Below are 85,705 nucleotides of genomic sequence, written 5' to 3' on the forward strand. Positions count from 1 at the left end.
TCAGATCACGCAGGGGATGTTTTTGGCGACGGGTCATAGCAGGGCACCCAAGGGTTCCCTACTATCTTGACAGCCGCCTATAAAAAATGGCGATATTCGAGTCAAATGACCCACTAGTAGGCTGGGTCAGAAGGGTATAACCTATTTTTTGTGGTGGGGTGCTTCGCACCCCACCACAAAAAATAGGCAACGAACTTAGGCCGTAGCCTACTAGGTTTATCGGGATCTAAGGGCTGACTACCAGCTTTTCATCTCACAACATCCTGGTGGAGCAGGATTTTTGGAGTGATGTTAGGTGTGATAAGTGTCATCTGCCACACTTAACCCCACTCCAAAAATTATGAATCTCTCATCCTAGAAGTAGCGGAAGTGATATTTTTTAGTACGTATGGGTACTAAAAAATAGTCTTACTCCCTGGGCTTCAGGTGCTGGTCGAATGGCCAAGTTTCCCTCAAGTGAAACGCTTAGAAGACTCTCAGCTTTGGCTGTTTTGTTCAATATCAGCGACAGCTTCCTCAAACTCTTTTGCAAGGATTGGGATGTCATTTACCTGAGGAGATGATGTTGGCTGAACAGGCTTGGTCGAAGCTGGACGAGTACTTTCCCCGGGCTCACTACTCAGACGGTTTTCCAGGGCATTTAGCGACTCCATAAAGGCGCGTGCTGCTTCCCGCCGTATCTCTCTTGGGGCTTGCTTCATAACTGCAACTCCTGGGTTTGCCTGAGGGGATAGAACCTAAAACCTAAAAAGGGAAACGTTCTTGAAACAACTGATTCCAGAGAAAAAGAAATCTTCCGATCGCTTCCTATTCCTTATTAAAGGGAACTTATTCTCTAATCAAACAGGGCAAAACCCCGGAGATTTTTTAACAGTTTAATAACTCCTCTTCAAAAGCCCATCTGTAAGAGGTGATAGGCGGCCAAATTGGCCAGATCAATCCCAGTGTTTCTACGCAAAATTCAGGCATTTTGAGTGGTTGCCGTCGCCGCTATCGGGACGGTAATTAATTTTCTCGGGCCTTTTTGTATGGAAGATTTACTATTCTAAAAAAAATGAGGAGGGGAATCTGCTACTTCGGCAAGGTAACCCTGCTCCACTCATAGCGCTTTGCGCTTGAATCAGCCATGGTTGTTTTTGTGAGAGCTGTGTGGAGCGCGGCTCTCGTAAAAACAACCAGATTTTAAGCCCTTGAAAAGTGCTGTAGGATGCCATCGGCTACCGGCAATTCAACAGTGCAGTTGTCTGAAAGCCCCTCAACACCGAAAATTGTAACTAGACTGAAATTTTGACTGTTTGAGTGAACGACACGTCGAGGGAGCGGGGAAGTGAGTGAAGGATTTGATTACGATCTGATCATTATCGGGGCCGGAGTGGGAGGCCATGGGGCCGCTCTCCACGCGGTTAGCTGTGGGCTGAAGACCGCCATCATTGAAGCAGGTGACATGGGTGGTACCTGTGTGAATCGGGGTTGTATCCCCTCGAAGGCACTACTGGCTGCCTCCGGGCGCGTACGAGAACTGCGGGATGCCCATCATCTGAAAGCGATGGGAATTCAGCTTCAGAACTTGTCCTATGACCGGGAGGCGATCGCGAACCACGCTCTCAATTTGGTGAGCAAAATTCGTTCTGACCTAACCAATAGTCTGAAACGCCTGGGGGTCGATACGATTCAGGGGCGGGCGAAACTGGCGGCTCCCCAAAAGGTCAGCATTACCACTCCTGAGGGTGAGAAGGTTATTACGGGTAGAGACATCATGCTGTCTCCGGGGTCTGTTCCCTTTGTGCCCCCGGGTATTGAGTTGGATGGACGGACTGTATTTACCAGCGATGATGCTGTACGGCTAGACTGGGTGCCCAACTGGGTGGCTGTCATTGGTAGTGGCTACATCGGCCTGGAGTTTGCTGATGTCTACACCGCTTTAGGATCCGAAGTCACGATGATCGAGGCTCTCGACCAACTGATGCCCGGATTTGACCCTGACATCGCCAAGATTGCCCAGCGGGTTCTGATCGCACCACGAGATATGGAAACTCGTGTGGGTGTGTTGGCCAAGAAGGTTATCCCGGGTTCTCCCGTACGGATTGAGCTGGCCGATGCCAAGACGAAGGAAGTGGTGGACGTTATTGAGGTGGATGCCTGCTTAGTCGCGACTGGGCGCATTCCTGCCACAAAAGACTTGGGCTTGGAGACGGTCGGTGCAGAACTGGATCGCCGTGGCTTCATTCCTGTGAATGACCAGATGGCCGTGCTGGCTGCTGGAGAACCCGTGCCGCATCTGTGGGCCATTGGGGATGCTACCGGCAAGATGATGCTGGCCCATGCCGCATCGGCTCAGGGAATTGTGGCTGTAGAAAACATCTGTGGGCGATCGCGCGAAGTTGATTATCGCAGCATCCCGGCTGCCGCCTTTACCCATCCCGAGGTGAGCTTTGTAGGGATGACGGAGCCCGCCGCTCAAGAGGTGGGCAAGCAGGAAGGCTTTACCGTAGCCAGCTCCCGCTCTTACTTCAAGGGTAACTCCAAGGCTCTGGCGGAAGGGGAGACGGAAGGTTTGGCGAAGGTGATCTTCCGGGAGGATACGGGGGAAGTGTTAGGGGTTCATATCCTGGGCCTGCACGCTTCGGATCTGATTCAGGAAGCGGCGAATGCGATCGCTCAACGCCGCTCTGTTCACGACCTATCCTTTATGGTTCATACCCATCCCACTCTCTCTGAAGTGCTGGATGAGGCCTTCAAGAAAGCAGCCGGTGTGCATTAAGTAGCAGAGTAGGTGGGGGAGTAGATGGATAAATGAGTGGGGCAGTGGATGAGTGCCGACCAACCGTTGGCATTCTTACCTCTCTCCCCTTCTGTCCAGCTACTCCCTTACGCATCTACCTTGCTACACCCTTATTCATCCACCCTTTATCCCCGATCTATGGAAATTCGTCGTCGTCCTCCTAATCCCGCTGTCGCGGTAGAAACGTTGCGATATCAGGTGAAAGTGCCCGATGCTGAGCCGCGCCACATTCTAGAGAAGATTGTTTGGCACAAGGAAGCGGAAGTCGATCAACTGCGGGAGCGCCAACCTCTACAACAGCTTCAGGGGCAACTGGCGAGTGCTCCCCCGGTAAGAGATTTTGCCGCTGCCCTGAAGGCAGGTAAAACTCAGCCCGCCTTGATTGCTGAGGTGAAAAAAGCTTCCCCAAGCAAAGGGATCATCTGTGAAAACTTTGATCCGGTGGCGATCGCCCAGTCTTACCAGGCTGGTGGTGCGAGCTGTATCTCTGTGCTAACGGACAGCGAGTTTTTCCAGGGCAGCATGGATTACTTGCTGCAAATCCGTCAGGCCACAGATGTGCCCCTGCTCTGTAAAGATTTCATCATCTATCCTTACCAGCTCTACCGGGCTCGGGTGCATGGCGCAGATGCCGTGCTGTTGATTGCCGCTATTTTGTCAGACAAAGACCTGCAATATTTCCTCAAAATCACTGCAGCTCTGGGTATGACTGCCTTAATCGAGGTGCATACCGCTGCCGAACTGGAGCGGGTATTGCACCTCGATGGGGTTGCTCTATTGGGGATCAACAACCGCAATCTGGAAGACTTTTCGGTGGACTTGAAAACGACTGAAGACCTGCTGGACCAGTATGGGGAGACGTTACGCGATCGCCAGATCCTCGCGGTCAGCGAATCAGGACTCCATAGCCCTGCTGATCTTCAGCGGGTACAACAGGCTGGGGCCACTGCCGTGTTGATTGGTGAATCTTTGGTGAAGCAGGCCGATCCAGGTGCGGCGATCGCTACGCTTTTCATAGCTTCCTGAACAATAATAGAAGGGGCTATTGTCGGACATGCTTTTTTGGGGTTTGTCTTGGTCAATGGCCCCCACTTGCGTCCCCCTATACCGTTGTCACCTGGTTTAATGGAACCCATCCCTCTTCCGTCCCACATCCATTACGAGTTGTTGCTTCAATTACTCGAACGTCAGACGAGCCAGGCCGTGCGCCAGCATCCCCGGCAACAAGATCAGTTACACGAACTCATTGTGACGCTACGTAAGGCCCTCAGCCAACAGAAGTACCTAGAACAATCGTGTCAGCAGGCCCACATTCCGATTGATTTCCGCTGGTCTATAAACGAGAGTGGTTTGCCTGCTGCCCCAACAGATATGCCTCACTCCGCTTAAGGTTTTATCAAGCGCTTTAGGAGGGGTCTCTGGCCCCTCTCAAGGTTTAAGCGAGGCCCAGAAGCATTCACGATATAAAGCGTTCTTAGCATAATTTCTGAAATAGATTTGAAAGATGCGCTGCGTTCATTACATCTCAAAATCTATACAGTAATTTCCGATGAAAAAGGCAATTTCTCAAATACGCCTGACGCCATATTGTTGAGCAAACCGTATGAAACATGGCACACTCAACAAGAATGCATTCGATACAGCAAATTTGAGTAAGCCTTACGTAATCTAAATTTTGGCTTCAGCATCCATAATAGGGAGATTAAAACCATTTCCCGCGAATTTCCTCCGGGAAGCTTCGATTCTAGGGCTTAGCATCCATCAGAGACATCCGATAGACTGAGTAAAAGTTGAAATACGGGAGACCTTGGCGGTGCAACCCGATTCATCCCCTCTAACTTCAGCGATCATCCCTGGTTTAGCTGAGGAAACCCATCGTGTCAGTACTTCGGAACTGACGGTAGATGCGGCAGAGTATCGTGCGCTTTTGCGGGAAGTGCAGCTGGCTCGGCGGCAACAACGCGATCGCACCACCCGGATCCAGGAATTAGAACAAGCCTTGGACCAAGCTTTGGCCTCCATTAGCGAGATGCGCCTGAAGCTGGAGGAGCAGACATTTTTGGAGGCCCAGTTAGCCGCCACCGAAAAGTTTGCCTGTGTGCAACAGCAGGCGATCGCCCGCCTTCGGCTTCGTGTTCAACAACAGCAATGTCTTATTGAGAGTCACCTGGCTGCTGCTCGTGACATCTCCTCACCCCATACGGCTTTACCATCGCCCTCCTCCCCCATTCCACCTCTGAGTGAAGCTCAGGCCAGTACTCGACGTTTGCGGGAAGACCGGATCTTGGGGATTACGGCCACTGAGCCTGATGATCTTCCCCGTCGACTGGCCGATGTGCAGCAGCAGGCGGAGCAAAGCCGGGAACTGGCCCATCGATTACAGGAGCAACTGCTGCTGGCTCATGAACGGATTCAAGAACTTTCTGTTGCCTTTGACCAGCACGAGGCGGTAATCGTCGACTTGCAGGGGCAGCTCAAGGAAGCTTACAGTATCCAGCCTGAGCGTCCGAACCGTACCAATTCGCAGCGAGCGTTAATGCGTCAGAATCGGGCGATCGCTACCCTCGGGCAAGACTTAGCCCGCGCCCAAATTAAAGTCGAAGAACTGGAAATTGAACTGGCTCGTCAACTACGACAACTGGCTTTGTCGCAACAGCGACATCGGGAGGTGGAACGGGAGAGCGATCGCCATCAACATCGGGTAGCTTCCCTGGAACGCCAGACTGCCGAGTTGCAGGAACAGGTCTTTTACCAGGCTCGTCAGATCGGGGAATACGAAGCAACCATTCAGCATTGGAAAGACCAATACCTGACCAGCCAGCATCAAATTCTGCGCCTACAAGAATTGCTCGAAGAATTGCAACTGCAATTTTTAGCCAATGATCGGGATACCCCAACTTTGAGTGCCCTGTTCTCTGAGTTGTTAGCTGTAGTGGAGTTTGCAGCGCTTCCCGGGGAAGACGGTTCCCAAGCCCTTACGACCTATCCCATGCCCCGGCTGAATGCACTAGAGTTGCCTGATTTTTTGTTGCGTCGCCGCAGTTACCGTACTCCTCCAAAGGTAGAGTGACGCTATATTCATAGCCCTACTCACATCCTGTACGGCTTCAAAACCAAAACTGAGAAGGGTGATTTTTTATGACTAAGTGGCAGAAAAATTTCCCTTCTGGGTTTTAGGAGATTTCCAGCAATGAAATTACCCCCCAGGATGTTGGTGTTTTGCCCGCGAAGCGGGCAAAACACCAACATCCTGGGTAAATTCTTATGCAGAAACCTCCTTAGTGCAAGATCTGAGCCTATTCACTCGGGACACGGCTTGTCAAAGTAATCCGCCCTAATCTAAATGCGTGGAAATCTCATTGTGATGCCTTTTGTCAGGGGATCTTCATCAAAGAATAAAACGATTCTGTTTTGTACGCACTCCACACCCAATAAAGGGTATGTTCTTGAGTGTGAAACCGATGGTTTTGCGCTGGAAAAAACATACTCATCATGAAAGGAAACTCGGGTCAGACGAGTGTGGGGAACTGGCCCACCAGGCTAGTTCCCCACATTCGTTCGATTTCGGTTGTATTTGATTTTTGTGATCCGATGACTTTCGGTTCGTCATCCTTCGGCAATGCCTCCCCTCTTATGGCATTCTGGAGGATGTGTTGCAAGCGCTACAAAATCCCACGGACGAAGCTTACACACCCCTCATTTGACGGAAGGCAGGATAAAGCGAATGGATAGTAAGTTGATGCTGATGATTCCCGGTCCCACTCCGGTACCGGAACCCGTGCTACTGGCCATGGCAAAGCACCCCATCGGCCATCGCAGCAAAGATTTTGAAGCGCTAATAGCGGAGGTGCGTGACCAACTCAAGTGGCTGCACCAGACTCAGAACGAGGTTTTGGTGTTGGCTTCCAGTGGTACTGGCGCGATGGAAGCTGGAATCATCAACTTTCTGAGCGCAGGCGATCGCATTCTCGTTGGTAACAACGGGAAGTTTGGCGATCGCTGGGCCAAAGTTGCCCAAGCCTACGGTCTGGCCGCAGAGCAAGTGACTGCTGAATGGGGCAAACCTCTGAATCCTGAGGAATTCCGCACCCGTCTGGAAGCGGATACCGACAAGCAGATTAAAGCGGTTGTTGTTACTCACAGCGAAACGTCTACTGGAGTATTGAACGACCTGCAAACCATCAGCGGCTATGTCAAAGCTCATGGTGCACTCATGATGGTGGACTCTGTCACCAGCCTGGGTGCTACCAGTGTTCCGATGGATGAGTGGGGCTTGGATGTTGTTGCTTCGGGTTCTCAAAAGGGCTATATGCTGCCTCCTGGCTTAGGCTTTGTTGCGGTGAGTGACAAAGCATGGGAAGCCTACAAAACAGCTACTCTGCCGAAGTTCTACCTGGATCTGGGCAAGTACCACAAAAATCAGCTCAAGAATACGACTCCTTTTACTCCTCCGGTGAACCTGTTCTATGGCCTGAAGGTGGCTCTAGACATGATGCAGAAAGAGGGCCTGGAGAATATCTTTGCTCGTCACCATCGCCAGAAGGATGCTACCCGTGCGGCTATGCGTGCTATCGGGCTGCCTCTCTTTGCAGCGGATACAGCGGCCAGTCCGGCGATCACTGCTGTAGCTCCTGCTGGGGTTGATGCTGAGCAAATTCGCAGCATCATGAAAAAGCGCTATGCCATTCTACTGGCCGGTGGTCAGGACCACTTGAAGGGACAGATTTTCCGGGTAGGGCATTTGGGTTTTGTGTGCGATCGCGACATTCTCACGGCTGTTAGCGCCCTGGAAGCAACCCTGTTAGAGCTTGGTTACGAGCAGTTTGAGAAAGGAGCTGGCGTTGCTGCCGCTGCCTCTATTTTGATGACAGCTTAAAACTGCCTTCCATCTAAATAGCCCTCCCTTCAAATGGGAAGGGCTATTTAGATATACAGTGCTCCGTTGGGGACAAGACACGCGGCTGAACAACCGTAGCAAGGTTAGATGTCTCCCAAACTGGTGAGATACGAGAAATGGATGTAGGACTTTGTCCCGCATCCATTTCTCGTATCTCACCAGTTTGGAAAGTGCTGTATTAGTGGTATAAGTGGCAACTGAAACGGCCATCCATAACACTAATGGGTAAGCCATTTATAACATGGAGTGGCACTTTATGCTGTGCCACTCCATGTTACGGTTGTTCAACGAGACTCGATATAATTTGGCTGCGATATAGTGCGTTAGGCACGGAAACAGAGCGAGCGATGCACAGGGCGCTCCTTGTCACCGTACTGAATCAACGTTCACAGCGCTATATAATGGGCTGAAAATGCAATTCTTTAAATAGTAAACAGGAAAAAATGACTCAGACGGAAGGTATATCCCTTCTGTAAGGAGTTGAGGTGTTAATTGAGACCTGGAAATAAGTAATCTGTCTGCTATTGTAGCTTTTTAATATGTTTAGGAAGAATGTTCTGATATTCCCTTCGTCGGGGCTTTTTAAGCATTGAAATTTTAGACTGAGCCCTATTTCTATCAAATATAGGATTGCCCTTATTGAATAGGTTACTTCGTGGGTAAACTCCTTACTTGGAGATGTAGCTACGTCAGGGTGTTCGAATTCTTTCAATTATGAACTCTCCTCTATAGGGTCTATCACTAATGCCTAACTCTAAAATTCGTCTCCTTAAAATTTCTTACGCAGGGGATTATCGCGAAGCGGTAGAACGGTTCGCTTTGGGTGGTGAAGAGACTTATTATGCCCAACGTTACTCCGTCGATACATTTGCTGAGCTAAGCCGTCGTGTAGAATCAATTGCTCATCTTTGTTATATGACTGATGAGCCCTATAGCGAGTTATTAGACAACGGTGTACGAGCGATCGGAGCTGGATTAAAGCCTGAAAATAAGTTTGATCGAGCTCTGTTGAAGACTCTAATTGAGCAACAAAATCCAACACATTTAGTTGTTTGTCTGCCTGACCGATGGTTGTTGAAGTGGGCGATTAAAAATCAGGTTAAAACAATGGCTGTGCTGGCAGACTCTTTCACAATGAATGGGTTTCGCGATCGCATTCGAAATTTCCGTTTAGCTCGTCTGTTAAATAATCGTTGGGTTGAGTGGGTAGGAAACCATGGCCTGAATTCTTCGATTATGTTGAAGCAAATAGGCGTCAATCCCCAAAAAGTCATCCCTTGGGACTGGCCTCATCAGACGACTCCAGAAGACTTCTCTCCAAAAGAATTACCTGATCATAGGAATCCCTACACACTTATCTTTGTTGGGCAAATCTCTGAAGCTAAAGGAGTAGGAGATGTTCTGAACGCACTAAAAAAACTGAGATTGTCTGGACTACCGGTATCGCTTCAACTTGTAGGAAGTGGCTGTGGTACTGAGCAATTCAAAGATCGGATTAAAGAACTAGAAATCGAGGAATGGGTGAATTTTTTGGGGACAGTTCCTAACAAGGAGGTACTGAATCTGATGCGGCAAGCCGATCTAGTTTTGGTCCCTAGCCGTCATGATTATCCTGAAGGGTTACCGATGACCATTTATGAAGGGCTATGTTCCCGTACTCCAATTGTTGCTTCTGATCATCCTATGTTCCAAAGCCGTTTGATTCATGGTGTTAACGCCACCATTTTCTCATCCGGTAATTCGGATGATTTAGCTGCAAAGATTAAGCAGACTCTTTCAGATCCACTGCTTTACCAGAAGCTGTCGTTTAACTCAGCCACAGCTTGGAAAGAGCTTCAAATTCCAGTTAAAGCAGGTGAGTTACTTGAACGGTGGTTATCGGATTCTCCGGAAGACTATACCTGGTTGAGTGACTATTCGCTTGCCTCAAGCTATTACAGCAAGTTTGGTGTCTAGAGGTAGAATATCTAATTCCAGCGCAATAGGATTTACGCAAGTTCACTATACCTAGTAGATCTCCTGCATAAATTAGTTTTTGAGGGCGTAAATTGTTGCCCAGCGAAGCCGCGCAACAATTTACGCAGGAAGTCTAGTTTACTTCTGTAGCTGCGAGCGCTTTATCCAAGTCTTTTACAGATGCTTGCATCATGCAGACAAATCTTTCTAAAGGAAAGCATCCCAAGTTGAGAGCAAAATGACCTCCGGCTGCAAGCAGATAGGACTTAGCATCACGAATGTCACAACCTAAGATCTGACAGTGAGCTGCTACATTTTCGCCCAAGCGTTTGGGTTTTACTTTAAAGGATGCAGCCATGCGAATCAGGTCGAAGATAGCGTAGCCTTGCACCTTTGAACCAGCCCAATCGATTAGAACAAACTTGGGTTCTGGAGGTTGTTTTTGGGTCAACAACACATTTCCTTTCCAAAAATCCCCATGCATTAGTACATACCGGGGAGCCCATAGACCCCGTTCTAGACGGCACAAGGCTTGTGCCGCTGCCGTACGGATTTCTCCTGGCACTTCTTCCATTAAGCTCAGGTGCTGTAATGGCGCTGCAAATTTGGTTTCAATTTCAGAGGTTGGAACAGGTACCTGAGTTACACGGGCAACTTCCTGAAGGAATTGCAACAGATGAGGCGTGATTTGAGCTCGCTGTACTGGCCAGAAAAACTTATTCTCTGAGAGCGGATATTGATACTGAAAAACTCCGAAACTAGAACCTTGTACGTTGCCATGCCCGACGGGACCAAGAATGTGGGGAGCCAGGGATGCTCCGACGGCCTGTTTTGCGGAATTGACACGCGCGATCGCCTCCCGTACGGAATGAGGAGCATAGGGCGAAGCCCAGTGGGCAACAGCAACAGGTTTACCTTCCTGATTTCGGAGGAGGAACTTTTGAGAGCCATCAGCCAAAGCAGATTTTCGGCGAAAGGGCTCAACATTTTGAAAGGCTAAGGGGGTTTCATGGGCCAAGGCTTCCACGAGCTGCTCAGGTAAGACAGTCTGTGGATTAGTTAATTGCTTGGAAGGAATGAAACTGACCATTTTTTTTAGCTCTCAAAAACAGTGAATGAAAGTCAACTCATATAAACGCCTCGCTACTTTGACAACCGTTTCTGGTGGGTCTACCAGCTGATGGGAAGTAAGCTTACGAGTCGTCAGGATGGTTAGTACTAACCCTGCCTTAAATTGGATTAATTCCTCTTTAAGGTTCTCTGCCTTTAAATTAATCGATACTTAATTAGAAGTTAACCTTTCTTTCCAGCATTCATCGAAGCTTTAAGGATGTCCCAAACGGCCGAAATTCAATATCTAGAGTGTCTAGCACCATGCTCTGGATAGATCTTCTATCTATCTTTAGGCGTATTTTTAGGAGACATCTTCTAATTGTCGGAAAGAGCCTATGTGTCTGTTAACTACCTTTTCCATAGGGCGAAAAGACGCAGGTATACCCATACTTACATCCGTATTTCATAAAAAGTAGAAACCCAAAAATCTTGGTTTTTGCTGTGAAGTAGCGAAAACCAAGATTTTTGACTTCCGAGGCACGATATAAGTACAGGGCTGACGCAGCGTATGTGGCGTGGCGGGCTCTGTACACCGCACTATGTAAAACAATGCACCAAACCTGGTGGACTTGTGTGAGACCTAAAGTATTAGGAAAAATAAAGTTTTATTAGGCAATAATGATGCTTCAAATTTGCAGATGGGGTATGGCACAGGCGTACTGTATCGCCTTTCCATCGCACTCTATCCCTCAGGCTTCCTGCATGAATTGTTGCCAGGTTTTGCCGCAAATGATTCATGTTCTTAAAAAACGATTCATGTAGAAGTTCTACAAGCTTATAGCAATGTGCAAGTGCGTTAAGTACAGCAACGGTGGTGTGGGGCACGAAGTGCCCCACACCACCGTACTTAATCAACCCGCACAGCGCTATAAAGTCGTATCCTAAATGTTAAGAAAAGCCAGTGTAGCGCTTAGCGCTACACTGGCTCTGTAATGCAGTAGTGTAGTGTACATTTAGGTCGATAAAAGTTAAGCTGCAACTGTTTCGCGGCTTTCTACATGATCGCGGAGTTGGGTTTCAATTTCATCGCAGACAACTTGACGGTAGGCAATGAAATGCTCGCCTAAAGCACAGATTGATAAGTAATGTTGCCACAGACGTGGTTTGGTCTGCATGATGTGAAACAGGTAGCGCCAGAAAGTCCAGCGGGTTTTACGCTGAATACCTTGTCGCCAGCAGATAGTCAATAGAGCCCGAATAGCTGCCCAACTGGGGGTACGCAATGCTGTTTTATGCTTGGGTTCACCCATCAGAAGAAACTGATTGTAGACCCGATCTAAATAGTTTTGTGGGTCGTAAAGTACCCAAAATGCTTGCATGTATTCGCGAGCGATCGCCTCAATCGACCGGGTTGGCACGAAGTTCATCAGGGTCGTCTGGTTAATGTTGGCCCCTTCCTTTAACAGCCGTCCCTCCTTCTGTAGCCGTTCCCATAGAGCGGTGTTGGGCAACGCCTGAAGCATGCTGAACATGGCCATCGCAATAGATGTGTTTGTAACAAATTGGATGATGCGATCGCCCGCCCCAGGCTTCTCGCCATCAAACCCAATAATGAACCCGGCTGTCACTCGCAGACCGTAGCTCATGATTTTCTGAACCGATTCCGAGAGGGGGTCACGGGTGTTCTGGAATTTTCGAGTGAGAGAGAGACTGTCTGAGTCGGGGGTTTCAATGCCCAGAAAGACGGCATTAAAGTTGCATTCCTGCATTAACTCCAGCATCTCTTCGTCTTGGGCCAAGTCTACCGAGGCTTCTGTGTTCAAGTAGAAGGGATACTCGTGCTCCTGCATCCAATCCTTAAGTGCTCGCAACAGCAGCTTTACATTACGCTTGTTGCCGATAAAGTTATCATCCACCAGGAAAATGCTGCGCCGCCAGCCCAACTCGTAGAGCCGCTGAAGTTCGGCCAGGAATTGCTCTGGTGTTTTGGTACGGGATTTGCGGCCATACAGCACAATAATGTCGCAGAATTCGCACTGAAACGGGCATCCCCGCGAGAACTGCACCGACATATTGTCGTAGGCATCCATTTCCAGGAGATCGAAGCGAGGAATTGGGGTTGCCGTCACATCGGGTTTCCCGTCTGTACGGAAGGTCCCGCTGGTATCTCCTCGCTCCCATGCTTCTACAAACATGGGTAGGGTGATTTCGCCTTCATCCAGAATTAAGAAGTCGGCTCCTGTTGCTGCGGCCTCTTCGGGCATGGAGGTGGGGTAGGGGCCACCTACGGCAACGGGTTTTCCACGCCGTTTGGCTTCTTTAATCTGGGCAGCAAAATCCTCGCGTTGCACAATCATGGCAGAGAGCATGACCAAGTCAGCCCACTCCCATTCAGCCTCGGTGATGTCTCGCACATTGCGATCCACCAGCCGAAATTCCCAATCTTGAGGTAAGAGTGCTGCTACTGTAACCAGCCCCAGAGGAGGAAGCAGTGCCTTCCGATCCACCAGGGACAGCGCTCGTTCAAAAGACCAGAAGCTGGTCGGGAAAAGCGGATACACCAGGAGAACTCGCATGAAAGCCTACCCTCTGCATGGAATTTTTCATTACTTTACCGCCAATTGATAAAATCCACACTAAGGGATGCCAGTTATGGGCGTTTTGGGAATTGGCTTGGGGGCGGTAGAGGGCAGAGGGCAGAAGTTATGGATGCAGCGAAAATCCAGGAACCGCGAGTAGCTAGATAACTACCTTCTGCCTCCTGCCTTAAATACCGTGGCTTTTGCCAATCACCCAGTGGCGGCGGAAGAAGCGGGAAAGGCTGGATTCTTGAAGTTGAAGGGCGATCGGGCGGCCGTGCGGACAAGTACGGGGATTTTGGGTAGCTTGCCACTGATTGAGCAGAGTTTGCATTTCGGGAAGGGTGAGGGGAGCCCCGTTGCGAATAGCAGTGCGGCAGGCGGTTGCGACCAAGGCCGTATCCAGATCGCCTCCTAAACTCAGTTCCAGGATGGCGTCGGCGCAGTCCTTCCGCTGATGCAGTGGTTCTGGAATTTGACGCACGGCCCACAGATCCTCGCCAAAGGTATCCACATCCAGTCCAAGGCGTTGAAGTTGGGCAATCTGTGATGGATTCAGTTGACCCAGGATGAGGGGGGGATCGAGTGGCATGAGATTCCAGCGATCGCACAACCGCTCATACAGCACGCGTTCATGGGCGATATGCTGCTCCACCAGCCAGATGCCAGTGGGGTGCTCTGCAACGATATACATCTGATGCAACTGGGCGATCGCCCGCAACTCCGATGCTGGAACCGTATCTTCCCCTTCAACCGGCGGCATAACTTGACGACTGGGGTAGCTACCGGATTCTTCAGATGCATGCACCAGTTGACTAATGCGCCCGGTGTAAAACGTTTCCTTTAGCTCAGCGGTGCTTTCGCTAAGGGCTTGCTGGATGGCGTTGTGCAGGTGCGATCGCCATTCATCCAGGGCCTTGATGTAAATCTCGGCCTTGGCGGGGTGACGGTTCCAATCAATTTGATCGGGGGGTAGATGAAGATGGGCAAAGCAAACGGGATGGCGATCGCGCGGTAGAGTGCGGCGAAATGCAGCCAGAATGGTTTGCTCAAGCTCTGGAATGCGAACCATACGGCCATTGATCGCGACCTTAACCCAGTCGGGCCTGTGGCGGTGGCAGCGATCGGGGAGGCCGAGGGTGAGGTGGATGGAAGTGGAAGGGGGGCTGATGGGCCGAGGGTTAGAAGAGGCAGTGCGTGGATGGGTGGGTGGAGCGTAGCGGATTTCGTGGAGGTCTTGGGGAGTGAGGGTGGGGAGAAGTTGAGGGATGAGTTGGCGGGGAGTAGGGGTGCCCCAGAGGGAGAACCAACTGCGATCGCCCTGGTAAACCTGCCAGGTGACGGTCGGGTGACAGAGGGCCAGGTAGTGCAGGGTGAGCTGAATGGTGCGGAGTTGTTGCGCGGGGCTGGGGAGGCTCTGGCGACGGGGGAGCCAGTCGGCGAAGAGGTTGCCAACACGGACAATGGTACCGGGAGCGATCGCGGCCACTTCGGTTTCTACAACATCGCCCTGATGGTCATAAGTAACCCACCATCCGTCGGGCGAGTCAGCGGCGCGGCTGCCAATTTGTAAGTCTGCGAGTTGGGCGATGCTGTGCAGTGCTTCGCCACGAAAGCCCAGGCTATGGATGTCCCAGAGATCGCAGTCTTGCGCTAATTTGCTGGTGCGGTGAGATAGGGCAGCTTGCTGCAAGTCTTCGAGGAACATGCCGTTGCCGTTATCGGCGAGCTGAAGCCGCCATTGCTCCGGCCACAGGGCAATGGTAATGCGAGTGGCTCCGGCATCCAGGGCATTTTCTGCCAGTTCGCGTACCACAGCAGCCAGAGAGTCGATGACTTCTCCGGCGGCCATACGTTGCACCAGATCGGGAGGAAGGGGGTAGATGTGGGCCGTCATTGAGGTAGAAAAAAGTTGGAAGTGGTGGAGCGATCGCCCCCTTCCGATATGCGAAAACAGGTGGAGGAGTCAAACACGACTCCTAATTCTCTCGTGCAATTCAAATTACGAAATCAGCAGCCAGTTCAACATGATGCTCACCTGACGTTGAAAGCCCTTCAATTCTCGCTCGCACTTTCAACCCACGATGTCATGAGCTCAGTGCCCAATCTAATGGCTCTCCAATCGTCGTCGCCAATCCTCATCAATTTTGTCTTTTTGGGCCAACTCCTGTTCGGTGAGATCCTCTTCGGTCGTGTAGGCCAGGTCGCGGGCACTAACGATGGTGCGAGTGGCAAACTCGCTGGCATAGGTGAGTTTGCGTTGCACGGTATTATCGGCTTCATTGAGGGCGATCGCCCGCTCCTGCCGCTCCTCATTCCGGGCCTCAATGCGCTTGTTGCGCCACTGAATCCAGAAGTAGCGAGCTAAAGGAATTCCCAAAAATGCAACGCCATAGGCCAGCAAAAAGCCAAAGATCCCCGTAGTAAAGCTAACGACGCTGCCAGCAAACCCTGCTTCAGCCATAATTTGGGCAAGAATGCTAACGACTTCTCTATCTTGCAAAGCCCGCCACAGGGCTAAAGCCGCCACTAAATTAATGCCCCCCAGGCTAATGGCCCACATCTTTTGAGTAGAACTGGCTGCACTAAACTGCCAGGGAGTTTCTTTCAAATAGGCGGGAACTGGAGTGGCCTGGTGCTCCTCGGCCATGACCTGTAATTCTGGGAAGCGGTAGATTAAATCTCCTTCTGGGCTTACCTCAGGACGGCCGTTGAAGCGGCTTAGCACCGGTAACATGTAGTCTTCCAGGTCACGGCTGGAGCCATTGCCGAGGTTATCTAAATACGGAGAAATTTGCTCGGCTACGACGGAGCCCCCGTTATTGCGAATGGTAGTGGCGATCGCCTGCCAGCGTCGTTCCTCTAAGTTGGTATTGGGGTTTCCGTCCCCAAACAGGAACGAGAAGATGGATTCCAGAAAGCTCATCTGGCCATCTCGGCCTCTAAATTGACGGCGTTCGTAACTGCGCCGTCCATAGCCGGGGGAGAATAGATAGAACCAATCTGGGCCAATCCATAGACGCGGTAAGAAAACTGGGCCGAAACCCCCTCCCCCTCCTCGGTCATTGTCCCGATTTTGAGAACTGGCGGCTGAGAGGGCGATCGCAATAATAATCAGCGTCAGCACAATCAGCACCAGGGAGGCAATCAGTACCACCCCAAAGGAGACACGGATCAGGTAAAACAAAACCCGCCAAATTTGGCTCCACCACTTTTGCAGCCGCAGGCGAAAATACTTGCCCTGCAGAATTCCCTGCATTCCTCGGGGAAACACATAGGCCAGCTCTCCGGTTTCGGACACCTGCATATGCCCGCCGACTTCGGAGGCCAGGGTCAGCAATCCCTGCTCGGCCAGTTGCAAATCCATTCCTGCCTGGGCGGCCACGTCGCCTGCGGTGACGCGATAATGAAGCTGTTCCACCGCCCGCATAATGTCGCGGTTGGGCACCATTTGTTCTATTCCTAAGTGTAGAGCTACCTTCACTCTAGGAATTTTTTCAGGAATTCGACAACTTGGCTCTGTTAAAGTTTTTGGGGATTTGATAGAGATCCCCGATCTGGACAGAAATCGATCGCTCCAAAAACACACCCTGATCGCTACTTGGGAGTAAGATTACAGGCCGGGAAGCACTGCCGGGGTAGGGCTGGTCGAGTACCATTGCATCTCAATCGGCCCCAAAGGTGAGTGATTGGAATCGTCAGCGTTTGCTGTCGATAGGGTCGCCAGGTGGTTGAGGGTTACTCCAAGGCCAGCGGTGAGAAGGGCGATCGCTCCCCCAACGATGAACCAGCGGGTGCGGGTGTTCATTTCCAATGCTGTTTCCCTTGCGCTTGTCTGGGGTTGAATGCCTGATAGCTGGTGAGCTTTGAGGGGCGGTAATTCGTATCCAGCATAGGGCAGGGGTAAGGGCTCCACCGCTTCGGGTTCTTCCCACACCACGGAACCATCTGGGAACACTACTACATTTGGTTGGAGGGTCTTCACGAACTGGGAACCCGTAGATGCCTGAGACGAACGTAATGTTCTGGTCATAATTTGTTGAGCCCTCAGGGTTAATTCTCTTGATGCTATTAAGTATCTCCCCTCTCCCCGCCTTCTCTGGTGATGCAATTCCTCATAAACCCGTGATCTCACGGGCGACGTAGAGGTGATGGCCGTCCATCATCCCTCCTGATCCAGATTGAAGTTCTGTGTGAGGTAAATCACAGTTGCAAGATCTCAGTAGGAGTAGCCCAGTACAAAACCCAATTCACGTTAAAGTATCCATAGGCTGTATATTGGCTCTCGCTATGGGCTGACGTTGGTTAGCTAACGGCTTCATTCGCTAGTATGGGCCTATAAAATTCTTGGATGGTAAACCGGGTTAAGCTATGCCGCGATCGCAACGCAACGACAACTTCATCGATAAATCCTTTACGGTCATGGCCGACATCATCCTCAAGGCCATGCCGACGAAAAGAACTGCTAAGCAAGCCTTTGCTTACTATCGAGATGGCATGTCTGCTCAGGCTGAGGGTGAATACGCCGAAGCCATGGCCAACTACGAAGAAGCTCTGACCCTGGAAGAAGACGAGTACGATCGCAGCTTCATCATCTATAACATGGGCCTCATCCACGCCAGCAATGGCGAACACGACAAAGCCCTTGAGCGCTATCACGAAGCGTTGGAACTCAATCCTCGCATGCCCCAAGCCCTTAATAATGTCGCGGTCATCTATCACTACCTTGGCGAACAAGCTCAGGAAGCTGGAAACAACGACGATGCTGATGCCTACTTCGACAGAGCGGCGGAGTACTGGCAACGCGCTATTCGCCTCGCTCCCAACAACTACATCGAAGCTCAGAACTGGCTGAAGACAACTGGGCGGTCTAAGGCAGATATTTTCTTTTAAAGGCAATGACAGGAGTAAGGCGGAGGACAGAAGGAGCGAACACCCGAGCCTTCTCATTGCTTGAGCCGTTCATCTCGCTCTGTTTGCCCTCTGCCTTGTCCTTCCGGTCTTATCCCCATTACCTGTTACCTATTACTCATTACGTATGTCCCTCGATCGCGAACAAGTCCACAAAGTTGCTAACCTTGCCCGACTGGCTTTGACTCCTGAGGAGGAAGCTCAGTTTAGTACTCAGCTCAGTAGCATTCTGGAATATTTTGAGCAGTTGAGTGAGTTAGATACGAGTCAGGTGGAGCCAACGACTCGGGCGATCGATGTGGCTAATGTTGTTCGTCAAGATCAGCTCAAGCCCTATAGCGATCGCGAAACTATCCTTGATAGTGCGCCAGAGCGGGATGGCGAGTACTTCCGCGTGCCCCAGATCATGAACGACCAGTAGCAGTGGGATGGGCTTTGCACCTGGCGCTTCTTTGATCAGGCGATTTTGAAGAGGGGAGCTTCTCTAAGAAGCTTCCCTTTCTGTTGATCCAGGGAAATGGCGAAAATTAGCTGCTTGATAGCAAGGGCGATCGCCGCTGGGGTAATATTTCCTGGCACCTACGTCGTAAAAATTGAGTTGGGAAATGAAAAAAATTCTGCTATCCGCTGCATTAGCGCTACTACTGCCCATTGCCGCTTGTGCACCTACCCAGGATGCTGGTCAGAATACCGGTTCCCAAACTGAAGCAAGCCAACCTCTGGAAGTGGGGGCCATTCCTGACCAGGATCCCGAAAAACTACAGCGGTTGTATGGTGAGTTGGCGAAGTACCTGGAGTCTGAATTAGGGGTGCCTGTTGAGTACAAGCCTGTTACCGACTACGCGGCGGCTGTCACGGCTTTTAAGGTGGAAGATTTGGATCTGGTTTGGTTTGGTGGGCTGACAGGGGTGCAGGCCCGACTGCAAGTGCCTGGAGCCGAGGCGATCGCCCAGCGGGACATTGATGCCGATTTCCACAGTGTTTTCATTGCAAATAAAAACAGTGGCATTGCTCCCATCAACGATGTCAATGGGCTGCAATCCCTGAAAGGGCGCAGTTTTACCTTTGGTAGCGAGTCTTCCACTTCGGGCCGCTTGATGCCGCAGTACTTCCTGGAGCAGGCCAACGTCAAACTGGAAGATTTCAAAGGTGCGGCCGGGTTCTCCCAATCCCACGATGCGACTCTGAAGCTGGTGGAAGCGGGTACCTACGATGCCGGTGTGATGAACGAGCAGGTTTGGAAGAGCCGACTTGCAGCCGGTGAGGTTGATGTGGACAAAGTACAGGTCATTTGGCGCACCCCTGCTTACTATGACTACCATTGGGTTGTGAACCCCGAAGTTGAGAAGCGTTACGGTGATGATTTCATCGAGCGCTTACAAGCAGCCCTGCTGAAACTTGACCCCAACGTGCCTGAACAGAAAGAAATTTTGGAGCTGTTTGGGGCAGGTAAGTTCATCTCAACCCAGAACTCCAATTACAGCCAGATCGAGGAAATCGGGCGGCAGATTGGCAAGATTCAGTAACCCCAATGTCTTTTGTCCAACCCCTGTTCGAACTTCGGCAGGTGAGCCAGCGTTTCGATCGCTTCTCGGCCCTGCATGACGTCACCCTGCAAATTTATGAAGGGGAGCGTGTTGCCCTCGTCGGCTCCAGTGGGGCCGGGAAGAGTACACTGATTCGCCTGCTGAATGGCACCCTTCGGCCAACGGAGGGAGAGGTTTGGGCGCTGGGGCGGAACTTGAGTGGCTTGTCTGCTCGACAACTGCGTCAAGTACAACGGCAAATTGGAACGGTTTATCAACAGTTTCACCTGGTGGATAATTTGGCGGTGATCCACAATGTCAACGCAGGCCACTTGGGACGTTGGCCCCTGTTCAAGGCTCTGGTGTCATTGGTGTATCCCTTGGAGGTAAAGACCGCAGCGGATGCCCTGGAACGAGTGGGTATTCCTGAGAAACTCTATGCTCGCACCGATCGCCTCTCTGGGGGGCAACAGCAGCGGGTTGCCCTGGCACGAGTATTGGTACAAAATCCACAGGCGATTTTGGCGGATGAGCCTGTTGCAAGCCTTGACCGTGAGTTGAGCCGTGAGGTGATGGATCTGCTCTGCAAACTGGTGGAGGCGAACAAGACCCTGGTGGTGAGCCTGCACTCGGTGGAGTTGGCGCAGCGGTATTGCGATCGCATTATTGGTCTTCGTCATGGCACTGTGCAATTTGACGTGCCTTCGAGCAACGTCTCCTCTGCCTTGCTCGAAGACCTGTATCGTTTGAGGTAGTATGGCCCACCCTTCTGCTGTCAGGTCATGGTGGCCTGCATTGGCGAACCCTCGTATTGCCTGGGGGTTGGTAGCATTGGGGGCGATCGCCTTCTCCCTTTACCCCACTGGCCTGTTTCGTCAAGACATCCTCAATCCCGGTGGGCTGCCGCAACTGGGGCAGTTTTTGGCAGCCAGTCTGCAACCTGACTTCAGCCCAGAATTCCTGGCATTAGCCTTGAATGCGGCGATCATCACACTGGCCTATGCAGTCTGCGGTACTGTTTTCAGCATCGCTCTGGGGTTGATAGGTGGTGTATGGGTCTCGGAAGTCTGGTGGAAAACGGTGTTTCCTCAACGTGGGGGGCGTGTCCGGGCCGGTATCCGCTTTCTACTCGCCATTCCCCGCGCTATTCATGAGCTGATTTGGGGATTGTTCTTCATCAATATTTTTGGGCTCGACCCGCTGGTGGCGATCTTGGCGATCGCAATTCCCTACGGAGCGATCGTCGCCAAAGTATTCTCCGAAATTCTTGACGAAACACCGCGCCAACCCTTGCTGGCTTTGCTCAGTAGCGGTGTTGCCCCACTGACCGCTTTTACCTACAGCCTGATTCCACAAGCGGGGCTGAATCTCCTTTCCTATACCTTCTACCGCTTTGAGTGTTCTATTCGTTCGGCGGCAGTGCTTGGGATTATTGGGGCTGGGGGCCTGGGATATGAAATCCTGCTCAGCCTGCAATCACTTCGGTACAACCAATTGTGGACGCTGTTTTATGCCCTCTTCCTGCTGAACGGATTGGTAGATTTGAGCAGCGCCTGGGTACGTCGCCGCCTGGGGTCGCCCAGTCGCCTCGATTTGAATTTTCGCAAGTTATCCCATCGTGCTGAATCCCAAGCTGCGGCTCAAATTACGCCCGCAGCTTTTTCGCTGCATTCAGAGTCCGATCAACGCGTGAAACTTGATCCGATTTTGCTATTGGCGGGTGTCGCCATTGTGCTGCTGATTCCGTTTTGCTTCAACTTCGTCCAGGCAGACTTTAGCAAGCTCTGGTCTGCTCGTACTTTTGAGCTGTTAGTGGACATTGGGCAATCAGCCCTGCCTCCACGGTTTGAGGTGGAGCAGTGGCAGCAACTGCTTGGCCTATCATTGCAGACCCTGGCCATGTCGATTTTGGCGATCGCCCTGGCAGGTTTTGGTGGCATTCTCCTCTCATTTCCTGCGGCCTATAACTTCTTTCTGCCCGGAGGCTTGCTGGCGACAGTCGGGCAAAGTCGGGGTGGCCGCATTCTCGCCTGGGTATCGCTCTTGCTGACCCGTTCCCTTCTGCTGATTGCTCGGGCCATCCCTGCACCGATTTGGGCACTGGTCGCGCTTTTTGTCTTGTTTCCGGGCATGTTGCCAGGGGCGATCGCCCTCAGCATCCACAATCTTGGAATTTTGGGTCGCTTGATGGCGGAGGTCAATGAAAACCTGGACCAGCGACCTCTGATAGCACTAAAGTCGTTAGGTGCTCCGGGGCCACTGGTGTTTCTCTATGGCGTATTGCCACTGACGTTTACCCGGTTTTTAGCCTACACCCTCTACCGCTGGGAAGTGTGTATGCGAGAAACTGTGATTGTCGGGCTCGTAGGAGCGGGTGGTCTGGGTCGCCTATTGACAGAACAGCTCACCAGTTTTGATTACCGTAGTGTGATAGTGACCCTGGGATGCTTTGTGGTGCTGACCTTTGTCGTGGATTGGGTCAGCGGCACGGCACGGCGATCGCTACGCTAATGGGTGTAAAAAAGTGACGAGAGAGTAGGCGTTTCATCCCCACTCTCTCGTCACTCCAATGGTTGTAGCGATCAATTTAGAATTGGCGACGCGAGAAGATCAAAGTGGCGATCGTTAATACCAACCCAATGTAAACCACGGCATAAAATGCACTGCTCAGCAGTTGCAGGGGTTCGGGTATTAACTCTAAACCATATACAGCCTGATTTTTTAGATTGAGACGGGCCAGGTCAGGTAGGAGCAAATAAAAAATTTCGGTCGTGCGCTGAAAGCCAGGGTTTTCGCTAAGAGCACCCAGCTTCAGCAAATCACGGCTGGACTGGCCCATGAGATACACCCCGAAGGTCAGGAGCGTCGCCAGTAGAGGACTGGTAAAAACCCCAAATAGAATAGCGACTGCTGTAATCAGCGACAGTTCCAAAAACTGGAAAACGGCTGTAACTAGAATGCTGCTCAAGGGAAAGGGTGTTTGGTAAACCGTGAGTACCAGCAGGTAAATTGCAGTCATTGCTGCCACCAGAACGGCCAGTACTGCCGATAACCCAATATGCTTACCAACGATAAATTCCAGTCGGCTGACGGGCTTGGCAATCAACACATAAACAGTGCGCTTGTCGATCTCCTTGTTCACCAAACCTGTGCCAATAAAGGTGGCAATGATCAGCCCCAGCAGGCTGATAGCTCCCAGGCCTACATCCAACAAAATCTTACTTTCAGCGCTGGCTGCCACATCTGGCAGTAGGCGACCAATGGCGAAAAGGGCGATCGCATACACCCCAATCAGATACAGAATGCGATCGCGAATCACTTCCCGGAACACATTGGTAGCAATGACCAATACACGACCCAAACTCACCCCAAACCTCCTGTTGCTGTCGTTTCGGGCACTAACCACTTCTTCTCACTGACTCCAGGCGCACACTGTACTTCCGTCACAGGTTCGGAGCCACTCCCTCCTGGTTGAAGCAGGACAGGATTGTTGACTTGCCGTACCCAACAAGTCTTTTCAAGGTAATATCCCCCCAATCGGGAACTTGGGCCTAACCACCGTGCTCGCAGTAATAAGGTGTACTCATCGGGCCGGGTTTGCGGAGGCACCAGAGCCTGAAAGTTCCAGAATTGACCTTCGCCTGCGGCTTGTAGTCTGTTAAGCGCCTGTTGTTGCAAGTCAACAATACGTTGATCTCGCTCAAACAGCCAGCGCTCGGCATCGCGCCAGGGGCGGCCATCCAGTTGTTGCTCCACGGAAGTGGCAACGGTTCCCAGAAGAAGGGTACCCTGTTCGTCCTCCGCTGGTAACTCATCGGATATGGATACGACAAATCCACTATTGCTGAAGTCATCCGCTAGCAGGCTGGGGTAGGCCGTCAGCCAATCTTGCACCAGGAAGTGAAAACGAAACCAGCAGCTCATAACCAGACTCACCAGCAGCAGCACCAACATATCCTGCCGGGTAATTGGGTCAGGCAGCGTGAAGGTGAGCCGGGGGAAAAATCGGGGGACGATGGCGATCGCCGCTGACACGACAGGCCAGAGCGTTACAGCCAGGGGAAACGGGTCTGCGCCCTCCCGCCAAAATAGTAGGGTACAGGCCAATGCCCCCGTAAACCAGGGGCCAGGCCGAAACATCCAACCAAAAAAGTTCAGTTTGATTCCCCAGGAGGCCCACCCTACTCCAATGGTGAGGAACAACCAGCCCAACCATGACAGAATTTCCTCGACGACTTCGGTCACGGTGAGGATAGACAACAGCCAGGCAAATACGCTCAGCCAGATGAGCGTTTGCCAGGAGTAGGCCTGGGGTGGTTTGAGCTGTTTCCAAAGGGCTTCAAAGGCTGCGCGAAGTTCTTTCACAGGTGGTTCACCGGAAATAACCAAAACCGGAGAATTGAGGATTCAACAGGAGATACCGGGTAAACAAAATAACGGTTATAGCGGAGTAGCTACAGGCATTAGCGGTGAGCATTGCCCGAGCCTGGTTGTTGCTGTCGACCCAGCCCCCGCTTCCACGTCGAAACCGTCTTCCCAAGCGGCGTTCACTCATTCGTTTTTGCAGTTGCGCTTCCCACTCCTGCTGGGTGAGTAACAACTGCTCCAATTGCGTAAAGCCAAAGGTTTTCATGACAAAACTGGCAAAAAAGGTCAAAAATCCTACCAGAATGCCCCAGAAAGCAGTTTCCCGCGTCCATCGATTAAACAAAATAAACTCGATTAGCTCGTTCCGCAAAAATTGGGGTAGCACCGCCTCCACGGCAAAAAAGATAAACCAACCGACCACCGTCGTGGTCAAATTTAGAATGGTGGCATACAACATGGCCTTACGGGGAATCATCGCCAACTCCCGCTTCAGTACAACCCCTTCGATGGCGATCGCCAGCAGCAAGAACATGAACTGAAAGGCGATCATCCGCAGGGCCAAAACCGGAAAAACCATAGCTCCCCAAATTCCGTTCTGACTTCCAACTTATCTCAAATCCAGTGAAAGAATTTGCAGGCTAGTATTCAGGGGCTTAAGTTTGCCTATATTTGGGTGGTGTAGGATACGAAGCACTTCAACATCACCAGATATAAGTTGGATGTTCATGGTGCAGTACTAGAGCCACTTGGGTAGGGGCATTCTATGGAAAAGCGCTACCGTAAGGGCTCTAGCCAACCAGGGATTGTTTCTTAGCCTCCAGCTCAAGAAGTGAGCCTAGCTACTATTTGTGGTGCATTTATAGAGTGAATCTCCACAGATAACCCCACTAATGGTGTTGACCCCTTATCCTCTTGGCGGCATAATGAGCGGGCAGGCGTTACTTGCTCATGCATCAGGGTCATTGAATTGGGCCTCCCCAGGACCTTTCAAAAATACTCTCAACCCACCGTCGCCTTTGATAGGATCAATGCCTCATGAATCATCTTAGAACCATGACCAGAAACGGCATCGGCATTCGCACCGCACAGAATATGTCGGAGCGTTTAGAAGGGCAGATCCATGTTTATGATGGGGCCGGGAAGGGGAAGTCTCAGGCGGCTCTGGGTGTCGTTTTGCGTTCCATTGGTCTTGGGATTAAGAGCTCCAGTCAGACACGGGTTCTCCTGTTGAGGTTTCTCAAAGGACCTGGCCGTACTTATGACGAAGATGCCGCCATTGAAGCGCTTCAGCAGGGGTTTCCCCACCTCATCGATCAGGTACGCACCGGGCGCGGCGAGTTTTTTGGCCCCGATGATATTACTCGATTCGATCGCCTGGAGGCCCAGCGAGGTTGGGATGTAGCGAAAGGGGCGATCGCCTCTGACCTTTACTCCGTTGTAGTGCTCGATGAAATTAACCCCGTCCTCGATCTGGGGTTGCTGCCGGTTGATGAAGTCGTTAAGACCCTCAAGAATAAGTCGCCAGAACTGGAAGTGATTGCAACCGGTCGGGGTGCCCCAGCCGCTTTACTGGAAATCGCGGATCTGCACTCTGAGATGAAACCTCACTTCCATCCGACCGCTGCCAAAAACGGTATTGAGGGAATTGAAATTTACACAGGGGCCGGCAAGGGTAAGTCTACCAGTGCCTTGGGGAAAGCACTCCAGGCTATTGGTAAGGGGATTAGCCAGGACAAGTCGCACCGGGTGCTGATTATGCAATGGCTGAAGGGAGGAAGCGGGTACACCGAGGACGCTGCAATCTCCGCTCTGCAACAAAGCTATCCCAATCTGGTCGATCATTTGCGCTGTGGTCGAGATGCTATTGTCTGGCGCGGCCAGCAGCAAGAGCTGGATTACGTAGAAGCCGAGCGGGGCTGGGAAATTGCGCGAGCTGCGATCGCCTCTGGCCTCTACAAAACCATTATGCTGGACGAGCTCAACCCGACGGTTGATCTAGAACTGCTACCCCAGGAGCCCATCGTACAGGCGCTCCTACGCAAACCCCGTGACACCGAAATTATTATCACAGGCCGCTGCAAAAACACCCCAGCCTACTTTGACCTAGCCAGTATTCACTCTGAGGTCTTCTGCCACAAACACTATGCAGAGAAAGGTGTTGATCTAAAGCGTGGTGTCGATTTCTAACGCAGCTCCAATGCTCTAAAAGCCAAAACTCTTATTTTGTCGTTACCTGGTAACAACGGAATAGGAGTTTTGGTTTTTAGAATTAGGACTTACGCATTCATGTTGTGTGTACTCTGCAACTACACATAAGGAGGTTTATGCATAAGAATTTACCCAGAATGTTGGTGCTTTGCCCGCTTCGCGGGCAAAGCACCAACATTCTGGGGGTAATTTCATTACTGGAAATCTCCTAACGTGAATGTGTAAGTCTTGAGGATATTGGCATTTGATCCGGACAGTTTACTTTTGAAAAGTCGTGTGGATCACGACTTTTCAAAAGTAAACTGTCCTGCTTCTAATCACGCAACGCTATAGGGCACAATCTGAGATTAAAGATAATTAACTGGTGCACAACCATGGGAGAAACAGGGATTCGAGCCGCGATCGCTATTAGCTTGGGGGCGATCGCGGGTGCTCTGAGCCGCTACTACTTCACTCTATTGTTCAAATCTCTGCTGGATGCGCCGTTTCCCTACGGTACGTTCTTGATTAACCTGACTGGATGTGTAGGAATTGGTTTTTTAAGTGTTTGGTTGGGCGATCGCATTCCATCTCTTGCACCAGAGCTCAAGTTATTACTAATTACTGGATTTCTTGGGTCTTACACGACTTTTTCGACCTATGGTTTAGAGTCTCTTTCTCTATTTCTACAATCCCGCCTTTGGATAGGGCTAGCCTATTGGTTGGGGAGTGCAATATTAGCGCTTCCTTGTGTGTATTTAGGGACGGTTTTAGCCAAGATGAAACTCTAATGTCGGGCCGGCTTGCAGGCCCATAGTTGTACTTTGTATCTCTTTCCAATATTTTTTGAGTAATCTAAATCCCCTGGGTCGTTAGGTGCTCGAAAAGAATTTTGGCACCAATTCCAATCAGGACTAAACCCCCAACAATTTCGATCCTACGACCTAGAAAATTACCGAATCGATGCCCAATAAAAACCGCAACCAGGGATAGCAGAAACGTAATGCATCCGATGATGCTGGTAGATTTTGAGATGTCAGTTTGCAATGCCCCAAAGCTAATGCCCACAGCCAGAGCATCAATGCTTGTAGCAAAGGCCAGTACCATCAATGTGTGATTATTAGTCGGATCAAACCGCTCGCAACCGTCCTCTTCATTGATCGCCTCATAAATCATCTTGCCGCCGATGCCACTTAACAACGCAAAGACAATCCAGTGATCGATATTCTCGACCAGTGACTGGACACCCAGCGATATGAACCAACCCAGCAGAGTCATCAGTGCCTGAAATCCACCGAAAAAGAGCGCGATTTTCAGAGCTTTATTGAGCTTGAGATGTTTGATGAGAAGCCCGCTACAAAGGGCAACGGCGACTGCATCCGCAGAGACGCCTACCGCTATCAATGAATCGGTTGCAATCGTCATAGATACTCGCTAAAAATTCGTCAATCAGAGAGTCTGAGCGAAGGACCGTGGCTATAAGTAGCAGAGCCGGTGCATTTTTCAATCCCTCTTTTGTTCTATTATCCCCTGATCATTCTGGTTATGTTTCAAATCTACAAAACATTAGGCCAAAAAGGCTGTATTGACCGCAGAGTAAGTAATATGGCCTTTCTGATCTGATGGCTAATCATGCCGATCAATAGATTGTGGCTGGAGGGATTCACAGCGCTCCTCCGACCACAACTACCTTTAGATTGGAATTGTGACCATCCCTTCGCTATACACTAATGTATTGGCGTTCGAAACATCCATCCATGGCAACCATCAACGATAACTACCTCAAACTGAAGGCAGGCTACCTGTTCCCCGAAATTGGCCGACGCGTCAATGCATTTTCCGAAGCGAACCCGAATGCCAGTATTATTCGCCTGGGCATTGGTGACGTGACTGAGCCGCTGCCCCAGGCTTGCCGCGATGCGATGATTCAAGCGGTCGAAGAGATGGGCGATCGCGCCCAGTTCAAAGGCTATGGTCCCGAGCAGGGATACCTTTGGCTGCGTGAAAAAATTGCTGCCCACGACTTCCAAGCTCGGGGTTGCGACATCGATGCCTCCGAAATCTTCATCTCCGATGGCTCGAAGTGTGACACGGGCAACATCCTCGATATTTTTGGTGACAACAACACCATTGCTGTAACGGATCCCGTCTATCCCGTTTATGTGGATACCAACGTCATGGCAGGGCACACGGGCCCAGCCAATGATAAAGGTGAGTATGGCGGTCTGGTTTACCTACCTATCTCAGCAGATAACAACTTTACAGCTGAAATTCCTCAGCAAAAGGTTGATTTAATCTACCTCTGCTTCCCGAACAACCCAACCGGAGCGGTAGCAACCCGTGAACATCTGCAAGCCTGGGTCGAGTATGCCCGTACCCATGGCTCCATCATTTTCTTTGATGCAGCTTACGAAGCTTTCATTTCTGATCCCACCATCCCTCACTCTATCTATGAGATTGAAGGGGCACGGGAATGCGCGATTGAGTTTCGTTCCTTCTCGAAGAATGCTGGGTTTACTGGAACCCGTTGTGCCCTCACCGTAGTACCTAAATCCCTAATGGCGAAGGCCTCAGATGGCTCTGATGTGCAGCTTTGGGCTCTGTGGAACCGCCGCCAATCTACCAAGTTCAATGGTGTATCCTACATTGTTCAGCGTGGTGCCGAAGCGGTCTACTCGGAAGCCGGCCAACGGCAGGTCAACACGCTAATCGGCTTCTACATGGAAAATGCCCGCATCATCCGTGAAAAGCTGACAGCAGCCGGGTTCTCTGTGTATGGTGGCGTCAACGCTCCCTACATCTGGTTGAAGACCCCCCACGGTTTGGGCAGCTGGGACTTCTTTGATAAGTTACTTCATACCTGCAACGTGGTCGGCACCCCAGGAGCAGGTTTTGGTGCTGCAGGAGAAGGCTACTTCCGAATTTCTGCCTTCAACAGCCGAGCCAACGTCGAAGAGGCGATGAACCGTATCACTGAAAAGTTTGCAGTCTAACGGTAATTCAGCGAAAAGGTGGGAGCGTAGCTTCCACCTTTTTCGTAGGCGATCGCACACATTTTTACAAAGATATTAAATTAACCTCAATTCGGGATAAGCTCAAAAGCCCATTTTGTAGTGCGTGAAGCGCACTACAAAATGGGCTTTTTCGAGGGGCGCGCTTTGCGCGCCCCTCGAAAAAGCCCTTAACCCAAACTCAGGTTAAATTACAGTAAATCGCCGCTCACCTATACCCTAAGGTAAATGCCGCATGCCAATTTAAAAGAAGCCCACGATTGTAGGTACAACCGCACTTACAATCGTGGGCTCTCTTGATTCACGGTCAGTTGTTGTCATGCACAGATGGGCTGTCCAAATACTGCTCATAGAGATTGTGTACTAAATTTTCCAAATTCTCGTCAGGGCAGCAGTCGAACAGGGCATCGAAAATATCGATCAGGCGAGCGGCAGTTTCTCCAAGGGTGGGGCTGAGGCCCCAAACATCCTGCACCCAATCCTGAGGGCGATCGCTCTCGAAAATCATCCGTTCCAGTAACTGGCGGGCTTCTGTTTTAGAAATAGCCATCACAATTCCTTCAATTCCATGGGGCTCAGTTTGTCTATGGTAGGAGGAAGTGGGCACTTCACATCCACTTCTCCCTACCATAGACAAATCTGCACTCAGTTTTACTAAGCCTCGGGTTTCAGGTCACGTTCCATTAAGGCTTCTACCGCCTGCTGGGGCGTAATCTGCTGATTCAGTAGCAGATAGACCTGATGAGAGATGGGCATAGAAATCCCCTCTCGATTGGCAATGGCAAACAGAACATTGGCCGTATTAACTCCTTCGGCGGTTTCGCCAATGGCCGCAAGAGCTTGCTCTAATGTCGCTCCCTGCGCCATCCGAAAGCCCACTTGATAATTGCGGCTGAGGGGGCTGTTGCAGGTTGCCAGTAAATCTCCCAACCCTGAAAGGCCAAAGAAGGTTTCGACCTCACCACCCAGGTAAGTCCCAATGCGAATGATCTCGGCCAGAGCACGGGTGATCAGAGCAGATTTTGCATTCGTGCCCAGTTGCAGGCCATCACAGACCCCAACGGCGATCGCAATCACATTCTTCAGCGTTCCCCCCAACTCTGTCCCAACTGGGTCCTGATTGGTGTAGACCCGAAAGCGATCCGACGCAAACATTTTTTGTACCGTTTGTGCGGCTTCTGGATTTTGGCTGGAGACGACCGTGGCTGCTGGAAGCCCCTGGTAGATTTCCTTTGAAAGGTTTGGTCCAGAAAACACCACAACCGGGTTATCGGGAAAATGCTCCTGCCAAATTTGTGACGCGGCACAAGTGGTTTCCGCATCCAGTCCTTTTGTGGCCGTTACGAGAATGACTTCTCGGTCCAGACCCAGTGTCTGTATCTGTTTCGCTACCTGCGGAACTCCTTTGATAGAGACTGCTGACAGGATAACGCCTGCATCTTCCAGAGCCATTTCCATAGGTAGGGAACCCCGTCGCGACCAGAGTTTAGGCGAGTTTCCGGCCCGTCTGGCTAGCTCATAAAGGACAGAACCCCAGGCTCCGGCTCCTAGAATTGTCAAGGGTTGAGGGGTAGGATGTTGCGAACTCAGCAAGAGGGAAAGAATACCAACAGAACGGTTTTCATCTTAAACAATAAGGCGCTAGTTTTTGTAGAAGGGTGAATTTTGCCAGCAATTCTCATTTTGAAATCAGACCCGAAAATCGCGCGCCAAAGGCGCGCGGTTTCGGGCATCAAAGCCAAGAGTTCACGCCCGTAGGGCGTGAACTCTTGGCTTTGATGCCCATACTGAGAATTGCTGGAATTTTGCCGGTGCATCGCACCGGCAAAATTCACCCTTCTACATACTGAGGTCCTGAATTCTGCAGCATAAAGCGCACAGAATTCAGGACCTCAGCAAGACTGCCCAGACAATTGTCAGAAAACTCGGCTGAAATTAGCCCTAGACTATGAAAAGATTCTGTAAAAGCGATAGATCAATCGGGGCCGGAAGCATTTCGCCCCGGAAGTCGAGCAGTTGTACCAGCAGCAGATAGCCAAAGCTGAGGAGTAAGGCGATCGCCCCGGTGACAATCGCAACCCATTTCGAACGGTTCATAATTGGCTTTTAGATGGGAATCTTGATCTAGAGTGACATAAAAATTGGCAAGATCGGGAACAAGTAAAGTGTGTTCGCTCCATTTTGATTGGCATGGATACTGAAACCCAAGCGTCAATGACTCCTCTTTTACCTGGGCAGTCGGTGGTGATTCACACCCGTGAACTCCGCAAGGTTTACCGTTCTGGCTTCTGGTTCAATCAAAAGAACCAGACCCTTAACAACTGCTCCCTGGACATTTATGAAGGGGAAACCTTTGGGCTGCTGGGGCAGAATGGGGCAGGAAAGACGACCCTCCTGAAGATCCTGCTGGGTATTGTGCGGCCCTCTAGCGGTAACGGCATGCTGCTGGGCAGACCGCTGGGCGATCGCACAGTCAAGCACCGGGTCGGCTACTTACCAGAAAACCCTTACTTCTATGACTACCTCACGGGTTGGGAATTACTGGAGTACGCGGCTGGTCTGTTTCAGTTGCCATCTGCTGTACAACGTCAACGCATCCCTGAACTGCTTGATCTGGTCGGCTTAGCTCGTTCTGCCGCTCAAAAGAAACAGCTTCGGCAATACTCTAAGGGGATGTTGCAGCGCATTGGGGTTGCCCAGGCCTTAATTAATGATCCGGATGTGGTGTTTTTGGACGAACCGATGTCAGGGTTGGATCCTTTAGGTCGCTTCCAGATTCGAGAAATTATTCAATCCCTGAAGACCCAGGGTAAGACGATTTTTTTTAATAGCCATGTGCTGTCCGATGTCGAGGCAATTTGCGATCGCGTCGGTATTCTGGCTCAAGGAGAACTCATTTGCCTCGGTTCAATCCATGAGCTGCTGGGCACCACGGATCTGTACCGAGTAAGAGTTCAAAATGCCAATCCTGAGGTGCTGCGACAGTGGATGCCCGATTTGGAATTTAAGGATGGTTTTTGGCAGGGGCACCTCAAAGGCCAACCTCAAGACTTTTTCTCTAGTCTGCGGCTGATGAAAGCTCAATTAATCTCAATGAGTTTGGCTCGCCCAAGTTTGGAGGAGTTTTTTATCCAACAGCTTCAACAACGGGGCATTTTCAAAAGCCAGTAATAGGCTCATAAGTGCCTTCATAAAAGAGAGGGGCGACGTATGACGTCGCCCCTCTCTTTTATGAAGGCTATGGCAACCCCTTTCCGATCTGATGAGGTATGAGAGATGAATGTGGAGCTTTGCCCCACATTCATTTCATGAAAAGCTATTGTGACTTCATTGCCCGTTCCATTTCGCGCTTATCCTGTTTCTTCTTCAGATCTTCGCGCTTGTCGTAGGTCTTCTTGCCTCGGGCTAGGGCGATCGCTACTTTCACTCGCCCCTTCTTCATATACAGCCGCAGCGGAATCAACGTCAGTCCCTTTTGCTCCACCTTGCCAATTAAGCGGCGAATTTCATCCTTATGAAGCAGGAGCTTCCGAGTACGGCGAGGATCATGATTGAACACCTGGCTGGCGGTGTCATGGGGCGAAATGTGAACGTTGTAGAGCCACACCTCTTCATCACGAACCGATGCAAAGCCATCCTTCAAGTTGGCTTTGCCCTGTCGCACAGACTTCACCTCCGTTCCCCGCAGCTCAATGCCAGCCTCGTAGGTTTCCAAAATTTCGTAGAGGTAGCGGGCCTGTCGGTTGTCCGCCACGATTTTGATGCCGTCTCCGTTATCTGCCATCGTAGTTCTTCGTTACCTTACTAACAGTTCCCTGGGATTGGGGAAGTCGGAAAAGCCTTGCGGTGTGCTGGCTTTGTGAGTATGGCTTACTCCACTACAACGTGCCACTCATGCAGTTCGTAGGTGACGCAGCCATTACAAATCAGGGGATCACGTGCCACAATATCCTTCGCTTCTTCGAGAGAATTCGCCCAGAACAATAACATACCGCCGCCCCGTTCCTGCCAGTACCCAGTCTTGGCTTGATGCCCCGAGGCAATCAGATCTTTTACAAAGTCCAGATGGGCTGGCACATACTGGTCAAAAGTGGGTTTATCGACGAGGCCTTTTTCAATCTTGACAAACCAGGGCATTGGTTGCGTTCTTTCGTGGAATGGGTATTATCGGATGGCTAAGAGGGTGTTGAAAGATTCATTTCTCTGCACCAGCAGACAACCAAATCAACCCTTTTCAGGGCTGGCTTCTCAAACATCCTCTAAGGATACCTTAGCCAGAAGTTTTGCTGTCGTCGATCGCTCTTCAGTAAGCTTCATGGAAAGAGCCGTCAGGTTTGTGCTTCTAACAAGACAGTGCGTTGCTTGCTTCAATCGTATCGATGCCCATCACAGGACTTCATGACCACAAGCCACAACCCAAATCCCCGATTTTTTATCGCATTCCTGCCTCCTGCGGAGATCGATACCTTTGCAACGACCATTATTCAGGAACTCGGTAGTCGCTATCAAACCCGCACGGCCAAAGCTCCCCCCCACATTACGCTACAACCGCCCTTCGAGTGGCCCGTGAACGCCCTTCCAGCTTTAGAGAGCAGCCTCCGAGCGTTTGTGCAGACTCAATCCCCAGTTCCTATCAGCCTGTCTGGGTTTGGCGCATTTTCTCCCCGTGTGCTTTACATTAAGGTGCTCAAAACGCCTGAATTGCTTCAGCTTCAGGCCTCGCTCATGCAACATCTGGAAGACACGTTAGGGATTGTTGATCTCAAGAACAAGCGACGTGGTTATTCGCCCCACATGACTTTGGCTTCTCGCAACTTGAACCCACACACGTTCGAGGAAGCCTGGATGGATTTACAGAAACGGGAAGCGAACTTTGAGTTTACGAGCGATCGCCTCACTCTACTCATTCATCAAGGCCACCGTTGGGAGAACCAGCAAGACTTTTCTTTGGCTGAGCACGGTTTTTGAGCAACAGTTCGCATTTGGAAATCTAGATTGGGGAGGCTGCACTCCTCAGGTAAAGCCTAAACTGGATTCAGGTTAAGGGCGTTTTCGAGTGCTGTGCGCAATGCATGGCACTCAAAAGGCCCATTTTTGCTTATCCCGCACTGAAGTTAGTCCAAAGCGAGAACTACTGAGTTTTAAAATTACCCCTTGACAAAAAAGAGGCAAAACTGTAACAATAGATACAGAAATAAATCGTTCATCTCTTTGCCAAACAACTTGGCAGAAGAGACGGAAGTAGGGAAGCCCCGAAGGAACGCGCCTCCAAACTACTCTTCAAGACTGAAGCGAGGCGGACGTTATGCAACTCAATTATCGTGGTATCAAGTACGAAGCCAATTCTCCTGTCGTTAATCTGAATAACAGCAATCCAGCAGATGCTACTCTGCGATATCGTGGCAACGCTTACGACACGAATTTGCCTGTTGTTGCTCAAGCTAAAGTAGAAGCAGCAGATGCTACTCTTCAGTATCGTGGCAATACTTACAACGCAGCTCTACCGACCATTGCTCAACCTAGCGCAGAATCTGTAGCAAGCTCTGTGGTGGAAGCTGATCCTGCTCCTGTTGCAGCTGTTTCTGGCGATCGCGCCCGCTCACTGATGATGAACCACCACCGTCAGGTCAAGCAACGTCAGCAAGTTATGCTGTCCCGTCTGGCTACTAGCATTGGGCTAGATGGTAGCGAAACGGCGAAGTACTGGAACCATATTCAAGGCAAGGTTCACCCCAGTTTCTGGGCAACCTATGATCGCAGCCACGCAGCAAGCAGCTGATTCATGCATCCACAGACCAACGCATCTTTGAACCCTAAGTCATAGTCATCTCTGGACAAAAGGTTCTCTTTAAGAAAAAGGCACTCCATTAGGGTGCCTTTTTTATTGCGTCTTGCATGTTCTCAGCTTCTATCGCGCTACGCGTTTAGACAATACCTGTCATTCTTTTTATGGGAGTGGTGGCTTCGCCGCCACTCCCATAAAAAGAATGACAGGTTGCTTATTTGTGATCCTGAGGAATAACAAGAGGGAGGGGCAAAATTACGGGGTTTCAAAGTTGAGCTTTCGCCCTCAACAATAAAATCTCGTAGTCATACTTATTCCGAAAAGGTTTAGAAAACGGCATAGTGCTAAAAGCAGGCAAAACGCATCAATAATGCTGCTCCTGACACTATGTTTGGCCGTGACATATGAGTTTCACGGCCAGACATACTGCCTTGATATACCCCTCTTTGGTGCTTAATTTATTTTTCAGGCTGCATCATGACCCTACAATTAGAGCGACGATATCGCCGGTCTCGGAAGTTTTTCTGTGCGAATTTCAATTCCTATGGTTTCTCTCAAGTAGAGCTACTTGTAACGCTGGCAGTAATGACTCTGCTAGTTTCTATACTTGTTCCCTCGTGGTTGGGGTTGATGACGGGGCAGACCCTAAATCATGCTCAAGATGGTGTATTTCAGACAATGCGAGCTGCTCAGGTACAAGCCAAAACTAACCATGCAGCGTGGCAAGCCAGCTTTCGAGATACTCCTCAGGGCATCCAAGCAGCAGCTCACCCCGTCAATGCAGAACCGACCCAAATCCCCTGGGAAACTCTCAGTTCCGGTGCCCAAATCGATGCTGCAATGACGACCCTTTTGCAAACCGCTGGAACTTACCAGATCCGCTTTACTGCGCAAGGTGGAGTGAGTGGCCAGATGGGCCGGATGACGCTGCGGCGAGGCGATCGCACCTCCAGACGCTGTGTATTCTCATCTAGCCTTCTGGGTGCTCTACGTACAGCCCGTAACGAGGAGTGTAATCGAAATTTGCAATAGGGCACCTGGCGATAGCCTTGCGCATGAAACGCGTTTTCTATGAATTGATACAGCGCTCAGAACCGGGCAGTCTGTTTTTGAAAAGCCGCGCTCCGCAAAGCTTTTCAAAAACAGACTGCCCTAACTAACGTAACACCAGCAATAAGTGCAAGTCTGCGAATGCATTTAAGGGATTTGGAATCCGCGCAGTTTTCGCTGTTCCTCCTGCAGCCCTTTGCCTTGTAAGAGAACTCCGAAGTTCCCCAATCCCATTGGGTCAATTAATCCGTGGAGTGCTTCTCGCCGTGCCAGAAGGTCAGATAGGGTAAACGATTCACTAAAACTGCGGTTGGATAACTCGGCAATGCGATCGCCCATGCCTAATGCCATCAAAAATAGCCCCTGTTGTGTAAACCCAAGAGATTCTAGCCCACACTTCTCTCCTTGCTTTTCCAAAGCTGTGAAGTTGACGTGGGCTGTAATATCCTGGCTACCAACGTGGATGAAGGGATTGTCGTGGTGGTGATGCTGAAAATAGCACTGAAGTGTTCCTGCACGACGGCTGGGAAGGTAGAAACGCTGAGCCGGATACCCATAGTCAATAGTGAGCACATAGCCTTGCCGCAGCCTTTGAGCTACAGTTGTAAGCCAATCTAGTGAAGCTAAGTTAACTTCAGTGCTGTAGCCATCGGGGTAGGGGGGCGTTGTTAAGGAGATGCCACTCAGCTGAAGATAAGTTTCTACCTCGGGGGTGGAGAGGGGGGCGATCGCCTCTCCAAAAACACCCTCCTCAGCTTTCTCCGACTTCACGACAAAAATTTCCTGCAACGCTCCGTCTTTCAGGATGATCCGATGCACCGGAAACGCATCGACCAGCTCGTTGGAGAAGAAACATCCTACGACTGAGTCAAGTGGAATTTCATCCCAAGTACGCCAGTGCAGGCGGTCAAACTCTAACAGATTGCTCATTTGTTGCTGTTGGAGTTGACGCAGGGCAGGAGAAGCCTCCACCACAATGTACTCCAGCGCATCGAAGCAGGCATCATGGTGGCGGTGCAGATACCGCAACACATCCCGCACCAGTAATCCTTGTCCGGCTCCCATTTCTACCAGGGTGAAGGGTTGGGGGAAACCGAGTAACCGCCACATCTCGGCAAACTGTTCGGCTAACAACTCACCAAAGTCGGACCCTAGGTGAGGAGCGGTATAGAAATCTCCTTCTTTGCCAATGTTGACCCGGTTGGTAGCGTAGTATCCGTACTCTGGGTCATAGAGGGCCAGATTCATAAACTCTGTAAAGGGAATTCTTCCTTGGGGCTGTGCAGCGATGTGTTGAGCAATGCGATCGCACAACAATGGATGACTCTGGTCAGCTTCTAACCCCTGCTTATCTTGCATATCCATCAATCCTGGTCATTAACTTCATATCTTGCCCTAAAAGCTAGAACTCGGCAGTGCCAGTACAAAGCGGAAGCAATCCCAGAGTTCTGCTTTTAGGACAGTAAGGTACAGGATGTGAGTAAGCCCTGATGTATAGGCCCAAGGCATTGTCACCTTCTCCAAAGTTATGTTAAGTTCTATTACAGAACCGATACCTAAGTACTGAGGTTATTGAGCCATGGAAAATCAAGGAACAAAGTTTGGTTTCACTCAGTTCGCTGAAACCTGGAACGGTCGTCTGGCTATGCTTGGCTTTGTAATTGGAATTGCCACCGAATTGCTTACCGGGCAAGGCATTCTGTCCCAACTGGGTCTCATGTAATTTTGTATCTCTCGAATATCTCATCTAAGTTGTAAAAAGCACCCAATCGGGTGCTTTTTTCTGCTGTATGCATTGCTTATAGCCTTTCCCAATCTGGTGAGGTACGAGAGATGGTTGTGGAAGTTTGTTCCACATCATCTCTCGTACCTCACCAAACCGAGAAATCTCGTAAATGGCTTTGATAAAGCGTGTTTCCTCTGCGGTAGCTTTACTCAGCCGTGCTACTCAGACGATGTTTTAATTGAACCCATGCCTGACGCATAGACCAGAACTTGCTGGCTTCCATCTCCGCGATCGTTTTGTGGGCCTGATCCAGTTGTTGACGTACCTGAGCGAGTTCCTGTGCAAGTTCTTGCTTGAGAGCCAGATATTTGCCGTCCTGTTGACCGATCGCCTTCTCCAAATTCCGCCGCATGGGCTCATAGGTCTTCTCAAGAGCAGGAGCCGCTTCAATGTAACCCATTCGCTCCAGAGCAGAACCGTGGCGAGCCAGAAAAGTCTCTAGCATCTCATCGGTAAAGCGGTCTTGCCACTGCCCAGAAGTACCTTTGCGGAAGAAGGGATGTAAAGGTGTTTTTCCCTGTTGCTTGTACCAGGCCTCCTCCCGCTTCTTCAAATTTTGAAAATCACAGGCTTCGATCGTGAAATTCACCCGCTCCATATCGATAGGAAGCCCTGCAAATTCTAAACAGCGCAGAAATTGTGTCTGCGTATCTGCCTTCATATCTTCGTAGCGTAACAGCAAGAATTTTTCGGGAGCGTTGTCCAGCCAGGAATGAACATGGTCGCTCCACGTAGAGAACGGATCTAGCTGATCAGCATTAAACGCTTTGACGTAGTCTCTAAAAGACATCCCGTCGGGGATGCGTTTCCGGCTCTGCATATGAAAGTAGTAGGAAACGGCTACATCCCGACCGTCTCGCACAATATAGATGACGCGGGGGTACTCTGGGCGGTAGGGTTCGTGACTTTTAATGTATCGGGGGGCCTTCAATGCCGCCAGTTCAGCCGGATTTTTATAAATGTCTGGAATGATCTCGGAAATATTAGGAGTTTCCTCACCAGAGAGGTAATGCCCAAAGAGGTATCGGAGCCAGGTGTTTCCTGATTTAGGATAAGACACCAGAAACAGGTCATCTGGCAGCGTGTCGATCCGAACGTTTTCCATAAACCGCGTTTAACAAACCTTAAAAGATGTTATCAAGTTCAGGTCACGAGTTACCGACCTGTCATTAAACTGAGGACAATTTCCCGCCATGAGCGACAACCACGACCTTAGAGAAGCAAAATCCGCTTCGACGCTTCAACGGGTTCGTACGATCAGCCACCTGCTTGACAATGCCCTTCCTGTCCCTGGTACCCGTTATCGGGTTGGTCTCGATCCTTTTCTCGGATTGATCCCCGGTGGTGGTGACACCATTGGAGCCGTTCTGTCTGCTTACATCGTCCTGGAGGCATTACAGTTACGGCTGCCCCGTGAAACTCTCATCCGGATGGTCACAAATTTATTAACAGATAGTGTGCTCGGTGTGATTCCCTTTGTTGGAGATTTGTTTGATTTTGGCTGGAAAGCCAATAGCCGTAACGTTGCTTTGCTAGAAAAACATCTGGCGAATCCGACAGGTGCTCGCCCTGCCGATCGCTGGTTTATTATCCTTATGACGTTAGTCGTCATCGGGATTGTTGTGGGGTTTGCGATTCTAGTGGGCCTCGTTTTCAAGTTTCTCCTGGGTCTCCTACTCACCCCATCTGTGGGTTGATAGCTGCCGATCAGGAAAGAACCAACCTCCTACACAGAAATAAACAGCTCTACTGGTCGTGGGATAATAGTTCGGCTGTTTCCTTGGGTTAGTGGCATGGTAGAAGCGACGCGGTTCACCACCGATGTGATGAATAGCGGAACACTGGTCGATTTAACGTTTCAGTTGCCCGACCCCGAAGACGAAGATATTTCTCAAGCCGAGTTTGAACGGTTGATCGAAACGGCCTGGCAAGTGTGCGATCGCTTCGACTTGCAAACTGACATCTGGCGCGGGCGAATTTTGCGGGCCGTGCGCGATCGCGAAAAGCGGGGCGGTGAAGGCAATGGTCAAGGATTTCTCAAGTGGCTGCAAGAACGAGAAATTAGCAAGAGCCACGCGTACAACTTGATGGATCTGGCAGGAAGTGCCGATTTGTTGCTGTCAGAAGGCGTGCTGGAACCGGAGGACGTGAATCAGTTCACCAAACGGGCTTTTGTCGAGACGGCTCAGGCAGCCCCGGAGGTGCAAAAAATGATCGGGGATGCGGCTCAAAAGGGCGATCGCATCACCCGCCGCGAAGTCCGCCAGCTAGCGGATGAGTGGACTGCCATGACTTCTGAGCTGCTGCCCGAGGAGGTTCGCGAGAAAGCCGCTAACAACACCATTCCTACCCGCTATCTGGCTCCTCTGGTACGAGAACTCGAAAAGCTGCCCGAAAGCCACCAGGAGCAACTTAAGGGAGAGGTTGCCGAAAATCCCGATGTAGATACTATTAAGCAAGCCACCGCTGAGGCGAAATTCCTGGCGAAATACATCAATGCTGCCACGGAGGTACAAGCCCTCAATCGGGAGGGAATGGACCTGGAGCAAGCCCTGGAGGAAGCGCTGCGGGTTGGCTGCTTGAGTGCGACGGCCGATCTTGTAAGTCAGGCATCGCAGTTGGAGCAGATGATCGCTCGCTTATTCACCACCTGGAAGCGAATCAACAGCCTTTCCGAACGGGTTTATTTAGACAGTGGCTCCAGTACCCCTCAATTACGATCGCTCCTTGCCTACCTGGAACCGCTGACTGGCGATACCCTGGAGATACAATTGGGCGAACCAGGCAGTAGTTTTTGCCGAACCATTCGCCTAAAAATCATGGCTGAGGATGAATAAAGGGGTATGGCGTTCAGTTCGCCCTATCGAGAAGCACAACTTCAACAGTTCATTCGCAAATTGGGCTTTACCGCCCAACCCAAAATTGACTGGCTTTTGCTGGATCAAGCACTGACTCACCCCAGTGCTGATCCTGCCCGTAATTACGAACGCTTAGAGTTTTTGGGAGATGCAGCCCTGAAGCTCACAGTCTCCCGCTTTCTATATGACCATCTGCCGACTGCGACCGAGGGAGAGATGTCGGTCTTGCGGGATGTGTTGGTGAGCGATCGCATGCTTGCTCAGATTGGCGGTCGTTATGGCCTGGATCGCTACCTGCTCCTGGGAAATGCCATTCTCGGTGATGTTAGTGGACGAGATAGCCGCATTGCTCAAGCGTTAGAGGCTGTTTTAGGGGTTTTATACTTAGCAGAGCCAAAGTTAAGCCTAATTTCAATCTGGCTGGATCCTCATCTCCAAAAAATGGTTTCAGTCATTCAAAACGATCCAGCTCTGATGAATTACAAGGGGGCACTCCAGGAACTTACCCAGCGAGATTTTCAAGTCCTACCGGACTACCACATTACTGAAGTTTTTCACTCAGCTACTCAGGCTGAACGTTTCATTGCGGAAGTGTGGATTGCGGGTCAATGCCGAGGACGTGGCACTGGCTCGTCGAAGAAAATGGCTGAACAGGCTGCTGCTCAGGAAGCATTCCTGGCACTTCATCGGCAGTCTCTATAGCGCTTTGCCCGTTGATTCAATACAGTGGTGTAGGCCGTGAAGCGCCCTATACCCCTGTTTTTGTACTTAACGCGGTTGCACGTCACGATATAGCTTGAGTGTGGTTTTCCAAGCAAAAGGGATGGTGAGTCTGACTCACCATCCCTTTTGCTTGGAAAGCCTTTGTGCGATTAAGCGCCTTGAGTAACGGCTGACCGCACTTCGGTCAAGTGAATGATATCCTGCCGAGGATCAACGTAGCTGACTTTGACTTCCAGGCGATCGCCTGGATAAATCGCTCGGTCAAACCGCATGGCTAATTCCAGCCCCAAGTCCTCCAGCAAAATTAGCCCTAGCCCTTCGTGTTCCCGCAGCCAACGGAGCATCAGCGATTGCCATATCTCCTCTTGATGGCGGCGCAGGTATTCCAAGCCCCAATACCGATTGCTCTGGCGCTCGACCATTGTTGCTTCGTAGGTCACCGCGCTAACCGACTGGAGAGTCTCTTTCAGTTCCTCTTCGGAGAAGGGGAGGCTGTTGCCCTGCAGATGTGCCTTGATCTGGAAGTGGGCCAGCAAATCTGTATAACGCCGAATGGGAGACGTTACCTGAGTATAGGTATCCAACCCCAAACTGGCATGACGAATGGGGGTGATTCCCATTTCACTACGAGGCATGCAGCGGCGAATGGCAGAATCCCGTACAGGACCAGAAGGCAGTGCTAGTAGCTCTTCCTCTGGTGGTAGTTCTGGCTGAGGTTGCCCTCGGAACGGTAAGGGGATCTGGTTTTCCTGCCCGTAGCGACCTGCTACTTCTCCGGTCAGAATCATCATTTCTGCCACCAGTTGGCGGGCCGAAGAATCCTCCAGAACATCAATCGTAACTTCGTCTTCTAGAACTTTAATGGACGACTCTGGCATCCGGATCGTAATCGCCCCTTGAGTTTGGCGAAACTCATACCGCTTTCGTGCCCATTGATCCAGCCCCAGTAACTCCTGCTCAGCCATAACACCCAGCTCAATCATCTCATCCACATCGTCGTAGGTCAGGCGATAGGTCGGCTTGACCAGAGTGGGATAGATTTCATAGCTGTGGATAGCTCCCGTTTCTTCCAGCACCACCGCAAAGCTAAGGGAGCAACAAACTTCTCCCTGAATCAGGCTCATGGGGCCTGTCGCCAGCTCACTGGGGAACATCGAAATCATACCCGTCGGCAAGTACAGCGTCGTACAGCGGCGGCGGGCTTCTTGATCCAGTACATCCCCAGGGGTAAGCCATCGAGTTGGGTCAGCAATGTGGATCCAAATCCGTTGCTTACCGTCTTCCAGATACTCCAGGCTAAGCCCGTCATCGATTTCGCGGGTGCTGGCATCGTCAATGGTATAGACCTTCAGGTGGGTCAAATCCAGACGATTGGGATAGGAATCAGGGGGAGGCATGGTGAGGTAGCTCTGAGCGGTATCGAGAACCCGGCTAGGAAATTGAGTGGGTATCTGGCTGCGTCGGAGGAAGAGGTTCTCATGAGGCTTCCACAGTTTCAGGTCTACCAGCAGCTGGAAGGCTGCTGGTGCCGTATCGCCTCGTCCCAGAGCTGTCAATACTTCAATGGCCGCGGCTCGGTTATTGGCTGCTTCTCCCAGGGTGGCATATTTTTCCAGAGTTTCCAAACGCGACCGATCGCTATTCTGCCATTCGACAGACTCCCCAGCCAGAGCAGCTTGAGTCCGTTCCAGGAAGCTTTGCCATTCGTGCTGCTTCTGCTGTTGCACCGCTATTTGGTGCCGTAGTTCTTCAACCTGAGTTACCGGGCGGGGTTCGTAGCGATCGCCCTTCTGCTTAAAAAACAACTTGTCGTCTGACAGCAGACAATGCGCCGCATAACATAGAGGCGCACTTTGGTCAGAAAACAGCAACAGTGCCATTCCAGTAGCGTCTGTTGCCTCACCGTCCTCTACTAAGAGCTCCCAAGCTACTTCCAGGCTCGAGGGGTCTAAGTAGGGCTCAATTTCGGCAAGGAACCCTGGAATATCTTTAGGTTCATAACCCTTGCCCGTAACGGTATAGGTCATCTCTCGGGGATGAAGCTTGTGAGCCTGGCCCCGCTGGTCAATGGCAATCCAATCGCGCTTGCCTTCAGGCCGATCAATAACCGCGAGGCGGCGATCGCCATTGACTCGGAATTCAACCAGCGTCCCTTTCTCCATCCCAATTCTTTCAGGTAAGTTGTCAATTTGATGCGTACTGATCCCTTTACAGCCTCTTGCTTGAGGGGATAAGAGCATGGAAATTTCTAAGTTCTTTGTAGCGATCCCCAGTGGAATGCAACAAAAAAATCAGACCCAGCCAACACATTTCTCTATGGTATCTGGGTCTGATGAATTCGTCTGTGTTGAATTATCCTTCGCGGTTGACGAAGGGTAGCAACGCAAGAAGGCGTGCCCGCTTGATGGATTGGGTCAAATCACGCTGCTGCTTAGCAGTTAGCCCAGTGATACGGCGGGGAAGGATCTTGCCACGCTCAGTAATGAACTTCTTCAGCAGATCCACATCCTTGTAATCGATGGGCTCAGAAGGCTTAATCGGGGAAACTCGACGACGGTAATAGCTCATGATGCTTTTCTCTGTACGGTCAGGACTTCAAGAATCAATACGGACAAAATGGCCCTTTGACGACAAGGCGTCTCAGGACATTGATTCACCAGGAGATTTACTTGATCTCCTTGTGGACCGTGTGCTTGTTGCAGTGGGTGCAGAATTTGTTTAACTCCAGCCGGTTGGTAGTATTCCGGCGGTTCTTGGTGGTGGTGTAACGCGAAACCCCAGGCGATCGCTTATCGGGGTTTGTGCGACACTCGGTGCATTCCAGCGTAATGATGATACGGACGCCCTTGGCTGCCATAATTAAAGGCTCATCTTGAGATTAAACACAAACTATTATTTTTTCATACGACTGCGCAGATCGGCAACTAATTTTTGGACTTTCATATCTAAAGAGTAGCCGCGCCGGCTTTCAACAATAAAAGTGCGGGCGAAGCGGTCATGGAGTGTTAAACCCCACTCGGAACCATTCAGCGCAAAGATGGCATCACCTCCTAGAGGAATCAGTAATAGCAGGGCCCAAGCGGTTGTCGGGCTCAGGTGTGTTATGCCCCAGAAGGCCCAGAATGTGACGATCCCCAATCCTAGCTCCCGTTTTGTCAGATCTTGCAGCGTCGGAGTTCCTCCTCGACCACCATCCAGAATCCGCATATCCATCGCCCATCGTCCCAGGCTCTGGCCTCGGTTACGTGATACCAGTACCACCCGCATCCCCAGCCAACCCACTCCAAAGACGAATAGCTGAGCCCATCCCACGCCCATAAAGCTGCTGATTAAGCCAACTCCCAGGGCATCAATACCCAGGGCTGCGCCCCGGCGCCATAGGGGTACCGGAACAGGGCGTTGGGTAGGAGGAAGTCGGGTCATAGCCGGGCTCCAAAATGTAGCGCTGAAGGGTAAGGCTACGGGCGATCGCCTGCTTCCATGATATAGCGATCGCCCAGTAGGATTTGTTTGCAGATAATTAGAACATGGGTCGTCTATCCCGAAAACAGACCCGAGTCACCAACCTTGATGTTGAGGAGAACGCTCCTCCCTTGTTTCCTAACTCAATTGGTTCGACTATAAGAAGGCATTTGAGACGTTAATGCTGATCTCCTGGCCTGCCTATGCTCCCTGTTGTTGAAGCTGAAGACCTGATTCTGCAGCTCGTTCGTCCCCTCACTGCGACCCAAGATTCTGAATCGATAGATCTTCTTCAGGGGCTGGGACGAATTCTCAGCCAACCAATCCTCAGCCCCCTTGACTTTCCCCACTGGGATAACTCAGCGATGGATGGGTATGCTGTACGTTTTGCTGATGTTGCCGACTGTGGCTCTGAGCAGCCTGCAATTCTCCGTGTTGTCGAGGAGATCCCTGCTGGAGTGGCTCCCCAGAGAATGGTTCAACCGGGTGAGGCGGCGCGCATTTTGACCGGAGCGATGATGCCTGCTGGGGCTGATACGGTTGTCATGCAAGAAGTTACCCGGCGAGAAGGGGATGATGTTCATATCTTGTCGGCCCCCAAACCGCAGCAATTTGTCCGCCACAAAGCAGAGTTTCATCGGGCAGGTGAGCTGTTGCTGTCTCCAGGAACGGTGCTAAATCCACCCGAAATTGCCGTACTGGCAGCTGCTCAATGCCCTCAGCTATCGGTTTATCGGCGATTGCGAGTCGCGATACTCTCCACTGGAGATGAACTAGTTCTGCCGAACCAACCTCTTCAGCCCGGGCAAATTGTGGATTCTAATCAATATGCATTAGCCGCGGCGATCGCTCAAGCTGGAGCCATCCCCCTGCCTCTTGGCATTGTGGCTGACGACCCCGAAGCTTTGCGTCAGGCGATTAAAAATGCTTGTATGCAGGCTGATGTCGTCATTTCCTCGGGGGGGGTCTCCGTGGGGGACTACGACTATGTCGAACAAATTTTGCAAGAACTGGGTGGTACCCTTCACATCCGTCAGGTAGCAATCCGACCGGGTAAACCGTTGACTGTCGCCACCTTCGAGGAAGATCGAGCCGCTTCTTTATACTTTGGGCTTCCTGGCAATCCTGTATCGGCTCTGGTAACCTTCTGGCGATTTGTGCGACCAGCTTTAGCAAAAATGGCTGGACAGGCTGAAGGGTACCGGCCTAGCTTTGTGTGGGGGCGATCGCAGCAAGAACTCAATGGAGACAGCAGACGAGAAGCTTATTTATGGGGCCGCCTGACAATAACGGAGGTTGGCTATACCTTTATCCCAGCAGGAGGTAGTCATAGTTCAGGGAATTTAATCAACCTGGCTCAGACGAATGCTTTGGCGGTACTTCCTGCAGGGCAAGTTTCTGTGAAAGCCGGAGAATCCATTCAAATTCTGCCGATAAGTTAGCGATCGCCTTCTTCATGAAGCTTGGGAAGAAAGGGCAAAGCTTCACTTTAGATAGCCAAGAGTTATATCAACATTCTCTTAGATAAGTAGAAAAGATAAATATGCTTTGCTGGCTAGTGCAAAGCGCCTCACCCCAGCTGTATTTGGGGTTTTTTACTCCATTTACGGAGACATGGATGGCGCATGATGGGTAACACCCATCATGCGCCATCCATACTTCATCCTGAGTAAGCAGAAAATACAGTGTTGCTGGGAGTTCTAGAGCTTTAAGGTAGGGTCAAGGTAACGGAAATTTATAAACAAAATGTTAAGTTCCGCATAATGGCGGATAGAGTATCAGCCATCCATCGACCCCCCATAATTCCGGAGAGCAGCTACCTTATAGATAGCCAAGGACAAGAAATCCCTAACAAACACAGGTCAGCCTGGTTGAGTTTCTCACCTAAAGCATCTCAGCGGCGACATTACCTGATTTCAGGAAAAAGATTTAAGGATTTCTCGCAAACCAATTGGCGATTTTGAAAAAGTATGGCTACAGTATTGATCTGGTTGTAAATACCCAATTGCTTTTTCATTTCTTAACAGTCAGTCAGCTGGGGCAATGAAGATGCAATTCAAAAGGGAAAAGCTACAATCAGGATTGATCTCAGACTTAACTGAGAACATTTTCATACACAACCCATAAACCTGACCCCTTCCTAAATGGAGACTTTTGTCTCCGAGGCCACCCGTCTGCACCGGATGTCCCATGCCCACTGGGCTGTGGATCACAATGGCTGGCTTGGTTCTCTAAATTCACCCCAAAGATTCTGTAATTCCACGAATTGCTGAATCTTGCACTGTTATTTGAAGGAGCATGAGGAGCACGGCATGACCCAGGCAAACGACGTACTCGAGACCCTTGACCCTGTAGAGGCAGATTTTGACCTCGCGGATGCAGATGAGGATCGGGACGATGGTTTTGACTTCCAAGCGGATGCAGACGACGACGATAAGCCGGTAAAAGGTCGTACCTCACGGCGGCGGGCGCAGACCAAGAAAAAGCATTACACCGAAGATTCCATCCGCCTCTATCTCCAGGAGATTGGACGAATTCGCCTTCTGCGAGCCGATGAAGAAATTGAACTGGCTCGGAAAATTGCTGACCTGCTGGAATTAGAGCGGGTACGCGAAAAACTGATGGGCAAGCTCGACCGGGAGCCAAACGACACCGAGTGGGCAGAGGCTGTTGATATGGCGCTGCCGGCCTTCCGTCGTCGCTTGTTTGTAGGTCGCCGTGCAAAAGACAAGATGGTTCAGTCTAACTTGCGACTGGTGGTATCCATCGCGAAGAAGTACATGAACCGTGGCTTGTCTTTCCAGGATTTGATTCAGGAGGGGAGTCTGGGCCTGATTCGCGCCGCCGAAAAGTTTGACCACGAGAAAGGGTACAAGTTTTCAACTTACGCTACCTGGTGGATTCGTCAGGCTATTACTCGGGCGATCGCTGACCAGTCTCGTACCATTCGCCTTCCGGTTCACCTTTACGAGACCATTTCCCGCATCAAGAAGACGACCAAACTGCTGTCTCAGGAAATGGGCCGGAAGCCGACCGAGGAAGAAATCGCCACTCGTATGGAAATGACCATCGAAAAGCTGCGATTCATTGCTAAATCGGCTCAACTTCCCATCTCCCTTGAAACCCCAATTGGTAAAGAAGAAGATTCTCGTTTGGGCGACTTCATCGAATCCGATGGTGAAACCCCTGAAGATCAGGTATCGAAGAATCTGTTGCGGGAAGATTTAGAAACCGTACTCAGCACTTTGAGCCCTCGCGAGCGTGACGTGCTGCGCCTGCGCTACGGCCTGGATGATGGCCGTATGAAAACGCTCGAAGAGATTGGTCAAATCTTCAATGTAACCCGTGAGCGTATTCGCCAAATCGAGGCGAAGGCACTTCGGAAACTCCGTCATCCGAACCGGAATAGTGTTCTGAAAGAATACATCCGCTAATTCTCACAAGCTTGAGTTGTGTGCTTTGCATAAGTAGGAGCCTTTTTCGGAAGGCTCCTTTTTTTGCTTGATGGATATGGGGGAAACCCGGCGCAAGCCTGGTTGATGCCCTTGTGAAGGGGTATGAGACTATACTTTCGGCGATCGCACTGTGGAACTCCATGGAAAGCGAGAAAAGACCGATGCCCGAGTTCGGTAAATTCTCGATAGAGTTTTTTGCCAAGCTAAGGGATATAAGGAGATGGCCTAGCAGGTACAGATTTAATTTAGAGTCTGCTACTTTTACGCTTACAAGTATATTTTCTTGCTGGGAAAGCTGTATTCCTGAAGCTGTTACCCAATCGTTTGAGAGTGAATCTCAGCATATGGGGTAGGGTTAATCGTCGCTCTTTGCCATCTCTACGGACGAGGTCATGAATCAGGGGCAAGAGCAGAGAGTAAATGCAAAAATTTTAATCGTAGATGATACAGCCATTAGCCGTAAGCTCCTGGCTGAAATTCTGCGGCGTGAGAAGTACGACATCTATGAAGCAATAGATGGCGCTTCGGGTTTGAAAATCGCTCAGCTGGCTTCTCCAGATTTGATTCTGCTGGATATTTGTATGCCAGGGCTGAATGGGTATGTTGTGTGCCAACACCTTAAGAAGCAACCTGAAACGCGCAACACACCAGTTATTTTTGTGACGGCTTCAACGCAACATGGAGCTCGCATGAAGGCTTTGGGGTGCGGGGGCAATGATTACATCACGAAACCATTTGCAATCCCAGAACTAAAACAGTGCGTAGCTTACCATTTGCAGAGCTAAGCTACGCATTCTATATACGAGGGGATAGGCATACTCTTCTCCATACAGGATAGAGCGTCTATTCCTGCCCCTTTGAAGGGCTAGAATTGCAAACCAACGCCTGCCTGGACGGAAGCAGCTGTGTCTCCTGACTCTTCGTAAGCATCGAAAGCAATGATGGCATTGCCAAAGACAACCAGGTCGCTGTCCGGAAGGGTCCAATCTACACCCGGTTGAAGAACGAAGGCTGTTTGGTTGCCAACAGGTGAGTAATCGTCATCACCGCTAAACGGCAGGGCTACTCCGGCTCCAAGATAGCCATCGATATCCCAGGTAATAGGAATGTCATAGGAAACTGTCGGCACAAATGTCGTGCCGTCACTGATCAATAATTGCCCCCGTACTGAAATAGGGACTTCCAGGAAGCGATAGCGAACAGCAACAACGCCACCCGATGAACTGTCTTCATTTTCGTTCCCACCGGTCAGGCCGATAGACCCCCCAATTCCAATGTAGCTACCATAGGCGGCCTGAGCTTGGGCCGTAGGGGTCGCGATATTCCAACTGATGCAGGCGGCCAGGGCACCCAGGGCGATCGCTCCCAAGGAATCGAATCTGATGTCGCTCAGGCGAAGACATTTCATGCTGTTCAAACTCCTCAACTTCTGATCACGCACGATAAACACAAAACATAAGTAGAAAATCTAATGGAAGGCGATTATAGGAGCGTCTTGATCATTCAAAAAACGGATAAGATTCTTCGAATTTCTCAAATTTTAGACTGATGTCTCTTGAATGAATCATTTTTCTGCTGAAAATATTGCTTGCGACGCTATGGGTGTGTAGGTGTGATCGTTCTCGAATGGGTTGGCTTTCACGGTACTGAACTGGTTCCAGGTACCCTTAGGCATGTAGATTGCGCGAGTCTCTAGCAACAGAAGCTAACTATCTTTGGTTGGACGCGGCTTTATATGAAAACAGTATGACAAAGAGGGGGTTTTGAGGTAAAAACCGCTCCAAAACACCCTGCTCAGTCCAACCCATCAGCGTTAAAAAAAGCCAGATTATCCTGGAAAATTAGCTAAAATTCCTGCATTCCAGGGATTAATGGGCTCGATCTTTTAATCTGCCTTCTTCTACCACTTTATTGCTCCAAGAAAACTTCTCTCCTGCTTGTCCACTTTCCTCTTCTGGGCACACTAAAGCAGTAGCGGTTTGAGTGACTGAAGACTCATGTAGAGGATGGCGCACAGCCTTCCCCATCCGCCGAAGCACCTTGAACGCACAGGTAACCTGTTATATGTGGAAATTCATTCGCCTTGCTCTTGTCTCCGCAACTGTTCTTTTGCCCCTTGCATCCGATCGCATTGCACCCGCGATCGCCCAAGAGCGTCAAGGGTGCTTCATGATCAATCAGTCTGGACGTCTCATTGACCTTGGGGAGTTTTGTCCTACGGCCACGCCGTTTGCTCCCCCTGTTACTGCGGCGTCGACTGAGACAGGACCATCAGGGCAGCCCCTGGGGACGGGCGATATTCAGGTTACGTTGCGCTGGACAACGGTGGATGATTTAGACCTTGCTGTGACAGATCCGGCTGGTGACGTTGTAGCGTACTACAATCCATCTATTGGGTCGGGTGGCCAACTAGACGTAGATGCCAATGCTGGATGTGGTGAACAAAACGGGAGCCCGATTGAAAATATTTTCTGGCCGACCGGTGGAGCTCCTCAAGGGCAATACACGGTGGCAGTTAACCTATTTACCCGGTGTGAATCCTCGACCGAGCCAATCTCATTCTCGTTACGAGTACTGGTGCAAGGTACAACGCGCACCTTTGAAGGCACTGTGAGTGATGGTGAACCCGTGGCCACATTTCCTTTCTCCCTGCCGGTGGGGCAGCAGTAGAGGGCAGGTTTAAAGATTTTTGAGAATTGCCATGACAAAAACTGAAACAAGTCGTTGATCAACCGAGTCCAGAGCTAGGATTGAAATCAAGAATCTGAATTATCTTTAAGAGACGACCGATTCTTGGTGAGTGTTGCGTTTTTTCAACAACTCTTGTGGGAGAGGGGCTATGCGCCGAATTACATGGATTACCTTACTAGCTTTACTGACGTTTGGGACAACGTCTTGTGGAGGAGACTCTGAGCCTGTTGCCCAAAGCCCATCGCCAGATGTCGCAATTGCACCGGCTAATGTGCCTGCCTCACCAGCCGCGGGCCAAACAACGCCGCCGCCACCCGGAGGGGCAAGCCCTGCTGCTGCTAACGGGCAGTCGATCCCCGTGCCACCGCCACCTGGTACCCTACCCTCAGAATTGATTGAATCGACCAACCCTAACCAACGGTTACAGCAGATTCAATCAAACCGAGCCGACCCCTTCCGCTCGGTGACGGTACAAGCTCGGGTGCAGCCTATTGAGCAACCTGGAGGTGGCGGTAGGAGTGGGGGCGGCAATAGTGCGCCTGCTCCTCTGAGTAGCAATAATGCGCCTGCCCCTCTAACTCGCCAAGCGCCTCAGAGGGCTTCAGGAGGAACTCCAACTCCAGGACGTGCTGCTCAGCCTGGATCTCGTTCCTTAGACCGTCGCCAGTTGGCTCCTATCCCTGATCTGGTTGGCAGCAATGGATCATCGGGTCGCAACTCTGCGGGCTCAAGCTCAGGTTCGGGTTCGTTACGAGCCGCCCCTAACTTGCCACCGCCACCCCCTCAGCCGACGTTGGCTCGGGCTGTACAGGTGCTTGGGGTTGTGCAGGTTGGGAATGTTCCCCACGCTATTGTGCAAGCTCCCAACGAGCCGACCAGCCGCTATGTACGGGTAGGCCAACGCCTTTCTAATGGCGAGGTTCTGGTGAAACGGATTGAGATGGGGACAGAACCCATTGTTGTATTGGAGCAGGTTGGTGTAGAGGTTCGAACTGCTGTAGGAGGCGGTGCGGCGCCTGCAGCTGGTGCAAATACAACCGCTTCACTACCATTGCCTTCAGTACCTATCAACTAGGGCTTGCTTTAAAGGTTGTTTTGAGTGCGCTTTACGTACGAGAAAAACCTTCCAGGTAGCCTTAAAACACATCCTCAAATTGTTGATTTGTAAAAGAAGCGGGTGGAGCTGTCTCTGCCTGCTTTTTTTATTACAGCGCTTTTCAAGCGCTTAAAACTTAGTTGTTTTTGTGAGAGCCGCGCGGAGCGCGGCTCTCACAAAAACAACCGTGGCTGATTCAAGCGCAAAGCGCTGTAATCGGCTACCGATCTGTCAAATCGGTGTAGTGAAATCAGCACTTCTTTTTTGGCATGAAGTTCCGAAACAACCCACCAAAGGTGGGCTGTTTCGGAACTTCATGCCTGGGAGCCTGCACCCGTAGGACTCGAGCTACCAGGCTTGAAACTCAGAGCTGCTGTAATGAAATACTCGTACTCGACGGCTATTCTGTTGCAAAATGCTCATCTCACAAAGTTGATTTGTGCGAATTCAACCAGACTGGATATTAGGTCGAAGACTCCACAAAGAAATTGACAGATTAGAAGAGTTGAAGCTTTGTGTCAACGAGAAACACTGTTTGGCTGTTTCTTTTAGATTGAGAGGACATCTCTTTTGTCCCCAGGATGGGCACTTATGACTGCTGCTTCTGAACGCTTGTTTCAACCGTCTATCCCGTATCCTGCTTTTGTTCCCCATGCGGCTCAAGATACCGAAACTCTACAGCAATTCGGTTTTCTACCTGGATTGAAAGAATTACTGATAGTACGTCAGGTTCATGCGCTAGAGCACGCTACAGTCTGGATGCTTGAAGAAATGGCTCAGACGCCTCAATCGAAACGGCGGGTTGAGCAGGTAAGTGGTATGTCAGGCGATCGCGGTTTCCATCTCTATGGCCCCGTCGATGTGGCTGAACTCCGGCAGGCAGTGCTACGGGCACAACAGCGTCTGGTGAGTGGAGATTGGCAACTGGCTGTTCATCCCCGATGTGGGACAAATCTTTCTGTGACAATGCTGCTAACCCTGGGATTGGGAGCTGGCATCAACCTGTTCCTGCCCAAAGACCCAATTGGTCAGGTTCTGGGGTTTGGCATGGCGGCGATCGCGGCTTCCAGCCTTGCTCCAGATGCCGGAAAGCTAGCTCAGCAGTTTGTGACCACGGCTATTCCCTTCAATTTGATGGTGGATGAAATTGTGGCCGAGAGCGATCGCTGGGGCCAACCTGTCCATTTTGTGCGAGTCCATTGGGTTGATGTGGAGCGGGTGCTGTAGTGCTAATCCAATTGTTTTAGCAGACATGCTAGATTGACCTTGCCGTGCCGACATCAAGTCATGACTGCCCCTCTACAACTGGATTTTGTTCGTTCCCACTTCCCATCTTTGGCAGGGGATTGGATATTCTTTGACAACGCCGGTGGTTCCCAAACTTTGCAGGGAGTCGTCGATCGCTTAAGTGAATACCTGCTGACTTCGAATGTGCAGTTGGGTGCCTCCTATGCTGTCTCGCAACAAGCAACGGAACGGGTTGCTAAGGCCGCTCAGGGGATCGCGACCCTGGTAAATGCTACCCATCCCAGCGAAGTGGTGATGGGTAGTTCCACTAGCTTGTTGCTGCGAATTCTTTCCCTGAGCTTAGGGCATACCTTTGAGCCGGGGGATGAGGTGGTTGTCACCAACTGCGACCATGAAGCCAATATTGGTTGTTGGTTGGATTTACAGAAACGGGGTGTCAAAATTAACGTTTGGAAGATTCGCCCGGATACGCTGCAATTTGACCTGGCGGATCTAGAAGCCTTAATGACGCCTCGTACCCGTCTGGTCGCGGTTACTCATGCATCGAATATTTTGGGAACGCTGAATCCAGTGCGGGCGATCGCTGACCTGGTTCATGCCCACGGAGCGCTAATTTGCGTTGATGGTGTGGCCTATGCCCCTCACCGCCTAGTGGATGTACAGGCGCTTGATGTAGATTTCTACGTCTTTAGCTTTTACAAAGTCTATGGGCCTCACTATGCCGTGATGTATGGCAAGCGAGAACACCTGGTGAAGATGCCCGGCATCAACCATTTCTTTATTGATGGTGAACAGACGCCCTACAAGTTTCAACCAGGAAATGTGAATTTTGAGCTGAGCTACAGTATGCTTGGCCTTTGCGATTACCTGAGTGCTGTGGCCCAGCACCACGAAGGCGATAAAGCAGCTTCTGATTTGCGCACGCAGATGGTGCAGGCGTTTGAGCGAATTGCTCAGTATGAAGAGGTGTTGGGCGATCGCCTCCTCAGCTATCTGGCTCAAAAGCCGCATGTTCGTATCATCGGCCATCCTACCGCTAACCGTGAACTGCGCGTTCCCACGATTTCCTTTGTGGTGGATGGCGTAGACAGCAGCACTATTCCTTCTCAAGTCGATCCCCATCACATTGGCATTCGCTACGGCGATTTTTATGCTCGCCGCCTCATGGATGATTTGGGATTTACGGCCCAGAATGGCGTGGTGCGGGTCAGCATGGTGCATTACAACACTCTGGAAGAAGTAGATCGGTTGATTGAGGTGTTTGAAACGGTTTTGTAGAAGATGTGGTGGTAAACGCCTCACCCATTCCTGTTTTAGTCTTTTCCTCCCGGTTACCTCTACTTCTGCTCGCTTGCCTGAATTTCTATGAAACCTTATCAATCGATTCCTATTACTGAATGTGGCGAACCCCTGGTGCCCATTCTCCCTGATCGCTTTGTCATACCGGACAAGCATCCCTATGCAGCTGTGGGGGCACCCTATGGGGAGCGATCGCCCTATTCCTTACGCCAAGGCGTGCTCACACGACTGTTGCAGGCACAGGAGATGCTGCAAGGAATGAAGCCGGGATGGCGCATTCTTATTTTTGATGCCTACCGCCCCATTGCTGTTCAGCAGTACATGGTGGATTACACGTTTGCAGACTTACTCCGCTCCCAGAACCTCACCCCGGATACCCTCACCGAAGCTCAGCAGCAGGCGTTCTGGGAGCAAGTACATCAATTTTGGGCAGTTCCTAGTCTGAACCCAGCGACACCACCGCCTCATAGTACCGGGGCTGCGATCGACGTCACTCTAGCGGACGAGAATGGCACTGAAATAGATATGGGCTCCCCCATTGACGAGATGTCACCGCGTTCTTATCCAGATCACTTTGCAGGCGTGGCAGATCCAAATAGCCCGGAATACGATGCTCAAGGGGCCCAGTATCATCAATATCGCCAATGGTTGTGCAAGGTGATGGTTGAGGCGGGTTTCTGCTCCCATCCCCATGAGTGGTGGCATTTTTCCTATGGAGATCAATTCTGGGTTTGGCAGCAACAACAGGCCGGGATAGACATTTCAGCAGCGCTGTATGGAGCTGTTACTTGATCAGCAGGGCTTGCACAGGATACAGATGATAGCTTGTGCCACTGGGCTTCGGGGTTAATCTGGCCTATTAGGCCGCGAAGTACTTCCGTAAAGATGTTTCGCAACTCAAGATGTTTTAACCTCAGTTCGGGATAATCTGACGTGCCCGTTTTCGAGTGCTGCGCAACGCGCGGTACTCGAAAACGCCCATAACCCGAACTCAGGTTTTTCACTTCAGTTCGGGTTGTGGATTATCCAAGAAAATACGTGTACAAAATCTTGATGGCTTAAATTCCTATGTAAATGTATGGTTGCTGCTTTAATAAAAAGGCTCTCAGATGTGCGAAGTTTTTCGGATCAGTGTGTGGTTGACTCGAATGCCTTCGGTGATTTTCAGGAAATTGATTTAAGGCATTAGAGAATCAGCGATTACCTCGGTAATCGTTGGGGTGACAGGGGGCGATCGCCTTTCCTTTACTGGAGGCGTAATACTCTTTCACCGGAGGAACCGCTATGGCAATCGACACCGTTGGCAACACGATGGCGCAGTCACGCCGTCTAACGGTTGGGCAAACCGCCACCGCTGTGAATGAGTGGGTCGGCTCAACAGATACCAACGATTATTACCGGATGAGCTTTAATAGCCGAAGCCGCTTAACGGTTGGCCTCCGGGCATCCGGGGCAGGGGCTTTAGTGCAGGTCATCCGAGACGGCAATGGCAATGGTCGTCTAGATGCTGGGGAAATCGTGCGGCAGGCGCGATCGCTCAACAACACGGCTACAAATTTCCCAGTGGTTGTGTCAGCAGGTACCTACTTTCTGCGGGTAGTACGGTCCAACGGTGATTCCAGCTATCGTCTGACCACCCGTGCTATGAGTACTTTTTTGAGCGAAGTGCTGAATTTGACGAATCAGTTTCGCCAACAGAATGGCTTACCAGCACTGACCTACAATGCTCGTCTGGGTTCTGCCGCCCAGGGGCACAGCCAAAAAATGGCGCTGCAAGACTTTTTTAACCATGTAGGGTTAGACGGTTCAGAACCAGAGGATCGTGTGAGTGCAACAGGTTATCAATGGTCGGCGGTGGCTGAAAATATAGCTGCTGGACAACGCACGCCACAAGACGTGGTCCAGGGATGGATTGGTAGCGATGGGCATCGGGCTAATATGCTTGATCCCAATGTCACCGAGATCGGTTTGGGGTATTACTTCCTGGCCAACGATACTGGTAGCGTCAACCCCAATACCTACTGGACTCAGGTATTTGCTAGGCCGAGCTAAAAGCTAATCCTGTCTATCGAGCGGTCACTGTACTTCCGGAGCATGGCTACCGCTCGATGAGATTTCTGAGTTTCACAGGTATTTTTTGAGAAGCTGCACGGAGCACAGCTTTTCAAGAAATACCATCTGTTTCTGCGCGCATGCGCTCTATCAGTCCGACGTTCAGGGATAGATCTGGCCTCCGGAAATACGTTAATCTGAACGGCAGAAGCTCTTTGAACGGTTTCTAGACGCTGCTTTCATAACTGTTTTTTGAATCTATGACCGTTTCTACCCCTCCCCTCGATAAATCTGCTAATAGCCTTTCATCTCGACTGGCAACGCGCCTGGTCAATGGTCTGTTGGCGATCAAACCTCTGGCTAATTTGGCTAAAAATCGGGCTCGCGAGATGATGATTCAGCGAGCTGAAAGTATCGGTGTGTATTGGCGGGATGAGGTTGCTCGGCTGCGATCGCGCGACGAAAAAGCCGAGTTTTCTTCTGCCTGGGAGTCAGAACTGGCTCAGGTTACGAACCCCAAGTTGGTTTACCCCGACTATTACCTCACGTCCTTCCATGCCTACGAAGAGGGCAATATGGGGTGGGAACCGGCGATGGAGGTTGAAGTAGCAGCCCATGCCGTCCACGCTCGCATCTGGGAGGATGCGGGAGCTCAGGGCGATCCGCGCTTGCGTCAGAGTTATCACGACGTGCTGAAACAGCAGATCACCACCGTTCCCCAGGATATTTTGGATATAGGTTGCAGTGTGGGGATGAGCAGTTTTGCCCTACAAGACGAGTTTCCGGGGGCGCGGGTAACAGGCTTGGATTTGTCGCCATACTTTTTGGCGATCGCCAACTACCGCTCTCGCCAACGTACGACTGAGGGGCATGCACCTGTTACCTGGCTTCATGCGGCGGCAGAAGCGACAGGTTTACCTGATGCCAGTTTTGATCTCGTATCGGCCCATCTCGTGTTCCATGAGTTGCCCCAGTCAGCAGCCCGTGCCATCCTACAGGAAGCCCGTCGGCTGCTGCGGCCCGGTGGCACCCTGGCCATTATGGACATGAATCCGCACTCAGAGATTTATGCGAAGTTGCCGCCCTATATTCTGACCTTGCTGAAGAGCACCGAACCGTATCTGGATGATTACTTTGCGTTGGATCTATCCAAAGCGTTTGCGGAAGCTGGCTTTACAGAACCTACTATTACTCGCAATAGCCCCCGGCATCGGACCGTTGTTGCTCAGGTGAAAGCCTAATCTTTGAAGGAGCGGCTGGCTCAGCCAACCGCTCCTTCATCCTAAGGATCACAAATAAAACAACCTGCAATTTTTGTATTGCGATTGGCGGCAGTACCCGATCTAAGGGGTCGCAGTGCCTCGTGACTGTACAGGTTCCACGTTAGGAGCACCCATTTCAGGGCCATATCCAGGCCGAAACAGCGTACCACCGAGAGCGACTGAAGCGGCTACGAGCAATCCCGCGAGGATGTAGGAACGGGTGCGCAGTTTAGCGATTTCAGTGTCGCGGAATTTTATTTGAGCGATCGCCCGATTGTACTCTTCCAGCGTAATAGCCGGTAGTGGAAGAGGAGGTGTGGGTTCCACAGACATAAGAGCCTGGCGGCCCGGTGGGGAAATAGCAGGGAGGCTCTCCGTCAAATCCTGTCTGTCGCTGGGGAGGGACGCAGCGGACATATCCCCGGTTTCCTGCACCTGATGGTTGATAGATCCGGCAATAGCGGGGATGCTGATAGCTTCCGCCGCTGGACTGTCGATAGGTGGGGCAATAGTAGGGATGTCCCCAGCCTCTAAGCCCTGATGGTCGATAGGTGGGGCAATAGGAGACCCTTCCCCTGGAATAGTAACGGCTTCAACCGCATCGGGTAGAGGCGGGGGAGACGCGACGGGCGGGGCGATCGCCCCAGCAGGATTGGAATGGTCAAGGGCTGGTTGAGTATTGGGATCCGGTTCAGGTGCAGGTTGGGGAACTGGCTTGGGTTCGTCCTGAAACAGAACTTTGGAATAGAGCCATTTAGCGAGAAGTTCTGGACAATTTTTCTTAATCCACCGAAGCGCCAGCATCCGGAAGAGGGGTTTTGAAACTCGGGCTACCCGCACCGTTGCGCCCCGCAAGAACGGTGGATTGAGCTTTTTGTCAATTAGTCGGACAGAACCAATATCGTACATGCAATCCACAATCAAGCCGAGGGTAGTCTCCTCCTGCCGCAGCATGTTATCGACCAACAGCACAACCTCTTGCATCCGTTCAGATTCGAGCTGCAATTGCTGGGTTGTTATGAGAGATGTGGATGGGTTGGAAGACGATTCTGGCATCAATCTCCGGGAAGGCTCATCACTAAACCATCATAGAGCCTAAGTCTAGAGTATCTAATTCATGAAGTTGTGCCCACTTCCGGAAGTCTTGATTCCTCCTATGGCTAACCTGAGGTCGGGTTAAGGGCGTTTTCGAGTGCCGCGCGTTACGCGGCACTCGAAAACGCTCATTTTGGCGTGCGCAAAGCGCACGCCAAAATGAGCACTTCAGCTTATCCCGAACTGAGGTTATGGCTAGTGTCGAGTTGGTTATGGGCATCAGGAGTGAGTGGGAGCAGTACTTCTACTTACTCCTGATACCCATAACGATGCCCATAACAATGTCTGGGAGTATTACAGCGCTTTGCGCTTGAATCAGCCACAGTTATTTTTGTGAGAGCCGCACTCCGCGCGACTCTCACAAAAATAACCAGATTTTAAGCGCTTGCAAAGCGTTGTAATTCGACATAACGAGAGACGTCATCTGCTTGAACGCGCAGTATTCTAGGCGTAAAGCTGAGTTTTAATATCTTCTTTATGCCTTACTCCACTTCATCTGAAACCATTGAAAAACTAGCCGCTGAGATTGGAGACAATGTTTATATTGATGTCGCCAAGTGGCATCTTTACTTGCGCGAAGCCCACCTGCATACCATTCTGGCAGAGCAACTTTATCCCATGCTGTCTCAGGGCGTGCCTTCAAGCGATCGCGTCAAATCTCTGCTTCAAAGCATGACCGTATCCCTGGGGGGCGGCAAGCGAGAACTCCCTCTGGCGGACCTGATTCCTGATGCGGCACAACGACAGCTTCTACAAGTGCTGGAGGATTTTCACGAGTAAGTCTATCTAGATGTGCGTAGATATCTAGATCTGCCCTCCCATTGAGATGGGGTATGGAGGCCAGGGACGCAGTGCCCTTACCGCCATACTCCCTTCAAAACTTTGAACCATAACCCCCGTTGCTAGTATCATGTCGGGTTAAATGCTGATGATAAGAAGTGGTGCGACGCAAAGCGCCGCACCACTTCTTATCATCAGCATTTAACTTACTTGTTATAAGTGGGTTAATTGCTGTCAGGGTTCTCAGTAAAGGTTGAGCGTCGCTGGGGTATGCGCCAATCCTCGTTTTCGCCACCAATGACCACCCGTTCGATGGGGACATAGTCTTTGCTGAATTGCTTGAGGCTGTTGATCAGGATGTCGAGGGCGATCGCATCACTCGTGCCCAAATCAAACCAGCATCGGGCCCAGTAACCCTGATATTCCACCTCAGCCATATTGTGCATGACGGCCATCATGCTGTTGTCCGCAACGCTTTCGTCGTAGTTCATGTAGCTGATTTCCAGGCCGGTATCTTGTATCTGGAGATTTTCGGCGTTGAAGCCACCCAGCTTGCCCAGAAAGAACCAGGAGTTAAAGATCTCTTCGATGTATTGCCGCTCCAGTTCTGACAACGCTGTGTTGAACTCCAACCAGATCCACAGATCGAAAAAGTCACACTCGCGAAATTCAACTTTCATCGCCACATCCTAAATGCTTTGGCACCTTGCCCGCTCCCCATTATGGGATAGATTTTTGAGCATTGCTTAAAACCTCTGTAGAGAAGGTAGCAACGCGGTCCTCCCTAAAGCTGAGTATGCTTCACTGGCGATGACTCAGGCCGATCGCCTCTTGAATGCTGCTCAGATTATGGTCTTCTAAACGGCGCACCAAACCTTCTAAGATTCGGCGGAGCATGTAGGGGCCTTCGTAAATCCATCCGGTATAGAGCTGCACCAGGCTGGCCCCAACCGTGATTTTCTCCCAGGCATCCTCAGCCGTAAAGATGCCGCCTACGCCAATGATAGGAACGCGGCCCTCTGTTTTTTCGTAAATATAGCGAATGATCTCAGTGGAGCGTTGGCGTACAGGAGCCCCACTGATCCCGCCAGCTTCTTCTGTGACAAGTTGGCCTGTGGCTTCTAAAACCTGGGTCTTCAGCCCTTCCCGGGAGATGGTGGTATTAGTGGCAATAATTCCGGCCAGACGATGGGTTTCTACCAGGCTGAGGATGTCTGCGATCGCCCCCCATTCCAGATCCGGCGCGATCTTAACCAGCAAAGGACGGTTCTCCGTATTTTCCTGTTGCAATGCCCCCAAGATCCGATCCAGTTGGTCGGCATCCTGCAAGGCCCGTAGCCCAGGAGTATTGGGAGATGACACATTCACTACAAAATAATCGCCCAGAGCTTTCAACAAGTGAAAACTGCTGCGGTAGTCCTCTGCGGCTTCTTCCAGGGGCGTAATTTTAGACTTGCCCAGGTTAATCCCTAAGGGAAAGGGTGCTTGCTTCTGTCCGAAGTGGTTTTCCGCTTCGACTTTAAGCCGCTGAGCCAGAGCTGCGGCTCCTTCATTGTTAAACCCCATGCGGTTGAGCGCTGCCTGGTCTTCAATCAGGCGAAACATGCGGGGCCGAGGGTTGCCTGGCTGGGCATGGAAGGTAACGGTGCCCATTTCTGCGAAGCCAAAGCCAAAACAGCTCCAGGTGCGCCCTGCCTCACCATTTTTGTCAAATCCTGCGGCCAACCCTACCGGGTTAGAAAAGGGAACTCCCCACAGGGTTTGGTGTAGAGCGGGGAAGTCAGGCGCCAGGGTGTGTTGAAGACGGGTCTGAAGCCAGGAGACAGGGGGGCGATCGCCCGTATCATGCAGCCAGGTTACGGCTCGCATAGCCTGGTGATGTAGATATTCTGGATCAGCCTTAAGGGCAGAGAACAAAAAAGGCCGAATACCGAGCTGATAAAAATCCACTGCCTGTCTCCTGATGGCACCTTGTCGATTATGTATGAACAGGTGTTTCTATGGGTACTCTAAGCCTAAACGTTGAGATCTATAGGCACTGTGAATTGATTGTGCCAGATCGATAGACCTGACCTATCCTGTGGGCATCCTATTGGATAGCTCGGATACGATTGTCTCCGGGAAGACTAGACACTATGTTCTTCATGCCGTCTATGTTGGAGTCTGCTGTATTTTCGGATAGGCTCGAAACAACTCATTTACTTGATTCAGTCTAAGGCCTCATCCCCTCGTCATTCTGCGAGGCTAGATGAGCCACTATCGCATCCCGCGTTTCAACACCAGAGGATGCTTTCCCCAGGATGCATCGCGCCACCCAACCGTTTCTTTTGTACTCACCCCGATCCGGACTAGCATTAATGGACACGATCCTGGAGGATGCTGCCCAACTGCGCTCTCCCAATAGAAAGCAACGCTTTGGTCTAGGAGATTGCCTCCCCCTGTCCTTTGCGGCTGACGGGGTAGTGCTTTATAGCCCGGCTCGACCTCACCCACTGGCTACTGGCAGCCACTCATCAGGGGAAGCAGGAGTAAGTTAATGGGGTCTCCCAAACAACCGCCAAACCACGAAAAACATCTGGCTGCTTTGAAGCAAACCCTCCAATCTCTGCGGGAAGCAGAGAAAGAGGAGGATCTGCTGAATTTGGTGCTGGAGTATTTGCGGGCCGAGCTGGACTATGCGCTGGTTTGGATTGGTCGCTATGACCGGGTGCGCCACAGTTTACAGGGCAAAGGGGGAAGCACGACCGCTGGAGAGATCGCGGCTCTAAAGCAGCAGATGATGCTGTCACCGGGCGATCTGATGGAGCAGGTGGTGATCCAGCAGCGCCCCATGGGGGTGCCTGACCTGCGGGAAGAACCCCGTGCTGGCGATTGGCGCAAAATCGCCAAGAAATTAGGCATTCAAGGCACGGTTATTTTTCCGGTGCGCCACCGCGATCGCTGTCTTGGCGTCATTCTTCTGGGTTCAACTCTATGGGGCGTTTCTCCCCACGCCGATGAAAAAGCCCGGTTAGCCATCCTGCTTGGTACCCTGGCGGCTGCCCTATTTCAGTTGGAGGAGGAAGAAAGCCGTCGGGCGGTGAAGCGTCCGGTTGAGCCGCTGATGACGTTGTTGGGGAAATTGCGATCACTCCCCAATCTAGAGGCGAGGCTCTCTGCTGTAGTGGACGAGACCCATAAGTTTCTGGCTCCGGATCGCACCAATATCTACTGGTTTGAGCGGGAGCGGCGCTACTTCTGGCGGCGGGTGGGCAGCCGTAAAGAGAAAACGGACGATGCCATGGCCAATGGCTTCACGGCCCAAGAGGTCAACAGTTTTTATCAGGCTATGGCCGCTGACCAGATCGTGTCGATTGGAGAAGCCCATAGTTCCCTGAAGGCCGAGATGACAGGCCGCTTGATGAAGCAGATTCAGGCGCGATCGCTCCTGGCTGCTCCGATCCTGTTGCAGAACGAGCTATACGGCTTTTTGGCGGTTGAGGGAAATGAACCCCGCATCTGGTCTGACGAAGAGAAAACCTACGTCCAGGGGGTAGCCCAACTGCTTGCCCTGACAGCACCCCTGGAGGGTATGGAGGAAACCGTTCAGCAAGCCAAAACGGATCAGGCTCTAACCGCTGAGATTGCTCAGGCCGTTTTTAGCGATACCGATTGGGAAGCCACTCTGAAGCGAGCAGCTCAGGTGGTATGCCAACGATTGCGGGCTAGCTATTTTCTGCTGCTGCTTTACGACCCGGACCAGGAGATGTTTGACATCAAGTTTCAGCATCTCCCTTCGACTCGCCACACGCTGCCATCGCAGCTCAATAGCCTCAATCCAGTGGACTGGCAAATGCTGGAGCGCAGTATGGAGGCCGTGGGCATCGAAAACCTGGAGGATGACCTGAAGCTGATGGCCTGGCGCACGCCTTTGCTGAATGTGGGCATGCAGTCTCTCCTTGTATGCAGCACAGCTCCCGGTCGCCCTATCGAAGCCCTCATTCTGGTGGGCCAGGAGAACGCCCGTACCTGGAACCGTTCAGAGCGAGAGGTGTTGCGAGTGGTGAGCCAGCAGTTAGGCATTACCCTGCACCAGTGGCAGTTACAACACCAGACCGAGCAGCAACATAAAGTAACTCAGATGATCCAGTGGGGTATCACTTCCCTACAGCAGACACCTGTGCTGGATGCTTTGGAGCGGGCTGCAATGCAACAAATCTCTCAGGTGATGATGGCTCCCCTGGCAGCTCTCATTACCTGGCAGCCTCGCCATAAAACGGGCAAAGTTACGGCAGCGATCATTGGTAATGCTAAGTACGGCTTGAATGTAGATGCATCCGTTGCTATTTACTCCGATCGCCTGGTTCAATGGGCGTTGCAATCGGAAGGTGTGCAGCCCATTACCATTGATGAAATCGATGTTGAAACCCGTCAATGGCTAAATGGCTCAGATATTGGCCAAATTTTAGTGATGGCTTTGCGAACGGCTCCTGACCATGAGCCTACCGGCATTATTGTGGTAGCTGATGATATGAATCGCTACTGGCCGGAGCGCCAGCTCAACGCATTGTCGGCGCTTGGTGCTCAATTGGCCTGGTCACGTCGTCATCTGCAGATGACGTCCAACCTCAGCGAACAGCGTCAAAATTTGGAGCGCATTAACTGGTACAAGCATCGTCGCCTGGAGGAACTGTACCGGGCGCTCAACGTAAACGTGAAACGGCTGAATGAACTGAGCCACCAAAAAGATGCCCTCGCCAGCATGCGCTACCACCAGGTGCTACGGCAGTTGGGCAACCTACTGAGCTCCATGACACCGTTGCTCAAGAACGAACAGTGGCAACTGCGACAGGAGCCGGGTGCTATTCCTCTGGCAAGTTTGCTGAAGCGATCGCTCGAACGGGTTGAACACCTGATTCATCAGCGTCAGCTCTGGTCCCAGGTTCACAACGAAGCCAATGTGAATATCAGTGGCGACATCCAAAAGATTGAGTTGGTGCTAGCGGAACTGCTCACCCTATCCTGCTTGCGATCGCCCATGCAAGGCCGCCTTGACGTTTGGTGTCGCCCTGTAGACACCCGCTGGCTCGAGATCTCTATCACTGACAATGGCACCGTAGAGCCGTTGCTATTGGAGGAACTTCACAGCGGACGGCCTCTCGATTGGCTAGCCCCTTCCATCCTGGATCAACCCCCGGGTCTGCACCTTTCCATCTGTCAGGCTCTGATGACCCAATTGGGGGGTGAGTTCAACTTGTATCGGTTAGAAGATGGGCGAATTTTGAGCCGCTTGTTATTGGCGATCGCCCCAGGGTGAGGCTCTCTTGCTAAGGACGTTTCTGCATAAGAATTTACCCAGGATGTTGGTGTTTTGCCCGCGAAGCGGGCAAAACACCAACATCCTGGGGGGTAATTTCATCGCTCTTAGCAGCACCCTGAAGTTGAGGATGGCGAGATTCTCTCACCACCCCCAAACCATCAGGAGCGGCGGCTCACCATCGTTGTACTCGCTTGATCGACCGGCATGACGACGACTTCGTTAATGTTGACGTGGGCAGGGCGAGTCGCACAGAACAGCACGACGTCGGCAATATCCATCCCTGTTAGGGGGGTGACGCCCTGGTAAACCTGCTTGGCGCGATCGCGATCGCCTCGAAAACGAACATCGCTAAACTCCGTTTCTACCATCCCCGGATCGACGGTACTGACTCGCACAGGGGTCCCGAGCAAGTCAAGTTTGAGACCTTCGGTAAGGGCTTTGACGGCGGCCTTGGTGGCACAGTATACGTTGCCGTTGGGGTAGGTCTGACGTCCCGCGATGGAACCGATGTTGATGACATGGCCTCGCTGCCGTTGCACCATACCGGGGAGAATGGCACGAGTCACGTAAAGTAATCCTTTGACGTTGGTGTCAATCATTTCCTCCCAGTCTTGAATGCTGCCTTCGTGGAGTTTGGAAAGGCCCCGACTTAGACCCGCGTTGTTGACAAGGATATCGATGGCACTCCAATCTTCGGGGAGGGCGGCGACGGTAGCTTCGACCTGGGTGCGATCGCACACATCCAACTCCAGTGGATAGGCCTCACAGCCAAACTCATCCTTAAGTTGTTTCGCTAATTGAGTGAGTCGCTCAATGCGTCGTGCTGAAAGAATCAAGCGGGCCCCAGCCTGGGCAAAGACCTGGGCACAGGCCAACCCAATGCCGCTGCTGGCCCCGGTAATCAGGACCGTCTGGTTCTGGATCGAAGTCATGGCACAACCGATAGGGTGAACAAGGGTGAAATCACCTTGAGTCTACCTTTATCACTATCGCCAGGGGGCATGTCTGCGTAAGGAAGGCTGTGCCGATGTCTGAGGTACGTGTAGCCTTCATTCTGGTTGGGCCAGGTTATTTTTTTGAAAAGCCGCGCTCGATGTGGCTTTTCAAAAAATAATCTTCCTGGTTCTCAGCCTGTAAGGCTATAGCACAGGGTTTCCTCGACGGGATGAGAGCACGGAAAAAGTAACGCTTTTCAAAAAAGGTTGGGCGAATAGTTGCACAGATGGTCTAAAAATGATGGAATAGGATGTCGCACTGAGTGCAAACTCGTGGGGGTGTGGCGGAATGGTAGACGCTGCGGACTTAAAATCCGTTGACTGATGAAGTCGTAAGGGTTCAAGTCCCTTCACCCCCATCTAACCTTGTTCCTCCAGGAACGCTTTGACTATCGCGATATTCCGTATTCTGGCCAGGTTTAAATGGCCAGAATACGTTTGAGGCTGTTTTTGAGTTAAACCTCGCTTGATACTGCAAGATTTTCAACCCGCTGCGGCGATCGCCCTTACCCCACTGGCCATTCATACACTTCAACCCCTTTGGGAAATTGGAGCGGTCACCCTTTATCTGCCTCAAGAACTGGCTAATGAGGTAGGTGTTTCTGCTCACTGCAAAATCTATACGGGTTCTCTGAAAGAGCAATTGCCAGAATTGTGGCGATCGCACCGGGCTCTGGTCTTTGGGCTAGCTACCGGGGCTGTCGTTCGTCTCATTGCTCCGCTTTTACAGAATAAAGCGATAGATCCGGCTGTGGTGGTTGTAGACGGCCCGGGGCGTCATGTAATCAGCCTGTGCGGTGGGCATCAGGGTGGTGCTGACCGCCTTGCGGTAGCAATTGCTCAACTGCTCCAGGCTACGCCTGTCCTGACCGGGGGAGCGAATGCGCTGGAGTTACCTGCCATTGACACTCTGGGAGTGCCCTTTGGTTGGAGCAGGGGTAGAGGGGATTGGACAGAGGTGAGTGCAGCGATCGCCCAGGGCCAATCCATCCGGGTGTATCAAAGCGCAGGTACTGATCTCTGGCATCGTCACCTACCAGAGCCACATCCCTTCTCCCTGCTAGCCTCCCAGCCAGATCCGCAGGATGGGAGTCCTTGCCTGCATATTGGCGCTACATCTCCCCCTGTTCTGACGGCTGCCACGGTTGCCTGGCACCCACGAGTTTTATGGGTGGGAATGGGTTGTGAACGGGGTACGACTGTAGGGGTGATAGAGACTGCACTTCAACAAGCTCTTGCTGTGGGCGGATTTGCAGCAGAGGCGATCGCCGGAATCGCCACCCTGGATCTCAAAGCCGATGAAGAAGGCTTACTTCAGATTTGTCGCGATCGCCGGCTCTCCCTCCAGTGCTTTTCCGCAGAAACCTTGCGTCAGGTTCCTGTACCCAATCCGTCCGAGGTCGTTGCAGCAGAGGTCGAAACGCCGAGCGTAGCCGAAGCTGCCGCTATATGGGCTAGTTATCAAGCCGATATCAACCCTCTGGCCTCTGAATCTGCACCGGCCCTGGAAGATGCAGCATTGCGGCTGCGAGTGACAAAGCAAATTGTGCGGGTGCCCGGAGAGAAGGGGGCGGTAACGGTTGCGATCGCCCAATCCCATCGAGAGTTCACGGGGCGACAGGGGCAAATATGGCTGGTAGGCACAGGCCCAGGTCATCTCAGCCAGATTACGCCAGCGGCTCAGGGAGCGATCGCCCAGGCTGATGTTGTCATTGGCTACAGCCTCTATGTGGATCTCATCCAGCCACTACTGCGGCCGGGGCAAATTGTGGAAGCCCTACCCATTACCCAGGAGCGACAACGGGCAGAACGCGCCATTGAGTTAGCTCAGTGGGGGCTGACCGTCGCTGTCATCTCCTCGGGAGACTGCGGTATTTATGGTATGGCCGGGTTGGTGCTGGAGCAACTCCAGACCCAGGGATGGGATGGAAAAACGCCAGATGTTCAAGTATTTCCTGGTATTACTGCTCTACAAGCGGCGGCCTCGCGAGTGGGTGCGCCCCTGATGCACGACTTTTGTGCCATCAGCCTCAGTGATCTGCTGACCCCCTGGCCGCAAATTGAAAAACGGTTAGCGGCTGCAGCCCAGGCAGATTTTGTGACAGCGCTCTATAATCCACGTTCACGTAGCCGGGTGGAACAACTGGCGATCGCACAATCCATTTTTCTGGCTCATCGCTCACCCGAAACCCCAGTCGCTATTGTGCAATCGGCCTACCGTCCCACAGAAATCATTACTCTGACAACCCTGGCGGATTTGCTACAGCATCCAGTAGATATGCTGTCTACGGTATTGATTGGCAACCAGACAACCCGCTTTCATCACCAGTGGATGATTACGCCTCGGGGTTATTTAGGTTTTTCGGGAAACTAATACCGGCTCTGCTTGGTATACAACCATTTATTTTTAAGTGAGATGTCCGTTATGTAAACATCTCACTTAAAAATAAATGGCTAATTCATCATCGAATTTTGTATAAAAGCGATTTTCTGAGGAACTAAAAGTATTTTGATGCGTCTAAAAGCGTTTTTTTCTCCTTAGATTGTGGGAGAAAAACAACGGTTTAAACACCGATTAAAATGTCCGGACCGCTAGAGAATTCACTGAAAACAATAGCGAAGGGATTTGTCTATCCAGGGGAGTACATCGTCAAGAGGTAGCATCCCACTTTTTACTGAGTGCCAATTTGAAAGTTAATTGGGAACTGTAAGGCTGTTACTTCTCGTTATTAATTTACTTACCTCTTAGAGGGTGTTTAAAAGTTAATTCTTCATCTTCTTATTTTGTGAAGAATTAAGCCTTGCCAGAACTTCTCAAACATCCTCTCAGTGGATAGAAATTAAGGAATTCAATGTCAGAATTCTTGAATTCTAGTGATTTGATTGAGTGGGTTGCATCTTCCAACACTGTGTCATTCCTTACCTGTTGGAACGTTCGTGATTGTTATGCCAAACCCCTACTTTCAAACTGACTCTGACACTCAAGACGCTCAAAAGCTACTGATTGTTACCCAGTTTTTCCCCCCTGACTTTGCCGCAACAGGACAACTCATTGAAGAACTCTCATACCATCTAGGGTTACTGGGGTTAGACGTTACCGTTTTTACAGGTCAGCCCGGTTATGCCTTTCAAAAAGATTCTGCACCGGCCCAGGAACGGCAGGAAGGGGTAACGGTCAGGCGATCGCGCGTTGCCCGTCTGTGGCCCAGTCGTATTCGTGGTAAGGCCATTAATAGCATTCTATTTTGTTTCAGAGCAGCTCTTTATCTCTTAATGCATGCCTGTAAATACAATATTTTGTTGTTTACAACGGCCCCCCCATACTTGAATTTTTTGGGATACATTATCAACCGATTAACGGGGATTCCTTATGTCTGTTTGATTTATGATTTGTATCCAGATATCGCTGTCGAATTACACGTCATTCCGCAACATCATGTTTTAGCGCGATTATGGAATTGGCTTAATCAAAAGATTTGGAGAAAAGCCCATCGTGTCATTGTACTAAGCCCTACGATGAAGGAGCGAATTCTCAAACATTGCCCTGAGATTGGCGATCGCATTTCCGTGATTCATAACTGGGCAGAACCGAGTTGGATTGTGCCAATTCAAAAAACTGACAATTGGTTTGCTCAAAAGCATGACCTGCACCAGAAATTCACAGTTTTATACTCTGGAAATTTGGGTCGTTGCCACGATGTTTCCACAATCTTGGAAGCTGTAGAAGCACTGCAACAAACCCCCGTGCAATTTGTATTCATTGGGGGTGGGGCTCAACAACCCCTGTGTGTTGAAGAGGTTCGCAAGAAAGAGTTGACTAACTGTATTTTCTTGCCCTATCAGGATCGTGAGACCTTGCCCTATTCTTTGACGGCTTGCGATCTGGCATTGGTTAGCATTAAGGCAGGTATGGAGGGGCTCGTCGCTCCCAGTAAGGTTTACAGCGCTTTGGCCTCGGCACGACCCATTGTTGTTATTTGCGACGCCAACTCTTATCTGAACGACTTGGTGGAGTCTGCCCGCTGCGGTCGTACCTTCCGCCATGGCGATAGTGCTGGCCTGGCAGACTTTATTCGTGACCTGCTGGCCCATCCGGAACGGTCTGCTGAGATGGGCCGAGCGGGACGGCAATATCTGAAACGTCATTTCACCCCCCGTGTTATTGCCCGCCAGTATCTCAATGCACTGTCCTTAAGGCAGCCTCAGGATACTTCTCTGACATCCGTCTCAATGCTTCGCGATGAAATAGAGGAAGCCTGGTGGTCGACGGAAAGTTCTGTCGTGGATTCCCGCCGATAAGGGTTCTTAGCCTGTTGTACGACAAGACGCCCTCGAAGAGGGCGTCTTGTCGTACAACAGGCTGTGCTGCTCCTGCAACTAGAGAGTTGCGATCGCCTCTAAAGCGGATTCCATGGCGATCGCTACATGAGTCCAGTGGGTGCCGCCCTGACAGAACACAACGTAGGGTTCTCGCAAGGGACCATCGGCTGAAAACTCCGAGGTGCTGCCGTCGATGAAGGTTCCTCCTGCCATCACCAATTCACTCTCGTAACCGGGTTGCTCGGCAGGCACTGGGCTGAGATAAGAGCCAATGGGCGACCAGGATTGAATGGCTTTGCAGAAAGCAATGATTTTTTCAGGGCTGCCCAGCTTGATGGCCTGGATCACGTCCCGTCGAGGCGTTTCGGGGAGCGGATTAACGGGGTACCCCAACTTGTCAAACACCCAGGCCACCAGGTGATTGCCCTTCAGCGCTTCTCCCACCATTTGAGGTGCCAGAAAGAGCCCCTGGAACAACAAACGATTCTGGTCAAAGGTAGCTCCACCTTCCGAGCCAATGCCGGGTGAGGTGAGGCGGCAACAAGCCTGCTCTACCAAATCAGTCCGACCCGCTACATAGCCCCCCGCCGTTACAATGGTGCCCCCAGGATTTTTGATTAGAGATCCTGCCATCAGGTCTGCCCCAACCGCCGTTGGTTCGCAATCTGCTACAAATTCCCCATAGCAGTTGTCTACAAAGCAAACAGTGTTAGGGTTTTGTTGCTTGACCAGGCTAATGATGCGCTCGATGTCGGCGATCGCCAGGCTCGCCCGCCACGAGTAGCCACAGGAGCGCTGAATCAGCACCATCCGAGTCTCCGGACGAATGGCAGTGGCCAGCGCTGCCCAATCGATGCTGCCATTGGGCAATAACTCTAACTGCCGATAGGTAATGCCAAAATCCTGGAGAGAGCCCTGGCCTTGGCCTCGTAGCCCAATGACCTCCTCCATCGTGTCATAGGGGGCTCCAGCGACAGCTAACAGCTCATCACCGGGTCGTAAAACTCCAAATAGGGCGCAGGTAATGGCATGGGTGCCTGAGACAAATTGCACTCGTACCGCTGCGGCTTCTGCTCCCATGACCTCGGCAAATACCTGGTCAAGTATTTGCCGCCCCAGGTCTCCATGGCCATAGCCGCTCACCGTAGAGAAATGGTGTACGCCAACCTGATGATTCCGAAATGCTTCGAGCACCCGACGCAGATTGCGCTGAGTCTGGCGATCGATCTGAGCAAAGTGGGGAAGTAAAGCTTGCTCTGCTTCCCGCAAAAGAATTTGAGGCTCCATAAAATGCTTGTGACAGTGCGTGAATTGACCGTGCTTGAATTGACAGTCAGGGAATGTCGCTACAAAATGCCGAATCGGTTACTGTAGCCTGACCGGTTAAGAACCCCGTTGCTGATAAGAAATCATCGTAATTGATAGTGCGGTTCAGCAAACAGACGTGTGGATAAAATCAATACCTTTTCATCCCCCCTAAGGAGGAAGCAATGGCCTGAATACCAAGTTTTTACAAAGGAATTTTTGCCTTTGCAGAACACGTTGCCTATCCCGCTAGTAAGGCGCTTTGCTGATGGAAAACTAATGGGAATTAAACGGCTATTGCATGACCCATCGACCTTTAGCAATCTGGGTTTTAATCTAGATTGACTCAGGCGGGATCACAAAAGACTGTATTTCTTCTCATCCCTGATTCAGTATGCCAAATTAGGGTAGACTCTTATCTGAATTTGGTGCAGCAACTGTCTTTATGATGGTGTTCGTTGAATCAATGCAGGCTGAGATAACCGCCGTATAGCGCTTTGCAGTTTGTGGTTGATGCGTGCGATCGCCCTGGGTGCGGGCTAGTTTTGGCAAGGGTCAGTTCCGGGCTCTCGGATAGCTTCTGGGCATAACCAGAGCTCGATGGTTGATTCATCCGGGTAATACAGGTGAGGAGTTGCAGTGACAGGTTTCTTCGATAAGCTTCAGTCGTTTGTTCGGGGGAAAGATGCCGAACCCAGCAATGGGATTCCGCCCTATCCAACTAAATCGTCCTCCGATATCGTTTCTAACCCCCCGTCCTCCCTGGGAGCTTCCCTATTTCCGACCCAAGCCTCGAATCCGTCAACGGACTCGTCGCCTTTAAGGGACTCTATTGCAGAACCCGAATCCCTTCCACCTGAAGCCTTTCCTCGTACTTCGGGGAACGGAACACCTCCCCCTCCCTCGACTCCCTCGGCCTCTTCTCCTCCCCTCTATAGCCGTTGGTCAGCCTGGGTATTGATGAGTTTGCTGCTGGGGACGGGTGGTTTAGCTGGTGCGTCTTTCTACGCCATCCGTGAAATTCAGGCTTCCCTTCCTGAACCCAAAGAGGCTCTCTCCTTTGTGCGAGACGGCACCCTCACCATTAAAGGTTCCGATGGCTCTATATTGCAGCAGTTGGGACCCGCCACCCGCTCAACTCTGAAGGTCGATGCGATGCCCCCTGAGGTGGCAGAAGCGTTTCTGGCGTCTGAAGACCGCGACTTCTACGAGCATGGCGGGGTCGACTATAAGGCCATTGTTCGAGCCATTTTGGCAAACTTATCCGCTGGTGAGGTCGTCGAAGGGGCCAGTACCATCACGCAGCAGCTCACGCGAATTGTCTTCCTCGACCAGGACCAAACCCTGGAGCGCAAAATTCGGGAAGCGTTGCTGGCCCACAAGATGGAGCAATCGCTGACCAAGGATCAGATTTTAGAGCGCTACATCAACCTGGTGTACCTGGGGGGTGGAGCCTATGGAGTATCGGACGCAGCCTGGGTGTATTTCAGTAAGTCGCCGAACGAGTTGACTCTACCTGAAATTGCCATGATTGTGGGGCTTGCCCCAGCTCCCAGTGAATATTCACCGCTGGTGAACAAAGATGCGGCCCTGCAACGGCGTAATATCGTGCTGGCACGTATGGAAGAGGCTGGGTTTATTACGGCTCAGGAACGGGAAGAGGCACAGAATAGCCCCCTTGCGCTGGAGCCCCAAACACCACGCAATCTTGATAGCCGTTTCCCCTATTTCACGCAGTATGTTCAACAACAATTGTCCAAACTGGTAGACCCAGAGGAAATTGAGGTCGGCGGTCTGACGATTGAGACCACTCTTAACCCGAAGTGGCAGGAGCATGCTCAGGAGACCGTGAATGAGGCGATCGCCCGCTACGGGCGAGGTCAGCGTTTTAGCCAGGCGTCAATGGTGGCGATTGACCCTCGCAGCGGCGAGATCAAAGCCATGGTGGGGGGCAATGACTTTAGTGAAAGTCAGTTTAACCGGGTGGTGCAGGCCCAACGGCAGCCTGGTTCGACCTTTAAAACCTTTGTGTACACCACGGCGATCGCTGCTGGGTTTTCCCCCTACAAAACTTACGTTGACGCCAAGCTGATGGTCGATGGGTACGAACCCAAGAACTACGGCGAAAATTTCAGTGGTACCCAAACCATGCGGGAGGCGTTGATCCGCTCGGTCAACATTATCGCCGTTAAGGTGTTGCTGGATGTGGGTTTTGATCCGGTCATTCAAATGGCCCAGAAAATGGGCATTCAGTCCAAGATGATTCCTGCTTACTCCCTGGCCCTGGGCAGTGTAGAAGTGAATTTGTTGGAGTTGACCGGAGCTTACGGCACCTTGGCAAACCGAGGTAAGCATGTAGAGCCCCACGGTATTAGGCGGGTCATCAACCGTAAAGGTGAGGTGATTTACGAAGCGAAATACACAGCGGAGCAGGCCGTCGATCAGGCGTCCGCTGACATCATGACCTGGATGCTACGGGGAGTGGTGATGAATGGTACCGGGGCCAATGCAGGGTTGCGCGATCGCCCCGTCGCCGGCAAGACAGGGACCTCTGAGCTACGTCGTGACCTCTGGTTTATTGGCTATATCCCTCAAATGGTAACGGGGGTCTGGCTGGGTAACGACAATAACACCCCGACTCGGGGGGCGAGTTCCACCGCTGCCCGAGTGTGGCGCAACTTTATGGGTGACGTGGTCGAAGGGATGGAAGTAGAGCAATTCCCAGAACTACCTCGTCTGAGGGGGCGCGAAGCGACGGTGAAGGCAGAGCGCATTCGGCCTCGACGATTGGTTCAGGGGAAAGCGGCAGACACTAACGAGCGTAATGAGCGCTCATCACGCAGTGACGACGAACCACGGCGTACTCGCACCCGTAGCCGACGACAGTCTGAAGAAGCCCCATCTGAACCACGGCGCTCCCGGGAGTCTCGCACTTCCAGACCTAGTGCTTCGCCTTCATCTCCCTCACGTTTCGAGCGCCTCCAGGAAGCTCCACGGACTGAACCGAGGTCCCGGCCTGAAGCTCCTCCTCCAGAGCCCCCAGCACCACCACCTCGCCGTCAGGATCCGGCTCCACCACCACCTGCGGCTGAAGCTCCAGCACCGCCACCTCAGCCTGAGCCTCAGGCGCCTGCGGAACCTGATTCTCCCCCAGCAGAGTAAGTCGTACACACTCGAACGTGCATTGTACAGAGGGTTCTACCCTGAAGTGCCCATTTCTACGGACGCTAAGCGCACGTGGAAATGGGTATTTTCATAGCCTATAGCCTTGACTCTAACCAACCGGGCGATAGCAATAAGTTTGGGTTGAGGACGTTTTCGCGTGCCGCGCATTTTGTAAGGTTGCGTAAGTTCTGCACGGCTACAGATATTTAAGGAGATTTCTGAGAAACAATATCCCCATTATTTGGAAAAAAGGCGCGGCGAAGCCGCGCCTTTTTTCCAAATAATGGGGAAGTTCTTATCTGGAAATCTCCTAAGTTAGGGAAGGTACGAAATACCTTCCCTAACTTAAATGTCTGTAGCCGTATATGATAATTTTTGTGAACAACATGAGGGATTTGAACATGACACACATGTTAACGCTGGCGGTAACAGGGGGGTATCCCTGGATATTCACGGCTGTCTATGTGGTTGGCTTCATTGCTGCGGTTACCATTGGCTCTATTGCCTGGTATAACTCTAAGCGTCCTCCAGGTTGGGAGGACAAGCAACGTCCAGATGTCGTGCCTAAAGTAGATGCCGATACCCCATCTTCCGGTGACCAATCATCCTGACTTTGTTTTGCAAATTTGGCTATCAAAGAGAGAAACGCCCTTTCAAAGGGCGTTTCTCTCTTTGATAGCCGGTCGATTCAGCACAGAAGGTAGTAAGTGTATTCAGCGCCACCCACCACCTTCTGTACTGAATCAACTTGAATAACCTGAGTTCGGGTTAAGGGCGTTTTCGAGTGCCGCGCAACGCGCGGCACTCGAAAACGCTCATTTTGGCGTGCGCTTTGCGCACGCCAAAATGAGCACTTCAGCTTATCCCAAACTGGGGTTGAATACTACTGGATTCCACAATGGCGCAGGCGCACCATGAAAAAACCATCCATCTGGTGCTGGTGGGGTAAAACCTTGAGCCAGCCTTCCGCGTTTACAAAGCTAGCAGTTGGGGAACGGGTGCCAGGGGGATCAATCTGCCAGTGGGGGTGCTGCTCAAGGAAGGGCCGGATGATCCCCTCGTTCTCGTCTGGATGAAGAGTACAGGTGGAGTACACCAGATAGCCACCAGGCTTAACCCAGGTTACGGCCCGTTCCAGGATTTCCTGCTGAAGTTGTGCCAATTCAGCAACGGTTGTGGGGGTTTGCCGCCAGCGGGCATCGGCATGGCGATGCAGAGTACCCAGGCCTGAACAAGGGACATCTAGCAGAACGCGGTCTACAGGTTGTTCGGGTTGCAGTTCACGCACATCTACCGCCTGGGTTTGAATGCTCTGAAGATGGAGCCGTGCTGCATTTTCCTGGATTTTTTGGAGGCGTTTAGGGTTGCGATCGCACGCCCATACGAGACCGCGATCGCCCATCAATTCTGCCAAATGGGTTGTCTTTCCCCCCGGTGCGGCACAGGCATCGATGATGGTTTCACCCGGTTGTGGCTCCAGGAGGTGGCTTACCAGTTGAGCGCTACTGTCCTGAACCAGCCACCAGCCCTCCGCGAAGCCGGGTAGGGCGGTGAGGTTGCCCACATGGCTTTGCAACCGCAGAGTCTGCGGTAGAGGCGGCACGGGCTCTGCCACGGCTCCCACACCTTGAAAGGCTGTTTGCACTTGTTCCAGCGTCGTGATAAGGGGATTGATCCGCAGGTCAATTTGGGGAGCCTGATTCATCCAGGTGCAGAGGTCGGCTGTTTCCGCTTCCCCAAATTGCTGAATCCATACCGACACTATCCAATCAGGAAAACTATGCAGAACGCCCAACCGGGCTACTGGGTCTGAGGGCAGTTGGAGGGGATCCTGACCACTTTCAGCTTGTCTCAAGTAATTCCGCAGCACACCATTCACTAATCCTCCGAGTCCTACAAATCCATTACGTTTGGTCAAATCAACCGTGCTGTGGACAGCGGCAGCGGCAGGGATTTGGGTCAGGTAGCGGAGTTGATATAGGCCCAGGTGGAGAATCCAGGTCAATAAAGGCGGCGGAGATTTACGAACAAATTGATGTACCAGGGCATCTAGCGTTCGTTGCCGCCGCACGCAGCCATAGAGTAACTCGGTCAATAGAGCGCGATCGAGGCCGTTGAGGCGTGAGCTTTCCAGCAGCTGATGGACGACGGCATCGGCATAGGCTCCCCGTTGTACAGACTGAAGCCCCAGCAACGCGAGCTGACGGGGATCGGTCTGTTTTGCCGGGGAGGACATGCCGGAAGATGAACCGGGGGGAGCCGATGAAGACACAGAAAATCGTCCTTTGAAAGAAGGGTGAGTTAATAGCGCAGTACGCTTGAAGAAAGTCTGCTAAGGCTATTGTCGTTTCTGAAAAGTGCTCTGGACGTTAGGAGGAAACGACTAAGAGGCGATATGTTCCTGCCAGGGCGATCGGGGAGTGGAACGGCAAATTAAATGGTTGTAGCTGTTTAATCCATCGCTATCGTAAGGCTGTTTTTAGACAAGAAAAAGTTCCTTAAGGCCGAGGACCTGGGTTTATATCAATTCACTTTATGGTGCACACCAAAAGTCCTTACACGGTAGAGGCCTTAACCCCCTTGCGTGGAAAAAATGACAGGATTCCTTGCTTAAGAAAGAGATACTTCAGGAGTCTTAGAAAGACTAATCTATCGGGAATCAAGCCTTACTGAATGAGCTATTTAGACAACCTCTGATAAGTGTCGAAAAGGCTGCGTGTACAAACAACTCCAGTCTAAAGGTTGGTCTGATTCTGCTGGTGAAATGTGAGTACTTGGCCACACCCATTTCGATTGGGGATACAGGACAGGCATCGCCTGCCCTGTATCCCCAATCGAAATGGGTGGCCTGTCAAAACCTTATAGTGAATTACTCGTAGTTCTGTTGGCTGAAGCCAGAAGATGACCTCTATCCAGAATCTGGCTTTCCTTAAAGCCGCTCCAGGGGATGTTTGAAAAGCCCCGATTAAGGTCGTTTTTCTACACACGGGCGAGAAAAATCTACGTTTCAAACATCCCCTTCAAAGAGCTAACTAGCTCTCTATTCGTGAATCCAGGGCATCAGGGTTGGTGTCCAGGCGGCCAATTCTTCAGGCTTAAACCACAGTGCGATTTCCTGAGCAGCAGTTTCTGGAGCATCCGATCCGTGGATGATGTTGCGCCCGATGTTAGCACCGAAGTCACCACGGATAGTACCCGGCTCGGCATTGAGCGGATTGGTTGCCCCAATGAGTTTGCGGGCAGAGGCAATAACACCGTCTCCTTCCCACACCATTGCCACTACAGGGCCAGAGGTGATGAATTCCACCAGGCCTGCGAAAAATGGCTTTTCCTTGTGAACCCCATAGTGGCTTTCTGCCAGTTCTTTACTCACATTCAACAGCTTCAAACCCACCAGGGTAAAGCCTTTTTGCTCGAATCGGCGAATGATTTCGCCTACCAGACCACGCTGAACCCCATCGGGTTTAATCGCAATAAAAGAACGTTCCACGACTGTTCACTCCTAACGCGTCGAAAGCCTTCTCTATGCTGAGGAATATGGGGGCGTTTGTAAAGTAATGGGCAGTTGATTTTTCCTTAGGGCGTCAAACCTACAGTTTCACGTCCTAAGACAAGCTATGCCAAAAACATTCGGAATTCCTGCCACAGGATGGGCCGGGGGCACGATTAAAATACGTTACATTTGATTCTTGGTAGTTAACCGCAAAGGAGATCTTAGATGGTAGGACAGCGCAATGCTTTGGGCGTGGAGGTAGAAGAGCCTGGAGGGTCAGCCAAGATGGCATCTCACCTTCAGGCTCATCGCTTTTCGGCTCGGCGTTCGTGGACGATTGAAGACAGCGAAGAACTGTACCGTATTAAAGGATGGGGAGACCCTTACTTTTCGATTAATGCGGCAGGGCATGTAACAGTGTCTCCCCAGGGCGATCGCGGTGGCTCGTTAGATTTGTATGAATTGGTCAATGCCCTTAAACAACGGAACCTTGGGCTACCGTTACTGATCCGTTTCTCCGATATTCTGGAAGATCGCCTGGAGCGTCTCAACTCGGTTTTTGCGAAGGCGATCGCTCGCTACAACTACCCCGGCACCTATCGTGGCGTGTTTCCTGTTAAGTGCAACCAACAACGCCACTTGATCGAGGATCTAGTGAAATTTGGGGAACCTCATCAATATGGTCTGGAGGCCGGCTCAAAACCTGAGCTGATGATTGCTCTGGCTACCCTGAAAACGCCCGGTGCGTTGCTCATTTGTAACGGCTACAAAGACCGCGAGTATATTCAGACCGCCATCCTGGCCCGCCGCCTGGGGCAGAATTCGATCATTGTGCTGGAACAGGTAGAGGAGGTGGATCTCGTCATTGAGGAGAGCCGCAAACTAGGGATCCAGCCAGTGGTTGGGGTTCGTGCCAAACTAAATGCCAAGGGCATTGGTCGCTGGGGCAGCTCGGCGGGCGATCGCGCTAAATTTGGCTTGACCATCCCCGAGATCCTGGAGGCAATTGATAAGCTGAAAGCCGCTGGGATGCTCGACTGTCTGCAATTGCTGCACTACCACATTGGGTCTCAGGTATCGGCGATCGCCGTTGTCAAAGATGCCATCCGAGAAGCCAGCCAAGTCTATGTAGAGTTGGTTCGCCTTGGCGCCAACATGAAGTATCTGGATGTGGGCGGTGGTTTGGGGGTCGACTACGACGGCTCCAAAACCAATTTCTATGCCTCCAAAAATTACAGCATCCAGAACTACGCCAACGACATCGTGGCTGAAGTGAAGGAAGCCTGTGAAGAACGCAATATATCTGTGCCAACGCTGGTTAGCGAAAGTGGCCGTGCTGTTGCGGCTCACCAGTCGGTGCTGGTGTTCGATGTCCTAAGCACCAGCGATGTGAGGGCTGAGATTCCCACGCTGCCAGCCGAGACTGACCATCTGATCATCCATAACCTCTACGAAACCTACCGCTCGATCTCCGCTGAGAACTACCAGGAGGCGTTTCACGACGCGACCCAGTTCAAAGAAGAAGCCATCAGCATGTTTGGCTTTGGCTACCTCAGTCTCACCGATCGAGCTAAGGCTGAGCGGCTTTACTGGGCCTGCTGCGCGCGAATTCTTGAAATCGCCCGCCAGCAAGCCTACGTGCCCGATGATCTGGAGGATCTGGAAAAGATCATGGCCTCCATCTATTACATCAACCTATCGGTGTTCCAGTCAGCACCGGATACATGGGCGATCGATCAACTTTTCCCCATCATGCCGATCCACCGGCTTGATGAGGAGCCGACGGAACGCGGTACTCTGGCAGATCTTACCTGTGACAGTGACGGCAAGATCGATCAGTTTATCGATCTGCGGGATGTGAAATCGGTGCTGGAATTGCATCCTTTACGTCCTATCCCTAATGGCAATGGGCAAGAGCCATCCAGTCCTTCCTATGAACCCTACTACCTGGGCATGTTCCTGAGTGGAGCTTACCAGGAGATTATGGGGAATCTGCACAACCTATTTGGGGATACCAATGCGGTTCACATCAAGCTGACACCCAAGGGCTATCAGATTGAGTATGTAGTGAAGGGCGACACCATCAAAGAGGTGTTGGGCTATGTCCAATATGATGTAGAGGATCTGATCGAGAATATTCGTCGTCAGACGGAGCAGGCACTTCAAGAAGGAAAAATTTCCTTACAAGACGCTCAGCGGCTGCTTCAGAACTATGAACATTCCCTCAGTCGCTACACCTACCTGTCTCCCTAGGGGCTTGTCTAGATCCTGATTTCCTGGAGCGTTGGGGTAGGAAAATTAGGTTGGGAAGCGGAGTAGCACTGTACACTATTCCGCTTTTCGCCCAGCACATCTTTGTTGGCTAAGGTGAGTTCACTGACCTGATCCAACAAGAATTCTTTATAGCAATTCCTTCGTCATTTTTCTTAAGCCCTTGATTTTGCGTGTGCAACGCGCACGCAAAATCAAGGGCTTAAGAAAAATGACGAGCATGGTGTCATAGGAGCCCCGGTTAAAGAACCGCAGGCTGCAGTAGTTCTTTACAGCAGTTCTCATTATGAGCTTCAAAGCCAAGATTGCGCGCCCATCGGGCGCGCAATCTTGGCTCTCAGGCCCGAAAACCGCTTGCCATCGGCAAGCGGTTTTCGGGCCTGATTCTATACAAAGAATTGCTGGGTTCTTTGACCGGATTTGATATAAGCCCAAATTCAGTGTGATAAACCCAGGATGAAGAGTAAGCGCTTCAGCCAAACTTCGGCTATCAGAAAGGCTACGGCTCAAATCTATAGATGTAGCGAAGAGGATGAATAAATTAGGAATCCACAATTTTTTCTGTAAAGATAGTATAGATGGCTATCAAAAATGTAGCTTCTAAGAACTGTAACGGGAATGCTAGAGGTACGGCTAAGCAATATAAAGAGTAGATGAGGGATATGTAAGGAGCCCTTGAATTCCGCTCAAGATTGCATCAAGGAAGCGTCAAGATTGGGTGTGAGCCGATGACATCCAACGTCGGGCTAATTACGATCCTAATTGAAGGAGTTATAGCCCGCTGTAAGCAACGCTGAGTACCTGCTCAATACTTTCTGCATGAGTGTAATAACTGTGGTTGAATCTGATAGCACTGTTATCCAACCAACCCTTGAGGCAACGTCCTGCCGCTTTGTTATCCCAGCTATTTTCACGGTTGCTCAAGCTGTGAACTTTAAGCAAGGGTTTCAGGAAATTTGTCAGAAACATCCTGAGCTATCGCGGGCAGTGCTTGACTTTCGCAATACCAAATTTATGGATAGTAGCGGGATTGGAGCACTGGTAGCGGCTAAAAAATTGGCTCAAAAGCAACGTATCGAACTGGTTCTTCAAAATCTCTCAGAACAAGTTCTTATGGTGCTGTCTTTGGCAGACCTGGATAAATTGTTTGTGATTGAACAGGGTGTTGAAGAACCCAACGAAACTGCTGCTACAAGCCCTGAAATCTTAGACCCACAATCAACACAACCTATAGTTGAACTTTATTCTGAAACCAGTACCAGCCCAACTGTATCGCTTCCAGTGCTTGTGGAAGTGACGAACGGGGTAGAGAAACGTAAGCGTAAAGTAGCTAGCAGCCGTAGCCCAGAACTTTTTATCACCCATCCGTCAGTACGGTCTGTGCCCAAGCGCGCGATTGACATTGTTGGGTCTTTAGTGGGGCTGGCGATCGTTGGGGTTTTCTTTGTTCCAATCGTAGTGGCGATTAAGCTGGATAGCCCTGGCCCTATTTTCTTTGGGCAAGTTCGCTGCTCTCGGATGGGCCGCCGCTTTAAGATGTGGAAGTTCCGCTCCATGGTGGTTGATGCTGAAGCCAAAAAGCACATGGTCGAAAATGAGGCCAGTGGCGCTATCTTCAAGAGCAAAAATGACCCTCGTATCACCAAGGTAGGGCGCTTTCTACGGAAAACTAGCCTGGACGAACTTCCTCAATTCTGGAATGTTTTACAGGGCGATATGAGCCTGGTTGGTACTCGCCCGCCCACACCGGATGAGGTGGAGCGCTACGAGATTCCGCAATGGCAGCGGCTTGATGTAAAGCCGGGAATGACGGGGGAATGGCAGGTCAATGGTCGTTCTTCTATCAAAGACTTTGAAGATATCGTTCGTCTGGATCTGAAATACCAGGAAAACTGGAGCCTATCCTATGACATCCAGCTGATCCTGAAAACTATTCTCGTCCTGTTTAATAAACAATCAGGAGCCATGTAGGTTCTAGCTAGCAAGTCTGTTCTGTAAAGAGGTCCGTACATCGTGCGCTTCTTTACAAGTTCTATCGGTTCAAATAATTCGTCTAAAGCCTTTGATTTTGTGTGCAAAGGGTATACAAAATCAAGGGCTTTAACTTGTCGGTTCTTGATAGTGGAGTTTAGTGCTGCTCATCGTGTTACACCAGATCTTGGGTTTCGTGAGCTAAAAAGCTTTTCCAAGGTAGTAGGGTAAGTGAGCGTACTAAAAAATGCCAAGAAGCTATGCCGTCCGCTGCGCGAGCGGCATAGCTTCTTGGCATTGATACCTCAATTGGGAAATTCTGTAATTCCAGGGGAAGTGACAGATCATTTGGCTCTCATCTCAACCTGCGGATGAGAGCCAAATGGCTTAAACGCTGGTTAGGCGGGTCCAATACCGGTCATACAACTCGGCAGTTTTATCATCAACTGGGGCAATGCCTTCGCACTTCTCCAGAAGATTCTGGGGTGGATAGAGATTTTTGTTATTGCGGAGTTCTGCGGGCAACAGCTCTGTCGCAGCTTTACTGCTAGTCGCAAACTTGAGCCGCTCAACAATTCCAGTCAGGTTTTGGGGGTTGAGAACATAGTTAATCCAGGCGTATGCGGCTTCAGGATTGGGAGCCGTGCGAGGAATGGCCATCGTATCTACCCATAGAGATGACCCACTAGCAGGAATGGTGTAGGCAATATCGGGGTTTTCTTCCATTAGGGCGATCGCATCTGACGAGTAAGCCATTGCTACCAGCACATCTCCCGTCATCACCTGATCACGCCATCCATCTGTGGTGAAATTAACGATCGCAGGTTTCAGTTGCACCAACTGGTTATAGGCTGCCTCAATTAGCAGAGGATCCGTCGTATTGTAGGATTTTCCCATAGAGCGTAAGGTAGCTCCCATCACCTCTCGCACGTCGTTGAATAGAGTTAAACGGCGCTTCCAATCATTCTTGCGTTCCCAAAGATCATCCCAATCTGTAATGCTTGGCTGCACCTGCTTGGTGTTGTACACCAGCCCCGTTGTACCCCAAATCGCTGGGATACTGTGCTGATTTTTGGAGTCATAAACAGGATTCTGAAATTTGGTTTGCAGGGTATTTATATGCTCGAGCTTGCTTCTATCCAGCTCGCTCAGCATATTCAACTCGACCATCTGCTGCACCATATAGTCCGAAGGGTAGATCACACTATAAGTGTTGCCGCCTCCGGCCTGCATTTTGGCCAGCATGGTTTCATTGGAATCGAAGATGTCGGCAATAACGCGGATTCCCGTTGCTTGTTCAAAATTTTGCAAAAGCTGGTCATCGGTGTAGCCCGACCAGGTATAGACGTGCAGGGTACCGGAACTAGAGGCGGGAGATGTGGTGGGACTGGCTTGAATATCTGCAAAGCCGCGGCGGCATCCTGATAGCGCTGATGCTGCCAGAGCTGAGCCCGACATTTGCAAAAACCATCGCCGGTTGAAAAGGCTGTTCATCACTTTCTAGGGCTACTGACGGGAGCAACCGATGCAAAAAGATTCCAGACCCATTATCGCCATGATCAGCCTATCTGCTCGAAAAGTGATTTACAACACGCAATCTTAGTGATAAGTATCTCAACTCAGTGCAACCTTAATCCGCCGAGTACTAGTACGCTGAGGCGGAAATCCATCACCTATGTTTTGTGTGGGGTGCGAAGCACCCCACACAAAACATAGGTTGTGAACTTAGGCCGCAGCCTACTAGTGGTCTATCAATGTTGGGTACATCCCACTTTTGCAAATTTGGAAACCCACTTTTGTAAGTGAAGTGGGCAAAGCCCTCTTCACTTACAAAAGTGGGATGCACCCGTCAATGTTTAAGTGTGGGGTCATCCCATACTTAAATATTAAATTTAAGGAATTTTTGAGGGGGCATAAATCCTCAAAAATTCCTGGACGGAGTAATAAGGCGCGCTTTAAAGGTTGCTGGAAGGTGTTTTTGCTTGCGCGAAACACATAAAAAACACCATTTAAAACAGATCTAGTCCTTTCTGCGTCCCTGTTATATGAAGCAACAAAAAGTGGAACTGTTAGATTAGAACTGCGCTATGGTGTCGGTGCAAAACCGCAACGTTACAGTATCCGTCCACCCTTCCCGTCTGGTTGCTCTTTCAATAGCATGAATGTTCGTCACGTGTCTCGGATTGGATTTTTCCACAAGCCTCCTTTCCTCAAGCTTGGGGTGTTTCTCTGCTCTGCTTTCCTCCTGATGGGAAATGCTGAAGCGGTTACCCCGGCCCAAACAGCTCCTGCTCAGGCAAACCAAACGACCGTACCTCGTCGTTTGGGAGTACGTTTACCCGCTCTACCCAGCCTGACAAACGCAGATCCCTATCTCCCAGATGCCGAGTTGCTGCCGACCCATCTACTGTTACGTCTGGGTGAACGGCGAGTTTATGTCTACTCGAATGATGTTGTGATGGCTGCCTATCCCGTTGCCATTGGCCGTGCCAATACCCCTACCCCAACTGGCGAATTCCAAGTCTTCGAAATGGTTGAAAATCCGGTATGGCAGAGCCCGTGGACAGGAGCCGTGGGAGATCCTGGCCCGGATAGTGCCCTCGGGCTTCGGTGGATTGGTTTTGCCCACATGCCGAATGGAGTTATTGGTTTCCATGGTACACCTACGGTGTCATCCATTGGCCAGGCTGCATCTAACGGTTGTGTTCGCTTAAGAAACGAGCACGTATTGCAGTTGTTTCAATATGCTCAGATTGGTATGAGGGTTGTAGTCGAGCCGTAGGAAGGCAGAGGACAGAAGCAAGAGAATGCTGTAGAGTTTGAAACTTTGGAACAGCTCACATTACGACATGCTTTAGCTAATACCAAACAAATATGAAGCTGCGCCAAACTAGAAGAGTCCTCTTTGAGGTGATGGGCGATGACAGGACGTCCTTTTCAAGTCACGGTGACGGAGAGCCTGGAGCAGTTAGAG

72 protein-coding genes, 1 tRNA gene and 1 riboswitch are annotated in these 85,705 nt (G+C 51.2%); of the genes, 43 read left to right on the forward strand and 30 right to left on the reverse strand.

Going from position 1 to position 85,705, the window contains the following annotated elements:
* Positions 1-476: 476 nt before the first annotated feature.
* Complete coding sequence (locus tag H6F91_RS08315; protein ID WP_190772047.1) at positions 477-701, reverse strand: hypothetical protein; 225 nt, start codon at positions 699-701, stop codon at positions 477-479.
* 626 nt (positions 702-1,327) lie between these two features.
* Between H6F91_RS08315 and lpdA the strand changes: the two genes are divergently transcribed.
* The 6 genes from lpdA to H6F91_RS08345 all read left to right on the forward strand — a co-directional run bounded on the left by lpdA (position 1,328) and on the right by H6F91_RS08345 (position 9,635).
* On the forward strand, positions 1,328-2,761 hold the full coding sequence (gene lpdA, locus H6F91_RS08320) for a dihydrolipoyl dehydrogenase (RefSeq protein ID WP_190772048.1): 1,434 nt from the start codon (positions 1,328-1,330) through the stop codon (positions 2,759-2,761).
* A gap of 159 nt (positions 2,762-2,920) precedes the next feature.
* The gene (trpC, locus tag H6F91_RS08325) at positions 2,921-3,808 is read left to right on the forward strand and encodes an indole-3-glycerol phosphate synthase TrpC (RefSeq protein ID WP_190772049.1); all 888 of its coding nucleotides are present in this window, start codon (positions 2,921-2,923) and stop codon (positions 3,806-3,808) included.
* A 99-nt stretch (positions 3,809-3,907) separates the two neighbouring features.
* The gene (locus tag H6F91_RS08330) at positions 3,908-4,171 is read left to right on the forward strand and encodes a DUF5340 domain-containing protein (protein ID WP_190772050.1); all 264 of its coding nucleotides are present in this window, start codon (positions 3,908-3,910) and stop codon (positions 4,169-4,171) included.
* A gap of 424 nt (positions 4,172-4,595) precedes the next feature.
* Positions 4,596-5,852: a hypothetical protein gene (locus H6F91_RS08335; RefSeq protein ID WP_190772051.1), complete on the forward strand. Its 1,257-nt coding sequence runs from the start codon at positions 4,596-4,598 to the stop codon at positions 5,850-5,852.
* A 654-nt stretch (positions 5,853-6,506) separates the two neighbouring features.
* Entirely contained in the window at positions 6,507-7,658 is a 1,152-nt protein-coding gene (locus H6F91_RS08340) for an alanine--glyoxylate aminotransferase family protein (protein ID WP_190771395.1), read from the forward strand.
* A gap of 765 nt (positions 7,659-8,423) precedes the next feature.
* Positions 8,424-9,635 (forward strand): glycosyltransferase, encoded by a 1,212-nt coding sequence (locus H6F91_RS08345; RefSeq protein WP_199307705.1) that lies wholly within the window; start codon positions 8,424-8,426, stop codon positions 9,633-9,635.
* Between the two features lie 133 nt (positions 9,636-9,768).
* On the opposite strand, the gene H6F91_RS08350 is transcribed toward H6F91_RS08345, so the two are convergent.
* The 5 genes from H6F91_RS08350 to H6F91_RS08370 all read right to left on the reverse strand — a co-directional run bounded on the left by H6F91_RS08350 (position 9,769) and on the right by H6F91_RS08370 (position 17,300).
* Positions 9,769-10,725, reverse strand: a complete 957-nt coding sequence (locus tag H6F91_RS08350; RefSeq protein ID WP_190771396.1) for a phosphotransferase — start codon at positions 10,723-10,725, stop codon at positions 9,769-9,771.
* Positions 10,726-11,716: 991 nt separating this feature from the next.
* Complete coding sequence (locus H6F91_RS08355; protein WP_190771397.1) at positions 11,717-13,264, reverse strand: B12-binding domain-containing radical SAM protein; 1,548 nt, start codon at positions 13,262-13,264, stop codon at positions 11,717-11,719.
* Positions 13,265-13,454: 190 nt separating this feature from the next.
* Complete coding sequence (gene mutL / locus H6F91_RS08360) at positions 13,455-15,164, reverse strand: DNA mismatch repair endonuclease MutL (RefSeq protein ID WP_190771398.1); 1,710 nt, start codon at positions 15,162-15,164, stop codon at positions 13,455-13,457.
* Positions 15,165-15,374: 210 nt separating this feature from the next.
* A complete protein-coding gene (locus tag H6F91_RS08365) occupies positions 15,375-16,718 on the reverse strand; it encodes a hypothetical protein (protein WP_190771399.1) in 1,344 nt (447 codons plus the stop codon).
* Positions 16,719-16,880: 162 nt separating this feature from the next.
* Positions 16,881-17,300 carry a hypothetical protein gene (locus tag H6F91_RS08370; RefSeq protein ID WP_190771400.1) on the reverse strand — a complete coding sequence of 140 codons (420 nt, stop codon included), beginning with the start codon at positions 17,298-17,300 and terminating at the stop codon, positions 16,881-16,883.
* Positions 17,301-17,638: 338 nt separating this feature from the next.
* On the opposite strand from H6F91_RS08370, the gene H6F91_RS08375 reads away from it, so the two are divergent.
* From H6F91_RS08375 to H6F91_RS08395, 5 genes are all read left to right on the forward strand, one after another.
* Positions 17,639-18,160, forward strand: coding sequence for a photosystem I assembly protein Ycf3 (locus H6F91_RS08375; RefSeq protein WP_190771401.1), 522 nt, complete (start codon positions 17,639-17,641; stop codon positions 18,158-18,160).
* Between the two features lie 145 nt (positions 18,161-18,305).
* Positions 18,306-18,599, forward strand: a complete 294-nt coding sequence (gene gatC, locus H6F91_RS08380) for an Asp-tRNA(Asn)/Glu-tRNA(Gln) amidotransferase subunit GatC (RefSeq protein ID WP_190771402.1) — start codon at positions 18,306-18,308, stop codon at positions 18,597-18,599.
* 184 nt (positions 18,600-18,783) lie between these two features.
* A complete protein-coding gene (locus tag H6F91_RS08385; RefSeq protein ID WP_190771403.1) occupies positions 18,784-19,704 on the forward strand; it encodes a putative selenate ABC transporter substrate-binding protein in 921 nt (306 codons plus the stop codon).
* A 5-nt stretch (positions 19,705-19,709) separates the two neighbouring features.
* On the forward strand, positions 19,710-20,459 hold the full coding sequence (locus H6F91_RS08390; protein WP_190771404.1) for a phosphonate ABC transporter ATP-binding protein: 750 nt from the start codon (positions 19,710-19,712) through the stop codon (positions 20,457-20,459).
* Position 20,460: 1 nt separating this feature from the next.
* The gene (locus H6F91_RS08395) at positions 20,461-22,215 is read left to right on the forward strand and encodes an ABC transporter permease subunit (RefSeq protein WP_190771405.1); all 1,755 of its coding nucleotides are present in this window, start codon (positions 20,461-20,463) and stop codon (positions 22,213-22,215) included.
* A 76-nt stretch (positions 22,216-22,291) separates the two neighbouring features.
* Here the strand turns inward: H6F91_RS08395 and H6F91_RS08400 are convergent, their stop codons facing one another.
* From H6F91_RS08400 to fraC, 3 genes are read right to left on the reverse strand one after another with little or no spacing between them, the layout of a single operon-like run.
* Positions 22,292-23,071: an ABC transporter permease subunit gene (locus H6F91_RS08400; RefSeq protein ID WP_190771406.1), complete on the reverse strand. Its 780-nt coding sequence runs from the start codon at positions 23,069-23,071 to the stop codon at positions 22,292-22,294.
* Positions 23,068-24,069, reverse strand: coding sequence for a DUF5357 family protein (locus H6F91_RS08405; RefSeq protein WP_190771407.1), 1,002 nt, complete (start codon positions 24,067-24,069; stop codon positions 23,068-23,070). Before H6F91_RS08405 ends, H6F91_RS08400 begins: the two co-directional genes overlap by 4 nt.
* Positions 24,070-24,076: 7 nt before the next feature.
* Positions 24,077-24,649: a filament integrity protein FraC gene (gene fraC, locus H6F91_RS08410; RefSeq protein WP_190771408.1), complete on the reverse strand. Its 573-nt coding sequence runs from the start codon at positions 24,647-24,649 to the stop codon at positions 24,077-24,079.
* Between the two features lie 476 nt (positions 24,650-25,125).
* Here fraC and H6F91_RS08415 point away from each other — a divergent pair, with 476 nt between their 5' ends.
* On the forward strand, positions 25,126-26,259 hold the full coding sequence (locus H6F91_RS08415) for a cob(I)yrinic acid a,c-diamide adenosyltransferase (protein ID WP_190771449.1): 1,134 nt from the start codon (positions 25,126-25,128) through the stop codon (positions 26,257-26,259).
* Positions 26,260-26,654: 395 nt separating this feature from the next.
* The gene (gene crcB, locus H6F91_RS08420; protein ID WP_190771409.1) at positions 26,655-27,050 is read left to right on the forward strand and encodes a fluoride efflux transporter CrcB; all 396 of its coding nucleotides are present in this window, start codon (positions 26,655-26,657) and stop codon (positions 27,048-27,050) included.
* Between the two features lie 64 nt (positions 27,051-27,114).
* Here crcB and H6F91_RS08425 read toward each other — a convergent pair whose 3' ends face one another.
* Positions 27,115-27,684 carry a manganese efflux pump MntP family protein gene (locus tag H6F91_RS08425; protein ID WP_190771410.1) on the reverse strand — a complete coding sequence of 190 codons (570 nt, stop codon included), beginning with the start codon at positions 27,682-27,684 and terminating at the stop codon, positions 27,115-27,117.
* A gap of 332 nt (positions 27,685-28,016) precedes the next feature.
* On the opposite strand from H6F91_RS08425, the gene H6F91_RS08430 reads away from it, so the two are divergent.
* The gene (locus tag H6F91_RS08430; RefSeq protein WP_190771411.1) at positions 28,017-29,252 is read left to right on the forward strand and encodes an LL-diaminopimelate aminotransferase; all 1,236 of its coding nucleotides are present in this window, start codon (positions 28,017-28,019) and stop codon (positions 29,250-29,252) included.
* Positions 29,253-29,577: 325 nt separating this feature from the next.
* Here the strand turns inward: H6F91_RS08430 and H6F91_RS08435 are convergent, their stop codons facing one another.
* The 3 genes from H6F91_RS08435 to H6F91_RS08445 all read right to left on the reverse strand — a co-directional run bounded on the left by H6F91_RS08435 (position 29,578) and on the right by H6F91_RS08445 (position 31,367).
* The gene (locus H6F91_RS08435; protein WP_190771450.1) at positions 29,578-29,820 is read right to left on the reverse strand and encodes a hypothetical protein; all 243 of its coding nucleotides are present in this window, start codon (positions 29,818-29,820) and stop codon (positions 29,578-29,580) included.
* 104 nt (positions 29,821-29,924) lie between these two features.
* Positions 29,925-30,860 carry an NAD(P)H-dependent glycerol-3-phosphate dehydrogenase gene (locus H6F91_RS08440; protein ID WP_190771451.1) on the reverse strand — a complete coding sequence of 312 codons (936 nt, stop codon included), beginning with the start codon at positions 30,858-30,860 and terminating at the stop codon, positions 29,925-29,927.
* Positions 30,861-31,211: 351 nt separating this feature from the next.
* Entirely contained in the window at positions 31,212-31,367 is a 156-nt protein-coding gene (locus H6F91_RS08445) for a hypothetical protein (protein WP_190771412.1), read from the reverse strand.
* A 93-nt stretch (positions 31,368-31,460) separates the two neighbouring features.
* Between H6F91_RS08445 and H6F91_RS08450 the strand changes: the two genes are divergently transcribed.
* A complete protein-coding gene (locus tag H6F91_RS08450) occupies positions 31,461-32,441 on the forward strand; it encodes an ABC transporter ATP-binding protein (protein WP_190771413.1) in 981 nt (326 codons plus the stop codon).
* Between the two features lie 145 nt (positions 32,442-32,586).
* Here H6F91_RS08450 and smpB read toward each other — a convergent pair whose 3' ends face one another.
* A complete protein-coding gene (gene smpB / locus H6F91_RS08455; RefSeq protein ID WP_190771414.1) occupies positions 32,587-33,054 on the reverse strand; it encodes an SsrA-binding protein SmpB in 468 nt (155 codons plus the stop codon).
* An 86-nt stretch (positions 33,055-33,140) separates the two neighbouring features.
* Positions 33,141-33,407: a YciI family protein gene (locus H6F91_RS08460; protein WP_190771415.1), complete on the reverse strand. Its 267-nt coding sequence runs from the start codon at positions 33,405-33,407 to the stop codon at positions 33,141-33,143.
* Positions 33,408-33,668: 261 nt separating this feature from the next.
* Between H6F91_RS08460 and H6F91_RS08465 the strand changes: the two genes are divergently transcribed.
* The 3 genes from H6F91_RS08465 (at position 33,669) to H6F91_RS08475 (ending at position 36,087) form a co-directional block, all read left to right on the forward strand.
* Positions 33,669-34,238 (forward strand): 2'-5' RNA ligase family protein, encoded by a 570-nt coding sequence (locus tag H6F91_RS08465; RefSeq protein ID WP_190771416.1) that lies wholly within the window; start codon positions 33,669-33,671, stop codon positions 34,236-34,238.
* Positions 34,239-34,468: 230 nt separating this feature from the next.
* Positions 34,469-34,537: riboswitch (Glutamine riboswitch) on the forward strand.
* Positions 34,538-34,575: 38 nt separating this feature from the next.
* Positions 34,576-35,049: a DUF4278 domain-containing protein gene (locus H6F91_RS08470; protein ID WP_190771417.1), complete on the forward strand. Its 474-nt coding sequence runs from the start codon at positions 34,576-34,578 to the stop codon at positions 35,047-35,049.
* A 483-nt stretch (positions 35,050-35,532) separates the two neighbouring features.
* Positions 35,533-36,087 (forward strand): prepilin-type cleavage/methylation domain-containing protein, encoded by a 555-nt coding sequence (locus tag H6F91_RS08475; RefSeq protein ID WP_190771418.1) that lies wholly within the window; start codon positions 35,533-35,535, stop codon positions 36,085-36,087.
* 165 nt (positions 36,088-36,252) lie between these two features.
* On the opposite strand, the gene H6F91_RS08480 is transcribed toward H6F91_RS08475, so the two are convergent.
* Positions 36,253-37,464: a class I SAM-dependent methyltransferase gene (locus H6F91_RS08480; protein WP_190771419.1), complete on the reverse strand. Its 1,212-nt coding sequence runs from the start codon at positions 37,462-37,464 to the stop codon at positions 36,253-36,255.
* Between the two features lie 220 nt (positions 37,465-37,684).
* Between H6F91_RS08480 and H6F91_RS08485 the strand changes: the two genes are divergently transcribed.
* Positions 37,685-37,828 (forward strand): chlorophyll a/b-binding protein, encoded by a 144-nt coding sequence (locus tag H6F91_RS08485; protein WP_190771420.1) that lies wholly within the window; start codon positions 37,685-37,687, stop codon positions 37,826-37,828.
* A gap of 208 nt (positions 37,829-38,036) precedes the next feature.
* On the opposite strand, the gene H6F91_RS08490 is transcribed toward H6F91_RS08485, so the two are convergent.
* Entirely contained in the window at positions 38,037-38,996 is a 960-nt protein-coding gene (locus H6F91_RS08490; protein WP_190771421.1) for a sulfotransferase domain-containing protein, read from the reverse strand.
* 88 nt (positions 38,997-39,084) lie between these two features.
* Between H6F91_RS08490 and H6F91_RS08495 the strand changes: the two genes are divergently transcribed.
* The 3 genes from H6F91_RS08495 (at position 39,085) to rnc (ending at position 41,451) form a co-directional block, all read left to right on the forward strand.
* Complete coding sequence (locus H6F91_RS08495; protein ID WP_190771422.1) at positions 39,085-39,588, forward strand: DUF4112 domain-containing protein; 504 nt, start codon at positions 39,085-39,087, stop codon at positions 39,586-39,588.
* Positions 39,589-39,684: 96 nt separating this feature from the next.
* Positions 39,685-40,728 (forward strand): hypothetical protein, encoded by a 1,044-nt coding sequence (locus tag H6F91_RS08500; RefSeq protein WP_199307706.1) that lies wholly within the window; start codon positions 39,685-39,687, stop codon positions 40,726-40,728.
* A 6-nt stretch (positions 40,729-40,734) separates the two neighbouring features.
* Positions 40,735-41,451: a ribonuclease III gene (gene rnc / locus H6F91_RS08505; RefSeq protein WP_190771423.1), complete on the forward strand. Its 717-nt coding sequence runs from the start codon at positions 40,735-40,737 to the stop codon at positions 41,449-41,451.
* A 170-nt stretch (positions 41,452-41,621) separates the two neighbouring features.
* Here the strand turns inward: rnc and H6F91_RS08510 are convergent, their stop codons facing one another.
* The 4 genes from H6F91_RS08510 to H6F91_RS08525 all read right to left on the reverse strand — a co-directional run bounded on the left by H6F91_RS08510 (position 41,622) and on the right by H6F91_RS08525 (position 44,895).
* Positions 41,622-43,634, reverse strand: coding sequence for a ribonuclease R family protein (locus H6F91_RS08510; protein WP_190771424.1), 2,013 nt, complete (start codon positions 43,632-43,634; stop codon positions 41,622-41,624).
* 190 nt (positions 43,635-43,824) lie between these two features.
* Positions 43,825-44,040: a 30S ribosomal protein S18 gene (gene rpsR, locus H6F91_RS08515; protein ID WP_190771425.1), complete on the reverse strand. Its 216-nt coding sequence runs from the start codon at positions 44,038-44,040 to the stop codon at positions 43,825-43,827.
* A gap of 97 nt (positions 44,041-44,137) precedes the next feature.
* Entirely contained in the window at positions 44,138-44,332 is a 195-nt protein-coding gene (gene rpmG, locus H6F91_RS08520; RefSeq protein ID WP_190771453.1) for a 50S ribosomal protein L33, read from the reverse strand.
* 32 nt (positions 44,333-44,364) lie between these two features.
* On the reverse strand, positions 44,365-44,895 hold the full coding sequence (locus H6F91_RS08525) for an RDD family protein (RefSeq protein ID WP_190771426.1): 531 nt from the start codon (positions 44,893-44,895) through the stop codon (positions 44,365-44,367).
* 242 nt (positions 44,896-45,137) lie between these two features.
* Between H6F91_RS08525 and glp the strand changes: the two genes are divergently transcribed.
* From glp to H6F91_RS08540, 3 genes are all read left to right on the forward strand, one after another.
* On the forward strand, positions 45,138-46,376 hold the full coding sequence (gene glp, locus H6F91_RS08530; protein WP_190771427.1) for a gephyrin-like molybdotransferase Glp: 1,239 nt from the start codon (positions 45,138-45,140) through the stop codon (positions 46,374-46,376).
* A gap of 870 nt (positions 46,377-47,246) precedes the next feature.
* On the forward strand, positions 47,247-48,368 hold the full coding sequence (rpoD, locus tag H6F91_RS08535; protein WP_190771428.1) for an RNA polymerase sigma factor RpoD: 1,122 nt from the start codon (positions 47,247-47,249) through the stop codon (positions 48,366-48,368).
* A 413-nt stretch (positions 48,369-48,781) separates the two neighbouring features.
* Positions 48,782-49,174, forward strand: coding sequence for a response regulator (locus H6F91_RS08540; RefSeq protein ID WP_190771429.1), 393 nt, complete (start codon positions 48,782-48,784; stop codon positions 49,172-49,174).
* Positions 49,175-49,254: 80 nt separating this feature from the next.
* Here the strand turns inward: H6F91_RS08540 and H6F91_RS08545 are convergent, their stop codons facing one another.
* Positions 49,255-49,797, reverse strand: coding sequence for a hypothetical protein (locus H6F91_RS08545; protein WP_190771430.1), 543 nt, complete (start codon positions 49,795-49,797; stop codon positions 49,255-49,257).
* A 656-nt stretch (positions 49,798-50,453) separates the two neighbouring features.
* Between H6F91_RS08545 and H6F91_RS08550 the strand changes: the two genes are divergently transcribed.
* The 7 genes from H6F91_RS08550 (at position 50,454) to H6F91_RS08580 (ending at position 58,016) form a co-directional block, all read left to right on the forward strand.
* Positions 50,454-51,059, forward strand: a complete 606-nt coding sequence (locus tag H6F91_RS08550) for a hypothetical protein (protein WP_190771431.1) — start codon at positions 50,454-50,456, stop codon at positions 51,057-51,059.
* 169 nt (positions 51,060-51,228) lie between these two features.
* A complete protein-coding gene (locus H6F91_RS08555) occupies positions 51,229-52,155 on the forward strand; it encodes a hypothetical protein (RefSeq protein WP_190771432.1) in 927 nt (308 codons plus the stop codon).
* 612 nt (positions 52,156-52,767) lie between these two features.
* Entirely contained in the window at positions 52,768-53,403 is a 636-nt protein-coding gene (locus H6F91_RS08560; RefSeq protein WP_190771433.1) for a DUF6391 domain-containing protein, read from the forward strand.
* Positions 53,404-53,463: 60 nt separating this feature from the next.
* Positions 53,464-54,702, forward strand: a complete 1,239-nt coding sequence (locus H6F91_RS08565; RefSeq protein WP_190771434.1) for a cysteine desulfurase-like protein — start codon at positions 53,464-53,466, stop codon at positions 54,700-54,702.
* A gap of 87 nt (positions 54,703-54,789) precedes the next feature.
* On the forward strand, positions 54,790-55,515 hold the full coding sequence (locus H6F91_RS08570) for a M15 family metallopeptidase (RefSeq protein WP_190789293.1): 726 nt from the start codon (positions 54,790-54,792) through the stop codon (positions 55,513-55,515).
* A gap of 492 nt (positions 55,516-56,007) precedes the next feature.
* Entirely contained in the window at positions 56,008-56,775 is a 768-nt protein-coding gene (locus H6F91_RS27860) for a CAP domain-containing protein (RefSeq protein WP_242035696.1), read from the forward strand.
* 260 nt (positions 56,776-57,035) lie between these two features.
* Positions 57,036-58,016: a class I SAM-dependent methyltransferase gene (locus H6F91_RS08580; RefSeq protein ID WP_190771436.1), complete on the forward strand. Its 981-nt coding sequence runs from the start codon at positions 57,036-57,038 to the stop codon at positions 58,014-58,016.
* 102 nt (positions 58,017-58,118) lie between these two features.
* Here the strand turns inward: H6F91_RS08580 and H6F91_RS08585 are convergent, their stop codons facing one another.
* Positions 58,119-59,093 (reverse strand): hypothetical protein, encoded by a 975-nt coding sequence (locus H6F91_RS08585; RefSeq protein WP_190771437.1) that lies wholly within the window; start codon positions 59,091-59,093, stop codon positions 58,119-58,121.
* A 516-nt stretch (positions 59,094-59,609) separates the two neighbouring features.
* On the opposite strand from H6F91_RS08585, the gene H6F91_RS08590 reads away from it, so the two are divergent.
* Positions 59,610-59,912, forward strand: a complete 303-nt coding sequence (locus H6F91_RS08590; RefSeq protein ID WP_190771438.1) for a DUF3181 family protein — start codon at positions 59,610-59,612, stop codon at positions 59,910-59,912.
* 224 nt (positions 59,913-60,136) lie between these two features.
* On the opposite strand, the gene H6F91_RS08595 is transcribed toward H6F91_RS08590, so the two are convergent.
* Together H6F91_RS08595 and H6F91_RS08600 are read right to left on the reverse strand one after the other, a co-directional pair.
* Positions 60,137-60,592 (reverse strand): DUF3531 family protein, encoded by a 456-nt coding sequence (locus H6F91_RS08595; RefSeq protein ID WP_190771439.1) that lies wholly within the window; start codon positions 60,590-60,592, stop codon positions 60,137-60,139.
* 121 nt (positions 60,593-60,713) lie between these two features.
* Positions 60,714-61,862, reverse strand: a complete 1,149-nt coding sequence (locus tag H6F91_RS08600) for a quinone-dependent dihydroorotate dehydrogenase (protein WP_190771440.1) — start codon at positions 61,860-61,862, stop codon at positions 60,714-60,716.
* 407 nt (positions 61,863-62,269) lie between these two features.
* Between H6F91_RS08600 and H6F91_RS08605 the strand changes: the two genes are divergently transcribed.
* Positions 62,270-62,449 (forward strand): hypothetical protein, encoded by a 180-nt coding sequence (locus H6F91_RS08605; protein ID WP_190771441.1) that lies wholly within the window; start codon positions 62,270-62,272, stop codon positions 62,447-62,449.
* Positions 62,449-65,208 carry a GAF domain-containing protein gene (locus H6F91_RS08610; RefSeq protein ID WP_190771442.1) on the forward strand — a complete coding sequence of 920 codons (2,760 nt, stop codon included), beginning with the start codon at positions 62,449-62,451 and terminating at the stop codon, positions 65,206-65,208. Before H6F91_RS08605 ends, H6F91_RS08610 begins: the two co-directional genes overlap by 1 nt.
* Before the next feature lie 161 nt (positions 65,209-65,369).
* On the opposite strand, the gene H6F91_RS08615 is transcribed toward H6F91_RS08610, so the two are convergent.
* Entirely contained in the window at positions 65,370-66,143 is a 774-nt protein-coding gene (locus tag H6F91_RS08615; protein WP_190771443.1) for an SDR family oxidoreductase, read from the reverse strand.
* Positions 66,144-66,481: 338 nt separating this feature from the next.
* Here H6F91_RS08615 and H6F91_RS08620 point away from each other — a divergent pair.
* From H6F91_RS08620 to H6F91_RS08630, 3 genes are all read left to right on the forward strand, one after another.
* Positions 66,482-66,565: transfer RNA gene (locus H6F91_RS08620), tRNA-Leu, on the forward strand.
* A gap of 107 nt (positions 66,566-66,672) precedes the next feature.
* On the forward strand, positions 66,673-68,580 hold the full coding sequence (gene cobJ, locus H6F91_RS08625; RefSeq protein ID WP_190771444.1) for a precorrin-3B C(17)-methyltransferase: 1,908 nt from the start codon (positions 66,673-66,675) through the stop codon (positions 68,578-68,580).
* A gap of 572 nt (positions 68,581-69,152) precedes the next feature.
* Complete coding sequence (locus H6F91_RS08630; RefSeq protein ID WP_190771445.1) at positions 69,153-70,505, forward strand: glycosyltransferase family 4 protein; 1,353 nt, start codon at positions 69,153-69,155, stop codon at positions 70,503-70,505.
* A 78-nt stretch (positions 70,506-70,583) separates the two neighbouring features.
* On the opposite strand, the gene H6F91_RS08635 is transcribed toward H6F91_RS08630, so the two are convergent.
* A complete protein-coding gene (locus H6F91_RS08635) occupies positions 70,584-71,813 on the reverse strand; it encodes a methionine gamma-lyase family protein (protein ID WP_190771446.1) in 1,230 nt (409 codons plus the stop codon).
* 657 nt (positions 71,814-72,470) lie between these two features.
* Between H6F91_RS08635 and H6F91_RS08645 the strand changes: the two genes are divergently transcribed.
* Entirely contained in the window at positions 72,471-74,993 is a 2,523-nt protein-coding gene (locus tag H6F91_RS08645; protein WP_199307708.1) for a penicillin-binding protein 1A, read from the forward strand.
* Positions 74,994-75,397: 404 nt separating this feature from the next.
* Positions 75,398-75,607 (forward strand): hypothetical protein, encoded by a 210-nt coding sequence (locus H6F91_RS08650; protein ID WP_190789294.1) that lies wholly within the window; start codon positions 75,398-75,400, stop codon positions 75,605-75,607.
* Positions 75,608-75,879: 272 nt separating this feature from the next.
* Here H6F91_RS08650 and H6F91_RS08655 read toward each other — a convergent pair whose 3' ends face one another.
* On the reverse strand, positions 75,880-77,232 hold the full coding sequence (locus H6F91_RS08655; protein WP_190774024.1) for a 16S rRNA (cytosine(967)-C(5))-methyltransferase: 1,353 nt from the start codon (positions 77,230-77,232) through the stop codon (positions 75,880-75,882).
* Between the two features lie 804 nt (positions 77,233-78,036).
* Positions 78,037-78,486, reverse strand: coding sequence for a nucleoside-diphosphate kinase (ndk, locus tag H6F91_RS08660; protein ID WP_190774019.1), 450 nt, complete (start codon positions 78,484-78,486; stop codon positions 78,037-78,039).
* 288 nt (positions 78,487-78,774) lie between these two features.
* Here ndk and speA point away from each other — a divergent pair, with 288 nt between their 5' ends.
* Together speA and H6F91_RS08670 are read left to right on the forward strand one after the other, a co-directional pair.
* Positions 78,775-80,742 carry a biosynthetic arginine decarboxylase gene (gene speA / locus H6F91_RS08665; protein ID WP_242035700.1) on the forward strand — a complete coding sequence of 656 codons (1,968 nt, stop codon included), beginning with the start codon at positions 78,775-78,777 and terminating at the stop codon, positions 80,740-80,742.
* Positions 80,743-81,594: 852 nt separating this feature from the next.
* Positions 81,595-82,731: a sugar transferase gene (locus H6F91_RS08670; RefSeq protein WP_347280018.1), complete on the forward strand. Its 1,137-nt coding sequence runs from the start codon at positions 81,595-81,597 to the stop codon at positions 82,729-82,731.
* A gap of 387 nt (positions 82,732-83,118) precedes the next feature.
* On the opposite strand, the gene H6F91_RS08675 is transcribed toward H6F91_RS08670, so the two are convergent.
* Positions 83,119-84,225: a spermidine/putrescine ABC transporter substrate-binding protein gene (locus tag H6F91_RS08675; RefSeq protein ID WP_190774022.1), complete on the reverse strand. Its 1,107-nt coding sequence runs from the start codon at positions 84,223-84,225 to the stop codon at positions 83,119-83,121.
* A gap of 664 nt (positions 84,226-84,889) precedes the next feature.
* On the opposite strand from H6F91_RS08675, the gene H6F91_RS08680 reads away from it, so the two are divergent.
* The gene (locus H6F91_RS08680) at positions 84,890-85,513 is read left to right on the forward strand and encodes a L,D-transpeptidase (protein ID WP_190774023.1); all 624 of its coding nucleotides are present in this window, start codon (positions 84,890-84,892) and stop codon (positions 85,511-85,513) included.
* The last annotated feature ends 192 nt before the right edge of the window (positions 85,514-85,705 follow it).

Source organism: Leptolyngbya sp. FACHB-8 (assembly GCF_014695575.1).
Classification (GTDB): Bacteria; Cyanobacteriota; Cyanobacteriia; order Elainellales; family Elainellaceae; genus Vacuolonema.

What these genes read in the sequence shown, in the direction of transcription:
- H6F91_RS08580 (WP_190771436.1), top strand. Translation starts at nt 57,036, where the DNA reads ATGACCGTTTCTACCCCTCCCCTCGATAAATCTGCTAATAGCCTTTCA.
- H6F91_RS08590 (WP_190771438.1), top strand. Translation starts at nt 59,610, where the DNA reads ATGCCTTACTCCACTTCATCTGAAACCATTGAAAAACTAGCCGCTGAG.
- H6F91_RS08500 (WP_199307706.1), top strand. Translation starts at nt 39,685, where the DNA reads ATGGTAGAAGCGACGCGGTTCACCACCGATGTGATGAATAGCGGAACA.
- H6F91_RS08395 (WP_190771405.1), top strand. Translation starts at nt 20,461, where the DNA reads ATGGCCCACCCTTCTGCTGTCAGGTCATGGTGGCCTGCATTGGCGAAC.
- glp (WP_190771427.1), top strand. Translation starts at nt 45,138, where the DNA reads ATGCTCCCTGTTGTTGAAGCTGAAGACCTGATTCTGCAGCTCGTTCGT.
- rpoD (WP_190771428.1), top strand. Translation starts at nt 47,247, where the DNA reads ATGACCCAGGCAAACGACGTACTCGAGACCCTTGACCCTGTAGAGGCA.
- H6F91_RS08630 (WP_190771445.1), top strand. Translation starts at nt 69,153, where the DNA reads ATGCCAAACCCCTACTTTCAAACTGACTCTGACACTCAAGACGCTCAA.
- H6F91_RS08680 (WP_190774023.1), top strand. Translation starts at nt 84,890, where the DNA reads ATGAATGTTCGTCACGTGTCTCGGATTGGATTTTTCCACAAGCCTCCT.
- speA (WP_242035700.1), top strand. Translation starts at nt 78,775, where the DNA reads ATGGCATCTCACCTTCAGGCTCATCGCTTTTCGGCTCGGCGTTCGTGG.
- H6F91_RS08450 (WP_190771413.1), top strand. Translation starts at nt 31,461, where the DNA reads ATGGATACTGAAACCCAAGCGTCAATGACTCCTCTTTTACCTGGGCAG.
- H6F91_RS08465 (WP_190771416.1), top strand. Translation starts at nt 33,669, where the DNA reads ATGACCACAAGCCACAACCCAAATCCCCGATTTTTTATCGCATTCCTG.
- H6F91_RS08540 (WP_190771429.1), top strand. Translation starts at nt 48,782, where the DNA reads ATGAATCAGGGGCAAGAGCAGAGAGTAAATGCAAAAATTTTAATCGTA.
- H6F91_RS27860 (WP_242035696.1), top strand. Translation starts at nt 56,008, where the DNA reads ATGGCAATCGACACCGTTGGCAACACGATGGCGCAGTCACGCCGTCTA.
- H6F91_RS08555 (WP_190771432.1), top strand. Translation starts at nt 51,229, where the DNA reads ATGCGCCGAATTACATGGATTACCTTACTAGCTTTACTGACGTTTGGG.
- smpB (WP_190771414.1), bottom strand. Translation starts at nt 33,054, where the DNA reads ATGGCAGATAACGGAGACGGCATCAAAATCGTGGCGGACAACCGACAG.
- H6F91_RS08595 (WP_190771439.1), bottom strand. Translation starts at nt 60,592, where the DNA reads ATGAAAGTTGAATTTCGCGAGTGTGACTTTTTCGATCTGTGGATCTGG.
- H6F91_RS08485 (WP_190771420.1), top strand. Translation starts at nt 37,685, where the DNA reads ATGGAAAATCAAGGAACAAAGTTTGGTTTCACTCAGTTCGCTGAAACC.
- H6F91_RS08345 (WP_199307705.1), top strand. Translation starts at nt 8,424, where the DNA reads ATGCCTAACTCTAAAATTCGTCTCCTTAAAATTTCTTACGCAGGGGAT.
- H6F91_RS08385 (WP_190771403.1), top strand. Translation starts at nt 18,784, where the DNA reads ATGAAAAAAATTCTGCTATCCGCTGCATTAGCGCTACTACTGCCCATT.
- H6F91_RS08315 (WP_190772047.1), bottom strand. Translation starts at nt 701, where the DNA reads ATGAAGCAAGCCCCAAGAGAGATACGGCGGGAAGCAGCACGCGCCTTT.
- trpC (WP_190772049.1), top strand. Translation starts at nt 2,921, where the DNA reads ATGGAAATTCGTCGTCGTCCTCCTAATCCCGCTGTCGCGGTAGAAACG.
- H6F91_RS08655 (WP_190774024.1), bottom strand. Translation starts at nt 77,232, where the DNA reads ATGTCCTCCCCGGCAAAACAGACCGATCCCCGTCAGCTCGCGTTGCTG.
- H6F91_RS08525 (WP_190771426.1), bottom strand. Translation starts at nt 44,895, where the DNA reads ATGACCCGACTTCCTCCTACCCAACGCCCTGTTCCGGTACCCCTATGG.
- H6F91_RS08565 (WP_190771434.1), top strand. Translation starts at nt 53,464, where the DNA reads ATGACTGCCCCTCTACAACTGGATTTTGTTCGTTCCCACTTCCCATCT.
- crcB (WP_190771409.1), top strand. Translation starts at nt 26,655, where the DNA reads ATGGGAGAAACAGGGATTCGAGCCGCGATCGCTATTAGCTTGGGGGCG.
- H6F91_RS08635 (WP_190771446.1), bottom strand. Translation starts at nt 71,813, where the DNA reads ATGGAGCCTCAAATTCTTTTGCGGGAAGCAGAGCAAGCTTTACTTCCC.
- rpsR (WP_190771425.1), bottom strand. Translation starts at nt 44,040, where the DNA reads ATGAGCTATTACCGTCGTCGAGTTTCCCCGATTAAGCCTTCTGAGCCC.
- H6F91_RS08425 (WP_190771410.1), bottom strand. Translation starts at nt 27,684, where the DNA reads ATGACGATTGCAACCGATTCATTGATAGCGGTAGGCGTCTCTGCGGAT.
- rnc (WP_190771423.1), top strand. Translation starts at nt 40,735, where the DNA reads ATGGCGTTCAGTTCGCCCTATCGAGAAGCACAACTTCAACAGTTCATT.
- H6F91_RS08585 (WP_190771437.1), bottom strand. Translation starts at nt 59,093, where the DNA reads ATGCCAGAATCGTCTTCCAACCCATCCACATCTCTCATAACAACCCAG.
- H6F91_RS08430 (WP_190771411.1), top strand. Translation starts at nt 28,017, where the DNA reads ATGGCAACCATCAACGATAACTACCTCAAACTGAAGGCAGGCTACCTG.
- gatC (WP_190771402.1), top strand. Translation starts at nt 18,306, where the DNA reads ATGTCCCTCGATCGCGAACAAGTCCACAAAGTTGCTAACCTTGCCCGA.
- H6F91_RS08460 (WP_190771415.1), bottom strand. Translation starts at nt 33,407, where the DNA reads ATGCCCTGGTTTGTCAAGATTGAAAAAGGCCTCGTCGATAAACCCACT.
- H6F91_RS08615 (WP_190771443.1), bottom strand. Translation starts at nt 66,143, where the DNA reads ATGACTTCGATCCAGAACCAGACGGTCCTGATTACCGGGGCCAGCAGC.
- H6F91_RS08340 (WP_190771395.1), top strand. Translation starts at nt 6,507, where the DNA reads ATGGATAGTAAGTTGATGCTGATGATTCCCGGTCCCACTCCGGTACCG.
- H6F91_RS08610 (WP_190771442.1), top strand. Translation starts at nt 62,449, where the DNA reads ATGGGGTCTCCCAAACAACCGCCAAACCACGAAAAACATCTGGCTGCT.
- H6F91_RS08365 (WP_190771399.1), bottom strand. Translation starts at nt 16,718, where the DNA reads ATGGTGCCCAACCGCGACATTATGCGGGCGGTGGAACAGCTTCATTAT.
- H6F91_RS08330 (WP_190772050.1), top strand. Translation starts at nt 3,908, where the DNA reads ATGGAACCCATCCCTCTTCCGTCCCACATCCATTACGAGTTGTTGCTT.
- H6F91_RS08375 (WP_190771401.1), top strand. Translation starts at nt 17,639, where the DNA reads ATGCCGCGATCGCAACGCAACGACAACTTCATCGATAAATCCTTTACG.
- H6F91_RS08550 (WP_190771431.1), top strand. Translation starts at nt 50,454, where the DNA reads ATGTGGAAATTCATTCGCCTTGCTCTTGTCTCCGCAACTGTTCTTTTG.
- H6F91_RS08560 (WP_190771433.1), top strand. Translation starts at nt 52,768, where the DNA reads ATGACTGCTGCTTCTGAACGCTTGTTTCAACCGTCTATCCCGTATCCT.
- H6F91_RS08390 (WP_190771404.1), top strand. Translation starts at nt 19,710, where the DNA reads ATGTCTTTTGTCCAACCCCTGTTCGAACTTCGGCAGGTGAGCCAGCGT.
- H6F91_RS08435 (WP_190771450.1), bottom strand. Translation starts at nt 29,820, where the DNA reads ATGGCTATTTCTAAAACAGAAGCCCGCCAGTTACTGGAACGGATGATT.
- mutL (WP_190771398.1), bottom strand. Translation starts at nt 15,164, where the DNA reads ATGACGGCCCACATCTACCCCCTTCCTCCCGATCTGGTGCAACGTATG.
- H6F91_RS08510 (WP_190771424.1), bottom strand. Translation starts at nt 43,634, where the DNA reads ATGGAGAAAGGGACGCTGGTTGAATTCCGAGTCAATGGCGATCGCCGC.
- H6F91_RS08415 (WP_190771449.1), top strand. Translation starts at nt 25,126, where the DNA reads ATGACCAGAAACGGCATCGGCATTCGCACCGCACAGAATATGTCGGAG.
- H6F91_RS08480 (WP_190771419.1), bottom strand. Translation starts at nt 37,464, where the DNA reads ATGCAAGATAAGCAGGGGTTAGAAGCTGACCAGAGTCATCCATTGTTG.
- H6F91_RS08370 (WP_190771400.1), bottom strand. Translation starts at nt 17,300, where the DNA reads ATGACCAGAACATTACGTTCGTCTCAGGCATCTACGGGTTCCCAGTTC.
- H6F91_RS08570 (WP_190789293.1), top strand. Translation starts at nt 54,790, where the DNA reads ATGAAACCTTATCAATCGATTCCTATTACTGAATGTGGCGAACCCCTG.
- H6F91_RS08470 (WP_190771417.1), top strand. Translation starts at nt 34,576, where the DNA reads ATGCAACTCAATTATCGTGGTATCAAGTACGAAGCCAATTCTCCTGTC.
- H6F91_RS08355 (WP_190771397.1), bottom strand. Translation starts at nt 13,264, where the DNA reads ATGCGAGTTCTCCTGGTGTATCCGCTTTTCCCGACCAGCTTCTGGTCT.
- H6F91_RS08490 (WP_190771421.1), bottom strand. Translation starts at nt 38,996, where the DNA reads ATGGAAAACGTTCGGATCGACACGCTGCCAGATGACCTGTTTCTGGTG.
- H6F91_RS08475 (WP_190771418.1), top strand. Translation starts at nt 35,533, where the DNA reads ATGACCCTACAATTAGAGCGACGATATCGCCGGTCTCGGAAGTTTTTC.
- H6F91_RS08495 (WP_190771422.1), top strand. Translation starts at nt 39,085, where the DNA reads ATGAGCGACAACCACGACCTTAGAGAAGCAAAATCCGCTTCGACGCTT.
- H6F91_RS08350 (WP_190771396.1), bottom strand. Translation starts at nt 10,725, where the DNA reads ATGGTCAGTTTCATTCCTTCCAAGCAATTAACTAATCCACAGACTGTC.
- H6F91_RS08545 (WP_190771430.1), bottom strand. Translation starts at nt 49,797, where the DNA reads ATGAAATGTCTTCGCCTGAGCGACATCAGATTCGATTCCTTGGGAGCG.
- H6F91_RS08675 (WP_190774022.1), bottom strand. Translation starts at nt 84,225, where the DNA reads ATGAACAGCCTTTTCAACCGGCGATGGTTTTTGCAAATGTCGGGCTCA.
- H6F91_RS08605 (WP_190771441.1), top strand. Translation starts at nt 62,270, where the DNA reads ATGGACACGATCCTGGAGGATGCTGCCCAACTGCGCTCTCCCAATAGA.
- fraC (WP_190771408.1), bottom strand. Translation starts at nt 24,649, where the DNA reads ATGGTTTTTCCGGTTTTGGCCCTGCGGATGATCGCCTTTCAGTTCATG.
- H6F91_RS08650 (WP_190789294.1), top strand. Translation starts at nt 75,398, where the DNA reads ATGACACACATGTTAACGCTGGCGGTAACAGGGGGGTATCCCTGGATA.
- H6F91_RS08445 (WP_190771412.1), bottom strand. Translation starts at nt 31,367, where the DNA reads ATGAACCGTTCGAAATGGGTTGCGATTGTCACCGGGGCGATCGCCTTA.